The sequence below is a fragment of the Amphritea japonica ATCC BAA-1530 genome (genome assembly GCF_016592435.1).
Lineage (GTDB): Bacteria > Pseudomonadota > Gammaproteobacteria > Pseudomonadales > Balneatricaceae > Amphritea > Amphritea japonica.
The window spans coordinates 2,591,242-2,706,584 of the sequence record NZ_AP014545.1 but is presented as its reverse complement, the minus strand read 5'-3'; the positions used below and the strand labels follow the sequence as shown (position 1 = coordinate 2,706,584).

Sequence of the window (115,343 nt, the reverse complement as noted above, 5' to 3'; positions counted from 1 at the left end):
GGCTAAGGGTGAAATGCACCCACTGGCAGAGCCATTCTCTATGTTCCGGTTCCACGACGGCGCGCTGATTGATGAGCACGGCGCCGCTGGCGTAGCACACTAATAAAAGGGGCTGACTAACATGTTTCATATCTACTGCCCGCATTGTGCGGAATACCGAGAAGAAGAAGAATTTCACGCAGCGGGTCAGGCGCATATTCCGCGTCCTTTAGATCCGGAAGCCTGCTCTGATAAAGAGTGGGGCGAGTACATGTTCTTCCGTAAAAACCCACGTGGCATTCACCACGAACTATGGGTTCATGCTGCCGGCTGTCGCAAGTTCTTTAACATGACTCGCAACACCCAGACTTACGAAATTAAAGAAGTCTACAAGATTGGCGAACAGCCATCTGTAGTCGCTGAATAAAAGGAGCGGAATTATGACACAGCAAAACCGCCTCCAGAGCGGAGGTCGCATCGACCGTTCCAAGCCAATGACGTTTACCTATAACGGTAAGCAGTTCTCTGGTTTTCAGGGCGACACTCTGGCATCTGCCATGCTGGCAAACGGCATTGATGTCGTTGGCCGTAGTTTTAAATACAGCCGCCCACGCGGTATCGTAGCCTGCGGCGCAGAAGAGCCGAATGCGGTACTACAGCTGGGTGCAACTGAAGCGACGCAGGTACCTAACGTACGTGCCACGCAGCAGGAATTGTTCAACGGTCTGGTGTCAGCATCAACCAATGGCTGGCCGAGTGTTGATACCGACGTGATGGGTATGATCGGTAAAGTCGGCGGCAGCATGATGCCACCGGGTTTCTACTACAAGACGTTCATGTTCCCTCAGTCTCTGTGGGACAGCTATGAGTCAATGATTCGTAAAGCTGCTGGCATGGGCCGTTCGCCGCTGGAAAGCGATCCGGATACCTATGACAACGTTAACCAGCACTGTGACGTACTCATCGTCGGTGCCGGCCCTGCGGGACTGGCGGCAGCACTGACGGCTGCCCGTGGTGGTGCCCGGGTCATTATTGCTGATGAACAGAATGAATTTGGTGGCAGCCTGCTGAACACCAAAGAAACGCTGGACGGCAAGCCTGCTGCAGAATGGGTGAAGAGTGTTGTTGCTGAGCTGGCGACATTCGCTGACGTGATGCTGCTGCCTCGCTCTACCGTGAACGGCTACCACGACCATAACTTTGTCACTATCCATGAGCGTTGCACCGATCACCTGGCGGATATTGCGCCGGTTAATCAGGCGCGTCAGAAGTTGCACCGTGTACGTGCTAAGTGGGTAGTACTGGCAACCGGCGCGCATGAGCGTCCACTGGTTTACTCTAACAATGATGTACCGGGTTGCATGGTGGCTAACGCCGTCTCTACCTACATCAACCGTTACGGTGTTGTACCGGGTAATGAACTGGTACTGATGACCACCAACGATTACGGTTATCAGGCAGCGCTGGACTGGGATGATGCCGGTCGTAAGGTTGTTGCCATTGTTGATACCCGTGCTTCCGGTAACGGTGCCCGTGCTGAAGCAGCGCGTAAACGTGGCCTGCACATCATTTCTGGCTCTGCGGTCATTGAAGTGCAGGGCAGTAAGCGTGTATCCGGTGTCTCTGTGGCTGCGATCAGCGCAGATGGCGGTAAAGTTACCGGTTCTATTACGAAACTGAAAACCGATACGGTTGCCTCTTCGGGTGGCTGGAGCCCGGTTATTCACCTGTCCAGCCATACCGGCAGCCGTCCTACCTGGGACGATAAGATTGTTGGTTTCGTTCCTGGACCTACCGTTCAGAAGCAGCTGACAGCGGGTGGCATTAACGGCCAGTACGACACAGCTGTTGCACTGAAGCAGGGCTTCGATGCGGGTCAGAAAGCACTGACTGAAACTGGTCTGAGTGCGGCTGAAGTGGTTCTGCCTAAAGCTGAAACACTGAAGACTGATGCACCGATGACGCTGTTCCATATCCCGCATATTAAGCCAACGTCGGCTGCGCCTAAGCAGTTTGTTGACTACCAGACGGATGTGACGGCAGCGGGTATCGAAGTGGCTTGTCGTGAAGGTTACGAGTCTATTGAGCACGTTAAGCGTTACACCGCGATGGGCTTCGGTACTGATCAGGGTAAGCTGGGTAACATCAACGGTATGGCGGTTGCAGCGAAAGCGCTGAACAAGACCATCCCTGAGACCGGTACGACTATTTTCCGTCCGAACTACACGCCGATCTCTTTTGGCGCGATCGCTGGCCGTAACTGCGGTTCACTGTTTGATCCTGAGCGTTACTCGGCGATGCACAAGTGGCACGTTGAGCACGGTGCGAAGTTTGAGGATGTCGGCCAGTGGAAGCGTCCCTGGTACTTCCCGCAGGGCAACGAGACGATGCAGCAATCGCTGGATCGTGAGTGTCTGGCAGTGCGTGACAGCGTGGGTATTCTGGATGCGTCTACCCTGGGTAAGATCGATGTTCAGGGTAAAGATGCCCGTGAATTCCTCGGACGTGTATACAGCAACGCCTGGGCTAAGCTGGCGGTTGGTAAGTGTCGTTACGGCCTGATGTGTGGCGAAGATGGTATGGTTTTTGACGATGGTGTATCGGCTTGTTTAGGCGATAACCACTTCGTAATGACGACCACAACTGGCGGCGCAGCACGGGTTCTGGAATGGCTGGAAATCTACCACCAGACCGAGTGGCCTGAGCTGGAAGTTTACTTCAACACGGTTACCGATCACTGGTCTACACTGACTATTTCCGGTCCTAACAGCCGTAAACTGCTGTCAGAACTGACTGATTACGATCTGAGCAATGATAACTTCAAGTTCATGGACTGGAAGCAGATGAAGGTTGCCGGCGTTCCTGCCCGTGTCTTCCGAATCTCTTTCACCGGTGAACTGTCGTTCGAGATCAACGTACAGGCAAACTACGGCACCCATGTGTGGGAGAAGCTGTTCGAAGCCGGTAAGAAGTACAACCTGACGCCTTACGGTACAGAAACGATGCACATCCTGCGTGCTGAGAAAGGTTTCATCATCGCCGGTCAGGATACCGATGGCTCTGTTCATCCGTATGACCTGGGTATGGGCTGGTGTGTGTCTAACCAGAAGCCGTTCAGCTACATCGGTAAGCGCGGAATGAATCGTGCTGATTGTGTACGTCCGAACCGTAAGCAACTGGTTGGTCTGAAGACTAAAGATCCTAAAGCGGTGATTCCTGAGGGAGCACAAGCGGTACTGGATCCTAAAGCACCGATCCCGATGCCGATGGAAGGCCATGTTACCTCCAGTTACTGGAGTGCTAACCTGGGTCACTCTATCGCGATGGGCTTTATTAAAGGTGGTCTGGATAAGATGGGTGAAACCGTATTCTATCCACTGGCCGATGGCACTGTGATTGAAGCTGAGATTTGCAGCCCGATCTTCCTTGATCCGAAAGGGGAGCGTCAAAATGTCTGATTTGAATGTAATGACACCCGCAGAAATCGCAGCCACTAAAGCTGCAGTAATGGACCAGGTACCTGGTCCTGAAATTCAGGGCCAGTCGCCGCTGCATCATGCGGATCTGGAAACTCTGGCAAAGCAAGGCCCTAAAGCTGGCGGTGTTCACCTGCGTGAGCACAAGCTGCTGGGTCATCTGACGCTGCGCTGTAATCCTGACAATGCTGATCAGCTGGCCGCTGTTGAGCGGGTGCTGGGTGTAGGTTTGCCACTTCAGCCGCTGACCTCTGTTGAAAAGGGTGACTACTCCATCCGCTGGATGTCGCCTGATGAGTGGCTGATTCTGGTGCCGGGTCTTGAGGCCTTTGAGGTGGAATCTAAGTTCCGTGATGAGATGGGTGGACACTACTCGCTGGTGAACAGCAGCGGTGGCTCAACAGTACTGGAACTGTCCGGTGACAATGTTGTTGAACTACTGAAAAAGTGTATCCCGGTTGATCTGCACGCAGCGCAGTTTCCCGTAGGTAAGGTGGTATCGACGGTGTTTTCTAAAAGCACAGCGATTGTCCGTCGTACCGGCGAGAAGCGTTTTGAGTTGATCATCCGTCGTAGCTTTGCTGACTACATCTGGCTTTGGTTACAAGATGCCAGCCGTGAGTTCGGCCTGGTTATTGAAGCCTGATTTCAGCCTCTGAAAACCAGCTCCAGCCGGAGCTGGTTGATATCTGTTTGTCTGCTGACTGATTAAAGCGGGTGTTCTTTTATAGTGCCTGTTTATCGCTCAGCCGAACAAATGCAGGAGTAGATATATGCCTAATGCAATAAAACCCTGGGTTTTTACCGCGAGTTGTCCGAGTAAGCTGGGAACTGTTGATGTCGTAACCCGTTATATGGCGGAAGCAGGAAACTACGTTGATGAGATTCACTCATTCGATGACCGGGTTTCTAAGCGCTTTTTCATTCGTATCGAATTTCAACCGACCGAAGCCGATTTCAGCGCGGAAAAGTTTGATGCTGCGTTTGGCCCCCGTGCTTCTGAGTTTGAAATGGAGTGGGAGTTAACGGAACCTGAGCATCGTCCGCGAGTGGCGATACTGGTGTCTAAGTATGACCACTGCCTCAACGATCTTCTTTATCGTCATCGCACCGGTCAGCTGAATATTGAAATACCGGTTATCATCTCTAACCACCCGGATCTTGAGCATCTGGCTGAGTGGCATGGTATTCCTTATTACCACCTGCCGATTACGCCTGATACCAAGCCAGAGCAGGAAGCCGAGATTGTTAAACTGTTAGAGCAATACGATATTGAGCTGGTTGTTCTGGCGCGCTATATGCAGGTGCTATCGCCCTGGATGTGCGAGCAACTGAACGGTAAAGCGATCAATATCCACCACTCGTTACTGCCCGGCTTTAAGGGCGCAAGGCCTTATCATCAGGCCTGGGAAAAAGGGGTGAAAATGGTAGGCGCAACCGCTCACTATGTGAATAACGATCTGGATGAAGGTCCGATTATTACGCAGGGTATTCAGACGGTTGATCATGCTTTCTACCCGGAAGATCTGATTTCAAAAGGACAGGACGTAGAGCGGGTAACCCTCTTTAATGCGATTCGTTACCATATTGAGAAGCGTGTGTTTCTTAATGAAGGACGTACCGTCGTTTTCTCCAGCTAGTCTTTTTGATAGGGAGTCAGCTCATTGGCTCCCTGAAGTTTTACGTTTTTCATGCAGCTGAAAAATGTCTTTTATGAGGTTTGTCGGGATTACTTCTTCCAGAGAGGTACGTAGTGTGTGGCTCATCCTGTCCGACCTCACTTTTTCTGTTTTAGTCTGAAACAGAGATTCAACGTAATAAGAAAATTACAGGTCGTAAACCGGCATACAGCGGTTTATGCACCAGAACATAATACTCCCTTCAGTATAATAAAAACCTGCGCTCAGAATGCGCCGTGGAGACTCTATGTCTATTTCTGTTTTTGATCTTTTTAAAATAGGCGTTGGTCCGTCGAGTTCGCATACGGTCGGTCCGATGGTGGCAGCCGCAAACTTTGCAGACCACCTGCAACAACATCAGCTGGCGCAGGATGTGCAACGTATTCAGGTGGATCTTTATGGTTCATTGAGCGCGACAGGGATCGGTCATGGTACTGACAATTCAGTGGTGGTTGGCTTGATGGGGGAGCGCCCTCACAGCATCGATCCGGAAATGATTCTGCCTGCGGTTGCCGGGTTAAAAGAGAGTAATCGTCTTAATCTGCTGGGTCAGTACCCGATAGAGTTCATCTGGCAGAGGGATATGTTGTTGCTTGAAGAGAACCTGCCTTACCATCCGAACGCGATGCGTCTGGCAGCCTTTGGTGCCGATGATCAGTTGTTATATGAGAATACCTATTACTCGATTGGTGGTGGTTTCGTTATCGATGAGAGTGATGCGACGGCCGACGCGCATTTAGTGCCACAGGTTGAACTACCCTACGACTTTAATAATGCGGTTGAGCTGCTGGAACTGTGCGAAGCGAATAACTTCAGCGTCAGCCAGCTGATGATGGAAAATGAGAAGGTCTGGCGCAGTGAGCAGGAGATCCGTGATGGCCTGATGGATATCTGGGCGGCGATGAAAGAGTGCATTGCCACCGGACTCCATAAAGAGGGAACCTTGCCCGGTGGCTTACAGGTGAAGCGTCGGGCGATGAGTCTGCATAAATCCCTGATCCGCTCCACTAAGCCTAATGTGATCAGTTCTACCATGGGCGCCATGGACTGGATCAACCTCTACGCGCTGGCAGTGAATGAAGAAAATGCTGCGGGTGGACGGATGGTAACTGCGCCGACCAATGGTGCCGCAGGGATTATTCCCGCAGTGCTGATGTACTACACCGAATTTACGGCTAAGGCGACGGAAGAGTGCGTTGTTGATTTCTTGCTGGCCGCTGCAGCGATTGGTGCGTTGTGTAAGAAGAATGCTTCTATATCGGGTGCGGAAGTCGGTTGTCAGGGAGAAGTCGGCTCCGCCTGTGCCATGGCAGCAGCAGGTTTGTGTGAAGTGTTGGGCGGCTCGCCTGGGCAGGTGGAAAATGCGGCTGAAATTGGTCTGGAACATAACCTGGGTCTGACCTGCGATCCGGTGGGGGGCTTAGTTCAGGTGCCCTGTATCGAGCGTAACGCGATTGGCGCAGTGAAGGCGATCAATGCTACACAGATGGCGCTACGGGGTGACGGTGATCATTTTATCTCGCTGGATAAGGTGATCAAGACCATGTCAGATACCGGCCGGGATATGCACGATAAATACAAAGAGACCTCTCGTGGGGGGCTGGCGGTCAACGCGATTGAATGCTGATCTGCAGTACGCCTGTTAGCTAGGGACTAACAGGCCGCTTTCTGTTGTCATAGATATCTCGAATGGAAGATCAACAGACGGCGGCCTGCGGACAGGGTGTATTAAAAGCCAGTGTCTTAGCCTGTTCGCGTGCGAGACTGGGAGAAACACCAAAGTAGTCTTTGTAACAGTTACTAAAGTGACTGGTGCTGACAAAGCCACTGGCCAGTGCAATATTGGTGATCGACTCATTGCTTTGTAATAGCAAACGGCGGGCGTGGGTAATGCGTAATTCCAGATAATAGCGCCCGGGCGAGGTTTCCAGATGATTCTGGAATAAACGCTCAATCTGGCGCCGTGAAATGCCGATGCATACGGTCAGTTCATCAACGCTGATCGGTTCCTCTATATTAGCCGCCATCAGTTCCATAATATCGCGTAGATTTTGCGGCAGGCAGGGGTTGTCACCTGGCTGGCTGATACGAATATTACCTTTTTCTGAAATTTGATCGCAGCTTAAAATCTCTCTGATAGCCCGGGTTATATTCATTCCGCGCAGCTCTCCAATCAACTGCAACATCATCTCCATAGCGCTAACCGGCCCGGCGCTGGTATGGCGGTTACCTTCGCTTACAATAACTTGTTCGCTGACTCTGACTTTAGGGAATTGTTCGCGTATATACGCATGATTGTCGGGGTGCAGGGCGCAGCTTAGCTGATCCAGTAGCCCGGCATGGGCCAGCGCGATAGCGCCATTCCACAGGCCGCCAATCAAGAGCTTTTTACTATCAGCCTGCTTGAGTGTGCGAGTGAGCTCCGGGTGCTGTTGGGTTGAACAACGGTAACCGCCACAGATAATTAACAGGTCGGGTAAGGGTTTGTGGTCAAACGCCTTCAGGGTGCCCTGGGCGGCGATTTCAATCCCCAGATCGCTGATGACCGGTGACGTTTCTGCCGCATAGGTCTGGTAGTTAAACAGGGGCGTGGTACGTACCAGATTGGCGGTTACCAGCGTATCGACAGCGGCTGTAAATGCACTCATAGAGAAGTGCTGCTGCAATACAAAGCCAACCTCTACCGGGTTTTCATCCTGTTCGGCTGCCGGTAAAAATGGGCTGTTGGTATCACGCATCAGCGCACTGAAATTTCGCTTGTCTTTTATATAGGTCATGTATGTACCCCTTTTTTATTATGGGAATGTTATAGCAGTTTTATAACCTTGTTGATAATCGGTAAGTTTGACTCAATAAAATGATGTAAAAGATTGTAAATTGATGTAAATACGCATTTGTATCGAAACTGATTATGTTCTTTTAATATTTATGTTTGTGAAGTTTTTATAACGAAAAATATAAAATTTTACGGTTTAATGATGTTTCATTAGTGTTTTGTCTGGTCTTGTTTACATTCGCGTCTATGAAAAAGTTTCATGCGGTTTTTGAAGTTTTTTCAGGGGGTTTTTAACTGCGTTTTATCTCTGTATAAAAATAAGGGTTCGTTATGAAAAGCCTCAAATGAACCTAACGCGAACATAAAAACAACCTTCTGTTAAGAAGACGCGGAGACCACAATGAAAAAGATCGAAAGTCGTATGAACCTGAAATCTGTAATCGCATCCTCCCTGGTATTGGGGGCGGTATTGGCGACGCCTGTAGAAGCAGCGACAACTTTACGTATAGCCAGTCAGCATGCACCCGATCAGTATGCTTCTGAAGTGTTGCGACAGATCAAAGTTGATCTCGAGAATGCTGGTGTAGATCTGAAAATTAAACTCTATCCAGCAGGTCAGCTGGGTTCTGGCGAACAGCTGATTGGTGAAACAGTCCGTGGCAGCATCGATATTGTTCACTCGTTTGTTTACAGCCACAAAGATCCGGTACTGGAAATAAACTCACTGCCTTATCTGGTTTCTAACTATGATGAGATGGAAAAAGTATTCAGCCCAGGCTCTAACTTCTACGGTATTTTCGATCAGCGCATGGATAAGATGGGCCTGAAATTACTGGGTGTGACTGCCGAAGGCTTTATCGGTGTTATGTCTTCCTCAATGCCTGAGAACTACCGTACAACAGGGCCTAAAGGGCAGAATATCCGGGTGTGGAGCGCGCAATCAGCGAAACTGGGTACTCAGGATATGGGCTACAACACCACCACTATCGACTGGGGTGATGCTTTCCCTGCAATCCAGCAGGGTGTGGTTGACGGAATGATTGGTGCAACGCCTGAAGCAACCTACACGACGTTCAAAGAAGCGATTAAGAACTATGTTCCTTACAACGCTTTTGTTGAGAACTACGCTTACTATGCCAGCAAGAAAACCTGGGAGAAAAAGCTTAACGAAGAACAGCGTAAAGTAATCACTGAAGTCTTTGCTAAAGCGGCTGCTGGTTTCGTTGACTGGAGTCGTGAAAACGATGCAGCTAATCTTAAAAAGCTTGAAGCCTTTGGTGTTAAAGTTTTGCCGCTGACTGACGCAGAACGCAGTGCTATCGCTAAAGAAGTACGGGCAAAAACCTGGCCTAAGCTAGAAGAACGTCTGGGTAAAGATATCCTGGATGAAGTCATTGCTGACCTGTAAGTATCCTGTTAACTCCCCATTTTTTTTGATGGGGAGTATTCAAATCGATTGTCTGAAATTTTGTTATTAAATATATATAAATAAAGTGTATTTAATAACAGATTTCTAAGTGGTCGATATCTTAAAAAAATAAGAGTGTAGCCCTATGCATCTGAATATACCGCGCCCGCTGGGCTCGCTGGTAAATATTCTGTTACGTAGCAAAGAATATATATTAGCGACTGCCAGTCTGGTTATGGCATTTGTGTTTTTCTTTGTGGTTATCCTGCGTTATTGGTTTCAGGCTGACCTGTTTGCCTACGAAGAGTGGGTATTAATGATCGCGTTCTGGGTGTATTTCCTGGGCGGGGCGATGGGTAGTTATGAAAATACCCATGTGAAAGCTGACTTTCTGTTATCCCTGATTGATAGCGTGCGTACCAAATGGATTGTAGTGAACTGTACGATCTTTCTGGAAGCCGTTATTGGCATAGTCCTGAGTTACTGGGGCTGGTTGATGTTATGGGAAGAGATCAGTGCCTATCCTGACTGGCAGCGTACCACCGGACTGGAGTTGCCTTTCGTCATTCCTAAGCTGGGCATCTTTCTCGGGTTTGTCCTGATGACGTTTTACACCTCCCTGCATTTGTGGAGTGGTTTACGCGACGGCCCCAGCGAAGAATGGGAATCTGACGAAGCCCCACCACATATCTGATTTAGGTACTCCTTATGTTAATTCTACTGACACTTCTGGTGATCTGTCTCGCGTTGGTGGTGGGTATTCCGGTACCTTTCGCCTTCGGTCTGGCATTGATCTATATGTCACTTACGGGTGACCACGATCCGGCAGGTTTTCTGACGTCGGGTCACTGGCGCATGAACGTGCTGGTGCTACTGGCCATTCCGCTGTTTATTATGGCCGGTACAATTATGGAACGGGGCAAGATTGCCGAGCCCCTGGTTGATCTTGCTGAACTCTTTGTGGGTCGGTTTAAAGGCGGAATTGCTTACACGGCAGTGGGTGCCAGTGCCATCTTTGGTTCGATTGCTGGCAGCGCTACAGCCACGCTGACCTGCATCGGTAGCATAATGATGCCGCAGCTACGCAAAGCGAACTACCCTGAAGGTCTGTCTGCGGCACTGATTACGAACGCGGCTCCGCTAGGGTTGCTGATTCCACCCAGTGCGATTCAGATCATCTATGCCTGGGTCACCCGGCAATCGGTGTTGAAGTGCTTTCTGGCGACTATTGTTCCCGGTCTGATCCTGGTGACCCTGCTTTGTATTGTTAATTATGTGATGTTGCGTAAGTACAACAATATTAAAGTGCTGCCAAAATCGGATAACTTCGGTAAAGAAGTGGCTAAGAAAAGCCGTTTTGCGTTTCCAGCGCTGCTGATGCCCTTTATGATTCTTGGGGGAATATACGGCGGTATCATGACCCCGACAGAGGCAGCAGGTATCGCTGTTGTCTATGCTATCCCGGTTGGCTTCTTTATCTATAAAGGGCTGAATATCACAAACTTTAAAGCTGCGTTAGTCCAGTCCGCAACCACCACCGGTGTGGTGATGGTGATGTTCTTTATGGTGATGATTGTTAGTCGTCTGCTGATTTTTGAAGACATTCCTGACCTGGCTAAAGAGCTGATCTTTTCGGTATCGGATAATCCGATTATCGTATTGATTATGATCAACGTCGTGATGATTCTTATCGGTATGTTGATGGATGATGTCAGCGGTGTATTGTTGGCATCACCTCTGCTATTCCCAATTGTGGTAGAACTGGGTGTTGATCCGATTCAATTTGCAGCGATAGTGGGTGTTAATCTGGGTATGGGTAATATCACGCCACCCACCGCGCCATTGCTCTATCTGGGCTCGAGGGTTACCGGAGTGAGAGTCAGTGCGATGTTGAAACCAACGCTGATTATGATTTTGTTTGCCTGGATTCCAACATTGATCATTACCACTTATGTGCCAGAAGTATCACTGTTCCTGCCACAGATGTTTTTCGGTTAGCAGGCGTTACACCGCACACAGTCATTTTTGAAGACTGACAAAGGCCCCTAAGGTGTAACCCCGGGGCCTTTTTTATGCCTGATTGTTAGGTATGAGGGTGGGGGAAAGATCAGGATAGTTCTTTGTATAGTGGTCTGTAGTTGAGGCTGAAACTGCTCAGGATTTGGTAACGATAATATTATTCACACTCCGTAGGGTGCGGGCCATTTCCCGGGCCAGATTCATCATCAGGATACCGAACTCAAGGGGATGGTGTTGATGAAAATCGTGATAAACCTGACTGTTAATTTCCAGCGAGGTTGTTTTTTTGGCTGCCTCGGCCCGGCCTGCCCGGTCATGTAAAGCGATCAGACTGACAAAGCCTATCTGTTCACCTTGCATGAAATCACGGATATAGGCATACCGCCCCTCATGATACTTATAATATTTAACCTGGCCGACCAGAATAACGTGGAAACTGTCACCCGGCTGTTGTCGGTCAAATAACAATTCACCTTCGTCATACTCTCTTAGCTGACCCTGTTCGAGTAACCAGTTGATAGCTGTTTCTGGCAGAGCGCCAAAGATAGAGGCATCTGTAAATGAGTGCAGGTTATGCTGACTTAGCAGCTGTTGACGGGTGATTATGTTCATCAGTGGATTCCGTAACAGATATATATACAGTTTAGCCCGAAGTTGGCCTCAATCATAAGAACATTAGTCTGATACTGCCAGTATTTAGATTTTCCAGTTAATGGCAAGCTCAACAGTTTCGACCATTACCTGGTGAAGTTGGCTGAGAAAGTGGTGTTGTGCGGTTTCGCCGTTATCTGCCTGTTGTTCGAGCTGGCGTAACAGGTGGCTGGCCAGTGTGAAACCGATGGTATCGCAGGCGCCCGCTAACTTATGCGCTTGTTGTGATATCTCGTAGTCGTCGGCTGCCTGAATGCTCTGTTGCAGGGCAGGCCATAGTTCATTATGAACTTTGCAGAACCCTTGCATGAGTGTCGCGAGTTTTTCTGAGCCGAGCATCTGTTGATGAACCCGAATAACGGCCTGATCCAGTAATGGAATTTGGCTGTTATCTGAAGCTGTAGGAATATTTGGCTGAGTCATACTATTAACCCCGGCAATAGCACTTAACAATTGTTCTTTATGCACCGGTTTGGCAATCACGCTGCTGATACCGGCTTCTAGATAACGGTGGATATCTTCAGGCCTCACGCTGGCGGTTAAGGCGATGATGCGGGTATTGAAATTAATGCAGTCAGGGTCATTATTTAGTCTTGCGCTGACTTCCAGGCCGCTTAATCCCGGTAGATGCATATCCATCAGGATGAGGTCGAACTGTTGTTCCCGTCCGAGTGCTAAGGCTTTTATTCCATCGCCTGCAATAGTGACCTGGTGATGATGTTCTTCCAATAATCCCAGTACGACCTGTTGATTTATCTCGACATCTTCGACTAACAGAATCCGCTGGCAGGTGTGGTGGGGCTGAGAGGATTTGATATTGTCTGGCGTCGCTATGGTACTCGCCAGCGGCAGATTCAATTCAAGCCAGAATGTACTGCCACGGCCGGGGTTACTGGTAACCCCGATCTGGCCACCCAGGTGTTCAGCCAACTCTTTACTGATAGCCAGTCCGAGGCCTGTACCGCCAAAGCGACGGGTAATAGTCTCATCGGCCTGGGTAAAACGGTCAAATATATGTTGCTGGAGTTCAGGTTCGATACCGATCCCTGAGTCACTGATACTGAATCTCAGGTGCTGGTTTCCCGACACCTGGTTCAGTAACGTAACGCTTAAGGTAACGTTACCCTGATCGGTAAATTTAATCGCATTGCTTAACAGATTCGTGATGATCTGTCGCAGGCTGCTCTCTTCGGTATGAAACAGATCGGCGACATCATCAGCGTATTGAAGTTGTAGATTGAGTTGTTTGCGGTTCGCTTCAGGTGTTAATAGCGCTGTAAGGTTATGCAGTAAGTTTCTCAGCGAAAAACGGGTAGGGCTGATACTGTATGCGCCTTCCACGAGTCGGCCATATTCGAGCACGTTATTAAAGGTTTCCAGCAGAGCATTTGTCGCGTCGTGTAATACCTGAATGTGCTGCCGCTGCCGGCCATCCAGTTGAGAACTTTCTAACAGTTGAATCATGCCGAGCATGCCGTTCATCGGCGTGCGGATTTCATGACTCATGGTTGAGAGGAATCGGGACTTTGCATTACTAGCTTCTTCCGCAGCCTCTTTCGCCTGTAGCAGGCTGGCCGTGCGTCGTTCTACCATCGTTTGCAGCTGATCTCTGTTGTAACGCAGTTCTTCCTGTTCCTGCTCACGGTGACGGATCTCCTGGCGAATTGACTGGCGCATATCATTCAGGGCTGTAACCAGTTGGTCCAGCTCATCACTACTTTTCGGCGGTTGACGATCCAGTGTCAGGCCGTGTTCCAGCTGGCCTGCACCGATCTCCCGGCTGTAGTTGGCCATCGCTTCCAGGTGGCGGGTGATCTTACGGTGAAAGATAATCAGGATGACTAATACGATTAATACAACCAGCAGCGTCTGGGTGAGAAGAATGCTAAAGCCACGGCTCCAGATACGTTGATAAACCGCTTTCAGATCGAAGCTGACCTCCAGCTGTCCCAGTTTGCGTTGCTGTTCCGGTGTCCGGTGAATCAGATCAAAACTCTGAATCTGAAGCGGGCTGTCGGGAGAGGCGTTAAGCTCGCCTTCAATCGCGGTCTCACCGGTATCGGTATTCTTAAGGACGAGATAGCTGACATCCGGAAGGTTATGTATCCCTTTGAGCTGTAGTTCGATCTGAGCCTGATCGATATCCCAAAGGCTCTTTGCCAGACTGGCAAGGTAGCTGCTGCGAATCAGTTCGACCTGTTGATCAATCGCCCGGAACTCACGGCGATAATCCAGTGTGAGCTGCAGCGCGGTGGAAAACAGAATGAACAAAAAACTACAGCTACACACATAGAGCATAATCCGGTATCCCAGTGGATGTTCACGGGAGTAACGGGTGATTTTTGGTAGCAGGCCTTTGGGTTGAATCATTGCCGGGGCTCCGCTGCGGTCTGGTCGAGATAGAGCAAGCTATAGTGATCGGTTAGCCTGTTGATAGTCCCGTTCAGATGCATCTCTTGCAGGCGTCGATTGATAAAGGGCAGGTGCTGTTGCAGGCCGCTACTTTTACCGACTGCGAGAAAATAGAACTCTGTACTGACGCGGTAGATCAGCGGCATAACCTGCTCATGGAAACCCAGTTTTCGACTTTGCAGGCGACCACTGAGGAGACCGATGGGCATAAAGTCGATCTTTTGATCCGCCAGCTTTTCAAAATTTTGCCGGTTACGTGAAACGTACTCAATTCTCGTATTTTGCAACAGAAACTGATCTAAGCTTTCGCCAAAGCTGTCGCCCAGCAGCAGGCCGGCGACTTTGCCTTGCAAGTCATCCAGGTTGTTAAAAGGGGGCGGTGTTTTACGGTTAACAAACAGTGCCAGCTGATCAGCAATAACCGGTTGGCTGCTAAACCAAAGATAGGATTCCCGGCTGGGGATGCGGTAAGCGGCGACGACAATATCAGCGTTACCTTGTTGTACTTCAAGCAGGCAACGTTTCCAGTTGTAGCCCGCCCGGAGTTTGACACTGTATCCCAGTTCGGCAAAGAGCTGTTGGGTAACCGCGGGTGCGAGCCCCTTTAGTTGCTGATCACTCACCCAGGATACCGGTGGGTAGAAAGGGTGGCCGCAGGCTTTCAGAGTACGGCTGTAACTTGTTGAGGACAGTAGTATGAGTACCGCGCTTAACAGCACGATAAGCCACCACTGGCCGCTCCGGGTCATGGCATATCCACAGGCTTGGGCGTAAACAGATAACCAGTACCGTGGACGGTAAGAATGGTTCTTGGATTGGCGGGGTCATCGTTCAGTTTTCGGCGCAGCCGTCCAATCAGTACATCAACGGTACGATCACTGGGCACCCACTCCCGGTTGCGAATTTGTTCGAGTATCTGCTCCCGGCTCATCACTCTGCCGGAATTGACCATCAGCGTATTGAGTAACTGAAACTCACCTTCAGTCAGTTGAATAGTCTGCTGTTGTTCATCAATAAGCTGGCGCCGGTCCAGGTTCAGTTTCCAGCGTTCGAAGCTTTTTAACGTATGGGGGAGCGAGTCGGTGGGTTTCTGGTCGGTACAGTGGCGAACCCGACGCACCAGGTTTTTAGTACGGGCGAGAATTTCGCGGGGGTTAAAAGGCTTAGTGACATAGTCATCGGCACCGCACTCCAGGCCGATTAATCGGTCGACGTCATCCTGTCGGCCAGTGACCAGAATAATGCCCACTTCCGTATTAACCCGCAGTTCGCGGGTAAGGGTCAGGCCATCTTTGCCGGGCAGGCGGATATCCAGAAGAATCACATCGATCGCTTCGCTACGCAGAATCGCTTCAGCTTGCTCCGCTGTATCTGCGGTAAAGACAGTGTAGCCTTCCTCTTCAAAATAACTGCTCAGACAGTGTCGGGTCAGTTCTTCATCATCGACAACAAGAATTCGGGCATCTGTGTTCATAAAGGCGTGTTTTACCTTGGCACAGGTAGGTGCGTTAAACCGGCGTGCCTGATTATTTTTATTATCCCTACGAGGAGTGTGCAATCCTGACTACTGAAAATAGAGCTTTACAGGGGTGGTTGGCAAGTCTGTTTACATATTGTTTACAACGTTTTACATCTTAAGGGTAAGAGAGAGGACGGTATTTATTTGAATTATAAAACAGATGTTTAATAAGCTTTTAGACACAAATGGCAACCTGACTAAGTAAGATGAATGCAAGTTAACTTTTTTAGAAAAGGCGTGAATAAGTCTGCTAAGTTCGTTTTGAGCACAAAGCAACCCGTAGCAAAAGGGTATGCTAAGGTTAAAGGGTGTTGTACCTGGCTTTCCTGGAAAAGGCTTCGCCGTGAACATGCCTGAACGATAACTCTTCAACTAAATCGTTGTAATCTTTGGATAAAGAGTTCTCAATTGCAAAGATTGATGTTAAATAAGGGCTTAATAATAAGCGCTGATTTAATACTCGCTTTCAGATATCAATTTATAGCCTATTTAATAACGCAATGGATGCGGTGTAGGCACAGGTTTACATATGACTCTTGATGTAAATGGTGGCCAGCCCCGTGCGATTGGTTTCCTGTTACTGAATAATTTCACCATGATCTCACTGGCGTCTGCCGTTGAGGCCTTGCGTATGGCGAATCAGCTCAGCGGTGAGGAGTTATATTCCTGGTACACACTGACAATGGACGGTCAGCCTGTCAGTGCCAGTGACGGTATTACCATCACACCCGATGCCGGTGTTGAGAGCCGTCCGAATCTGGATATGGTGATCGTCGCCGGTGGCCTGAATATCACCAAAGTCTACGATCGCAGTCATATCAACTGGTTACAGGAGATGGAGCGAAAAGGCTGCAAGCTTGGAGCAATCTGTACCGGAGCCTACTTGTTGGCGGATGCCGGTTTGATGGATGGCTACGAATGCAGTACCCACTGGGAATACCTTGCAGCCCTTCAGGAGGCATTTCCTAAAGTCATCTGTTCCAATCGTTTGTTCAGCCTGGACCGGGGACGGATGACCTGTACCGGCGGTACGGTGCCGCTGGATATGATGTTGAATGTGATCAAGCTGGAGCATGGTTATCAGCTGTCGGCGGCTATCTCAGAGATGTTTATCTGTGATCGTGTTCGCGATGATAAAGATCAGCAAAAAGTACCTCTGCGTCATGTATTGGGAACCACTCAACCCAAGCTGTTAGAAATAGTGTCATTGATGGAAGCCAATATTGAAGAAGTGATCGAAATGGATGAGCTGGCTCACTATGTTGATCTCTCCCGTCGGCAGATGGAAAGGCTGTTCCAGAAATTTTTGAAATGCTCCCCGTCCCGTTACTATCTCAAGCTAAGGTTGTTGCGGGCGCGGCAACTGTTAAAGCAGACCACAATGTCGATTATTGATATTGCTGCGGCCTGTGGGTTTGTCTCCAGCCCTCATTTCAGTAAGTGTTACCGTGAACAGATGGGGATTCCACCCCGGGAAGAGCGCTCAGTGGTGAATAAGGGTGGGGAAGAGGGTGCAGAAAGCTCTCAGTCGATTACGCCTGTTAAAACGAAGCCTGTTATTAAAGAGCTTGCGACCAGAGATACTTTTACAGAAGCCAAAACCGAGTCTACCTTTGGCTCGATTCCGTTGAAGGATAAGCGGGATAAATAGGTATATTCAGAGAGCAGGATGGTCTGATGGTTCTTCCTGATCAAACTTCAAGCGGTAGAGATCATCAAGCAGGCCTATCACACTGCTTTTTCCGGAAGTGTACTCACCATCCGGGTCAGAGTATTGCTCTGCCAGTTTTGCTACCTCACTGATAGCGTGTTGCAGATCGATAGAATCTTGCTTATTTGTTGATATAGCCATCAGTTTTTCTCTGACATTACTGACTGCCAGTACACAGACACCGCGGTCATAGCTACTCGATTGTGCTTTTAGTGAGTGAAGATTAAGTAGCTCTTCAATCTTCTTTTTTGGTACCTGAAACCTTGTCATGGGTTACCCGTTTTCTATGAACGTAATCACTATAGTCATTATTTATCTGATATCGAGCGAACCGCTGGATTACGAACAGCGGTTGCCATGATAGCATCATCAACGATGGATACTCTGAAGTGATCTGCGCTGATGTTGAAAGATATAGATATACAAGTATTGATAGAGAGTTCAGCTTATATTGTTGATGTGGACATAGTTGAAGTTCTTGAACCAGAAATAGCCGACTTTGAAGGTGGAGATTGCTGGCTGTTTGATCGCTTTCGGGTCAGGCTTAACCAGCAGATTTTTCCTGATGAACCGCTGCCTTCATGGCAGCAAACTGAGCTGACTATGCCGGGGCGGAAAACAACTCAGCATGATACTTACCAATTGCACATCGGCCAACGGTTTATAGCATTCTATAGCTATAGTGCAATGGCTCGTGGTTATGCGCTTGAACAATTAGTAGAGTGGCAGGATAAAGTGATGACTGAAGTGACGAATCTGTCAGAAAGGCAAGCGCGGATAGTACGATGATAAAGCTAAAGTATTGTTTTGTAGTAGTGCTCATGCTGGTCGCTTCGAGTAGCTTCGCAGAATACCCTGATATGCAGGCCGGTGACACGCGTCAGATAAGAGGATCAGGCTCGCCTGATTGGCTGGCTGCAGTAGGTCGTTCAATCAGTAATAAAAGTGCGACAGTGGCCGAAGGGTGTAGCTGGTCGCTGGTGACTGATGATCTGAAAAAGGATGGCGTTATTATTCTGGGAGCGGGTCATTGTGTAGATCATTGGGTGAAAGGGGATGGCTCCTTTGATGTGGGCCCCAACAGTGTTTCCTGGGTCACAAATAGCGGTAAAAAAGTATCGCGGAAGATTGAGTCCATCCTCAAAGCAGAGACCCATCAAGGGGATTATGCTATTGCTAGAATTGACCGTTCGGTCTCTCGTTTTGATATTAAGCCTTTGATAAATGCACCTTACGATTACACTGATCTGATGGATCCGGATATGTTTGATCCGGATGCCTTTGCTACGATGGCAGGTTACAGTGCTGATACTGGTATAGGCCAGAAAGGTAAAGTATTAACCTATGATCGTTGTCGGCAGGTTAATGGTGGTGCTTCTGGTATGAAAAAAGCCTACTGCTACTCATATGAAGGAGCTTCGGGTGGCCCGCTTGTGGTGACCCTTAACTTGAAAAAAAGCTTTCCCGGCCAGACCGAAGATGAGGATGTGCTTTGGTATTTCGAAGATGATCTGCCGGGTATAAGTTATGGAATCTATCATTTCTTTGTAGGTACAATTGTGGGTGCCCGGGCCGGAGATGATGCTTCCAAAACATTATTTACCGAGACCACGCACTATAGTCGAATGCTGGATAAAGTTCTGAAAGAGCATTAAAGCTGGAGCTGTGTTGATAAATGCAGATATTCTGGATCTTAAAGAATTGCTTCATGGCTTCAATACAGAGGGTGATCCGGAACCCTCTTTTGTTAAAGCGCTGGCACAGTATCGTGGTGAAACAATTGATAAAACTTTAACCGCAGAAGTGTTTCTTAAAGGTGAATTTCCTGCGATATTTTCTGTGTTTATAATAATAGTGAAGGCCTGTTTGCCAGCAATACGCTGGAGGAAGCCGTAAACAAATATAATTATCTGATTTAGGCCATAAGGGTTCTCTGCTGATTCTCCCGCTTTCTAACGCTTTCTGCGGTTCCTGAACTCTCTGTTGTTATACGCTATTAGTTTTTCTGCTCTATAACCTATCGTGAATACGCTTTCTGAACTCATTTTTACCGCCTTCGTCGCTTTTGGTATTGAGTAAGTCGTTTCCAGCCCCTTCTAATTTTTCTTGAAAAACTACACTGATTTGAATGATGGAAAGGTCTGTTGCAGTCCTTTTTGCCTGCGGGCCTGTGAGTTTACCGGGTACCGATAATTATGATTTAGAAGGATAACGACCATGACCCCAGCTGATCTGCACAATGATTCCATCATTATCGATGGTTTGATCTGCGCTAAATGGGAACGCGCTCTGTTTGAAGATATGGCTAAAGGTGGCCTGACTGCCGCTAACTGCACCGTTGCATTCTGGGAAAATTTTGAAGGCACCGTGCGTAACATAGTCGAGATGAACGGGTTGATCGAAGAGAGCAGTGACCTGTTGCTGAAGGTGCGTACCACTGAAGATATCCACCGGGCCAAGCGGGAAGGTAAAACCGGGGTGATGATGGGCTTTCAGAATGCCAATGCGTTTGAAGACCAGATCGGCTATGTAAAAGTGTTTAAAGACCTGGGCGTGGGCATTGTGCAGATGTGTTACAACACCCAGAACCTGGTAGGTACCGGTTGTTATGAGCGTGATGGTGGTTTGTCTGGTTTTGGTCGTGAGATCGTCGCTGAGATGAACAAGCACGGTATGCTCTGTGATCTGTCTCACGTTGGCCCGAATACCGCTAAAGAAGTGATCGATGAGTCGAAGCAGCGGGTTGCTTACTCCCATTGTTTACCGGATGGATTGAAAGAGCATCCCCGTAATCGTTCCGATGAAGAGTTGAAATATATCGCTGATAAAGGCGGTTTTGTCGGCGTGACTATGTTTACCCCGTTCCTGCGTGCTGGTGTTAATGCCACGGTGGATGACTACGTTGAAGCGATCCGTTATGTCTACAACATTGTGGGAGAAGACGCGATCGGTATCGGTACCGACTTCACTCAGGGTCACGGTCACGATTTCTTTGAATACCTGACCCACGATAAAGGCTATGCCCGTCGTCTGACCCGTTTTGGCGAGATCATTAATCCAAAAGGTATCCGTACTGTTGGTGAATTCCCGAACCTGACTGAGGCTCTGTTGCGCGATGGTTTCTCTGAAAGCCAGGTGCGCAAGATTATGGGTGAGAACTGGGTGGATCTTCTGCGCGACGTCTGGGGTTCTTAAAGCTACTGCGCTTGATGATACGGCGTTATCGGGCCGGCTCGCGATGCTCATTTAGTGAACTAAATTCCGCTTGCTCACCGTCCTGATGCCTTGTCTCATCGGCGCTCGTTACGCTTTAAAAAGTAGATGTATGAATAGAATTTGTTAGTAAAAAATAAAAGAATTTTGAGGTAAAGAATTATGGGTGTACATGCGCCAGAAATGCCAATCGATGTAAATGATGAGACCGGAGTATGGACCACGGATGCACTGCCAATGTTGTATGTGCCGCGTCATTTCTTCGTCAATAACCACATGGGTATTGAGGAAGAGATCGGTGCTGATCGCTATGCCGATATTCTATACAAGGCGGGTTATAAGTCTGCTCATTACTGGTGTGAAAAAGAAGCGGCTGAGCATGGCTTGAGCGGCGCGGATGTTTGGCATCACTACCTCAAGCGTTTGTCGCAGCGCGGCTGGGGCTTTTTCATCACTGAAGAGCTGGATCTGGAAGCGGGTACCGCCAAAGTACGTTTAGAAAACTCTGCCTTTGTTTATCAGTACGGCAAAGTGAACCGTAAAGTGGATTACATGTTTACCGGCTGGTTTGCCGGTGCGCTGGATCAGATCGCTGAAAACCTGGGCTACGAGGTTCGCACTAAGGCCGAACAGACCCAGTGCGCGGCTGAGGATGGCTGTGACGTGGGTTACTTTGAAGTAACACCACTGTAAGAACGAAAAAATACAGGCAGGCCGACAGGTCTGCCCTGACGAATAAGAATTACGGCCTGCGTGCCGGCAACGAAAAAGGTGGGAGTCTACTATGTCCCAGTTTGATGTTCTGTTTGAGCCTTTAAAGATTAACAATCTGACAATCCGTAACCGTATTGTCAGTACAGCTCACGCCGAGGTTTATGCGACCGACGGCGGTATGACGACTGATCGCTACGTTAAATACTACGAGGAGAAAGCCAAAGGTGGCTGTGGCCTGAGTATTTGTGGTGGTTCCAGTGTGGTATCCATCGACAGTCCTCAAAGCTGGTGGAGTTCGGTCAACCTGTCGACCGATCGTATCATCCCGCATTTTCAGAACCTGGCAGATGCGGTGCATAAGCACGGCGGCAAGATCATGATTCAGATCACGCATATGGGTCGTCGTTCCCGTTGGGACGGAGAAAACTGGACTAACCTGATGTCTCCCTCCGGTATTCGTGAGCCGGTCCACCGTGCGACCTGTAAGATTATTGAAGAGGAAGATATCTGGCGGGTTATCGGTGATTTCGCTCAGGCGGCACGCCGCGCTAAAGAGGGTGGTCTGGACGGTGTTGAACTGTCAGCGGTTCACCAGCACCTGGTCGATCAGTTCTGGTCTCCACGGGTTAACAAACGTACCGATAAGTGGGGCGGGAGCTTCGAAAACCGTATGCGCTTTGGTATGGAAGTATTGAAAGCGGTTCGTGCGGAAGTCGGTCGTGATTTTGTTGTGGGGATGCGTATCACCGGTGATGAATTTCATCCTGATGGTTTGAACCACGACGATATGAAGCAGATCGCTGCGTATTATGATGCGACCGGAGAGCTTGATTTCTTCGGTGTGGTTGGCTCGGGTTGTGATACTCACAATACCCTGGCAAACGTTATCCCGAATATGAGTTATCCACCGGAGCCGTTCTTGCATCTGGCGGCGGGCATCAAAGAAGTTGTATCTGTTCCGGTGATTCATGCCCAGAACATTAAAGACCCGAATCAGGCTAAGCGTATTATCGAAGCCGGCTATGTGGATTTTGTGGGTATGACCCGCGCCCATATTGCCGACCCGCATATCATTGCCAAGATTAAGAATGATCAGGTCGATCAGATCCGTCAGTGTGTGGGTGCAAACTACTGTATCGACCGACAGTACCAGGGCCTGGATGTGCTTTGTATCCAGAATGCGGCGACGTCCCGTGAGTACATGGGGCTGCCACATATTATTGAGAAGACTACCGGCAAGGTTCGCAAGGTGGTGGTTATCGGGGGTGGCCCGGGTGGTCTGGAAGCGGCGCGGGTTGCTGCTGAACGGGGCCATCAGGTTGTGCTTGTCGAAAAAGCGGAAGAGCTGGGTGGTCAGATTACGCTGGCGGCTAAAGCCCCGCAGCGGGATCAGATTGCCGGTATTACACGCTGGTTAGCGATGGAAATTGAGCGCCTGGGTGTTGATGTTCGTCTGGGCACCGAAGCCAATGAAGAACTGGTTAGAGAGCTGAAGCCAGATGTTTGTGTGATCGCGACCGGTGGTAGTCCCTTTATCGATCAGAACCCTGAGTGGGGTGCTGCAGAGGGCTTGGTTGTCTCTAGCTGGGATATTCTCAGCGGCAAGGTTGAGCCGGGCAAAAACGTACTGATCTACGATACTATCTGCGAATTCTCAGGCCTTTCTGCCGCTGATTATCTGGCGTCGAAAGGGTCGCTGGTTGAGATCGTAACCGATGATATCAAGCCGGGTGTGGGTATTGGTGGAACGACGTTCCCTACTTACTATCGCTCGTTGTATGAGAAAGAGGTGATTATGACCTCGGACTATCTGCTGGAAAAAGTGTATCGCGAAGGTGATAGCCTGGTGGCTGTTCTGGAGAACGAGTATACCGCGCAGCGCGAAGAGCGGGTGGTTGACCAGATTGTGGTAGAAAACGGTACCCGTCCGAACGAAGAGCTGTTTTACGCGCTGAAAGAGGAGTCCCTTAATAAGGGACAGATCAACAATGAGGCGCTGTTTGATATCAAGCCTCAGCCTGTTCTCAGTGAAGATGCGGATGGCATGATCCTGTGGCGTCTGGGTGACTGTGTGTCTCAGCGTAATGTGCATGCGGCGATGTATGACGCTCTTCGCTTGTGTAAAGATCTCTGATCGTATCTGAGCTATTGCGCCTGGAATTGCTGCATTAAAAGTTTACGGCTGGTGCTCACATAGCGCTGTTATGCTCCGCTCATCCGTAAACTTTATGCCTTGAACTTCCTGTGCTCATGACGCTCAGATTGCTCAGTTCGGTTAGAAGCGCTTGTGTCAGCCCCGGTTCGTCACGAATCAGGGTTGGTCTGTAAGAATAACAGGGCAGGTACAACTGTCCGTACTCCTGTTAAAGAGGAGAGTCTATGTCTTTCGAATGGTTACATCCTGTCCTGATTGCTACCGCGTTGGTGCTGGCGGTGATTGGCGCGGTACGCCGGGTTAATCTATGGCGTGCCGGACAGCCAGATCAGGTTGATCTGATCGCTGGCCTGATGGCGATGCCTGGACGCTATCTGCATGATCTTCATGATATTGTCGAACGCGACAAATATATGTCTAAAACCCATGCGGCTACTGGTGGTGGTTTTGTACTTTCTGCTGCGTTGATTATTCTGGTTCACTTACTGGGGTTCGATAGCCAGATTCTGGCCTGGGCACTTTTAGGTGCGCTGGCGCTGATGTTTGTAGGTGCCCTGTTTGTCTTTAAACGTCGTCTTAATCCTCCTAGCCGAATATCCAAAGGCCCCTGGATGCGTTTGCCAAAGAGCCTGCTGGCCTTTGCCGGTGCGTTCTTCGTCCTGACACTACCGGCGGCCGGAGTTCTACCCGAAGGAACGGGGGGTATTCTGTTGTCATTGTTACTCACTGCGCTGATTATCTGGGGCATGGGTGAACTGTTCTTTGGCATGACCTGGGGTGGTCCGATGAAGCATGCCTTCGCAGGCGCGCTGCATCTGGCTTTTCATCGTCGTCAGGAACGGTTTGGTGGCGGTCGGTCGACGGGTTTAAAGCCGGTTGATCTTTCGCTTGCTCAGGAAGTGGGTGGCGTCTTAGGTGTCGCTAAACCGACTGACTTTAAGTGGAACCAGTTACTGGGTTTTGATGCTTGTGTTCAGTGCGGTAAATGTGAGGCGATGTGTCCGGCGTTTGCTGCAGGACAGCCTCTGAACCCGAAGAAACTGATTCAGGATATGGTGGTTGGCCTGGCGGGTGGCAGCGATGCGCAGTTTGCTGGCAGTCCTTACCCTGGTAAAGCGATAGGCGAGGCGACGGGTGGCCCGACACAAATCATTACTGAGGGGTTGATCGATCCCGATACACTCTGGTCTTGTACCACTTGTCGTGCCTGTGTCGAAGAGTGCCCGATGATGATCGAGCATGTAGATGCTGTCGTCGATATGCGCCGCTACCTGACAATGGAAAAAGGTAAGACGCCGAACAAGGGTGCCGAAGTACTGGATAACCTGATCGCTACGGATAACCCTAACGGGTATAACCCGGCGAGTCGGACTAACTCGGCGGCCGACCAGAATCTCAATTTGATGCGTGATGTTCAGAAAGCAGACGTTTTGTTCTGGGTATCCGATGGTGCCTTTGATATGCGTAGTCAGCGTATTTTGCGGGCGTTTGTGAAACTGCTTAAAGCCGCGAATGTTGATTTTGCAGTGCTGGGCGACGAAGAGCTGGATTCAGGAGATGTGGCGCGCCGCTTAGGCGATGATGCGGCGTTCCAGAGTATTGCTAAACGTAATCTGGCGGTACTTTCTCAATATAAGTTTAAGGCCATTGTTACCACCGACCCGCATGCCTATCACTGCCTGCGTAATGAATACGATGATTTCGGCAGTTCAGCTCTGGAGGGGGTTGAGGTATTGCACCATACAACCTATCTGAATGAACTGGTTCAACAGGGAAAACTGAAGTTAGATAGCTTCAGTGGTGGCAGGGTAACCTATCATGACCCATGTTACCTGGGGCGTTATAACGGTGAATACGAAGCCCCCCGTGAGCTGTTGCGCTCAATGGGCATCGAAATTGCGGAGATGGAGCGTTCTGGCTTCCGTTCACGTTGCTGCGGTGGCGGTGGCGGAGCACCTATTACGGATGTTCCGGGCGAACGACGTATCGCTGATATGCGGATGGAAGATGTGAACAGCACTGAAGCTGAACTGGTTGCCGTTGGTTGTCAGCAGTGTACTGCGATGTTGGAAGGTGTTGTTGAGCCGCGTCCGGAAGTGAAAGATATTGCAGAGATCCTGGTAGATCAACTGATCGAGGAGGTGCACTGATGAGCAATGACCATAAAAGTGAGCTTCTTAGAAGAGATCCCCGGATTGAGTGGATTGCGCGTAACCGTTTGCACCCATTGCATGGCACCGTTGGTGTTAGTGATGAAGTAGAAGTGCGTGGCCCTTCGGGGCTGATTCGAAAGAATCCACACAAGGTTGGCTTTATCGGGCCTAACGGTATTAAACGTATTGATCGCCTTAAAGGTAATGGCGCAACCGTTGCGACGGGGCGTCGTAGTGGCGCTCAAAGTGGACCTCAGGCTGTACAGTTGCCACTGCACAGTGTTGAGATCCCTGATTTCTACATCGTTGTGGTACCCGACATGGTCGGTGGTCGTTTGACCAGTCACGATAAAGATGTGATCGGTTTGGCGCATAAGCTTATCAGTGGATTAGAAGACTCCAATCCTGAAGAAAAGGGTGCGGTTCTGACGGTCTGTTTCGGAGAAAGCAAAGAGGAAGGTTTTGACACGGCCGGTGTTGATCGTTTGCTGTTGCTTGATGGTGAAGAATACCAGGGCTACAGTCCTGAGCAGCAACTGGCGGCAATGGTGCAGGTGGAAGCCAGTTATCAGCCGAAACACTGGTTATTCCCGGATAGCGTCAATGGGGGAGCTGATCTGGGCTCCCGCCTGGCAGCCCGGCTGGGTGAACGGCCTGCTGTGCAAGCGTGGCAGGTGGATAATGCAACGATGATTTGTCGTGGTGCCGGGGGTACAACAGATATCACCCGCAGCACAACACGTTTGATGCTGCTGGCAGAAGAGTGTGCCGATGCGATCGATGAAACGCGCCATGAAGCGTTGCCAGTCGAACTGGAATCTGTACCCGCTGTGATAGCGCAGCTGCAGGATCAGGGACAGGTTGCAGTTGATCCAAATGCCATACCTTTGGGTGAAGCTGAGTTTATCTTGTCTGCGGGTAACGGTATTCATAACTGGGATCAGTTCCACAAAGCGGCTGAACTGCTGGGTGCCACCGAAGGTGCCAGTCGGGTTGCAGTAGATGATGGCTTTATGCCACGGTTCCGTCAGGTGGGGGCAACCGGTACCTGGGTCACGGCACGGGTTTATCTGGCGGTCGGTATTTCCGGTGCGATCCAGCATATGCAGGGTATTGGTCAGTGTGACAAAGTCATCGCGATTAATACCGATGCCGGGTGTGACATGGTTAAAGCGGCAGCGTTAAGTACTGTCGGCGATAGTGAGGCGATTCTCAGTGAGTTGCTGACATTGGCGCAGGCATTCCGTGCCGGCCAGACTGAGGGAGGTGATCAGGATGCCGCATAATCTGCAACAAAGCTTAAGCGTAGTGTCATTAATTTCCGTAGGTAAACATCCTCAGTCTGGTCGTGAGCGTCGGGCAGAGCAGGATGGGCGCGCTGTTGAGCTGGGGATGACTTTAGCGGCCGATGCGCTTACCGTGCTGCATGCGGGCGATCCTGAACAGCAGGCGTTGCGAAGCTATGCCGGCATGGGGCTGAAATCGATCCGCGTATTGCAATTAGATCCCGCTGAGGATGCGTTAGCGCCGTTAGGTGAGTACCTGCAACAAAACGGCACTGACATAGTGCTGACTGGCGTACGTGCTGAGAGTGGTGAATCGTCGGGAATGGTGCCTTATCAGCTGGCTGAAAAATTAGGCTGGCCGATTGTACCGCGGATTGCTGATATTACCGCGGTAAAAGATGGCGTTGCTGATGTACTCCAGGCATTGCCACGGGGACAGCGTAGGGCCTTAAAAGTACGCCTGCCCTTTGTTGCCAGTGTTGATAATGCGGCGCAGGAACCGCGTCAAAGTGCGTTCGGCCCCGCCAGCCGGGCAACGATGGATGCATTGTCAGTCAGTGCTGAAACCGATGCTGTGCGTGCTGAGTGGAGTGAGGCGCCGGCGCGTAAACGACCAAAACGTTTGAAAGTTGTTAAGGCAAAGACCGCTGCAGATCGTTTTAAAGCGGCGACTGCAAAATCCCAGGGAGACGGGGGCAAGGTGATGCAAAATGAACCGGCTGCCGAACAGGCGCAGGCCATCTTTGATCTCCTGTTAGAAGAGGGAGTATTACGCTGACAAACGTGACGATGTTTAGCAGGATGTTTTATTAAAAGCGGTTAAATGTCGTTATTTGCATAAAATGTGCCGCTAAAAGAGGGTTTGGTATAGGGTTTCTTCTGTATATTTAAATTGTTTCTTGCACTTTGTTTTCTTGATTTGAAACGGCCTGACCCAAAACTGAATTTTTTGTTTGATTCAGCCCCAGGTATTTATAACCACTCTAAAGTTCACGGCTTTGAGTGGTTTTTTTTGTGTGTCATTCACTGCTTCGTATTGGAGGTTGTCTTCAGACTTTGGTAGGGTGTGCGTTGCAACTCGCTACTGGCTGGAAAATGGCTCTTATTTAGCTTGAAAGCATTTTCCAGGGAGGGGTAGAAACCGCGTAACATTATAATATTGTTCGGCTTATCATTGTTTATCTCTCTCTCATATTTCGCTTGTTATGCGCCTTGTCGAGAATAGGCATTTTACTGTTCTTTCTGTCGTAATAAGTCAGCTATTAAAACCAGACTGCTCATAAGATAGAGGCTTCCTGCGCAAAAAGTACTGGCAGCTTTATGGGCTTTACGGTCGAGATTTGATGCGGGAACTGTCAGGTAGGGTTGTAGAAGAAAGCACCGGTTGGCTCTGGTGATTGATGGGTGATCTGCAGTCCGTCTGATAGCAATATAAAAAGAATCTGGAGTAGTTTTATGAACCAAAAAGTTCAAAACGGCCCTAAGTCAGCTGAGTACACCTCTGACTATAAGGCCGGGCAGGATAATGTTCAGGTGCTGGGAATGGATATTCATAATCCGGTCTTCACCACCAGTGCACTAGCGATCCTGGCCTTTATTGTACTTGCCCTGGCGTTTCCTGCTGACGCTAAAGTGATGCTGGAGGGTGCCCGAACCTGGTCAATTGAAACCTTCGACTGGTTGTTTATGGTGGGCGGTAACGTTTTTGTGTTGTTCTGCCTGCTAATGATAGTGCTGCCGGTCGGTCGGATACGTTTAGGGGGAGCTGAGGCTAAACCTGATTTTAGTCGTATGTCGTGGTTCTCTATGTTGTTTGCTGCGGGTATGGGTATCGGCCTGATGTTCTGGAGTGTTGCAGAACCGGTTGCGTACTATACCGACTGGTGGGGTACTCCGCTGAATGCTGTGCCAAATACGCCTGAAGCTGCTGCTTCAGCGATGGGTGCAACCCTGTTTCACTGGGGATTACATCCCTGGGCGATCTACGGTGTTGTAGCACTGGCACTGGCCTTCTTTACCTACAATAAAGGGCTGCCACTGACAATTCGTTCAGCGTTTTATCCATTGCTGGGTGAGCGAGTCTGGGGACCTGTCGGCCATGTAATTGATATTGTTGCGGTATTGGCAACCATATTTGGTTTAGCGACCTCTCTGGGTTTAGGTGCTTCTCAGGCTGCCGGCGGATTAAATTATCTGTTTGGGGTAGAGAATAGTATCACCACTCAGATCGTTATCATTGTTGTGGTATCAGCAATCGCAATTATCTCCGTTACGCGTGGTCTGGAAGGCGGTGTTAAGCTGCTTAGCAACATTAATATGCTGATCGCAGCGGCCTTATTGTTGTTTGTAATAATTGCGGGCTCTCTGAGTGGATTCTTTAATAATCTGTCAATGACTGTCAGTAGCTATGTGACTGATATTGTTCCTTTGAGTAACTGGGTCGGACGTGAAGATGAGAAGTTCTACACAGGCTGGACAGTATTCTACTGGGCTTGGTGGGTATCCTGGTCGCCATTCGTGGGGATGTTTATCGCACGGGTATCCCGGGGCCGGACAGTACGCGAATTTATGATTGCGGTATTGCTTATCCCTACGGTGGTATCTGCTATCTGGATGGCAGCCTTTGGTGCACAGGCACTTGATCAGGTACAAAGCGGCACTGGCGCTCTGGCTAGCGGTCTGAGTGATGTGTCCCTGGCAATGTTCCAGATGCTGGACAATTTGCCACTGTCAGGTATTACTTCGGCGCTGGCGATTATTCTGGTACTGGTGTTCTTTATCACTTCATCCGACTCGGGTTCTCTGGTAATTGATTCGATTACGGCGGGTGGTAAAGTTGATTCGCCTGTGCCGCAGCGTGTTTTCTGGGCGGTGCTACAGGGATTGATTGCAGCAGTGCTGCTATATGGTGGAGGCTCTGAAGCGCTGAAAGCGTTACAAGCGGGCGCGATTACGGCCGGTCTGCCGTTCACTGTTATCCTGTTGTTTATGTGTGTCAGCATCTACAAAGGGTTGAAAACTGAAGTCTGAGAGGCGCGCTGACAAGCCCCTCTTAAGAATCAAAAAGCTGGCTTAGTGCCAGCTTTTTTTCGTTTGTGTAGAATATTATAAAATACCGGTGTGGCCCGTTTTAATACAGGAGAGACGAGTATGATGATCACTGACCTGATCGATCAGGATGATTTTTTTGATCTGCTAGTGCAAGCGGGTGTGTCTCTGGAGCAGGGCTGGTCGCCGCAGCAATGTAGTGATGCGGCGTTGCTCTGGTTGAAAGATCAGCCGGATGAGGTGCATGACAGCTTTAAGGTATTACTGGCTGAACTGCAGAAGCAGATTCCGGTGATGTTACCTGAAGTCAGGGATGCGCTAACGATATTGGAAGCGGGTGTTTAACGACTATTGTTTGCACACCCAACACACAAAAAAGCCGATGACACTGTCATCGGCTTTTTTATGGGCGTGACTCGTACTATTTACAGATAGTGTCCATCGCGTCGCTCCAGGCTTCCAGGCCGTGGTTTGCTTTGATCTGATTAATCCCTTTGAGGGTATATGTCCCCGGTGTCGCAATTGAATTGCCGATATCACCGTAGTCTAGTTCCGGACGGGATTCCGCCAGTGCAATCGCGCTGCTGATCGACTCTACGACCATCGTTCGTGCGGTGTCATTATCCATTCCCTGGCGTTTACTCCAGTCAATCAGTTGTTGAATCAGGTGATAGCTCCAGCCGTGCAAGCAACCATGGGCCAGTGCGGTATTAAAGAGTGATTCGGACTCCAGTACAACCACAGTACCGATGCTATTCAGCAGGCTCTCTGCAGCTTCGTTGGCTGGGAACAGTGGTACTGGTCCGGCACAAACTTCGGCACTGGCAGATGGCAGCGTTCTTACTAAGGTGGCGTTTTGCAGTGCGGGGTATTGCTTTAGTTGTTCCAGGGTTATACCGGCAATTGTTGAGATGACCAGTTGACCTGGTTTCATCTGCAAGTCATTTAATAACCCATCCAGCTGTTCCGGTCTGACCGCCAGCAGGATGATGTCACTGCTCTCAATCACCGCCTGGTTATTATCGGCAATAGTGCACTGGCTATTATTGGCCAGTTGTTTAGCAGCTTCTGCGTTACGAGGGCTCAGAACGATCTGCCGTTGGTCGTCGTTTCTACGAAGGCCGGTGACGGTGTACGTTGCCAGGTGACCGACGCCTAAAATACCCAGTGTAGCGGTTGTCATGTTGTGTTCTCCTGTTTGCGTCAGAACATTTTATGTATTCGGCGAAGAGGTGTTTTCCTCTCCGCGACGTATAAAGCAAAAAAAACCGCCATACAGGCGGTTTTTGAGCAAAAGCAGACTTAACGGCTTTTCAGGTTCTTATCAATGGTGTCGCTGTACCACTCCATAAAGTTTACGATGCCAAACTCGAAGGTTTCAGAATACGGACCTGGCTGGTAACCAATAGAGTTGATGCCCTGTTGGTTTTCTTCGCCGAGAACGCGATCCTGTTCATTGGTTGCATCCCAGACTTTACGCAGCTGTACCGGATCGTAATCAACACCTTCAACCGCATCTTTATGGACGAACCATTTAGTCGTGACTAATGATTCCTGGGCGGAAATTGGCAATACCCGGAAGACAATGAAGTGATCAGACTGCATGTGGTTCCACGAATTTGGCAGATGCAGGATACGCATGGAGCCCATTTGTGGATTTTTGATGCGTCCCAGCAATTTGTTGCAGCCGGCTTTGCCATCCATCGTCATTGCCTGAGTGCCTTTCTTCAATGGCATGCGTACGATACGGTTGCGAAGGCCGGGGCCAAAACTCTTGTGCTCGTGAGGTATGCCTTCGGCATCCCATGCTGCCGCCTGATCTTTACAGTGGTCTTTGAACTCCTGTGATGCGCGGGGATCGTTCGTGTCATCCCACTCAAGCAGGCTGTTCAGTAGTTCCGGATGGTTGCCAGCACAGTGGTAGCATTCGCGGTTGTTCTCAATTACCAGCTTCCAGTTAGCTTTTTCATACATGTTAGATTCCACCGCCAGCTTGGTGTTCTCTACATCATAAGGTTCCATGTACTCTTCAAGGGTGGACAGGAACTCATCAAAATCACCTTCAGGTTCCTCTTTACCCAGGCAGACAAAGATAAAGCCGCCAGCAGTTTTACAGAAGGCTTTTTTCAGCCCATGCTCCTGGGTTTCAAAGCTGTCACCCATTTCGGTGCCAGCGAATAACAAGTTGCCTTTCAGGTCATAAGTCCACTGGTGGTATGGGCAGACCAGATTGGCCACTTTACCCCGGTGTTCTGTGCAGATACGCGAGCCACGGTGACGACAGGTGTTGTGGAATGCATTAACGCTGCCGTCTGCATCCCGTACGACCAGTACCGGGTTCTGTGCAACTTCAACAGTAAAGTAATCGCCACGGGCTGGAATTTCACTGGTCATGCCAACGAATAGCCACTCTTTTTGAAAGACTTCCTCTACATCGATCCGGAACATCAGAGGATCGTTATACAAGGGCTGGGCCAAAGAATAATTGGCCGGACGCTCCTCAAGGAGGTTCGCCATCTCCTTTCGTGCCTCATGGATAGTGGCACAGGTCGAATTCAGTAGGTCATTTTGGTTCATTAGTCGCATCTTCCATCAAGGCACTGCGTGTGCATCGTTATAAATGATCAGGAATAACCCTGACCTGCATAGTGTTATTGCATGGGTTCATCCTCTATCAGCCTGCGTTTATGAGATTGACTGTTTACGACATGGACAAATACATAAATCGACCTGTATGGCAGGGATTGTCGGGGATGGTCGCAATAAGCAAATAAATGTCGTTAGTAGTTAATATTTGAAAACCAGCCCGACAGACAATGTGCTCATTAAGTGTGAATTGATGGATAGCTGTTTTAGCTACCATCCTATTGAGTCCAATTTATTAGCCCAATAACTGAACCGGTGCACTATCCGGCACTGATGAGAGATACACCATGACTAATACCGTCCCTGCTACTGTCGGCTCTGACAGCTTTATCCCGGTAAATACCCAGACCTGGGTTAATGGTCGTCACAACGTCCGTTGTGTAAAAGTGATCCGTGAAACCTGGGATGTGTGTACCTTCTGTTTTATGTCTGAACAGCCGGTGATGTACTTCTTTAAGCCTGGCCAGTTTGTCACCCTTGAACTAGAAATTGAGGGGCAGCAGGTGATGCGCTCTTATACGATTTCCAGTTCACCTTCGGTACCTTATAGTTTCTCTATTACGGTAAAGCTGGATACTAATGGATTGGTTTCAAACTGGTTGCACACGAATTTGAATGAGGGCGATCAGCTGGCGGTTCATGGCCCGGTAGGGCTGTTTAACTGTATCGACTTTCCTGCCCGTAAAGTGCTGCTGTTATCCGGTGGCGTAGGGATTACCCCAGTAATGTCTATGGCACGCTGGTGGTTTGATACCAATGCTGACGTGGATATCTCTTTTGTCCACAGCGCCCGGACACCGAAAGATATTGTTTTCCAGCGCGAACTGGATCATATGGCTTCCCGGATTAGCAACTTTAGCCTGCATCTCATCTGTGAAAAAATTGAGAGTGGTCAGGCATGGCATGGTTATCGTGGTTATCTTGATCAGATCAAGCTGGAAATGATTGCAGAAGATTTCCTCGAACGTGAAGTGTTCTGCTGTGGCCCGGCGCCTTATATGAATGCGGTTAAGAAGTTACTCCAGGCGAATGGTTTTGATATGGATCATTACCACGAGGAATCCTTTGGTGAGATGCCGGTCGGTGTAGAAGAAGAAGCGATAGAGAACGCTGAAATTGCTCAGGATGAGGCTGATGCACTCACCCAGGCTGATATGCTTAAAGTTGAGTTTGCTGGAAAAGGTATGAGCGTTCAGATCGCTCCCGGTGAAACCCTTCATACGGCAGCCACTAAGCTGGATCTTCTCATTCCTAAAGCTTGTGGTATGGGGATCTGTGGTACCTGTAAAGTGCTGGTAAAAGAGGGCGAAACTGAGATGTCTCATAATGGTGGTATCACCGATGAAGACGTTGAAGCGGGTTATGTATTATCCTGCTGCAGTGTGCCAAAAACTGATGTCGTTCTGGATTTTTGATACGCAGATATGACTATTAAAAACCGCCTGCGGGCGATTTTTTTATTGTAGAGTTACAGGTAGAGCGTTCAGGCGTACTCTAAATAAAAGCCTCAGAACAAGTCGGATTCATCAATGCACGCAGAACAGATTGAAGTTGCCGGGTTTCTTAAACAGTATCCACCGTTTGACAGCCTGCCGGATGAGGTTGTCGATGATATAGCTTGTCAGGCGGAAATTTCATATTACCGCTCCGGTCATGATATCTACCAGTTCGGCGATGAAATACATGATCTCTGCGTTATTCGCAGTGGTGCGGTAGAGATCTATCGCCGTAACGGTGATCTTTATAACCGTCTCAGTGAAGGCGATCTGTTTGGCCAGCTGGGCTTGTTGATGAATAACAAAATCCGGCTGCCAGCGCGGGCGCTGGAAGATTCACTGATCTACTTCATTCCTGAAGCTTTGTTTACCGAACTCTGTGATCGTTTTGATGCTTTTGCTTACTTTGTCGAAATGGATGACAACCGTTTGCGTCAGGCGATCTCCAGTAAGCAGGAAAGCAATGACCTGATGGCATCAAAAGTGACCCGACTGATCTCCCGGGATCCGGTTTGTCTCGATGCATCTGCAACTATTCGCCATGCTGCCCAGTACATGACGGCTGAGGGCGTATCTTCCATACTGATTATGCAGGCTGCCGGTAGCAATAGAGAAGATGATGAGCCCGAGCAATCAGTTGTCGGTATTCTTACTGATCGGGATCTGCGAAGCCGGGTCGTCGCACCGGGCCTCGATCTGGATACACCGGTAACTGAAGTGATGACGGCTGAACCGGTCACTCTGGATGAAGATGCATACGCCTTTGAAGCGATGCTGACCATGCTACGTTTCAACCTGCATCATCTGCCGATTCTGGAAAATGGTTGCCCGGTGGGCGTGCTAGCGACTTCAGATATTGTTCGCTATGAATCTCAAAGCAGTCTTTACCTGGTCAGCAATATTATGCGCCAGACCAGTGTCGAAGAACTGGCACAGTTACAGCCTCAAATTAGCGCCTGTTTTGTTCGCATGGTTAATGAAGACGCTAATTCTCATATGATCGGCAGTGCGATGTCGGTAATCGGTCGTTGTTTTAAACAGCGCTTACTGGAACTGGCAGAAGAACAGCTTGGAGCGCCCCCTATACGGTATTGTTTTCTGGCGCTGGGATCGATGGCCCGGGATGAGCAGTTGCTGATGACTGATCAGGACAATGCACTAATTTTGGATAATAGTTTTGATGCAGAAAAACATGGAGCATATTTCGAAGCTCTGGCTAAGTTTGTCAGTGATGGCCTGAATACCTGCGGCTATGTTTACTGCAGTGGCAATATCATGGCGACCAATCCTGAGTGGCGTAAAACCCGTCAGGAATGGGAAGCTATTTTTGCCGACTGGGTCGAAAATCCAGATCCCGAAGCGCTGCTGAACTGTTCAATATTTTTTGATCTGGATGGTGTGTTCGGTAAGACGAAATGGGCTGATCAGCTCAATACTTTTATCGTACGTAAAGCCAAACGTTCGCCACGTTTTCTCGCTAGCCTGGCCCGTAACGCCCTGAGTCGAACGCCGCCACTGGGCTTCTTTAAAGGCTTTGTGATGGAAAAGGATGGTCAGCATCGGAATTCAATCAACCTCAAGCGCCGGGGCACTGCGCCTCTTTCTGATCTGATCAGGGTGCATGCTATGGCGGTAGGCTCCAGGGCCCAGAACTCATTCGAACGGCTCGATGATGTAGTTAAAGCCGGTATTCTGCCGGCCGGACGAGAGAACGACCTGCGTGATGCGATGGAGTTTATTGCGATGGTACGTATTCGCCATCAGGCGCTGGATGTGGAGACTGACCGGGACGTCGATAACAGCGTTGAACCGGAGAATCTGACTGATTTTGAACGCCGTAACCTGAAAGAGGCATTTCAGGTGCTGAGTAATAGTCAGCGCTTTCTGAAATTTCGCTATCCTTATACCCGTAAATAAGTGGCTCTTGTGACAGACTCTATCGCAGTAAACTGGCCTGAGCTATTTCAGGAACAAGCGCTCACCACTCAGGATGAGCGGTTACGGGCATTTTACGAACATGGCACCGTTGCCGGGAATACGCCCCTGTCTGATGTTCCCTTTGTTTCCTTAGATTTTGAAACTACCGGGCTTGATGCGGGCAGTGATGAGATTATCAGCATTGGTTTGGTACCATTTGACCTGAATAGAATTCGCCTGCGGGAAGCTCGCCACTGGTTACTGAAGCCGCGTAGCGCGATGAAAGATGAATCCATTGTTATTCATGGTATTACGCATACTGAGTTAAATGATGCTCCGGATCTGAACCGGGTACTGGGGCAAGTGCTGGAGGCTATCGCAGGCAGGATTGTGGTAGTGCATTATCGTTATATTGAGCGTGAGTTTCTTAATGCTGCGCTAAAAAAACGTATCAACGAGGGGATTAGTTTTCCTGTTGTGGACACGATGCAACTGGAAGCGATGTTATACCGTCAGGGCGTCGCAAATACGCTAAAGCGACTGATAGGGAAAAAGCAGGAATCGATTCGGCTGGGGGATAGCCGAAGTCGCTATAACCTGCCGCATTATGGTCAGCATCACGCATTGACTGATGCGATTTCAACCGCCGAACTGCTGCAAGCTCAAATACGCCATCGCTATAGTGAAATTACACCGTTGAGTCATATCTGGGTTTAAGGGATTAAAGATCCGTCGAATACATCACTTGAACAGATAAAGAAAAGCCACCGGCAGGGCGGTGGCTTTATCAGGGCGTGAGGCTTATGCCGCGACCGAACCGTGTGGATCGATTACGAATTTTTTCGCTGCACCACCATCGAAGTCAGCGTAACCTTCAGGTGCCTGATCCAGAGATATCATCTGCACGTTAACCGCCTTGGCGATATCTACCTTATCAAACAGAATCGCCTGCATCAGAGGACGGTGATATTTCATGACCGGACACTGTCCGGTATGGAATGAATGGGATTTAGCCCAGCCCAGTCCGAAGCGCATGCTTAGAGCGCCTTCTTGAGCGGCTTCATCGACGGCACCCGGGTCTGCGGTAACATACAAGCCAGGAATACCGATCTGGCCACCGGCACGGGTGATGTCCATTGCGGAGTTCAGCACCGTTGCAGGGGCTTCAACACCGTGGTTGCAACCGCAGGCGTGGGCTTCAAAGCCTACACAGTCAACAAATGCATCGACTTCGCGTTCGCCCAGAATTACTTCCAGTTTATCGGCCATCTCGCCTTCCTGGCGCAGATCAATAGTCTCACAACCAAAGCTGCGTGCTTGCTCTAGTCGATCTTCAATCATGTCACCAACAATGACACAGGCTGCGCCTAATAACTGTGCAGAGACCGCTGCGGCCAGGCCAACAGGGCCAGCGCCAGCGATGTACACCGTTGAGCCTGGTCCTACGCCGGCGGTAACACAACCGTGGAAACCGGTAGGGAAAATATCAGATAGCAGTGTCAGGTCTCGTATTTTATCCATCGCCTGGTCGGAGTCAGGGAACTTCAACAGGTTAAAGTCTGCATAAGGAACCATCACATATTCTGACTGACCGCCTACCCAACCACCCATATCGACATAGCCATAGGCAGCGCCAGGACGGGCAGGGTTTACGTTTAGGCAGATGCCGGTGTTGCCTTCTTTACAGTTGCGGCAACGGCCGCAGGCTATGTTGAAGGGTACAGAGACAATGTCGCCAGGCTTGAGAAACTCAACATCGTTACCGCACTCGATGATCTGGCCAGTAATTTCGTGTCCGAGTACTAAACCGGATTGCGCCGTAGTACGGCCGCGCACCATATGCTGATCAGAACCACAGATATTCGTGGTCAAAACTCGCAGAATAACACCGTGGTTACACTTACGTTTACCGATTGATAGTTCTGGAAAGGGGATCGCTTCAACAGCGACTTCACCCGGGCCTTTATAGACGACACCACGGTTGGCATGATTGCTACACATGGTAGTTCTCCTGATATTTTATTATTGGATCACCCGGTAATGGGTGTCATACCACAATAATTAAAAGTAGGGGGGCGAGACTGTCCGGCACCGCGCCATAATTGATCAGAAACGACACCAAAAGTGGGTCTGTTGGTTTATAAATGATTTTAATACGTGCGGTGGAAGCACGTTTTTATGGACAGCAAAAAATTGTTAAATAGCGGAGTCGCTTAGAGGTAAGCAAAATCGCAAACTGGTCGTTTTTGAGTATTCTTAGTTTGATATAAATCAAATAGTATTGATTTTGTCGTTCAGCGACTAAATAAAATTTAAATCGAAAGTGTGCTGAATAAAAACGACATAACCGGCGGATGAATATACAGTTCTATGTAGTTCTTCAGCCACCCTTAATTATCCTGAAAAATATAAAAAATAACGTGAGTGAAGTGAAGAGTTGCAAGTCTGTCTTGCACCTTTCAGGTTTGTTTATTACGCGTTAAAAGGGTGCTTATCATGACGTTATCTACTGCATTGGATCCGATTAAGGATTACCAAAAAGCTACTCGGGTAGGATTTCTACTGCTCGATAATTTTACTATGTTTGCTCTTTCCTCATCGATAGAACCGTTGAGAATGGCGAATCAGCTTTCAGGTCTGGAACTGTATAGCTGGCACATGGTATCCGAGACCGGTGCACCGGTAAGCGCCAGTGATGGATTAAGCTTCACACCAGATTTTTCATTCGCGGATATGCCCGAGTTCGATCTGTTGATTGTTTGTGGTGGTGTGGATATAACGCGCAGCTTTACTAAAAAACAAGTTAGCTGGCTTCAGTTGATGGGCCGTCGGGGTGTAACACTGGGGGGAATCTGTACCGGAGCCTATCTGTTGGCTCATGCGGGTTTACTGGATGGTTATGATTGCAGTACTCATTGGGAATGTATGGCTTCATTGCAGGAGCTCTACCCTAAAGTGAACTGCAACAACCGCTTGTTTTCGGTAGATCGAAACAGGATGACATCCTCCGGTGGTATCTCGCCTATGGATATGTTTCTGCATATGGTTTCGCTGCAACATGGGCCAAAACTGTCTATGGCCGTATCGGATATGTTTATCTGTGACCGGATACGCAGCGAGTTTGATCAACAGAAGGTGCCTTTGCGTCAGCTGCATAACTGCGGTGAAAGTAAACCTAAGTTGGTTGATGTGATTGAGTTGATGGAAAATAATCTCGAAGAGCCCATTGGCCTGGATGAACTGGCAAAGTTCGTAGATGTTTCACGCCGGCAACTGGAAAGAATGTTTCTGAAATACCTGAACTGTTCTCCTTCTCGTTACTATCTCAAGTTGCGCCTTGACCGGGCACGTCAGTTATTAAAGCAATCGAGCATGGCGATTGTAGAAATATCCACAGCCTGTGGTTTTGTATCAACGCCACACTTCAGTCGCTGCTACCGTAAACATATCGGTATATCGCCCAGAGATGAGCGTAAAGGAGTGTGGGCGACCAATACCCCGGTTGAGGTGGAAGAGCAGCCATTGGGTGATGGTTTCCTTGCCAATATTAAGCGCTCAGTATCGGTATTGAATTCCGCGCAGACGGAACCCAGTTTTGGATCGGTAGCGATCTGATTTCGTCATGATGTTTATGGCGATTAAATAAGCCGCGATTCTCAGGACGGCTATTTGCTTTGTTAGGTTGCTTGGCTTTGAACTGGGCTGCCTTTCACTTAACACTCGCAAATGGCCGGTTAGATCTGTTCATACCGTCCTTTGCTGAGTGCAGCGAAGGACTCTTCGAGGTGGAATGAAAAAGTTATTTGAGTATGCGTTGTTTCTGAGTGTCTTAAGTGGCTGTGTATGGTTGTTTCTTGTCGATACTCAACTTGTGTAATCGAGTCTTATGCCAGTTGGCGCTGGCTTTGTCTGCTTATCTGTTAGTCCAGACCAAGGATATGTTTTCCTCGCGATATCTCCTTCCACAGTATGCCTTTGAATTAGATTTCCCTACACTGTTTATAAGTTGCACGGTACCGGGCTAAAAGTCCCAGCCTTTTACATCACTGCTATATTTAAGCTGTTTAAACGTAGGGGATACAAAAACTGATGAAGCCTTTACTCTGTATGATGCTGATGTGTGTTCTTTCCGGGTATACCGTAGCAGATACACTAAAGCCTTTTACTACAGATGGCTGTAGCTCATTCCCGGATGGTACAGTGCATGAAAAAACACTGTGGAAAAGTTGTTGCACAGCACACGATGTATCCTATTGGAAAGGGGGAACCTATCAGCAGCGACTCGAGGCTGACAACGCGCTAAAAGCCTGTGTTGCCAAAGTAGGTAAGCCCGCTGTTGCTGAAGTCATGCTGGCTGGCGTGCGCGTTGGTGGCAGTCCCCTTTGGCCAACAGAATTCAGGTGGGGCTACGGCTGGTCGTATTTCAGGTGGTACGGGGAGTTGACTGTAGAGGAGCAGGGACAGGTTGAAACGCTAAAACCTTGAGTTGCCAGAACGTCGCTGCGCGACGTGCTAGACGAGGCTTTGCCGCTTGCTGGTGGCTAGGAAAGTCTTTCTTTATTGACAGGGTGAAAACGAGCTTTGTAAGAAGGGCTACGTTTTATGTAGGAGCTGCTTTAGCATGCCTTCTGGGTACCAGCGGCGAAAGAGTCACGATGATATACTATTTCAAGGCGTTATAGCTGAAGCTCTGAGTGATTGCTTCTTTTTGAGTTGTATCTGCCTGATGTATTAGGCATATTTACACCTCAGGTGTAGCGCAGGTTAATCCGCGCAATTGATCAAATGAGCTTGCTCATTTTCAGGGACGAGAATCAGCGGCGACTTCAAAGCTTTTCTCAAATCTAAATAGCGAACATTAATGGGAGATATCCTGGTAATCGTTCGTTTGTCAGTTTTCATCTGTTTTTATATAAAACAAATAACGGTGCGGATCACAGGGAAGTACTGATGAAAGAAATACTATTGATGGCTCTCTTTGCGGGAGGGGTTTATCTGGTCATGATGAATCAAAGTGAAGATATTGATACTACCAGCTACGGAAACTTACTTAATAAAGCGGATACCAGTGTAGTTTCAGTGGATGACGTTAAAAATAAAGCTAATTTATTGGCTCAGTTTTTGTGTAATGACGTTACGTTTCAGACAACAGGTTTATCAACTGTCAGCTCTTGCATGGACAAGTATAGTCATTCTAAAGGGCGCTGCGAAGACCAGGTGTTTGGTAATGCTCCAGCCGTGTTTTCTGAAAAAGTGCAGGTGACAGATACAGTCAAAGAGTTTATCAGCTGCGTAGGTATTGAGTAGCGTTTTTTCATTGGGTGAAGATAGTTACAGCCCTATGTAACAGGAGAGTTTTATAAATGGATTTTTTTGGAGTTTTGATTGTTTTTGTTGCATGGGTCTGGTCTGTTGCAAAAGGAATTCAGGTATCTACGTTGTGTTGTCTTCTTAACTTTTTATTTCCACCAATATCGCAAGGAATTTTTGCAATATATGAGGATGAGATGAGAGGACCGTTTATTGCTCTTGCGATAGGTTGTCTGATTGTGTACATCAGTTAACTCTTGAAATAGCTTTCATTTCCCCCATCTATACTGATAACTTAATTATTATTCTATAGGCACTCATTCATGTCTCAAACGGTTGTTGTTACTGGCGCAAGCCGGGGTATTGGTCTGTCTTTTTGTCGTTTGTATCAGTCGCGTGGGTATGAAGTTTATGCGGTGTGCAGAAGTGCCTCTGAGGAACTTACGTCGCTCGGTGTACATATTATCGACGGCGTTAATGTAACCCAGTCACAGGGGCTAGAGCGTATGCGTTCGGTGCTGGAAAATGTCAGCATTGATTTACTGATTAATAACGCCGGTATCCTGCGTAGTGAAGTACTGGGGGATATCGACCCTGATTCGATTCGTCAGCAATTTGAAACCAATGCACTGGCGCCTTTGCTGGTGACAGAGGCCTTAATGGATGGTCTGGCGGCGAATGCAAAAGTGGCGTTGATTACGAGCCGGATGGGGTCAGTAACTGATAACACCAGCGGTGGGCGTTATGGTTATCGCATGTCTAAATCTGCACTGAATATAGCCGGTGTCTCTTTGGCTCATGATCTCAAGCCTCAAGGTATTGCTGTCGCCATTCTACACCCAGGACTGGTCGGTACAGAGATGATCGGTGGTCATGGAGATATCACCCCAGATCAGGCTGCAGAACGGCTTACACAGCGTATAGATGAACTGACACTGGAAAGTAGTGGCACGTTCTGGCATTCGAATGGTGATATTTTACCCTGGTGAAGAGCCGTTACTCGTTGTTCGAACGTCACAAAAAAATGTGACTAGCTCGTAGCTCGTAGCTCGACAAAACCTTCTTTATTAGGTTAGGTGAAAATCAGCTCTGTAAGATGGTTTTGATAAGGTTTTAGCTTTATGTGGGAGTGACGCCTTCGTCGCGATTATTCATCGGCACGAGGATGTGCCTCTCTGCTATCTTAATTAATCTGAGTTAGGTCAGTTCTTAAAACTAATAGGAGCCTTCAGGCTCCTTATTTTTTTCTAGCTCCTGGCAAGCGGCGAAGCCGTGTCTAGCGAATCGAGCAACGATGTTCTAGTAACTCTCGCGAAGCGAGTCGTTCTGGCTATTCGAGCAAAGCGAATCAGTAAGCAGCAATTGAAAGCCAGCCTTATCCAAAATCTAAATTTTATAATCCGGATTGGTTTTTCTTGATACAAATCAACTATTTCATCTACTGCGGCCAGTCGTTTTTACTCCATCTATCGACGAGAGTGATTTGAAGGGTCGATACTCATAACTTTATATTTGCTGATGTCCGCCCCCGACCATTTCAGAAACGACACTTCATCTATCTGTTTGCGAAGCGGCTAGAGAAGACGCATAAGTGAAACAAATTACCATACATTAATTGTGTGAAAAATAAGTAATGCTTAATTGTTAAGTGCAAGATTTTTAACTGCTTATAATAAGTTTTGTGAAATTAAAATCTGTATTGTCGTTGTTTGACCGCTAATCTTAATTGCTGGTATCTATGTGCTCCCGGGAAGTTACAGCGGATTCTACTGCGTCATGCAGTGACTCTTTGACAAATAATAACAACGGCGAGTATTTACATGACTATAAAAAATAACCCAATCAGCAGTACTACTTTTAGCAGAAGAGGAATTCGTTCTTTGTTGACCGGTTTGGTGGCGACAGGTGTACTGATGGCAGGTTCTGCACAGGCTGCTACGTTGAAAATGGCAACCGATTCTGGTGCAAAAGGTTCGCCCGCTGGAGATACTCTGGAACGCTGGGCTGAGTTGATTGAGAGCAACTCAAAGGGTGATATTGACGTTAAGGTTTTTTACCAGAATGAACTGGGCAGCCAGAACGAAGTATTCGATCTGCATGTGGCGGGCGATGTTGACGTGATGCTCAACTGGCCAATGACCTCTTATGATAAGCGTATCGGCGTTATCTACACCCCTTATATGACGCTGACCTGGGATGAAGCGATTAAAGCGTATAGCCCGGGTGGCTGGGTTAATAACATGCTGGGTGGAATCTATTCCGATATCGGCCTGAAATTCTTTGGCCCCTGGCCTGAAGGTTTTAACGGTGTAGCAACTAAAGGTAAATACGCCACGAATATTGCAGAAGCAGATGGCCTTAAAGTCCGTACCATGACTGTATTCCCTGCACCGCAGACTATGCAGGCCCTGGGTTACCAGACAGCGGCAATCGACTGGGGTGAAGTGTATACCTCACTACAGACCGGTGTTGTAGATGGAGAAGCGGGTAATGTTATCTACTGGGATTACGAATACTTCCGGGACCTGCTTGATTATTACGTTCGCTCTAAGCACTTCTTTATGACAGGTGTTCTGAGTATGAATCAGGAATCTTTCGATGAGCTGAATGAAGAGCAGCAGAAAATTGTAGCTGATGCGGCGAACGAAGTGATGATGACCCAGTTTAAAGATGCTCAAAAGCAAGATCAGCATTACGTTGCAGAAGCTGAGAAAGCGGGGATGAAATACTTTGAGTTGTCCGATGAGCAGATAAAAGAATTTGCCCGGGCTGCCCGTGAGAAAGTATGGCCACTGATGGATCAGGAAATTGGCTCTGAAATTATGGATACTATCCGGGCGAACGCAACTAAGTTGTAACGCTTTTTAGCCCCAGACGGCGGTACAGAAATTGTACCGCCGTTTTTGCTTTCTGAGGTAATGCCATGATTGTGCGTTTCTTTATCGGGCTGGACCTGAAGGTCAGTTGGTTGCTCAATGCAATCGCTTTGATCAGTAGTCTTGCCCTGGTGGGCCTGATGCTGTTCCTGGTCGTGGCCCGTTATATCTTTGGTTGGTCCATTATTGGCTTGCTGGAACTGATTATGCTGTTCGGCATGTGGCTGTATATGGTGGGAAGCCTTATTGCCAGTCGTAAGCGTGAACATCTGGTGGTTGATTTTCTTCAGACCAGTATTCGTGATCGACAGATTCGACGGATGCATCAATGTTTCATTTCACTGGTGACACTGGTGATTACCGGCTTCTTCGTTTACCTCTCTTATCGGATGCTGGCCTGGGGGCTGCGCCGACCGCAACATACCCCGGGTTTATCTATTCCTCTGTGGATACCTCAGAGCGCGATCATGTTCGCCAGTGTGGGCTGCTCTCTGTATGCCCTGAGAGACTTTATTCAATGTGTAATTGGCTATCATCCAGAGCCGGTTATCATCGCTGAATCAAACCAGCAGGACATTCGCTGATGGAAGGTTTAATAGCAGTAGGAATATTATTATTCCTGATGATTGTAGGGGTGCCGGTCGCCTGGTCTTTTGCCGGTGTACTGGCGTATCTGACGTTCGCTTATGATGCTAACTTTAATACCCTGATGCTGCAGGGCTATCGATCTATAGATTCAGTCATCCTGATTGCGTTGCCACTGTTTGTGCTGACCGGCTACCTGATGCAGAGTGGGGGTATCGCACTCAGGCTGGTTAACTTTATCGAAGTTTTGGTAGGTAAACGCAAGGGTGGTATGGGCGCTTCGATGGTGCTGGCTTCCGGTATCTTCGGGGCGATTGCGGGTACCGCTACTGCGGCTGTTGCGTCGATTGGAACCATCATGGTGGGGCCCTTGGAGAAACGTGGCTATCCGCGAGGGTATTCTTCGGCACTCCTGGGGATCTCTTCCCTCTTGGGTATTCTGATTCCACCTTCGATAACCATGATTCTGTTTGCGGTAGTGACAAGACAATCGGTAGCGGCCTGTTTTGCGGCCTCTATTGGCCCCGCTCTATTACTGATTGCAGGCTTGATCGCAGCGAACCGTTTTAGTGTAGGACGCTTGTTTCAAGAGGTAGCTGCCGGGGCTCAGGATGGTTTGGAAAGTCTGCCATCAAAAGGCTCTGCCGCGTTTCGTGCTTTACCAGCATTATCACTTCCGGTAATTATTCTGGGAGGGATCTACGGCGGTGTTTGTACACCGACTGAAGCGGCTGCGATAGCGGCGTTTATGGCAATAGTGATAGGCTTTTTTGTCTATCGGGATCTGACAATTAAACGCTTAAGCAGCAGTGTGATTGCGGCTGCTGAAACGACTGGCACGGTGATTCTTATCCTGCTATTTAGCTTCATGATTGGTCGGATCCTGGCATCCGAGCGGATTCCCCAGGAACTGACAGAGGTTATTACTGACCTGGTCCAAGACCCGCTTAAGATTCTGATCGCGGTGAATATCTTTCTGATTATCGCCGGCATGATTATGGATGATGTATCTGTAACCGTAGTGGTTGCGCCACTGTTTATGCCGTTGATGGTCGCCAGCGGAGTCGATCCGATACATTTCGCATCTATCGTTGCCTGCTCGGTGGTGATCGGGGCTAACAGCCCACCGGTAGCGCCGATTCTCTATATGGCGTGTCGTATCGGGCAGGTGCCCATTCATAAAGCGGTATTGCCTGCACTCGGTTTAATGGCCTTTGTTGGATTGCCGGTAATGGCGGTTACCAGTTTAGTACCGGAGCTATCGCTCTTCTTCCCTCGGCTACTTGGGTTGATGTAAAGCATCAGGGCAAGCTATTCGCCTTTTGTGTGAATATTTACCAGAGGATAAAAAGGCTGATGCTTAACGCATCGGCCTTTTTTTATAGTTTATTCGCATGGTTTCTGAATAGCAGAATCTGTTCGACCAAACTGCCGTTGTATACCTAGCGCGACAATCAGCGACAAAATAACACTGACCACAATACAAGCCGCTGCGGGTAGATCGTAATGCCACGCGATGCTTAAACCAGCAATGAAACCTGTGCCGCCAACGACGTATGACCAGACTTTGGATCTGTTGTGCACAATAGAGGCCAGAGCCGGAGCTATCAGGCAAACAAACACCAGGTAGATTCCAGCTTTAACAACAGAAAGGGTAATTGTGACCGCAAAAATCAGATAGAAAAATCGCTCCAGTTTTCCAGGCCATACATGAGCAAGTAGCTGAACAAATACTGCAACCAGCGCGAGCAGAATAAGGTCTTGCCAGTTCAACCAGAGAATGTCTCCACTTAATGTGCTGGTTAATAGCTGTCCGCCCCTGGGTTGTCCGGCTACCAGCAATACCAATACAGAAGCAGCGGTTACATATAGTAAACCGATAAATGCCTCACGCCATTCTGGAAAGTTCTTATTGATCCAGGCGACCAATCCGACAGCTAATAAAGCAAACACTATTGCCATGCCCTGTAGGAGCCACTGATCACCGTTGTGCCTGAGCATCTGACTGGCTAATACTGTCCCTAATGCAGCCACTTGCGCAATTGCGAGATCTATAAAAACAATGCCTCGCTTGAGTACTTGATAGCCCAACGGAATATGGCTGGCCAATATTAATAAACCAGCAACTAATACGGGTAATCCAATCTCGAGTAGTTGCACTACTGAGCTTCCTGAAGTTGAGCAAGAAGGTGATCGAATAAACGCTGAAGATTGTTGATATCTCCTTTCAGATCAACTGTCGCAGGCAGATTCAGGTGTTTCACTCCTGTCTTATCAGACATCCATCTGGCTGCTCGATCGTTTTGGTACCAATTTGTGAGGATAGCAACCGGCTGTTCCTGGCGGGCATCGGCAATCAGGGATTGTGCATGCGCCATTGTGGGTGGCACACCAGGTTCTGGTTCCAAATCGGCAATAGCATCCATGCCTATCCAGTTAATCAGATAACTAAAGCTTGTATGTTGCACAACAACAGGCTGGCCTTTTAGCTGCGCTGCTTGCTGTTGCCACTGTTGCAGCGACTGCTGCCAGTTCTTTTGCCATTTTGCCAAAGCCTGCTGATATATCAGGCGAGAACCCGAATCAATGATTTGTAAACGCTGGCTTATCACCGGGGCCAGTTTTGATACCCGATCAGGATCTAAATGGAAATGTGGATTACCTGCAGGGTGCACATGTTCAGTGCTAAAGAATTTAGTTTTATGTTTCTCTATTGTTTTAATAAATTGAGACAGATAGAGCATGCCGTCTGCACCATTCACTACCTTCCGGTTAGCCGCGCGCTTTTGTAATGCGGGAAGCCAGCCTGACTCCAGGCCGGCCCCACTACAGATAACTAAATCTGCTTTAGCTATCTTTGAGATCAAGCTGGGGCGCGCTTCAATATAGTGAGGATCCTGATAGACATGAGTAGCACTAAAGACTTTAGCGCCAGGCGCTAATTCCATACTTAGCGCAGCCCACTCTGGCTCGCAGGTAAAAATGGTTATTGCTTGCGCGGTATTAACCAGCGCAAGCAAGCTAAAAGCCAATAACTTAGAAACCATGCGCAGCATGTGCACCAAATCCAATCTGATAATGAACTGTAATCGCGTTATCAGCCCCTTCCATATGATCAGCGTCCTGATGTTTGTATTCCAGACGCAGTCGTTGAGTATGAGTAGGCGCCCAACTCAACATTACACTTGTTTCAGTTAACCTGGTTTCTTCCCATTCATGCTCACCTGCGTGCTCATGTTCTTCTGCCAGATTTACACGGCCCTGGCGAATACCCGCCGACCAGTTTTCATCAAACTGATATACCCCTGACAGGTACCAGCCATCATAATGGTCAACTTCTGCCCCATATACGTCATCAACATAAGCATACTCAGCCGCTAGCTTAACTTGCTGTTGACGATTATTTCCCTGCGGTGCCCACTTCCATACCAGATCTGTTAAGTAGAGATTTTTCCCTTGATATTCAGCTCCATGACTGTGGCCTGCATGGTCGTGTTCTTCGTGGTCGTCTTCATCTTCATGGTGATCTGAAGACTGAGTGTTGTTACGCAGATAGCTTGCTCCCATCTGCCAGCTTGCATTGTTACCGAGATCATCTCCAAACTCAGTGGATAGTGTCCAGGTACCAATGCCTGACTCTGATTTTTCCTCACCAAGCTTATCACCCGTAAACGCGCCTGCACTCAAGCGCCAGTATCGATCAGTAGGGGCCAGCCAGCTAACACCAACACCATCATCAAAGTAATGCCCACCTAAAAAAGCTCTGTACAGTAAAGGCCTTTCGCTGAAGTTGTCAGAATGACTGTGAGTTGCATTAAGATAACCAATGTCTGCTAAAAAGCGTCCGGCAGTAACATTCATGCCACCCGGTAGAGCTGAAGACTGAAGGTAAGCTTCTTCCAATTGCAGATCACTATCTTGCTCATTCCACTCTCCGACCAGGGCCACGTGTGCTGTCGTAAGATCTGCAATACCCTGTGACAGGCTTAATTCACTGTGACTCGAACCAAAGCCTTCAGCACGACCGCCTAAAGCCGTGTTTTCAGATTTGTGATAGGCATCCAGAATTACCCCTACCTCAAGCGCATTAACAACATTTGCCTGTGAGCAAAGCACAGCCGTAGCCAATGCCAACGCTTTTCTTTTCATTCTTAAACCTCTAAATCTTATCGTTATGTTATATTATAACAATTGTAGATTGTTTTTAATTTTATTGGAATAGGTGAATGTTGTGGGTGCTACGGAGCTAGTCGAAAGTAATAGTTATTTAAAGCGTTACCAGGGTGAAGGCAATCATGTAACAGGGGATTCGGCTGAGGTGATGACGGCTATCTACGAAGAACAGATAAATCTGGTTATATTACAGCGGCCGTTATCTGATGATGTAGAGGACTATTGCCAAAAACTAGTAGATCATAATCCCAACTTTAATCTGCGCTCAGCTATCAATCATAAGAAGCCATCACAGTCGCTCAAGTCCTTGCTACCGGATTTGGCGGGACAATCTGCATTCATAGAAGACCTGACTTTGTTATTAGAAATGTATACCTGCTTGTTCGACCTTGAAGAAGTGGGTCTGAGGTTACAAGTGCTGGATCGTGCGATGTGTCCCCGCTTCCATATAGATAAATTGGGTTGTCGTCTGGTTAGTACGTATCAGGGCCAGGGAACCGAATGGCTCCGTAATTGTGATGTGGATCGCAGTAAACTGGGTACGGGAAATATGGGGTTAAGCGATGAGGAGTCGGGGCTATACCCACATGCTGCCAGCATTCAACAAGTGAACAATGGAGCTGTCGTACTGTTAAAAGGGGATGGTTGGTATGGCAATGAAGGACTGGGGGCGGTCCATCGATCACCAGCCGTTTCACTGAATGAAAAGCGTGTTGTTGTGACGATGGATTTTGCCTGAACAGAGGTTAACGCTGCTGAGCCCGCATCTAATGTGAGTTCTATAAAAGCCTTGTCGCTAGAATGTTGCTTACACTGGCCAACCCAATCACGATTCTCTCGTTTGTGGCCGTTTTCTCGGCATTGAGCGGTAGCATAGAATTAAACTCTGGCTCTGCAACAACGATGGTAATGGGGGGGGGGGTGTTGGATCTGCAGTCTGGTGGTTGATACTTTCTCTATTAGTATCGTTGATACGGCATAAAATTGATTCATTAGCTTTGCACCGAATCAGTCAGGCTGCTGGCGCCTTGTTACTTGCCTTTATTTAGTGTCCGAAGTGCAGGTTACAATTACCTATATTGGGTCGAATCTACAGACAAAAAAACCGCCAATGGGCGGTTCTTATCTTTGCTTTTTCGAGCAAGGAAACGAAGTTTCCGTCTAGCCACGAGCAGGAGCCGAAGGCGCCGTTCTAGCGACTATCGCAAAGCGAGCCTAAATCGAAGCGACCGCCTGCCTGGCAATCGGTAACAATTCACTCCCATCAGTTTCCAGATACTCCTTAATCTGAGCTTTCATAGACCGGGCCCAAAACTTAGTCAGGTGATTCGCCACCATCTCGGCTTCTGCGGTTTCGTCGCCGATGTGGGTGTTGTTTTCAGCGATCTGGTTGGCCATTTTAATCAGGCTGGTCAGTTGATGATTTCCCATCGTTATATTTCCTCTGAATCAGGCGTTTCGGCCTGATTATAAATAACATGTCTGCCTGGTCTGGCGAACCCGATTAAATTTAAACCTGCCTGTTTTGCCAGATCCAGTGCCAGCCCTGTAGGAGCGGATACCGCGACCAGTGTACTGATGCCGCAGCTGGAGGCTTTGTGCACCATCTCGTAGCTGGCGCGGCTGGAGATCAGCGCAAAGCCGTCATTCATACTGATACTCTGATGCTGTAGCGCACCCAGCAGTTTATCTAATGCGTTATGGCGGCCAACATCTTCTTTTAACAGCAGAATGTTGCCCTCTTTGTCACACCAGGCTGCACCGTGACAGGCCCCGGTAATATTCTGAAGAGGTTGCTTTTCAGTTAGCTGGCTGACTGATTTCTCAACCGCAGCAGGTGTTGCCGGGGGCAGGGCGGGTACCGGTTTAACCGGGCGGATCGCCTGTTGCAAAGACTCAGCACCGCAGAGCCCACAACCGGTTCGGCCGACAAGGTTACGACGGCGCTGTTTCAATTGCATGGACCGCTGCGTGGTGATCGATATCTGTATCTCAATGCCGGATGCCAGATGTTGCGGATCCGCCATTACCAGATCGATGGCATAGATCTCTTCCGGCTTTTTAATGATCCCTTCACTCAGACTAAAGCCCAGCGCGAACTCTTCCAGATCACAGGGGCTGGCCATCATAACCACGTGAGAGATGCCGTTGTAAATCATTGCCACCGGAACTTCTTCAGCGATACTGTCTAATGCATCCAGTAACTGATCTTTTTGCCAGCGGGTAACGGCGGACTGCTTATAGCAGCTTTCCACCGTCACACTGAGGTCAGATTCTGTCTCTGTCGGTTTCTTAAGTGCCATCTTACTTACCTGCAACTGAGGGCTCATTATTGCGAGCTTTATTCAGATAGCCTAGTTGCTTCTGGTTGAATTCGCGATAGCGTTGCTGCCAGTCAGATGGTTCGGTTACTTTCACCGCCTGTACCGCGGTGACTTTATACTCAGGACAGTTAGTCGCCCAGTCAGAGTTATCGGTGGTAACCACATTGGCACCGCTGTCCGGATGATGGAAGGTGGTGTAGACCACGCCCGGTTGCATCCGGTCAGAGATTTTGGCGCGCATCACGGTTTCACCGGCACGGCTGGCAATACCGACGTAATCACCCGTATTGATACCGCGATCTTCCGCATCCTGTGGATGCAACTCCAGCACGTCTTCATCATGCCACATCTGGTTGTCGGTACGGCGTGTTTGTGCCCCCACATTGTATTGCGACAGAATGCGACCCGTCGTCAGCAACAGGGGATACTTTCGGGTTGAGCGCTCTTCTGTAGCGACATACTCAGTGATGGCGAAGTGGCCCTTGCCGATAGGAAAGCTTTCTTCGTGCATGGTTGGCGTGCCATCCGGGGTTTCGTCATTACAGGGCCATTGAATGCTACCCAGCTCTTCTAACCGTTCGTAGCTGACGTTCGTAAAGGTTGGCGTCAGTTGTGCTATCTCATTCATGATTTCGGATGGATGGCTGTAATTCATCTCGTAGCCCAGCGCGTTAGAGAGGGCCTGAGTTACTTCCCAGTCCTGTAAGCCTGCCAGTGGTGGCATGACTTTACGTACCCGGTTGATACGGCGCTCTGCATTGGTGAAGGTGCCATCTTTTTCCAGGAATGAAGATCCAGGCAGGAATACATGGGCAAACTTAGCGGTTTCGTTAAGGAAGATATCCTGGACCACCAGACACTCTAACGAGCGCAATGCCGCCTGTACATGGTTGGTATTCGGGTCTGACTGGGCGATATCTTCGCCCTGACAGTACATCCCTTTATAGGTGCCATCCAATGCTGCATCGAACATATTTGGAATCCGCAGGCCCGGTTCGTTATCCAGTTTCACGCCCCAGACAGACTCAAAGCGTGCTCGCACTTCATCATCAGCAACGTGCTGATAGCCGGGTAGCTCGTGGGGGAACGAGCCCATATCGCAGGAGCCCTGAACGTTGTTCTGACCGCGTAACGGGTTAACGCCGACGCCTTCACGGCCAATGTTGCCGGTGGCCAGTGCCAGATTGGCGATTCCCATCACCATGCTGGACCCCTGGCTGTGTTCAGTAACTCCCAGGCCATAGTAGATCGCCGCATTCTTAGCAGAGGCATAGATGCGCGCCGCACCGCGTAGCTCGGCAGCGGGAATTCCGGTGATCAATTCGGTGTGCTCCGGCGAGTGGCGCTCTTCGCTGATAAAGCTGCGCCATGCGGTAAAGGCTTCTGTTTCACAACGTTCATCGATAAAGGCTTTATCTTCCAGCCCTTCGCTCATGATTACGTGTGCCATCGCATTGATAAAGGCGACGTTGCTGCCAGGACGCAGTGTCAGGTGGTGTTGTGTCTCTACATGGGGGCTCTTCACCAGATCGATCCGGCGTGGGTCGGCCACAATCAGCTTCGCACCCTGACGCAGACGCTTCTTCAGCAGCGATCCAAACACCGGGTGGGCATCGGTAGGGTTAGCACCGATCACCATCACAGCGTCGGCGTACATCACAGAATCAAAGGTCTGGGTACCGGCAGATTCGCCCAGAGTGGTTTTCAGTCCATAACCGGTAGGGGAATGACAAACTCGTGCGCAGGTATCGGTGTTGTTATTGCCGAAGGCTGCACGGATCAGTTTCTGTACCAGGTACGTTTCTTCGTTAGTGCAGCGAGAGGAAGTAATCCCGCCAATGCTTTCGCGTCCATACTGTTCCTGAATACCACGTAGTTTGGTGGCGGCAAAACTCAGGGCTTCATCCCAGCTAACTTCCTGCCAGGGCTGGTCGATGGAATCACGCACCATCGGCTTGGTAATACGGTCTTCATGGGTCGCATAGCCAAACGCGAAACGACCTTTGACGCAGGAGTGACCATGGTTTGCCTGGCCGCCTTTATAGGGCACCATGCGGATGACTTCAGCGCCTTTCATTTCAGCTTTAAACTGACAGCCAACGCCGCAGTATGCACAAGTCGTCACGACACTGTGTTCCGGCTGACCGGCATCAATAAGGGTCTTTTCCATCAGGGTTGAGGTCGGGCAGGCCTGTACACAGGCGCCACAGGAGACACACTCGGAGTCGAGGAAGTCCTGATTCTGTCCCGGTGACACTTTGGAATCAAATCCACGGCCATCAATGGTCAGGGCGAACGTTCCCTGAACTTCACTACAGGCGCGAACGCAGCGGGAGCAGACGATGCATTTGCTTGGATCAAAGCTGAAATAGGGGTTGGAGTGATCTTTCTCAGCATCCAGATGATTCTCGCCTGAGAAACCGTAACGCACGTCACGCAGACCGACTTCACCGGCGACATCCTGCAATTCGCAGTTACCGTTAGCGGGACAGGTAAGACAGTCCAGCGGATGGTCAGAGATATACAGCTCCATAATATTACGGCGCAGCTTACCCAGACGAGGGTTCTGAGTGGTGACTTTCATGCCTGCATCAACAGGCGTGGTGCAAGAGGCTGGGGTACCGCGACGGCCTTCAATCTCGACCGCACAGATACGGCAAGAGCCAAACGCTTCCAGGTTATCAGAGGCACAGAGTTTGGGGATATTAATATCCGCAATTGCTGCTGCACGCATGACCGAGGTACCCTCTGGAACGGTGATGGATACACCATCAACCTCCAGTGTAACCAGGTTTTCAGAAACACTGGCTGGAGTGCCGTAATCTTTATCGTAATCGACGTTCTTGGGATCAAAGATCTGAATCATGACCGGGCACTCCCTTTCGCTGCTGGCTTGGGTTGATTAAAGTCTTCCGGGAAGTACTTAACGGCACTCTGAACGGGGAAGGGGGTCATGCCGCCCATTGCGCAAAGGGAGCCATCGATCATGGTTTCGCACAGGTCTTCTAACAGTTCCATATTGGCAGCCCGGTTATCATCGTTACGAATTCGGTCGATCACTTCCACGCCGCGGGTTGAACCGATACGACAAGGGGTACATTTACCACAGGATTCAGCGACACAGAACTCCATGGAGAAACGTGCCTGCTCAGACATATCCACACTGTTATCGAAGACTACGATACCGCCGTGGCCCAGACCGGCACCGATCGCTTGAAACGATTCGTACTCCATCGGTGTGTCCCACTGACTTTCCGGCAGGTAAGCACAGAGAGGGCCGCCTACCTGAACCGCGCGCATGGGCTGGCCACTAAAGGTGCCGCCACCGTACTCTTCTAACAATTCACGCAGGGTGACACCAAAGGCCAGCTCGATCAGGCCGCCTCGTTTAATATTGCCTGCCAGCTGGAAAGGCAAGGTGCCGAGGGACCGGCCCATGCCGTAGTTAGCATAGGCCTGACCACCCTGGGACAGAATGTAGGGGATAGCCGCCAGAGAGAGAACGTTATTCACAATGGTGGGTTGACCGAACAGGCCAACCAGCGCAGGCAGTGGTGGTTTTGACCGCACCATGCCACGCTTACCTTCCAGGCTTTCCAGCAGAGAGGTCTCTTCGCCGCAGATGTAGGCTTTTGCGCCCAGACGCACTTCGAGATGAAAAGTCTTGCCGCTATTCAGCAGGTTGTCGCCCAGAAAACCGGCGGCTTCTGCTTTAGCAATCGCTTCGTTGAGAATCTGATGGGCAACCGGATACTCTGAACGCAGATAGATATAGCCCTGATCAGCACCGGCGGCGAGACCGGCGATGGTCATACCCTCGATCAGCATATAAGGGTCGGCTTCCATCACCATCCGGTCAGCAAAGGTTCCGGAATCGCCTTCATCGGCGTTACAGACGATATATTTCTGATCCTGATTGCCGTTACGTGCTTCAGTCGACTTCGCATCCAGTACGGTTTGCCATTTGATACCGGTAGGGAAGGCCGCGCCACCCCGACCACGCAGCCCGGAGGTTTTTACCTCATCAACAATACCCTGGCCATCCATCTGTAGCGCTTTTTTCAGGCCATTGAAACCATCAAGTTGCTGATAGTGTTCCAGTGATACCGGGTCAGTGATACCCGCACGGGCAAACGTCAGGCGCTGTTGTTTTTTCAGATAGGGGATCTCTTCAGTGAGTCCCTGGCACAATGGGTGGCTTGTCTCACCAGTGAGGAATGCCTGATCAAACAGACTATCAATATCTTTGCTTTCTACGGGTCCGTACGCGATACGTCCTGAGGCTGTTTCAACTTCAACAAGGGGCTCCAGCCAGAACAAACCACGGGAGCCGTTACGGATAATCTCAACGGTTTCGCCTCGGGTAGCCGCTTCTGCAGCGATCTCTGTTGCCAGAAGATCAGCGCCCATTGCCAGTGCCGTAGTATCCCGGGGGATATAAATTGTTGTCACTGAACTCTTTGTTACTGAATCAGTCATCAGAGAACCTCCAGTGTTTGTGAGCGTAGCTCATCGATCAGCTGATCGAATTTCTCGGGGGTTACCCGGCCGACGATCTCATCATTGATTCTGACTGAAGGTGAACAGGCGCAGTTCCCTAAACAGTAGACTTCTTCCAGCGTGACGTTTTTGTCACTGGTCGTGCCGTGATAGTCCACACCCAGCGTTGTTTTGGCGTGAGCTTCCAGTTGGCGCGCACCCATGGCCTGGCAGGCTTCAGCACGACAGACTTCAACGGTATGTTTACCCGGTGCCGTGGTACGAAACTGATGATAGAAACTGATAACGCCGTGTATGTCAGCGCGGGATTGATTCAGGGATTCTGCGATCAAAGGTACAGCGTCCGGAGGAATGTAACCCAGACGGTTTTGTACTTCATGAAGGATCGGCAGCAAAGCGCCTGGTTTATGCTTCAAGCCAGTGACGATTTCGGCCACTACCGGCAACAGCTGTTCGTTAACTGCGGTCATATTATTATTCTCTTTCACATATGAAGTAGATTGCATATGTTGCTTTGTTAGTGTCTGTAAAGCGGAATATATGTACTTTATCTATAGGTTTAAAGTAGCATTAGTTGATGTTTTACAAAATATGAAATCTTGTGCATATGAAACGAATTCAGGTTGTTCCAAGCTGGTCATTCCGCGACTCAGGCGGTAACCAGTTGAATCCTCAGTTATTTTCGCTACTGGGTGCAATACATGAGACCGGTAAGCTCACGGCGGCGACTGAAAAAATAGGCATATCCTATCGCCATGGCTGGAACCTTCTGAACACCTGGGCGGCCTTCTTTGGTCTGCCGTTAGTGAATATGCAGAAGGGTAAAGGGGCAACTCTGTCTGCGCTGGGGGAAAAGCTCCTCTGGGCAGAACAACGGGTGTTAGCTCGTCTTGAACCGCAGCTAGACAGTCTTGCGTCAGAGCTTAATCTGGAAATTCACCGTGCTCTGGAAGGGGTAAGCCCGCTACTGCGTCTGCATGCCAGTTATGGCTATGCAGTGGCTTTATTACCGGACTTCTCTGACGACATTCAATTGGATCTGCAGTACAAGAGCGCTGAAGACGCTCTGGCGTCCCTGAATAGAGGTGTTTGTGATGTTGCTGGTTTCCATGTGCCGGTCAACGGTCGGGAAGGAGGGATGAGCGATGCCCTTTACGAAACCTATAGCCGCCACTTGAAACCCCGGGTACATAAGATTATTAAGTTCATAACCCGCCGGCAGGGGCTGATGGTGAAGTCTGGAAACCCTCAGAAGATCGCCGGGCTTAAAGACTTAGTGCGTAAAGATGTAAAATTCATCAATCGTCAGAAAGACTCTGGAACCCGGGCACTGCTGGATGAGTTATTACGCCGGGAAGGAGTAAACAGTAAAAAGATCAGCGGTTTTGCCGATGAGGAGTTTACTCACTCCGCCGTTGCAGCCTTCGTTGCTGCCGGAATGGCTGATGTAGGTATGGGTGTGGAAGCGGCGGCCCGCCAGTTCGGGCTGGATTTTATACCGTTATCTTCAGAGCATTACTTGTTGGTGTGTCATAACAAAACACTGAAACAGGAGGCAATGCTGCGGTTGTTGGAAAGCATTCGCGGGGACGCGTTTCAGCAAGCAGTGCTGAAATTACCGGGGTATTCGCCGGATGATTGTGGCGAGGTTGTTACAGTCGATAAGGTTCTTAGTAGTTAGCTTTGCGAAGTAATTGCTACGCTGCTCATTGATAGCTTTTTATCTTGTGCCCCTTATGTGATTATCGCTATGACTGCTTTAATATACTTGATGCTGAAGCCAGAGTGAGACGTTAATTATGCTCCATCTACCCTTGTTAAATGCTTTGAAAACGTTTGTTGTAGCAGGGCACTATCTTAACTTTACGAAAGCTTCTGAAGATCTGCTGGTCTCTCCTTCGGCCGTTAGCCATCAGATTCGCGTGCTGGAAGACTATCTGGGCTTCAAATTGTTTATTCGCCAGAATCGTACTTTGACACTAACGATCGACGGTGCGCATCTGCATGCCTCTCTCGAAGGCCCTTTTGATCAGATCGCCCGGGCCATTCAAGATACTCTGCATAACCGGGGTCGTGAGTCACTTAATATTGCACTTCGGCCATTTTTGTCCAGTGCCTGGCTGGCGCCACGGTTGAATAGCTTCTGGGGCCAGAATCCTAAGATAGAGATCGACCTGACCCATACCATTAAAGTGCCTGACTTTATGACTGATCATGTCGATCTGGGTATTGTCTGGGGGAAAGGTGACTGGCCTGATATGGAAGCTAAATTTTTACTCCCGGGAGATCTGACACCGATCTGCAGTGCCAGCCTGATCGAACAAAAGGGACGCCCGAAAAATCCTGCTGATTTAAGTGACTTTACCCTGATCCATGATGAAGATCGCTCAGCCTGGGATGCCTGGCTGGAAAAATCAGGGGCTGGCAATGTCAGTTGTAAGGCAAATCTGATTATCGATGACACTAATGTCAGGGTCCAGTCCATCCTTAATGGTCAGGGGGTCATGCTCGGTTGTCCTACCTTACTTAAGAGGGAGCTCGAAGAGGGGCGATTGGTGCAGTTGTTTGATATCTGCCTGGATACCTATTCCTACTATCTTGTTTACCCAAAGAAAATGCAGTTAACCCAGAATATGGAAACTTTTGTTAACTGGATTTTGCAGCAAACGGATGACAAGTCTTTCTCACAGTAAGCTCAATTTTATTCATTGACCTCACTGTTCAGTGGTAGTTTTAGTCTGTTTTAAAGCTGCTTTAACCCTATTTTTTTGCCTCATATAAATGCGGTTTTGCCGATTTATTCAATAAAAACAATATCTTGATGTGAATCAAGGTTTTCCTCAATATTTTCGTACCCCCTGCTGTGAATTAATTTCGCTTGTTATGAATCTAGCTCACAGTTCCTTGAGTACCCCTTCATGGTCAGGTTAAAAAATTGTGACATTATTGATCTGGATCTAAGGAATCGGATGAAAAGGTCAGATAACTTCAGCTTTATGCGTGAAGTAAATGATGACCCGACCGGTATCTGAAAGTTCTTTGTTGAAAAGAGTTTTGTGGATTAGAGAGAAGGTTTTTACAGCTGATCCTCAAATGCCCTGTCAAAAATAATAAGGTTTGAACTGCTGGTAAGGTGGTTCGACAATTTGGGATACGACAATGATTAAAAAAATAACTACAACATTGGGTTTGTCTGCAGTTTTATCGGTTGCTTCAGTATTGCCAGTCAATGCTGGAACTATGATCTGGGATATGCCTAACGAATATCCTTCAACTTCAGTTCAGGGTGAGGGTGACAAATACTTTGGTGTTCAGCTGAAGAAGGCGTCTAAGGGTGAAATCGAAATTGCCCATCACTTTGGTGGTGCGCTGGGTCTGAAATCTAAGGACCAGCTGGATGCGGTAGGCGACGGTGCTGTTGTGTTGGCGAATACCTTTATTCCGCCATTGGGTGGTGTTGATCCAATCTTCCTGCTGTCTTCTTTGCCTTTCCTGAGTTCGAATACTGAGGAAGCTAAAACATTGTACGATGTGGCTAAACCTGAATATCAGCGGGTACTGGCTAAATACAATCAGAAATTGTTGTACGCATCTCCATGGCCTTCAAGTGGTCTGTGGGGTAAGGAAGCACTGACTAATAACGAAGCGGTCAATAACCTGAAAATGCGTACTTATGACGCTAACGGTACTAAGGTGTTTCGTAATGCGGGTTCTTCACCAATTCAGCTGAGCTGGGCGGATATCGTACCGCAGCTGAGTACTGGTGGTATCGACGGTGTACTGACTTCAATCGAAGCCGGTTTGAGTGGTAGCTTCAATGACTATGTATCGCATTTCACGGCGCTTAACTACGATAGCACTATCAACCTGATAACGATGAATCTGGATACCTGGAATGGCCTTTCTCCTGAGTTGCAGCAAGCAGTGACTGCCGCAGCGATTGAGACCGAAGCACATGTCTGGAATAACACCAGTAACGTAGTGCAGGAAGCCTATGCAGCGGGTCGTGGAAAGGGACTGACTATTGTTGAAAGTGTGCCTGCTAACTTCCGTTCAGAGTTGCAATCAGCAGCTCAGCCTGTCATCCAGGAATGGGTCAAGAAGATGGGTCCTAAAGGTGAAGAATTGCTGTCCCAGTATCGTGCTGCGGTAGCAAAAAAGGTTGCTTCTAACTAAGTCTGTTTCACTACGCAGGCCGGGAATCGCCCGGTCTGCTTTTATAATCTGAACTGTTCTGTGCTTGCCGATGTGGTACGGGCTTATTGTGCCTGCTAATTCACTTCGGTCATAACAATAACAAACGTTAAGACGGATGTGGCTATGAGAACCGATTCAAATGTTTTGCAGTTGTTTGCTGCACTGTTTATACGCTTCGCTTCATTTCTGGCTAAAGCTGGAGCGGTGCTGGCAGTATTGCTGATGGCCGGTATGACTCTGCATGTGATTCTGGAGATCATTCTGCGGGCTTTCTTCAGTACCTCAACTTTTGTTCTGGATGAGTTTGTTGGCTACGGTGTTGCAGCAATGACTTTTATGGCGCTGGGTTATACTTTTGAGTCCAATACCCTGATCCGGGTGAACTTTATACTAACTAAGGTTCACAGTCGGCTTGGTCGTCAAATTATCGAGATTTTTTGTGTGAGTGCTGCTCTGGTGCTGACTTCGTATATCGCCCTGTATTTTTGGAAGAGTGTTGCCCGGAATATAGACCGGGGCTCAACCAGCGAGACTATCGCCGCGGTACCTCTGTGGATTCCAGAAGCCTTTGTCTTACTGGGTCTGGCGATCTTTATTATTCAGATGCTCGCCTACATTGTGCGGGTCGTTTCAGGCCAGCCGCTGCTGAGTGAGCAAGACTGACCTGTTGTCGCAACAATAACAATTATAAGAGAGTCTGCTATGGACGTTTTACTGACGATGGGCATTATGCTGGCCCTGATCATACTGTTTCTCGGCCTTGGGGTCTGGGTCTTTGTTGGTCTGTTTCTGGTCGCGATTACCAGTCTGACCCTCATCGCTGATTTCCCGCTGGACCGTGTTGGTTATATTGCCCGTTCTGTTATCTGGCGTAGCTCCAGTGCCTGGGAGTTATCAGCCATACCACTATTTATCTGGATGGGAGAAATAATTTTCCGTACCGATATTTCTGATCGATTGTTCCGAGGTCTTTCACCCTTTGTACAGTGGATGCCGGGTCGGTTATTACATACAAATGTACTGGGCTGTACCTTATTTGCCGCCGTGAGTGGGTCTACTTCTGCGACAACAGCCACCGTGGGTAAAATCACTACGACTGCGCTGGCTGAACGTGGTTATAACAATGCTTTAGCCGTTGGTTCGCTGGCGGGAGCCGGTAGTTTAGGGCTGTTGATTCCACCGTCAATCGTCATGATTATTTATGGCGTGCTGGCTGAGGTTTCGATTGCTAAGCTTTTTGCTGCGGGCATTATGCCGGGCCTTTTGGTCGCTTTTTTGTATTCCTCTTACATTATCGTTCGTTGCGTTATTAACCCTGAATTAGCGCCACGCTCAGAAGAAAAGTTGACGCTGGGTCGCCTGCTTAATGGTCTGAAAGATCTGATACCGATAGTGACGTTGATCTTTCTGGTGCTCGGCGGGATTTACAGTGGTATCGCAACACCGTCAGAAGCTGCGGCGGTAGGTGTTGCCGCAACCTTTGTTCTGGTCATTTGCATGGGTAGTTTTTCCTGGGATATCGTCATTGAAGCGGCGATGGGAGCGGTAAAAACCTCCTGTATGGTGTGCTCAATTCTGATATCTGCAGCATTCTTGTCTACTGCGATTGGTTATTTGCATATCCCGGTTGAGCTGGTGAAAATTATTGAGAGTCTGGGATTATCACCCTATGCATTACTGGGAATTCTGGCGCTGTTTTATATTTTGCTGGGTTTCTTCCTCGATGGTATTTCTATCATTGTGATGAGCTTGCCAATTACACTGCCACTGATTTTGCAGGCCGGGTTTGACCCGATCTGGTACGGAGTGTTTCTGGTACTGATGGTCGAGCTGGCGCAGATGACTCCTCCGGTTGGTTTTAACCTGTTTATTTTGCAGGGATTGACCGGGCAGTCGATTGGCAGAGTAGTAAAGGCGGCTTTCCCGTTTTTCCTACTGATGTGTGTGGCAGTAGTGATCGTCAGCTTTTTCCCGCAGGTTGTGCTGTTCCTGCCGAACATGATGTAAGGAATGAAAACCATGAGCTTGCCGCAAATTAATAAAATTCTGTATACAACGTCGTTGGGGGCCTATACCCGTTCTGTTTATCGTCATGCCATTCAGCTGGCGCAACAAAATCAGGCAGAGTTGGTTATGTTGCATGTGGTTAATCCAGTAGGTGAACTGGGTGAAGCACTTATTCGTCAATATCTGCCTAAAGATCTGGTGAAGAAAGTTCACGATGAAGGCATTGCCAAAGTGATTAAACAGATGGAAGAGCGGGTTCAGCTGTTCTTCGATGAAGAGCTCCAAAACCTGGATGTTCCTGTCAAAATTAAAGTGACGCCGAAAGTGGTTGAAGGTAATCATGATGAAGCTATTTTGGCGACGGCGAAACAAGAGCAGGTTGATCTGATAGTTATGGGTACTGAAAATAAGCTGGGCTTACATAGTCAGAGCCATACTACTCAGCAGGTGATTAAGAGATCAAAAGTGCCTGTGTTAGTTGTACCAACGGGAAAGGATTACAACCGTTAATTGAGACTCTAGAAAAATGTTAGCGTGATAAAAAGCCGGTTTTTGCCGGCTTTTTTTGTATCTGTTTTGATGTAAAGAGACGTTAGCTATTCAACGGTTCGTTCAGCTCTATGATGTAACCGTCTGGGTCGAATACAAACCCCAGCATTCGGGTGCCGTGATTCATCGGCTTGGCCGGACTTTTTATTGTTACACCTTCTGCTTCCAGGTATTCCATTGCGGCAGATACATTTTCAACATTAAATGCAATATGGCCATAGGCTTCACCTTTATCATAAGGTTTTTCTGTATCCCAGTTGTTTGTTATTTCAATTGTTGTAGTGATGTTTTCAGGGCCATAACCAATAAAAACATTGGTAAATCTTCCGTCGGGATATTCGTTTTTTCTTAATATTTTCATTCCCATTATTCGAACATAAAAGTCCAGAGATTTTTCAAGATTAATAACTCTTATCATCGTATGGTCAAGGTGGAATTTTATTTTTGAAGACATTTATTGTTCTCACTGGAATCAATTGTTAATGATGAGAATTTTACAAGATAAATGCATGCTTTTACCCTTAGCTATACTCAACTATCGTTGAATTATACTTGCTTTAAGGTCCCGTAATGGCAGTGTATCTTTGGTGTTGTGAATGAAATTCAACGATTGAATTAAGAAGGGTCGTTCATTGAGTTTGTTTCATAGATCCTTGAAATATACTTTGTTCTTAAAGTGATAGTTTTTTGAGACTATTAAGTTTCTGGATTTAAAATTCTATTGAATTGGCTTGTGGCTGATTAATATTATTTTAAATCAATTAATGTATTAATAATTGTGACGGGAGTCTTTGTGAGATGACTAAAAAAATAATAAAAAGCCCAATCTCTATTTCTGAATTTGATGCGAGTTATAGTGACGGTGGTCCGGTTTATTCACTGCCGCCAGAATGTTTTACGGGTGATGATTTTTATCAGTTTGAATTGAATGCTGTATGGGGTCATGAATGGTTCTGTGTTGGCCGTGCGAATGATATCCCTAAAGCGGGTGATTACTACACTATTGATGTTGGTGAAGACCCTTTGATCGTTATCCGAGATCGTAGTGGTTCAATCAATGTCGTTTCAAATGTCTGTCAGCATCGGGGTATGTTGATTGTTGAAGGACGAGGTAATACGCGTCGGTTACGTTGCCCGTTACATGCCTGGGTTTACAGTACGGGTGGTGAGCTGGTTACTGCACCGGGTCTGACCGATAAAGATGAAGAAGACTTTAATATTAAAGATGTCTGTCTGCCGAAAATTCGTACTGAAATTTGGGAAGGTTTCATCTTTGTTACTTACGATGAAAGTTTACCGCCATTGAGTGATCGACTCGCCAACCTGGGTGAGCAGCTGAGCAATTATAAATTATCTGAATTGCGTGCTTCAGAACCGCTAAAAATGGAAGCGTTCGACTGGAACTGGAAGATTTTCAACGATGAATGTTATCACTGCTCAGTCCTGCATGGTGGTTCATGGGGAGAGATGTACCCGTTGCCTCCAGGCAGTGTTGATGAGCAGGCTAAATACAATGATGCCGACAAAGGTTTGGTGGCATATAACCTGATCAGCCAGCATAAAGACGCTGCACCAACGCATACGGGCTCTATCCTGCAGCCACCCATGGCAAGCTTGACAGACCAGGAACGTGAGCAACTGTCCTATATAACAGTGGCACCAAATATGTTCCTTGTGGCGATGCCAGACAAAGTGAAATTCTTCATCTGGCTGCCTAAGAGTGCGACAGAAACCTGGTATGGCGTGTCATGGATGTATCCGGAATCAACCCTGGAGCGTGATGATTACCAGAAGAACTTTCAGCAGGAACATGACGATCTGTGGCAGGTAATGGAAGAGGACCTGTTCGCCTGGAGGGCGATGCAGAAAGGGATGCACTCTAAACATGCACCCCGGGGTCGCCTGGCCTCTGAAGAGCAGGTTATCCAGCGTTTGCAGAACTGGCTGGTTGATATGTATCGGGCTGAAGATAAGCGGGCAGATGCTCAGCTTGCTGAGACTGAATAAACGGGTCGTAGATTCGACTCCAGTAATAATAAGAAAGATGGGCGGTCTGGTTGTTCTATGCCAGTCAGGCCGACCCAGCTTTGAGACGGATTCCTGTCCTCGGCGTTGTTCGAAGATGGGAACTTTTAAAGGGTGATCTCATGGCAACGACTAATCAAATATTGGTAAAAGTGGCTGCTAAGCAACCGCTGACGGAAGATGTTGTAGGGTTGACGCTGGTTGCAGTAAACGGTGAGCCATTACCGCCATGGCAACCCGGTGCACATATTGAACTGGCCCTTGAAACCTGTACTGATGCCGACGGCAATGTGGACGCGGATAATGTCATGTTGCGACAGTACTCGTTATGCAGTGACTGTAACGATAGTAGCCAGTGGCAGGTGGCGGTTCTGCGCGAAGAGGGTGGCCGGGGAGGCTCTCTTTTTATTCACAATCAGATACAGCAAGGCGATACGCTGAAGGTGTCTGAACCCCGTAATCATTTTCCATTTAAACCGCGTAAAAAATGCCTGTTTATTGCCGGGGGTATTGGTATCACACCTATGTTGCCAATGATTCAGGAAGCTGATGCCAAAGGGCTTGATTGGCGTCTTGTGTATCTGTCTCGCGAACGTAGTCGTATGTCCTGCCTGGAAAAGCTGGCGCATTATGATCAGTCCCGTATCACGCTGAATGGTGATAAAGAAGATGGATATATTGATCTGCCAGGGTTATTAGCGACCTGTGATGCTGATACGTCAGTATATTCCTGTGGCCCTAAACCGCTCCTTGATGCCCTGGAGCAGCGCTATGCGGAACAGGCTAACCCGATCTGGAGTCTGGATATTGAACGCTTTGCGGCCGGTCCGGTTGATAACTCCGGCGGTGCGTTTGATGTGGTGATCAACAGTACCGGGCAGCGTATCCGTATCCCTGAAGGTGAATCGGCACTGACCGTACTGCGTGAAGCCGGTATTAAAATTCCCACGTCCTGTGGTGATGGTGTCTGTGGTTCCTGCGAAACCGGTGTGTTGTCCGGAGTACCTGATCATCGTGACTCGATCCTTTCTGAAGAGGAAAGAGCTGATAACGATTACATGATGCTGTGTGTCTCCCGGTCGGTCTCTCCAGAGTTGGTTCTGGATCTTTAAGCTGAACGATTTGTAGAACAAATCCTGTAAACACAGCTGAGTAAAAATTAGGTAAGTCTATGTCTATTAAACGTGTTGTTGTGACCGGTGGTGCTGGTCGCGTTGGGGGCTATGTTGTCCGCCAGTTATTAAAAAGCTATGAGGTTGTTATCGCTGATCTGGTTGCGGGGGATAGCGGTGTTGAATATATAGAAGCGAATGTGATGGATCTGCCGCAGTTGCGCAAAGCGTTTGAGGGTGCTGATGCAGTCGTGCATCTGGCAGCACTGGATTATGACTGGAACTGTGCCCCGGAAGAATATATCGATATCAATGTGCGTGGCACCTGGCATGTTCTGCAGGCGGCATCTGAGATGAAAGTACAAAAAGTGGTGCTCTGTTCCAGTGTTTCGGCCTGCGGCCTGAGTGAGATGCGCCCGGATTGGCATCCCGTTTCTTTGCCGATTGATGAAACTCATGAGAATAAGCCGGTGCAGGCTTACAGCGTTTCCAAAATCGTTATGGAGCAGATGGCGAAGAGCTTTGTTGATGGGACCGATATGGATGTGATCTGTCTGCGTCCACTGGCGGTCGTCCTGGATGAAAGCCTCGAACAGTATATCGAGTTTGTAGATGCGCCTGATCGACACTGGTTGTTCTACTACGTGACTGCCGAAGATGTAGCTACCGCATTTGACTGTGCTCTGAAGGCTGAAGGTTTGCGCTACGGCACGTTCTTCCTTAGCGCAGATGATACTTCGCACCCAGAGCCTACGCTGGAGTGGTATCAGGATGTGATTGGCGATCTCCCAACTGTCTCAATTCCCCGGCGCTTCCAGGAAAATCCACGCGCGTCAGTTTTCTCCAGTTCAGCGGCGAAAGAGCTACTGGGCTGGCAGCCTACCTCTGACTTTGAACAACTGCGGGCTAAAGCGAAAGCGCGTGCCTGATCGGCGCTTCATTAACCCATAACAACAAGAACTATTACACAAGGATCTATGCTATGAATTCTATCCGTACAGGTAAGGTCGACTGGACCGGTGATAACCCGTTTATCTATCTGAAAACTGATTCCGAAGGTGACTGGTCGTCACTGTCGCTGTACTTTCGAATCGCCGCTTCTGATTATGGCCGGGGTGAAGCCATTCTGGTGCTGGAAAATCCATACCAGAAAGAGGACAGCAGCGCCGTGCGTAAGTGCCTGACTGATAACCTCGAGCTGGCGCAGTATCTGGTCGAGAACTTTGTTCGTCGTTTCGGTTTGTTCCGCCCGGCGGTGGCCTTGGATAACCTGGAATATATCGCAGATGCCAGCTTTAAAACTGAAGCTGACTATCCAAAGCAGCAGGCCTGCATCGCGCACTCTGAAAGCACAGGTACAACCCTGAGCATGATCTGGAAAGATCTGGCCGAGCCTTTTGCCGTCGCACTGCCTCCTGAAGAAACTCAGACCGGTGAACATGAGATGTTTGCTATTTTCCAGCCAGCCGGTTGTGCGGTTGTTGAAGTTAATGGCACGCCACTACCGGGTACGACAGTCGAGCGTGATTTCCTCAACCGAATCGCTCAATCAGCAGCACTGGCGAACAGTGAAAGCTGGGTTCGAGCTGAATAGGTGTTCGGTCAAACTGGCATCTGCCGAGTAAGTGTTACGTAAGTCCTGTCTCTTATCATAATAAAAACGGGTGCCATCCTGGTGATGGCATAACCCGTCAGGAGAGTATTTCTATGTTGTTATCTGTTGCTGATCAGACTGCGTTTGATCGGGTCTCTGAATGTCATCCTCAATGGACAGGAATGTGCCGGGTTAGCGATGTTATCGCTGGTGACGCTAAATTGTTGCTACATGCAGGTCCTCCATTTAGCGCTGTCGATACGATTCCAGCACCGGTGATGAATTCGCTTTGTGTAAGCGCCGTATGGGAAGGCTGGGCTGATAGTTATGATCAGGCCAGACAGATGATTAACCAGGGATTGATTCGAGTTGAACCGGCACAGGATCATCACATAGTGGTACCACTGGCGGGTGTAGTCTCGCCGTCGATGCAGTTAATGGTAATCGCGGATGCGAATAACCCTGCGGCGAAAAAATACTCGGTTTTGAATGAAGGCATGGTGCACTGTACCCGTTTAGGAAAGTTAGACCCTGAACTGCAGGCGCACTTACGCTGGCTGAATGGTGAACTGAGTGACTGGATCGCTAACCGTTTAGAGCAACCTATTGATCTGTTACCTGTGATAGCGGCTGCGTTGGGTGATGGTGATGACTGTCATGGACGCACCATTGCCGGCTCTGCGTTGATCGCAGATCAGCTCTTTAAGGCGACTAGTGGTGATATTCCGGAAGAGATAGAAACCTTTTTGAATGGCGCGATGGCCTTTGCCCTGAATATCTGGATGGCTTCCAGCAGCCTGATGATGTCGGCGGCAGAGGGTGTCGAAGGTGCTTCTCTGATAACCAAGGCAGCTGGTAATGGTTATGACTTTGGTGTTCAGGTTGCGGCTAAACCGGGGCTCTGGATTACGATGGCCGCCCCTGAAGTGAAGGGCGCTATTGATGAAGCCCATACCGGTCGTCGTGCTGTTGGGGCTATAGGTGATAGTGCGGTAGTCGATTTCATTGGCCTGGGGGGCCAGGTTTTAAATACGGCGACTGCCTCTTATGAAGGCCTTAAGGCTTATCTGCCTGAGGACGCACTGAATCGTCCAGAAAAAGCCCTGGCAGCAACGCTGACTGGTTTTGGTTCGCGTCCGGCGATGACGTCTGCCCGTCAGGTAGTAGAAAATCAGGGTGGCCCGATGGTGTTGCTGGGAATGATTGAAGATCGCGGCGAATCCGGTCGTATCGGCGGGGGTGTAGTGGATGTTCCTGTGAGCTTCTTCCGTAATGTGTTGGATGAGGCGGGGCTATGAATAGCCCGACGCAGGATATCGACTTTAATACGTTAAGTTTACGCCGCGCTCTCGATATGATCGCCGCGGGAGACGTTTCTCCTGTGGATCTGATTAATGCTTACTACGACCGGATCGATGCCCGGGAGCCGGAGGTTGGAGCCTGGCATTATCTGTTATCCCGTGAGCAGTATCTGCAACACTATCAGCAACATGAGGCGTTCTATAAATCCAGCCTGTTGCAAGGTTTACCGATAGGTATTAAAGATATTATTGATACCGCGGCTATGCCAACAGAGATGGGATCAGCTATCTATCAGGGCAGACAGCCGGTGGATAACGCCAGCTGCGTTAACTTGTTAACCAAGGCTGGTGCCATCGTGCCGGGTAAAACGGTGACCACTGAATTTGCCTATTTCAAACCGGGTAAAACCTGTAATCCAAGAGACCTGAGCCGTACCCCGGGTGGGTCGTCGAGTGGTTCAGCAGCAGCTGTAGCGGATTTTATGATCCCGGTGGCTGTCGGCTCACAAACGGCGGCATCGGTTATTCGCCCGGCCGCTTATTGTGGTGTGGTGGGTTATGTTGGCAGCCGGGGTGAATATTCATTACGCGGAGTGCAGCCGTTGGCCCAGTCACTGGATTCCTTAGGACTCTTTGCCCGCCAGGTGGAAGACATCGAGTTGTTGCGTAGTGTTTTATTGCAGCAACCGCTTGCCCCAGCTGCGAAGCCTGATCGTCCCTATCGGATTTTAGTCTGTAAAGGCAGTTCGGTGGGTGACAGTGATCCGGCGATGGATGAGGCGCTGGAACAATTCAGTAATCGTTTACAGCAGCAGGGCGCTGAGATGATCGAGATGCATAGCTGTGATCTGATTCGTCGTTTAGTTGAGCATCATCATAAGATAATGGCCTGGGAAGCGACCCGTAATCTGACCCATGAAGCGGAACATCCCGAGCAACTATCAGAAGCCTTGCAGCAGCTATTTGAGTTGGGACGGGGCATGGCGCGGGAGACCTATATGGATTCGTTAGAAACGGTCGCCAAGATAGGTAACTGGCTCTGGTCTAATCCTGATCATCAGGATGTCGATGCGATACTGGCACCGGCGGCGCCGGGTGTCGCTCCTTCGGGTCAAACCGCTACCGGTCAGCCGCATATGAGCCGGCCATGGCAGGTTCTGGGCTTGCCTGTAGTGACGCTGCCGGGGATGACCGATGAACAAGGTTTACCGCTGGGTTTGCAGTTTATAGGCCGCCCCCGTGAAGATGATCAGCTACTGACATTGGCCCGCTGGGCTGAAACAACAATGAGTTAAGGAGTCGCTTGATGGCTTATATACCGTTGATGAATGCCCTGAAAACCTTTGTGGTGGCGGGCAAATATCTGAACTTTACCAAAGCTGCTGAGGAGTTATTGGTATCACCTTCAGCGGTAAGTCATCAGATCAAAACGTTGGAAGAGTATTTGGAAGTACGGCTGTTCAGTCGTACCAGCCGAAGTATGCTGCTTACTGATGAGGGCTACCGTCTTTATACCTCTCTGGATGAGCCATTTAAGGCGATTGCCAGTGCTGTGCGCAATGTGATGGAAGTGAAGCAGCAGGCCAACCTGCATATTGCATTGCGGCCGTTCTTTTCAGTTTCGTGGCTTGCGCCGCGGCTTAAAAATTTCTGGGTTAAAAACTCAGAGATACAGGTGGATCTTATTCACCGAAATAGCGCCCCTGATTTTAGTGCAGAGAATATTGATGCGGCTATTCTCTGGGGTAAAGGGGAGTGGCCAGGTGCAGAAGCACAGAGGCTTATTCCCGGAGAGCTGACCCCCGTTTGCAGTCCTGCTTTTCTGCAAGAGGCCGGCAGGATCCTTCACCCCGAAGACCTGGCGGGACACACCTTTATCCATGACACGGATTACGCCCCCTGGCGTGAGTGGCTGGACCTGGCCGGGGCTGAGCAGGTGCGCTGTGAAAGCGGGCTGATATTTGATGATACCAATGTTCGCTTACAAGCCATCCTGAATGGGCAGGGCATTATGCTCGGCTGTCCGCTGCTGTTGCAGCGAGAGCTGCAGGAAGGCTCGCTGGTCAGACTGTTCGATCTGGAACTACCGGATTATGCCTACTATATCGCCTGGCCCGACTATAAAGAACCAGACAGAAAAACTGCCGCGTTCATTGACTGGATAAGCAAGGAAGCCGAACAGTGGGTAAAGCAATAGAGCTTAACCTGAAGTAGAGGAGGGGTGGCTCAGGCCAGCGCTTGTGTTGGTTATAGTCAGTAAAAAGGTGGTTGTGTCAGTGGTTAAAAATATTAATCAAGGCGTATGGTTTATGCTTGTATCGGCGTTTTACTTAGCCTTTATGAGTGCGTTTGCAAAGTTTTTAGCGGCTGATATGCCAACCGTTGAAATCGTCTTTTTTAGAAACATTATTGGCGTGCTTTTAATCTCAGCGACCTTTTTTAAAGTCCCTGTGCGTCAAGAAGGAGGAAAGCCCTGGCTGCTTTTGTTTAGGGCAGGTGTTGGATTGATCGCAATGTTGTCATTTTTCTACAATGTCGCAAATATATCGTTAGCTGATGCGGTTACCTACTCACGAATGTCACCTATCTTTACGGCTATTTTTGCAATGTGGTTCTTACGTGAAAGAATTGGGAAGAAAGGCTGGCTGGCTATCATTATCGGCTTTGTAGGGATGCTGCTTGTAATGCAACCCGCTGGCTTGAGCGTTGAAGAAAGTCATGTATTCGGACTGCTAAATGCAGTGTGCGCGGCATTAGCGTTTACCAGTATCAGAGAGTTAAACAAATATTATAATACGCGCATTATTGTGCTTAGTTTTATGGGTATTGGTATTTTGGTTCCTATGATTTCTATGATGATCTCGCCTTATTATGGAAGCGAGACTCTGAATTTCATGATGGGTGAATTTATCATGCCTGAAGGAATGCAGTGGCTTTATCTTCTAGCCATAGGGGTAACTGCGTCGCTAGCTCAGATTTATATGACTAAAGCCTATGGACAAACAAGAGCAGGAATAGTGGGGGCAGCAGGGTACTCTGTCATTATTTTCTCATTAATAATTGGGGTTGTCTTAGGTGATGCTTTACCCAGCCTTTTGGGTGTTATTGGCATCATGGCGGTTATATCGGGTGGGGTTTTGATCGCAAGAGAAAGGGCTTAATTTGCAGTATTGTGATGCGCTTATTGTCTACTGTAGGAGCCACTCCCCCGTGGCGATTCTCTTTGTTTTTCCTCCGTGCTCTCTGTGTCCTCCGTGGTAGAAATGATATCTAAAAAGAGAGTCACCACAGAGAACACAGAGGAGAATCTGACGACTAATTCTAGGGAAAGTTGGCCTTCGCGACGGGGCGTCGCTCCTACAATGTTAGTTTTTCTGCTTTTTCTAGCAAGCGACGCAGTCGCGTCTAACCACTAGCAACTAGCTACTTCTTTGCCTTCCCCCCGTCTGGCACCAATCCTGCAATCTACTTCCTATTAAAGCCCGGTTTACGGAAAAACAGTTATACAGGCTCTGTTGTGGTGCGTGGGCGCGCACTGCAGGAGGGCTTGCGCACTGAGTTTGTGCGATTAGATGTAAGGAGTTTATGCCCGCTTTCCAGAAAATCCTTAAGGTGCGACGCCACTATAATAAGTGGGTTGCTGATCAGACGCTGGAGGATTACGCGCTTCGTTTTACTGCGCGTAAAGGGCGTCATATGAGTATCTCCCGGGTGGGTAAAACTGCGCTGGGGGCTGCATCATTTCTGGCGCTTGAGGGGTTGGCTGCAGCGGTAACACTCAGTTATGGCTTTACCAATACGGTTATCGCGATGCTGGCGGTCTGTCTGGTGCTGTTTATCACCGGGTTTCCTATCGCTTACTACTCTGCCAAACATGGGCTGGATATCGATCTGTTAACCCGGGGTGCGGGGTTTGGTTATCTGGGTTCTACACTGACCTCCCTTATCTATGCTTCGTTCACCTTTATCTTCTTTGCTATTGAAGCGGCGATTCTGGCCTCGGCGCTGAAAGCCTTGTTTGGTATTCCGTTAGCGGTGGGTTATCTGCTCTGTGCGGTGGCGGTTATCCCCATCGTTACTCACGGCATAACGGCGATTAGTCGGTTTCAGGTGGGAACGCATAATCTCTGGGTAGCGCTGCAACTGGCAGCTATTGTGGTGGTGCTCTGGTTTGAATTTGATAGTTTGCAGGGCTGGACTGAGTTCAGCCCGGGGATGGCCGCTACCGCCAGCGGTGAGTTTGACATCATTATGTTTGGTGCCGCGGTATCCGTGTTCTTTGCGCTGTTTGCGCAGATAGGCGAACAGGTGGATTATCTGCGGTTTATGCCGGAGAAAACTGAAGAGAATAAGCGTCAGTGGTGGTTTTGGCTGATTATGGCCGGTCCTGGCTGGGTGTTTACCGGGATGATAAAAATGCTCCTGGGTTCCTTTCTTGCCTATCTGGCGATCACACAGGGAATGAGTGTTCAGGAAGCTTCAGATCCCACCTATATGTATCAGCGGGTGTTTCAGCTGATGACCGGCTCCCCCGAGATTGCACTGCTGCTGGCAGCATTGATGGTGGTGGTCTGCCAGATGAAGATCAATGTCACCAACGCCTATGCCGGGTCTATCGCCTGGTCTAACTTCTTTTCACGACTGACCCACAGTCATCCGGGGCGGGTGGTCTGGCTGGTGTTTAATGTGACTATCGCCCTGATCCTGATGGAGCTGGGTATCTATCAGGCACTGGAAGCGATTCTGGGTATCTTTGCCATTATTGCGATCAGCTGGCTGGCGTCCTTGTCGGCAGACCTGCTAATCAATAAGCCGCTGGGGCTGAGTCCACCGGGTATCGAGTTTAAACGGGGTCATCTGTATGACATCAACCCGGTCGGTATGGGGTCGATGGTGATCTCTACGACACTGGGAATGCTGAGTTATCTCGGCCTGTTTGGCGAAGAAGCCCGCAATCTTTGCCACTTTGTCAGCCTGGCGAGCTGTTTTGTCTGTGTGCCGCTGATCGCCTGGCTGACCGGTGGTCGTTACTATATTGCCCGTACCAACGAAGACTTGAAGCAGTATATCCGTCTGGTGCCGGTTGTCGGGCAAACCCGCAATGTCAGCATCGTTACCTGTGGTATCTGTGAGAATGATTTTGAGCGGGAGGATATGAGCTTTTGTCCCGCCTATGATCTGCCGATCTGCTCCCTCTGTTGTTCGCTGGATGTGCGTTGTCTGGATAACTGCAAACCTAAGGCGCGGCTTTCCCGGCAGGTGATGGAGATGCTTCATCTGCTGCTACCCCGGCGGACGGTAAAGCTGGTCAGTTCGCGTTTGGGTAAGTTTGTTACCCTGTTACTGGTGGTAAATCTGGTGTTGGCTGTGTTGCTGGCGATTATATTCCGGCAGTTAGCACCGCAAACCCCGGAAGAAACGGCGCTGGTCTTACAAACGATCTGGACGCTGTTTTTCACTCTGTTTATTGCCTCGGGTGTCGTGACCTGGTTGTTCTTGCTGGCTCACGAAAGTCGGGTGGTGGCTCAGCAGGAATCCAACCGGCAAACCATGAAACTGACCCGGGAGATCGACGCCCACGAGAAAACCGACCTTGAGTTGCAGCAGGCTAAAGAGTTAGCCGAGCGGTCTAATGCGGCTAAGAGTCGCTATCTGTCGGGGATTAGTCATGAGTTGCGTACGCCGCTGCAATCGATACTGGGTTATGCACAGTTATTGCGTGAGCGTACTGAACTGCAGGAAGATCAACAGCGGGGTCTGGATATTATCCACCGTAGTGGCCTCTATCTGACCGACCTGATCGAGGGCTTACTGGATATCTCTAAGATCGAAGCGGGGCGCTTAGATCTCTATCGTAATCAGGTCAATCTGCCGGAGCTTATTGAACAACTGGCCGAGATGTTTCGTATGCAGGCGTTACAGAAAGGTATCGAATTCAACTGTCATATTGCCAACCCACTGCCACAACGTATCGTTACCGATGAAAAACGTTTGCGGCAGATTCTGATTAATCTGCTTTCCAATGCGATCAAATATACCCCGAATGGTCGGGTGGATTTTGATATTCATTACCGTAATCAGGTGGCGGAGTTTGCCATCCGGGATACCGGCCCCGGTATCGATGAGTATCAATTGCAGCGAATATTTGCACCCTTTGAACGCATCCGTAACCGGGATACGGCTCATCTGCCCGGCACGGGGCTGGGGCTGACCATTGTTAATCTGTTGACCGACATTATGGGGGGCGATCTGCAGGTTGAGAGTAACCCTGGGCAGGGGAGTTGTTTCAAAGTCTCGATGATGCTGCCCTGGGTGAGTAATGAGGAGTTAACACCAGTATTGCAGGAAAGACGCATCATCGGCTACGAAGGTTATAAAAGGACGCTCTGTCTGGTGGATGATGACCCGGTATTGCGCGGCCTGCTGGCGGATATTCTGATGCCGCTTGGGTTCAGTATTATGGAAGCCCCGGATGCGGATAGCTGTTTGTCACAACTACAGAAGACAGAGCCGGATCTGTTCCTGCTGGATATCTCTATGCCGGGGATGTCCGGTCTGCAGTTGGCGAGTATTCTGCGGCAGCGCAAAGTCCCCGGGAAGATAGTGATGTTGTCGGCCGATGCACGGGAGCTGTCCGCAGGGGAAGAAGGGCATGAGAGTTACGATGATTACCTGGTGAAACCGGTGGCTAACCATCATCTGCTCGAAACCCTGGGTAAGTATCTGGAATTGAAATGGATCTACCGGGGTGAGTCCGATCCTCAAAGTTCAATAACACCTGCAGAACTAACATCGGCTGGGCACCTGTCTGACAGTATTACCGAGGATACTGCTGACGCTGGCAAGGCGATCAGCCAGCCAGACCATCCTTTGATACTTGAGCTGAAAAACTGCGCCGAACTGGGTTATCGCAAAGGGGTGGTGCAGTGTCTGAAAGAGATTGAAGGGCTGGGGATTATATCCACAGGGGCGTTAGCCCACCTGAGGGAACTTAGTGAAAACTTCCTGTTCGATAAGCTTGTGATCTATCTGGAGACTCAGAGCTAATGAGTAAGGGCTAATGAGCAAGGGCTAATGAATATGACTGAGATGGAACCGATGCGAAATGATGTAGTGCTGGTGGTGGACGATTCGCCTAACGCACTAAGCCTGATTAACGATGCGCTGGAAGGCGCGGGTCTTGATGTTCTTGTCGCCCTTGAAGGCCGTCAGGCACTGACGATCTGTAAGCGAATCCGCCCCGATATCATTCTGATGGACGCGGTTATGCCGGTGCTGGATGGTTTTGAAACCTGTAAACAGCTTAAAGCCGATCCGGATCTGGCCGCGATTCCGGTGGTCTTTATGACCGGCCTCACCGATACCGATGATATTGTCCGGGGGCTGGACTCTGGCGGTGTGGATTACCTGACGAAGCCGATCAGCCCCAATGAACTACTGGCCCGCATTCGTGTACATCTGGGTAATGCCCGCCAAACCAGCAGTGTTCACAGCGCGTTGGATAGCACCGGGCAGCACCTGCTGACCATTGGTGAGGGCCAGATTCGCTGGGCAACACCCAGGGCATACTCTTTATTCAATCGCGCAGAGGTGACAGAACAGATTCAGGCGGAATGCCTGTTACCCCAGATTCGTAGCTGGCTGGCCCACAGCCCAGCAGAACAAGACCGCATGTCGGTGCGAGATCTGGAATATCCACTGACACTGAAGCTCATCGGTTACCAAAGTAACGGCGAAGTCTTAATGCAGTTAATCGATGGCAAAAAACCAACCGGTGCTGAGCTATTAAAACAGGAACTGGAACTAACCGAGCGGGAAGCTGAAGTACTCTTCTGGCTAGCGAACGGTAAAACCAATCGGGAGATCGCCGAGATTCTGGAAATCAGCCCGCGGACTATCAACAAACACCTGGAACAGATCTTCCCTAAACTGGGTGTTGAGAACCGTACCGCGGCGGCGGGGGTAGCGCTGAGACTGATTGCTAGTCATGAGTAAGGGCAGTGGCTAGAACGTCACAAAGAGCGTGACTTGTTCGTGGCTAGTGGCTAGAAAGAACCTTCTTAATAGGCTCAATGGTAAGTGTTTATGTTCTGTGTGTTGTAAGAAGGCTATTTGTATATGGTTTTTTTTTCAATCCCAGCGGTTATGCTGGTTTTATCGTTAGATAAGGCGTGTTTTGCAGTTCAGTGCAAGACATTAGATACAAAAGGATTTGTAAGAAACGTTGGTGCGATACGACACTCTGCTAAGGGTGCGTTGGGCATTCTCGTTTTTGTCTTAAGGGAGATCGCGATGTTCACAACGTTCACTTTACTGTCTCATCTCTATTATGCCCTTTGTAAGTATTGCCAGGCATGTCTGTACGCTTGTTTACGATTAAATCAATGACTCTTACCCTGTCGCTTTTCGAGCATGGATAGTAGTACGCCATTGGCGTATAATGAATGGAGAATAAATGGTTATTGTCGAAACCGCTGTATTCACAAAGCTCATCAAAGAGATGCTGAGTGATGACGAATATAAAAACCTCCAGGAAGTGCTTATAAGTCGTCCAGCTTCAGGGGATCTGATAAAAGAATCCGGCGGGCTTCGGAAAATCCGCTGGAGTGTACAAGGGACGGGGAAAAGTGGTGGTATACGCGTAATCTACTATTGGGTAGTTGATGACCATCATATTCGCATGTTGTATGTATACCCTAAGGGCAAACAAGACAACTTAACTAAAGCACAATTGGCACAATTGAAAGCCATAGTTGAAAGGTGGCAACAATGAATAATGAAATGTTTGATGAGCTTTTAGAAAGCGTTCAGCAGATGGATGAGATTGTAAAAGAAAATAAAAAAGCATCTCGGACCTTTGATTTTCCCGACCCTGAAGTTAAGGCTATTCGTGAGCGTTTAGGAGTTTCTCAGGAAAAGTTTGCATTCATTCTCGGCGTGAGTAAACGCACAATAGAAAACTGGGAGCAAGGGCGTCGACACCCCACGGGAGCAGCGCGATCACTTTTGCGGGTTGTCGAAGCGGATCCAGAACATGCGCTTAAAGCACTGAGTGCATAAAGCCGTAGCTCGTTGTTCGTAGTTCGACGCGACTGCGTCGCTTGCTCGAAGAGCCTTCTTTATCAATAGGGGGAAAACGTACTTTGTAAGACGGGTGTTTGTATATGGCCCAAAAAGAGCTCTGACCTCTTTAATGAGCTACGGCTTTTGACGTTGCTTTTTCTAGCAAGCGAAGCGTCTGGCACCTAGCCACTATCATCCTTTGAATCTGTGCCTGAGCTTATTCCGCTTCAGTTCTGGCGCGTGCCTGCCCGGGGCCGACTCCCATCACCCGTTTAAAGGCTTTGGAAAAAGAGGATTCATTTTCATAACCGCAGCGCAGTGCCGCATCCAGAGTGGTGATGCCTTCATCCGCTAGCCAACGATAGGCCTGAGTCATACGCCATTGTGTTAGGTAGTCCATCGGTGATTGTTCAACCACCTCTTTGAATAAGCTGGAAAATGCCGATCGGGACAGCGCAGCAGCACTGGCGAGTTCATCTAAACTGAGGCGTTGGCCGCTGCTCTGTTGGTGGATAAGCTCCATGGCAGCGCATAATTGTGGGTGGGATAACGCGGCAAACACGCCGGTGGCGGTATCCAGGCTATCCCTGACCAGTAGATAAAACAGGCAGTCGGCTAAACGATTTAATAAGACATTCGTGTGTTGGCCCGATGTTTGAGACTCTTCCAGAATCAGATCAATAATACGGCGAGTTGCACCCTGGTCGCTGTGTCGCACGACAATTAACTTAGGCATCTGAGTAACAAGCTTTTCAAATATCGGATGTTGGTGAGCAAAGTTGCCGCAGACCAAACCAGTAGACTCTTCTTCCAGGCTGTGGGTCATAGGTAAGGCTTCAACCTGATTAACGGCAGGGTGGCTATTCAGCAAATTAGTGATGCAGTGCTTTGCGTCAGAAGGCATAAACACAGCATCACCTTCGTTTAGCTCGATGGCTTCGCCGTCAAACTTAAAAAAGCACTTGCCCCTGGAGACCACATGAAACGTCATTTGCCGCGTACCGGAGGTATCCACCGCCCAATTGCCACAATACTGGCCATTGTGGTGCACATTGGCTTCTATTTTTAAGCTGTCGAGTAATTGATTAATTGCATTCATAGACGATCAGACATAATTCCCGGTAATTCGAACCTATCGATTAATAGGGGGCTCTTTAAGATATAACACATCAAGACTGAGTGCTTGTTCAGGAAAAACTAACTGTAACTCACAATGCAAAATAGGACTACAACAATGAAAATCTTATCGATTTTATCGCCCCTTAAAACGCTGGCATTGCTAGCGGCTTTCTCTTTCAGCAGCCTTAGTTTTGCCGGCGTAGAAGTGCAAACCGACGAAAACAACGTCACCCTGGCAGGCTATGATGCTGTGGCTTATTTCACTGAGAATGCACCGGTTGAAGGTGATTCAAATATCAGTACGGTCCATAACGGCGCAATCTATCATTTCTCATCAGTAGCAAACCGCGATACCTTTAATGCGAACCCAGAGAAGTATGCGCCACAATTTGGCGGCTACTGTGCATACGGCACATCACTGGGTAAAAAATTCGCGGTCAATGGTAAAGCGTTTGAACTGATCGACGGTAAATTGTACGTTCAAAAAAGCGAAGTTGTGCAAGAGGTCTGGTCAGAAAATACCCAGGCTAACCTAGCCGCAGCTAACGCTAACTGGCCTAAAATCAAAGGTATCGCCGCTGATAAACTATAAGCTCATCAATCTCTTATAGCTCGGCAGAGCCTAAGCGGCATACGGTAATTATCGTATGCCGCTTTTTTTTTGTGGCTAGAAAAGCCAGGAAAGCCGTAGCTCGTTGTTCGTAGTTCGACGCGACTGCGTCGCTTGCTCGAAACAGCGTAAAGCCTTTTTTATTGAGTGATCGCTCGTCAGAGAGCTAAGTGCTTTGTAAGAAAGTTGTCTGTATACCGTTTATTTTGTTCACTCCAGCGGTTATGCTGGTTTTATCGTTAGATAAGGGCGTGTTTTGCTGTTTAGATATTTGCAAAACATCAGAAATACAAAGGGATAGGTAAAAAACGCTGGTGGGATACTACGCCGGATTAAGAATGCAACAGCGCATTCTCGTTTTTGTCTTATAAGGAGATAGCGATGTCCACAACTTCCTCTTTACTACCTGATAGTTATCATGCCTTTTGTGAGTTTGAATTGGCATGGCCCCAAAAAGGCCTTTGACCCTTTTAATTACAATAAACGATGTTAGAAGATTTAAAGAGTCGTTTGATTTATTTGGAAGTGATGTTTCTAGTTATTTGTGGCCACAACTACCAGATAAATAGTTTAATAGAGAGCATGTTAAATGAAGGTTATATAAAAGATGTATACTTAAAGCTCTATACTGAAAAATATCTTCTCAGGCTGGTAGTTATTTTTGTTTTGTCAGCTGTTTTTTGGCTTCTTGTATCAGGAGGTATTACACAGGCAATTATATTTCCTTTTGTGATTTGGTATCTAGAGAGTGTTACTGTTAAATTGCTTCATAAAGTTGAACTGTCAGTAATAGATGATTATTTTGGAAATTGTTTTGAATCAAAGGATGCTTATGGATACAGGGTGCTTTGCTATATTTTCTATTTCTCATTATGGATTCTGTTTATAACTATGCTCGTAGCTTCGTGGAGGGAAACTAGATGACCCACTCTCGATCCCGAAATTAGAATCAATGGGGTCTGAGTAGAGTTATATCTAAGGTATGTTTCTATTGGTGATGGTGGGAAGTATGAAGGTAAGAAGTGTGCAGTGTCTGTGGAAAGGGATTGTTAATTAATATTGATTTCAGAGAAAGAAATTAAATGATAATTTATCAGTTAGATAATCATGAGCCATCTGTATATATGGCCGTGATTGAATTTTTTATTTGTTTTGTTTTGTTTTTGATCTCTATGATTGTTTATTTTAAAGTTCTTTGGAGTTTAGAGCGAGATAGGGTTTTGCCTTGGAGGGTTATAAGTTTTATTTTTCCATTATGTGTCTTTGTTTTTCTTCCTGTGATGTCACTGTTAGATAGTAAGGTTAAGTTTGATGTTTGGGGTAAATATATAAGTGGTGATATTTATGAGATTGAAAGTGATGTTGAAGGTGTTAAACATACAACTTCAGGGGCTTTCTTTTTTAAAGATACCATTTATGAACTGTTCTTTACGACAAATTATTCTGTCTGTGGTGGTTTTTTGACAAAGGATGGCTTTGATTTTGATGATAGTAAAGGTTGTAAATTTAACATAAAGTATGTTGTGATTGGAGAGAATGTGAGTAATAAGAAGTGTGCCATATATGTTGAGAGTAACTGCTAGAATGGAATCAGAGTAGAATTATGTTGTGGTGAAATTAATCTTACACTGATCCTATTTGTTCTAATATTTTAGGGTTAAAGGACTCTGGTTTCTTTGATTATATCGACTGGTACAATGGCTAGTTATATGCAATTTAATCCAATATGTTATCATGATATAAGTTAGGATTGAAAATTTTAAAATGTGGTTTTTATGAAAATATTTTGTTTTTGTTTTTGTTTGATATTCTTTTGTAATGATTTTGCTTATAGTTTTACTGAGTGTGAGAGTGAGGCGATATCAAAAACAAGCAAAGCTTTACTTGTTTGTAGAGATAAGGCAAAAGAGGGTGATGAAGTAGCTCAGTATTACTATGGGGCTATGCTTTATTATGGCGACAAAGTTGAAAAAGATATTCTGGCTGGTCTTGGACTAATAAGAAAGTCAGCAAATAATGGTTTCTCAACAGCGCAGGCGTTTTTAGGTAGGAATTATTTAAAAGGGGCTGATAGAAATGTTGATCTGTCAATTTATTGGCTTGAAAAGTCTGCATTACAACACAATGATGTCGGAATAAAGTATTTAGGTGAAATATTCTATTTTGGTCTGGAAAGAGATAAAGATTTAGTTAGAGCAAAGAATTATTTTATTGAATCTGCTAACTTAGGAAACATATCTGCACAAGAGTATTTAGGTGCTATGTACTATAAGGGAGTCGGAGGTAATGCAGATTATGAAAAAGCCTATTACTGGTATTCTGTATCAGCTCTTCAGGGAAGTCCAAAATCTATGGCTGGTTTAGGTATTATGTACTACTTCGGACAAGGTGTGGATGAAAATAAATCTTTTTCTTACGCTTATTTAAAAGCTGCAAAGGAAATGGGTTTTAAAAATGATGGTGTTGTTGAGTTGATGGGATTGATTTATAAGTTACTTAATCATCGAGAGCGTTCTTTATCTGAATACATGTCAAGAAAGCTTTCTAAAAAATCTATGAAAATCTATGAAAATCTATGAAAACATATGGGGTAGACATAAGTTTTATAATCTGAGTTACAAAACGGCTCTGACCCCATTAATGTTAATGAAAGATGTCTAGCAGGGATTAATATAGATAGAAAACTAAATGTGACTAAGGAAGGTTTTACTGAACTAGGAAAGAGACTTTCTGATGATATGTGGTCAAAGATGCCTAGTAAGGGTTGATATGAGGTAAAGGGGACAGATTTATTTAAGAGTTAAAGGGGTCAAATCCCTTTTTGATCTATAGCTCTATTTGCCCTGCCCTTTAGTTTTAAAGGTCTTTATTTATCAATCTCTAATATCTAAAGCTTATCTTAAACCCCAAGTTACAACTTCCTTACAACGCACCTAACTCCCTGATTACCCTAGCCATAGTAAAGAAGTCTTTCAGCGAGCAACAAGCAAGTCACGCCCTTTGTGACGTTCGAACGACGAGCTACGGCTTTTCCCTAGCAAGCAAAGCGTCTTACCCCTAGCCACTAGCAACTTCTTCGCCCCCTCATACGTCATTTGACGTATACCGATGCGTCAATCACCCCATACCGCAGTGCAGCACATTTCCCAATAATGACTAAGTGAATTTCATAAGGCCCGGTACTTAATTCAATCCGGCTAAAGAATTGAAACTTAACCTCAAGAAGGGAAATAGATATGAAGATAAAACATCTGGTTTCAGGTATGGCGCTTGCGTTAAGCGCGTCGGTACTGAGCGCTAGCGCGATGGCTGGCGATACCATCAAAGTAGGTGTACTGCACTCTCTTTCCGGTACGATGGCGATTTCAGAAACGACTCTGAAAGATACTGTTCTGATGATGATTGAAGAGCAGAACAAGAAGGGCGGTTTGTTAGGCAAGCAGCTTGAGGCGGTGGTGGTTGACCCAGCTTCAAACTGGCCTCTGTTTGCGGAAAAGACCCGTGAGTTGCTAACCAAGGATGAGGTTGATGTTATTTTTGGTTGCTGGACGTCCGTATCGCGTAAGTCTGCGTTGCCGGTGCTTGAAGAGCTGAACGGTCTGATGTTCTACCCGGTTCAGTATGAGGGTGAAGAGTCTTCTAAAAACGTTTTCTATACCGGTGCTGCGCCAAACCAGCAGGCGGTTCCTGCGGTTGATTACCTGATGAATGATGTGGGTGTTGAGCGTTGGGTACTGGCGGGTACTGACTATGTATACCCACGTACCACGAACAAGATTCTTGAAGCGTATCTGGTCGCTAAAGGTGTAGCGCCTGAAGATATCATGATCAACTACACGCCTTTCGGTCACTCTGACTGGCAGTCAATTGTCTCTGACATTAAATCCTTCGGTGCTGAAGGCAAGAAGACAGCGGTAGTGTCGACGATTAACGGCGACGCTAACATTCCTTTCTACAAAGAGCTGGGTAACCAGGGTATCTCTGCTGAAGATATCCCAGTGGTTGCATTCTCGGTAGGTGAGGAAGAACTGTCGGGTCTGGATACTAAGCCGCTGGTGGGCCATCTGGCTGCCTGGAACTATTTCCAGAGTGTTGAAAGCGATGCGAATTCTGAATTTATCTCCCAGTGGAAAGCATTCACGGGCGATGAAAAGCGTGTGACTAACGACCCAATGGAAGCGACCTATATCGGTTTCCAGATGTGGACTCAGGCGGTTGAAAAAGCTGGTTCTACCGAGGTTGATGCGGTTGAGCAGGCGATGATTGGCCAGGAAGCTGAAAACCTCACCGGTGGCACCGCTTACATGAACAAGAACCACCACCTGAGCAAGCCAGTACTGATCGGCGAAATTCAGGAAGATGGTCAGCTTGAAGTGGTTTGGGAAACGGAAGGTGTTGTACCCGGTGATGCATGGTCTGACTTCCTGCCAGGCTCTAAAGATCTGATTGCAGATTGGACGGCGCCTGTTTCCTGCGGTAACTACAACACCGTTACTAAGACCTGTTCGGGTCAGAATTTCTAAGATTTGATCGCTTAGATTTTTTACAAAGCAGGCTTCTATTCAGAAGCCTGCATTACTCATAAGCCAGGATTTATCAACAGAGCTCTTCATAAAACGCTTTGAATAAAGTGTTTTAACAAGCGCTTATCTGCCTTACCCGAACGGAGATCCCCCGTGAATTATTTTATTAAGATCTGTAGCTGCCTGTTGGCTTTGTTGATCAGCAGCAGTGCGCTGGCTGAACTGCCTTCTGCAGCACAGCAACCGCTCTTGCAGGAGCTAACAACAGTGAAGCTGAGCAAAACACTGCCGGTTTTACAGCAGCTGGAAGCGACTGAAGGGGCAGATATGCTGCCTCTGTTTAAGACGCTGTTAGGGGGCAATCTCTATTTTGTCAGAGCGGATGCTCGTCTGCTGGCGAAGTATAAAGCGCAAGGTGAAACGCGCTATGCCGATCTTTTTACCGGTGAACAGCTTGCCGATCTGACTAAGAAGCAAGTTAAGAAGATCAAAGTTAATAATAAATTACGCGGCTATCTGGGTGAGGCTATCGCCCGGATTCAACTGACTAATTCAGACTCTGACGTCAGAACCGAAGCGGTACGTTCACTCTTCTCTGATCTGGATGCCAAGACGATTGAGGTGATTCGTACCCTGCGTCTGGATGAACAGAGCCGTTCGGTTCAGGACGTCATGGATGTGGCGCTGGCGCTGTATAAAGCTGAACATTCTGAGGATGCAACGGAACGTCTTCAAGCGGTGAAAGATTTGCAGGGTAGTCTTGAGCCACAAGTGCGTAATCAGTTAACTAAACTGGCAGAGCATGATCCTTCCCGTAGTGTGCAAAAAGCGGCCCAGAAAGGTGTGGATAAAATTGCTCAACAGGCTGAGAAGTATGGCTTTGTGAATCAGCTATTTTTCGGCCTGAGTCTGGGTTCGGTATTACTGCTAGCGGCCATTGGCCTGGCGATTACTTTCGGCGTGATGGGTGTTATCAATATGGCCCACGGCGAGATGATCATGCTGGGTGCTTACACCACCTATGTGGTGCAGCTGTTACTGCCCGAGATGATTGAATACTCGCTTTGGATAGCGGTGCCGGCAGCCTTTATTGTGTCGGGTACTGTCGGGATTCTGATCGAACGTCTGGTGATTCGTCATCTGCATGGACGTCCACTGGAAACCCTGTTGGCCACTTTCGGTATCAGTCTGATTCTACAGCAGTTGGTACGGACAGTGTTTTCTCCCCTCAACCGTCAGGTGGCAACCCCTGAATGGATGAGCGGCTCTATTGAGATTAATCCGCTACTGAGTCTGACCCTTAACCGTTTGTATATTGTCGCCTTTGCTCTGTTGGTCTTCATGATTCTGTTAATCGTGTTGAAGAAAACCTCGTTGGGCTTGAATGTTCGCGCTGTGTCTCAAAACCGGGATATGGCTAAAGCGATGGGTATCCGTACCGATCGGGTAGATGCCATGACCTTTGGTCTGGGGTCCGGCATTGCCGGTATTGCCGGTGTTGCACTAAGTCAGCTGACTAACGTGGGGCCTAACCTGGGGCAGGCGTACATTATCGACTCCTTTATGGTGGTGGTGTTTGGCGGTGTAGGGAACCTCTGGGGTACCTTGGTCGCCGCCTTTAGTCTGGGTATAGCGAACAAGTTTATCGAGCCGGTTACCGGTGCGGTGCTGGCCAGTATTCTGGTATTGGTCTTTATCATTCTGTTTATTCAGAAACGTCCTAAAGGGCTGTTTCCTCAGAAAGGGAGGGCGGCAGAATGAGCGGCTTCATGAGCAAGTTTATGAGCTTTTCACGTATTAACGGTGACAGTAAGGTTGCGCCTTTTGTAGTGCTGCTGCTGACCGTCACGGTATTGGCTTCAGCCTGTAATCTGCTATTGCCATCGGACTCAGTGTTCTACGTATCGACTTATACGATCACCCTGTTAGGAAAGTATCTCTGTTATGCCATGCTGGCGTTGGCAGTGGATGTTATCTGGGGCTACTGCGGCATTCTTAGCCTGGGTCACGGCGCCTTCTTTGCGTTAGGTGGCTATGCCATGGGCATGTATCTGATGCGTCAGATCGGTGACCGGGGCGTTTATGGTAACCCTGAATTGCCAGACTTTATGGTGTTCCTCAACTGGAGTGAATTGCCCTGGTTCTGGCATGGCATGGATCAGTTCTGGATCGCCATGTTGATGGTGTTATTGGTACCGGGACTTCTGGCCTTTGTGTTCGGTTGGTTAGCATTTCGCTCACGGGTCACCGGGGTGTATCTGTCGATTATGACTCAGGCACTGACTTACGCACTGTTGCTGGCTTTCTTCCGTAACGAGATGGGTTTCGGTGGTAACAACGGCCTGACTGACTTTAAAGACATTCTGGGGTTTGATCTGCAAGCGGATAACACCCGTGTCTCACTCTTTATTATCACGGCGCTGCTGTTGTGCGGATTGTTGGTGCTGAGTAAGAAGATCATGCAGACCCGCTTCGGTAAAGTGATTATCGCGGTGCGTGACGGTGAAAGCCGGGCGCGTTTCATCGGCTACCGAACTGAGAATTATAAAGTCTGGTTGTTTGTGTATTCGGCGATGATTGCCGGTATTGCCGGTGCACTTTATGTGCCTCAGGTGGGCATTATCAATCCGGGGGAGTTCTCGCCAATCAACTCTATCGAGATGGTTATCTGGGTGGCGGTCGGCGGTCGGGGCACCCTGATCGGCGCGATAATCGGCGCTATTCTGGTGAACTACGCCAAGACTAAATTTACCGCCATTATGCCCGATGGTTGGTTGTTCGCACTGGGTGCGATGTTTGTACTGGTGACCCTCTACCTGCCCAAAGGCTTGATGGGGCTATTTGCGCAACTCCAGGAACAACTCAAAGAGAAACAACAGCAGTCTAAAAGCCAGAGCCTGAATAACAGTCCTGATGAAAAAGCTGGGGAGGGCCAGGCATGAGTATTTTAGAGAGCACCCGTGATGTGATGCGTCGGGATCAGGTGTGGTCATTTCTGCAGGAACATGAGCAGAAGGTGGATATCTCCCACCAGGTACTGCTCTATGTTGAGGGGCTTAATCTTAGCTTCGATGGCTTTAAGGCGTTGAATGACCTGAACCTCTATATAAACGACGGTGAACTGCGCTGCCTGATCGGCGCTAACGGGGCGGGTAAAACCACCCTGATGGACGTGATAACCGGTAAAACCCAGTGCGATAGTGGTTCCGTCTATTTTGGTCAGTCGATCAACCTGCTGGATAAAGATGAAGCCGAGATCGCTCAATTAGGTATCGGCCGTAAGTTCCAGAAACCGACGGTATTTGAAGCCCATACGGTGATGGATAACCTTGAATTGTCACTGAAGAGTAATAAGTCGGTACTGCCCACGCTGTTGGCCGTGCTGACCGGTGAAGAGTATGACCGTATCGATGAAGTGCTGGAAACCATTGGCCTGAAAAGCGAGCGAATGATGCTGGCCGGTTCTCTGTCTCACGGTCAGAAACAGTGGTTGGAAATTGGCATGTTATTGATGGCCAATCCCCGCTTGTTATTGGTGGATGAGCCGGTGGCGGGCATGACCGTTCAAGAGGGTGAACGTACCGCTGAATTACTCACCTCGCTGGCCGGCGAACGCACCGTGGTGGTGGTTGAACACGATATGGAGTTTGTCCGCAGTATTGCTCAAACCGTGACGGTATTGCATCAGGGCTCTGTTCTGGCGGAAGGCTCAATGGATGATATTCAGAATAATCAGGATGTGATTGAAGTATATCTGGGAGAAGCACCATGATCAGTATTAATAACGTTAATCAGTATTATGGTGGCACGCAGATTCTCTGGGATCTTAATCTGGATATTAAGCCTGGCTCCTGTACCTGCATTATGGGGCGTAACGGGGTGGGTAAAACCACCTTGCTGAAATGCATCATGGGGCTTTTGCCGGTCAAGAATGGCGAAATTCTGCTGGAAGGTGAACCGCTGCAGAACAAGAAAGCTGAGTTTCGGGCACCTGCCGGAATTGGTTATGTACCGCAGGGGCGGGATATCTTTCCACTGCTGACGGTTGAAGAAAACCTCAAGGTGGGTTTGCCTATTCGCAAGGATGGCGCAAAAGAGATACCGGAAAAGATTTTTGAGTTGTTTCCTGTTTTAAAAGAGATGCTACAGCGTCGTGGCGGTGACCTGTCGGGTGGACAGCAACAACAGCTGGCGATCGGTCGTGCGTTAGTGTTGGAGCCGAAAGTTCTTATTCTGGATGAACCCAACGAAGGGATTCAGCCGAACATTGTTCAACAGATTGGCGATGTTATTTTAAAGCTCAATAAGGAAGAGGGGCTTACCGTCATTCTGGTAGAACAAAAGCTGGGATTTGCGCGTCGGGTGGGCGAGGAGTTTCGATTAGTTGAGCGAGGCCGTGTGGTCGCCAGTGACCGGATGGATAACCTCAGTGAAGATCTGATTCGTCAGTATCTGGCGGTATAAAGGATGACCAGCCTGTCACAGCCCGTCCAGCGTTTGTCAGAACCGACTCGCACCCCGGCGCAGCAGAAAAAAGCCTCGGCCTGGAACGCTGAGTTGTTTCTGCAGTTTGGTCGTACGGAGCGTGGCACGGTGTTGCAGCGGGCTGATCATAAGGGGCCGCTCTACGTCCAGAAAGCGTTCTATCCCGAAGGGCCTGAGCTGGCCCAGGTTTATCTGTTGCATCCGCCGGGTGGCATGGTGTCTGGTGATCGTCTTGAAATCTCAGTGAACACCGATTATGACAGCCATGCACTGCTAACAACGCCGGGTGCCGGGCGGGTTTATCGGGCGCGCCCCGACCGTACTTTGCAACATCAGATCAATACTCTACACCTGAGCGCTGGCAGTTCAATTGAGTGGCTGCCGCTGGAAACGATTCTCTATCCCGATGCCTGTACCCGTCTTGATACCCAGGTTCACTTGGCCGAGAACTCTCACTTCATCGGCTGGGATATTACCAGTCTTGGCCTGCCTAACCGGGATCTGCCTTTCAGCAGCGGCAACCTGTCTCAGACGCTGCAGATAAATCGGGGTGAACGCATTCTGTTGCGCGAACGGTTACAGATTGATGATGACAACCGGGCGTTACTGGAGGGTAGTGCCGGGTTACGTGGCAACCCTGTTAATGGGTTGATGGTGGCTGGCCCCTTTGATCTGGCAGCCGATGAAAACATTGAACATCTGATTGAACCGTTGATTAAAAAACTGCGTCAGCATGCTGAGGATTGTGACGCCTTGGCGGCCGTTAGTCTGACGGGAGAGTTTTTGACTATCCGCTATCTGGGTGATCAGACGGATCAGGCGATGCAGCTCTTTATTCGTTGCTGGCATGAGATCAGACCTGAGCTGCTGGGTCGACCGGCTTGTGAACCCCGTATATGGGCAACCTGATGTTGGCAGATGGGGTGCTGGATGGGTTGTTTGATCAGATGAAATTTCGCGTTAAGCATTAACAGACTTTGACGATTAGCACTTAACAATAGTGGAGGGGTAAGTGATGGAACTGCTTCCAAGAGAAAAAGATAAATTACTGGTATTTACAGCGGCTCTGCTGGCTGAGCGTCGCCTCAATCGTGGCTTAAAGCTGAATTACCCTGAAGCGATGGCTTATCTGAGTATGGAAATTATCGAAGGCGCACGGGATGGGAAAACCGTCGCTGAGTTGATGGGCTTCGGTAAAACCCTGTTAACGGCCGACCAGGTGATGCCCGGGGTTATCGAACTGATCCATGAAGTACAGGTAGAAGCGACCTTTCCCGATGGGACCAAACTGGTCACCGTACATAACCCGATCTGTTGAGGAGATGACTATGATTCCCGGAGAAATTCAGCCTGCACAAGGCGATATTCTACTTAACGAGGGGCGTAAGACGGTCTCTCTGCGGGTTGAAAACCGCGGTGACCGCCCGGTGCAGATCGGCTCCCACTATCATTTTTATGAAGTGAATCCAGCACTGGAATTCGACCGTGAAAAAACGCGCGGTTACCGGCTGAATATCGTTTCTGGCACCGCGATTCGTTTTGAGCCGGGACAGGGCCGTGAAGTCGAGCTGGTGGAGTATGCGGGTAGTCGGACTATCTACGGCTTCCGGGGCGATGTGATGGGTCAGCTTGATAGCGGGGAGGATACCCTATGAGCAAGATAGATCGCGCAGCCTATGCCCAGATGTTTGGCCCCACCACCGGTGACAGGGTGCGACTGGGTGATACCGAACTCTGGATCGAGGTAGAGAAAGACTTCACTGATTATGGCGACGAAGTTAAATTCGGTGGCGGTAAGGTTATCCGGGATGGTCAGGGCCAGAGTCAGTGCGGTAATGATATCTGTGTTGATCTGGTGATCACTAACGCGTTGGTACTCGACCACTGGGGAGTCGTTAAAGGCGATGTGGGTATTCGCGAAGGCCGTATTTTTAAAGTCGGTAAAGCGGGGAATCCGGATACGCAGGATAATGTCGATATTGTTATCGGACCGGGTACGGAAGTGATAGCCGGTGAGGGCAGTATTCTCACCGCGGGTGGTATCGATGCCCATATCCATTTCATCTGTCCACAACAGATAGATGAAGCGCTGATGTCCGGTGTGACCACTATGATCGGTGGTGGTACCGGGCCTGCGACCGGTACCAATGCAACCACCTGTACACCGGGGCCCTGGAATATCGGTAAGATGCTTCAGGCCACTGATGCTATGCCGATGAATCTGGGTTTTCTGGGTAAAGGCAACGGTAGCTTACCCAAACCCCTGGAAGATCAGCTGGAAGCCGGTGCTTGTGGCCTGAAACTGCATGAAGACTGGGGTACGACGCCAGCCTCCATTGATACCTGTTTATCAGTGGCTGAAAAATATGATGTACAGGTGGCGATTCACACTGACACGCTGAATGAATCTGGTTTTGTTGATGACACCCTGGGTGCCTTCAAAGACCGGGTTATCCACACCTATCACACCGAAGGGGCAGGGGGAGGTCATGCACCGGATATTATCCGCGCCTGTGCCTACCCGAATGTATTGCCATCGTCGACTAACCCGACGCGTCCTTATACCTGTAATACGGTTGATGAACATCTGGATATGCTGATGGTCTGTCATCATCTGGACAGTAATATTCCTGAAGATGTTGCCTTTGCCGACTCCCGGATTCGTAAAGAGACCATTGCCGCGGAGGATCTGTTTCACGACCGGGGTGCGTTCAGCATGATCTCGTCTGATTCGCAGGCGATGGGGCGAGTGGGTGAGGTGGTTACCCGTACCTGGCAAACGGCCCATAAGATGAAGACCCAGTTTGGTCTGCTGCCTGAGGATGAAGAGCTTGGCTGTGATAATTTTCGGGCTCGGCGTTACATCGCAAAATATACCATTAACCCGGCGATCGCCCACGGTATCTCCCACGAAGTCGGTTCTATTGAACCGGGAAAACTGGCGGACTTAGTATTGTGGAAGCCTGCCTTTTTTGGCGTTAAACCTTCCCTGATTATTAAGGGCGGCATGATTGCAGCTGCGCCAATGGGCGACCCGAATGCTTCTATCCCAACACCACAACCGGTGCATTACCGACCCATGTTTGGCTCTTACGGTCAGGCGCCGGCTAAGACCGCGGTGACCTTTGTCTCTGCCGCCGCGCTGGAAAATGATATTGCTGAGCAGCTGGGTCTGAATCGTCGGTTAGTCGCCTGTTCGAATACCCGCAATATCGGCAAGAAAGATATGGTACACAACAGCTGGATGCCTGATATCACGGTTGATCCGCAAACCTATGAGGTGCGGGCTGATGGCGAACTACTCACCTGTGAGCCGGCAGCCGAGTTACCACTGGCTCAGTTATACAACTTGTTTTAAGAGAGGCATCTGATGTTGGAAGTGTATGAACGTTTAGGCGATCACTGTCATGGTGTTGTGTTTACCACAGTGGTTTTGAGTCATGAGCAGCGTGATCGGGGGCGGCTGAAACTGACTGGCGAGAACGGTGAAGAGGTGCGCCTGTTTCTGGAACGGGGTAAGCCCTTGCTGGTGGGTGAATACCTCAAAACAACCTGTGGTAAATATGTTCAGGTTGAAGGGGCAGTTGAACCGGTGACCTATGCCGAATGTGAAGACTGGCATACCTTCGCCCGCGCTTGTTATCACCTGGGTAACCGGCACGTAAAACTACAGGTGGGGGTACGCTGGTTAGTGATGCAACCTGACCATGTGTTGGAGGAGATGCTCGAACTATTAGGTTTGACACTGACCCATAAAGAAGCTGTTTTTGTACCGGAATCAGGAGCCTACAGTAATGGCGGCCATCACCACCACTGATACTGCTCTCTTAAGGTTGATGCAGCTCAGTAGTGTGAGTCTGCCGATAGGGGGTTATGCATTCTCTCAGGGGCTGGAATATGCCATTGAAACCGGCTGGATTAAGAAGTCACAACAGGTATCTGAGTGGCTTGAACAGCAGCTGCTTTACTCTGTTGCCCAGACCGATCTGCCGCTGTTGAAGCTGGCGATGGCCGCGGCAGAAGCCGGTGATGAGAAACGCTTGATGCAGTGTAATGATCTGGCGCTGGCCTGTCGTGAAACCCGCGAGCTTCGGTTAACGGATAGTGCCATGGGTGAGGCGATGAACCGCTTATTGGTGAGTCTGGGTGTTTCGCAGCCATTACCAATATTCGGTGAGTTAAGTTTTGTCGTTTTGTTCGGTATAGCCGCGCAAAACTGGCAGATCGATTATCCGACTGCGGCATTGGGGTTCCTCTGGTCATGGTTAGAAAACCAGGTCGCGGCAGCGACTAAACTGGTGCCGCTGGGGCAGACCCAGGCGCAGTTACTGCTCGGTGAACTACAGCCACTGTTGCCCCAGGCGATCACCCGGGCAGAACAGGTGACAGAGGATGAGATTGGTAATGGTCTGCAGGGGTTGGCAATTGCCAGTGCTGCCCATGAAACACAGTATTCGAGATTGTTCCGTTCCTGACCTTAGGGCAGAAACGACAGAATTCAGGAGAGTTATTTTGAGCACAACAACTAACAACCAGACAAACCCGCAAAAACAGACACTTCGAATCGGTGTCGGCGGCCCGGTAGGCTCGGGTAAAACAGCGTTGCTACGCTCACTCTGTTCCGCGATGCGCGAACATTATGATATCGCTGTGGTCACTAACGATATCTATACCAAGGAAGATGCTAAATTTCTGACGCAACACGAAGCACTGGATGCCGACCGCATTATCGGTGTGGAAACCGGTGGCTGTCCGCATACCGCGATACGTGAAGATGCCTCGATGAATCTGGCGGCGATCGATCAGCTGATCGCTCGTCACGGTGAGCTGGATGTGGTTTTTGTTGAAAGTGGCGGTGACAACCTCAGCGCCACGTTCAGTCCGGAACTTTCAGATCTGACCATCTATGTCATCGATGTCTCTGCGGGCGATAAGATTCCCCGTAAAGGAGGCCCCGGTATCACCCGTTCTGATCTGTTGATTATTAATAAAACAGATCTGGCGCCATTGGTGGGTGCATCCCTTGACGTGATGGATGTGGATGCCAAACGCATGCGCGGCGACCGACCTTTTGTCTTCTCTAACCTGAAGAAGGCTGAAGGTCTGGAAAAGATTCTCGAGTTTATCGTCACCGAAGGGATGCTGGAATCTAAGCAGCTGCCTCCGGTTAAGGCAGTGGTTTAATACTTAATAGGCTTTTCAGGAGCACACAATGAATAAACGCAATCAGTTACGTCTGTTAACCCTTATCGGTGCACTGGCTCCGCTTTCTGCGATGGCGCATACCGGGCATCAAGTGGCCGGCTTTTTCCAGGGGCTGCTTCATCCGTTGTCAGGAGCAGACCATCTATTGGTGATGCTGGCGGTCGGTCTGATGGCGGCAGGCTATAGCAAAAGCAGGGTAGGTACAGCCGTTCCTGCAGCATTTCTGCTGGCGATGGTCGTTGGTACTCTATTGGCGGTTGGCGGACTGACAGTACCTTTTGTTGAGCAGGGAATCGTTGTATCAGTGATGGCTGCAGGCGTATTGCTGGCACTGGCGGTACGTTTTACCCTGATTGCAGGAATGGTAGTTGCTGCGGGCTTCGCGCTCTTCCATGGTTTGGCCCACGGCGCTGAACTGCCGTTGGCAGTGAATCCGGTTGCATATATAGCAGGCTTCTTGATTACTACCACAGTACTGCTAGTGGCAGGTACCCGGCTGGGGCAGCTGGCAGACCGCTATAGCCTGGGCATGATCTCCCGTATTTCGGGTGTGGCCGTAGCGGCTTTTGGAGTGCTATCAGCGGTATAGACTGAATGGCCCCCGCCAGTAATGTTGGCTGTCGGGGGCTTCTTCGAAAGTAGTTATAGCTATAGTTTCTTTTTTTCTAATATTTTAAACAGGTTATCCGACCCCTCAGCCAACTCAGTTAAGCGGATCTTTAGCAGTTTACAAAAATCCAGTGCCAGCTGAGAGACGGGACGGGTGGCCGGATATATCAGGTTGTATTTAAAGGGTACTGAGATAGAGAAGGGTTTGACTATAAGGCCCTGCTTGATAAAACTCAGCGCGGTTACCGGATCAACCAGAGACACCCCTGAGCCTGAAAGTACATAACTACAGGCGATATGGGATACCTGAGTATCAAACAACATTTTCCTTTTTACCTCGGCATTCTCGAAAGCATCGTCTACCTTGTATCGATGCTCCGTGCCCAGCGAAATAAAAACGTCGTATTTAAGATCTTGCGGCTCGATGAGTTCGTTATGCTCAAGCGGGTGTCCGGGAGGCAGGATACAGACCATTTCGCTGCGTGCCAGCAGTTCTGTTTTTATGGATGGGTCTGATACGGCGACGGCAGCAAAGCCGATATCGAAATGTTGGGTAGAGATCCAGTCTGCGACCTGTTGAGAGCTACGTACCTGTAGTGTCATCGAGACACCCTGATTCAGTTCCATAAACTCCCGGGAAACCTGCGGTAGAAACGCCTGAGCAAGGGCTGGCATACAGGCTATTCGCAGCGTCCCCCGATGAAACGTCCTTAATTCTTCAGCAGTACGTGCCAGTTTTTCGATACCGACGAAAGAGCGTTCGACCTCCTCAAACAGAATCAGGGCTTCCGGTGTCGGGACTAATCTTTTCTTCAGTCGATCAAACAACGGCACCTTCACCGAGTCTTCAAAATCACTTAATAGTCGGCTGACTGCCGGCTGTGAAATGAAAAGTATTTCTGCAGCGCCTGTTGTAGTGCCGGCAATCATTACCGCGCGAAATGCCTCGACTTGTCTGAAACTTAACTGAGCCATAGATGATAGTCTCCTGAGTGATCTATAATATAACATCAAGTTATTAAGTATGTAATATTCATGATTTGATATTATTTGTTCGATTTATGATCATGTAAATACAACATCAAGTGTGCTTCTCAGGAGGCACTGATTATGAGCTCCAACAAGAGATAATAATTATGGAGACATTGTTTAGATACACTTTGGCGATATTGATCAGTACGGTTGCAGGTATGCAATTCGTGCAGGTAATAACGCGCTATGTTTTCGAGACGCCTATCATGGGGCTTGAAGAGATCGCTGTTATTCCGACCTTATGGCTATATATTCTCGGCGCAGTTAACGCTTCCCGGGAAGACACTCAGATTCGTGCGAATGTGCTCGAAATCTTCCTTAAAACAGAACGGGCACGGCATATTTTGCTGGTCGTTTCTGAATCTATCAGTCTGGTTATCTCAGGCTGGCTGACCTACTGGGCCTGGGATTACTTCCAATATGCGATGCGGGTATCGAAAGAGACCCCGACCCTTTATCTGCCCACACTTATCTATGAATCTGCGCTGTTTATCGGTCTGTTACTGATGACCTTTTATGTTCTGTTGCATCTGTCCAGGCATGTTCGTGTGTTGCTGGCCGGCGGATCGGAAGTCGATAAATTGATTGATCATGAGCATCCACACACGGATGAGCTGGATGAGTTCCAGTTGCTGTCACCGAAGGAGGATCGTAACAATGGTTGAGATAGCACTGTTAGCGTTTGCCGTACTCGTTATTCTACTGAGTCTGGGTGTACCGCTGCCATATTGTTTTGGCGCCGGTTTAATGGTGATGGCGCTGGTTGGCGAAGTCACTTTCAAAGGGATGATGCTGTGGGGGTTTAGTCAGCTGACTAACCCGATATTGCTAGCCATACCGCTGTTTGTTTTTGCCGGCACGATTATGAGTGTCAGTGGGATCGCGGCGAGCTTACTTAAGTTTGTTAATATTTTTGTTGGCCGCGTCAGAGGCGGATTGGGCGTCGTTGCTTCTATTAGCTGTGCCATTATCGGGGCAATCTCAGGCAGTGGTCTGACGGGTATTGCGGCAATCGGTCCACTGTTGATTCCGGAGATGGAGCGTAAGGGCTATCCCCGTGCATATGCCACGGCATTGATTGCTAACTCATCAATTCTGGGACTACTAATTCCGCCCAGTGTCACCATGATTGTGTATGGCTGGGTGACAGAAACCTCGATTCTGGCAAGCTTTCTGGCGACTCTGGGGCCGGGCCTGCTGATCATGTTCAACTTTGCCATTGTTAACCTGGTGATGGCGCGAAAATTCCCACTGGTACTGGATGACAAAGTCTCATTCAGCGAGACCATGAAACTGGCGGGTAACAATACGGTTCATGCGATTCCTGCATTGCTAATGCCGGTCATTATCCTTGGCGGTATCTATGGCGGAATCATGACACCGACAGAAGCTGCTGCGGTCGCTGTTATCTATGCCTTACCGGTAGGTTTCATGATCTATAGGGGACTCACCTGGAAAAAGTTTCTTGAAGCCGGAAAGGAGTCTGCCACTGCGGTGGGTGCCATTCTGATTATGATTCTTTTCAGTCTGATGCTGAGCCAACTCTTCGTTATGGAAGATATTCCCCAGGCGCTGGTGGAATCTATCTTCGAGATAACCCAGGACAAGACTGTTCTGCTGATTATGGTCACGCTGTTTTTGTTCGCCATCGGCATGGTGGTTAACGATATCACGGCGATCATTCTGACTGCTCCTTTGCTAATGCCATTGATGAGTGCGCTGGGTGTCAGCCCGATTCAATTTGCCGCCATTATGGGTGTGACCACTGCGATGGGAGGTGTTACTCCGCCTTACGCCAGCATTCTTTATCTGGGTGCGCGGATCGGTAAAGTGAAATTTACCGAGGTTATCAAGCCCGCCATGATCCTGCTTTTGTTCGGTTATTTGCCAGTCGTGGTACTGGTGCTGATCTGGCCTGAACTTTCTGAAGCTATCCCGGCAATGATGGGTTACTAAGTACGTTAAACATAAAAAACGGTCCGCAAGGACACAAAACAACAATGAGGAATATCAATGTTTACATCACTTTCTAAAAAGCTGGTTCTGGCCGCTTCTTTATCGCTGGCGGCTATGACGGCAGTAGAAGCTGCAACCCTTAAGCTTTCACACGTTCGCCCGCAGGGTACGGCGATTGATATGGATGCCACTAAATTTGCTGAAGCTGTAAAAGCTGCAACCGATGGAAAGCTAAAAGTTAAGCTGTATCCGGCAAATGCTCTGGGTGACTACACGGTAGTTCAGGAGCGTGTTGGCCTGGGGGCTGTTGATATGGCTGTGCAGCCAATTGCATCCAGCGTTGATAAACGTTTCCAGATCGTTTCTCTGCCTTATATGGCACAGGACTGGGCTGATGCGCAGAAGAAATTTGGCCCGGGTTCTGTGATGCGAAATACCGTATCGGATCTTTATAAGCAGCAGGGCATTAAAGTGCTGGGTGCATGGCCTGTTTACTTTGGCGGTGTAGCGCTGAACAAAGATGTAGAGGGTGCAGCGGATTCCGGTGTTAGCAAATCAGCTAAAGTACGTGTGCCACCGATCAAGGTCTTTCAGCTGCTGGCGGATAACTTAGGTTATATCGGCTCACCTTTGCCGTTCTCTGAAGCTTTTACCGCTGTGCAAACCGGTGTTGTTGATGGTGTTATCGGCTCGGGTGCTGAAGGTTATTACGCTTCATTCCGTGACGTGACTAAGTACTACGTACCGATTAATACGCATTTTGAAGTCTGGTACCTGATGATCAATGAAGAACGTTTCAATGATCTTAAAGCGAATCAACAGCAGGCGCTTTCCCAGGCTGCTCTGGATTTTGAAAACAGCCGCTGGGCAACTGCTGAAACAGATCAGGCAGCTAACGAGCAGCGTCTGGTTGATGCCGGCGCAACTATCGTTAAGGTGACGCCTGAGCAGTTAGCCGCGACTGCAGCAAAAGTTAAGCAGAACGTATGGCCTGAAATCATCAATGATATCGGTAAAGAGTGGGCTGATCAGATTCTTGACGCTGCACTGGCTGAATAATATTGAACCACCGGTCAGGCATTCGTCTGGCCGGTCTTTTCAGCGATTAATCCTCTTTATACTGGAGAAAGCATATGACGGAGAGTGTGCGGATAAACCGTGGCAGCTCTGACGTAGCTGTAATTGGCGGTGGCCTGGTAGGACTTTGTATTGCGCTGGGGATTCAAAAGCAGGGGCAGCAGGTCACAGTATACGATGAAGGTGATGTTGCATTACGGGCATCACGGGGGAATTTTGGCCTGGTCTGGGTGCAGGGCAAGGGTGATAACCTGCCTGAATATGCACGCATTACCCGTCTTTCAGCTCGGCTCTGGGATGGGCTGGCAGATGATCTGACCCAGCACACTGGCATCGATATCCAGCTGCAGCAGCGGGGAGGATTGTTTGTCTGCCTGAACGAAGCTGAGCTGCAAAAGCGTCAGGAAATGTTGCAACAGATGGCTGTTGAGCATTCCGAAGGTTATCCCTATGAGGTACTCGACCTGCAACAGTTGCGTGAAATGATTCCGGATATCGGCCCCGAGATAGCAGGCGCAACCTGGGGACCTGAAGATGGTCATGTCAATCCGCTGTATCTGATGCAGGCGCTGGTTGCACGCTTTGAGTCGCTCGGGGGCAAGCTGGTTAATGCTGGCCGGGTTGGCAATATTGTCCCGCAACAGGGGCAGTTTATCTTACAGACAGCACAGGGTGAGTTCAGTTGTAACAAAGTGGTGCTGGCGGCCGGTTTAGGTAATAAAGATCTGGGGCCGATGGTTGGAATTGAGGCACCGGTTTTTCCGAACCGGGGGCAGGTATTGATTGCAGAACGGGTGCGTCCGTTTTTGCACTATCCGACCGGACATGTGCGTCAGACCGAAGAAGGTACCGTTCAGTGCGGTGATTCAAAAGAAGATGTTGGTTTTGATACAGGTACGACAACGGAGGTTCTAGCGCAGATTGCTCATCGTGCAACTACGATGTTTCCGCTGTTGAAAGAGGTAAACCTGATCCGTTCCTGGGGCGCTTTGCGCATCATGACTCCGGATGGCAATCCAATATATCAACAGTCGGAACAATACCCTGGAGCGTATCTGGTTACCTGTCACAGTGGTGTCACGCTGGCGGCTGCACATGCCGGGCCTGTCGCTGACTGGATTGTGACTGGTAGTGCCGATTCGGCTATAGATTTGGAGAAGTTTCATGGCAGCAGATTTAAGCTTTAACCGTTTGCCCTGTAATGAAAGAGCAACGGTAGAAATCACTGTAGAAGGGCGAAAAGTTATCGCCCTGGATGGTGAAACTGTTGCCGCTGCGGTGATGCGATCAGGTCTTAGACCTACGCGGACAACCCCTGTTAGCGGTGCTGGCCGGGCGCCATACTGCATGATGGGTGTTTGTTTTGAATGCTTAATGAATATCGATGGTAAACCCAATAAACAGGCCTGTATGACAGAAGTTCGCGAAGGGATGGTGGTTACTGTTCAGCAGGGTGCCCGTGAGCTGGGTGGAGACAGTTTATGACAGATTTACCGCAATATGATCTGGTGATAATCGGTGCCGGACCGGCTGGCATGGCTTCAGCTAAAGAAGCGAGTACCGCCGGGCTTAAGACGCTGATACTGGACGAACAGCCCCGGGCGGGTGGACAGATATATAGAAATATTGGCCGTCCAATACTGCAGAACCGTTCTATTCTGGGTGAAGATTACTACGTCGGTGAATCCTTGTTAGCAGGCCTGGCTCAGGCTCCGCTGACGCATATACCGAATGCGACAGTATGGGAAGTGACCGGTGAGAACAGCCTGTGCTTTTCAGCGGAAGGTGTTAGTCATCAGGTTGGTTTTAAAAAACTGTTACTGGCGACCGGCGCACAGGAACGTCCGGTCCCTTTTCCCGGTTGGACGCTACCGGGCGTGATGACCTGTGGTGCTGCTCAGATATTATTGAAGTCATCGGGTCTGACGCCGGCAGAACCCTTGGTGATTGCCGGCAGCGGTCCGTTGTTATTGCTGATCGCTTGTCAGCTGATCAGGGCGGGTGTCAGGGTTGAAGGGATCGTTGAAACAACCCCGACGGCGAATTACGGCAGGGCATTAAAGGAGATTGGCGGGGCCATTAAAGGCTGGCGTCATCTGCTTAAAGGTGTGCGGATGCTCAATGAGATCCGCCGTAGTGGCGTGAAATACTACAAGTGTGCAACTGAATTGCGTGCTGAGCCGGGGAGTGAGGGTAATCTTGCTTCGGTTAGTTTTCGCAAGGGTAAGACTGTGCATCAACTGGAATGCCACACATTGCTGGTGCATCAGGGGGTGATTCCCAATACTCAACTGGGCCGCGCTATTGGACTGGAACACCAGTGGGATGAAGCACAGCAATGCTGGAAACCCACGCTGTTAGAAAATGGCTGCAGCAGCCACCCGGATATCTTTATTGCCGGCGACTCTGCCGGTATCGGCGGCGCTATTGTGGCAGAGATTCAGGGGCGTGTTGTTGCTAATGAGATTGTTCAACAATCAGGGCTGATGGGGCAAAAGGACTCGGAGATAGGCTCGTTACGTAAAGAGTTAGCGCATCAGTTGGCTATCCGTCCTTTTCTTGATCATCTCTACCGTCCGCTGGATATCTTTCTCCGGCCCGAGGGAGAGACTATCGTCTGTCGCTGTGAGGAAGTGAATGCCAGTGAGATTCGCGGGCTGGTGAAATATGGCTGCGTTGGGCCGAACCAGGCGAAGGCGTTCTGCCGTTCCGGTATGGGGCCATGCCAGGGCCGTCAGTGTGGATCTACCGTCACTGCTTTATTGGCAGATGAGTTAGGCAGTACTCCTTCAAAGGTTGGCTATTACAACATCCGTTTCCCGATTAAGCCGGTCACATTGGGCGAACTGGCTTCTCTTAGTCAGCCAGCTCAGGACAGGCCCATAAAGTAATTATTAATTAATTTCGAGACTAAAATCATGACGATTGAACGCCATCAGACTGCTGCTCGCATGAGCAAAGTAGTGATTCATAATAATACGGCTTATCTTTGCGGTCAGGTCGCTGAAGACCGTTCGGCAGGTATTCTGGATCAGACTCAAACAATGTTAGAGAAAGTGTCTGATCTGCTTTTTTCTGTGGGCAGCAGCCCGGAGAAAATACTTTCAGCGACTATCTACATTAAGGACATGGCGCTATTTGCTGAGATGAATTCAGTGTGGGATAGCTGGGTGCCAGAGGGCTATGCTCCGGCAAGAGCCTGTGTTGAGGCGGCGATGGCAAGTCCGGAGTTGCTGGTTGAGATTTCAGTCATCGCTGCAACAGATTAATTTATTAATGCCATTTATATTTGCTTAAGTTATGTGAATGGCTTTTTATTGCTTCAGCCCTGCTCAGGGGCTGACAGCCTTTTTATTACTCACAACTATGCTGTTTTTTCTTTTCCCAGCCATCCCGCAAGCACACAGATAACTGCGATTATTATTATTGAGCTTTCTGCCATGGCCATTGCCGATGGTGGGGGCGGAGCGATGGTCATGCCGGCGATAGTAAAGGCGAGAGTCGTCAGGCAAAGGATGCTAAGCGCGATCTTCTTTGCGCCTGATATGTTGGCTCCGGACAGAAAGAGGAACAGACCTGCAACTAGAATGAAGCTTTCAAACAGAAGTGCGATGGGCATGTTATCCCAAAGACCCAAACCTACTTTGAAGGAGGCTTCTCCCAGCAGAGGGAGTTGCGGGTTATGGACGGTGAAATCGAGTAACCAGTGAGATAAGACGGCGATCGAGATCATAAAAACGGCGCGTAAATGCAATCCTTTTCGCTCGGAATACCATAAAAACGCAACAACCCCCGCGAGTGCCGACCAGATGATAGCGGCAGAAAGACTGTGAGAGAATGGGAAAATAAAGGAAGGTTGATGGGTTTCGGTAAAGTTTTCCGGAATGGCAACCGATTCCCAGCCAAGCAGGATAAATGCCCAGAGTAGCAGATCGATCAAAAGCGAGGCTGCGATCAGTGGCCCTAAGCCCACCTTTCTATCTAACTTTCCTATCGCCAGTGCCGCTCCGATATGACCTGCGAACATTCTCTCTCCTTAAGTCAGATATTTAGCGTAGCTATCACTTTCCATCTCAACGATCTCTACCGTTATTGAAATATCGGCGAGTCCCAGGTCAGCTAACCTCTTTACAACTGTAGAAGATAATCTTTGTTTTTGCTCCAGAGATCGGCCATTCAGGATGCGGGCTGTTACATGGATAAATGCACTTTTCTCCGCGCCAGTCAGAAAGGCTTCGTAAGCGATCGCGCGGATTTTAATATCGGGTCCCTCAAATAATCCTGAAAGAGAGGCGCCTTCATAGACAGCGTTTAGCAACTCTGTTGGATTAAGCCGGGCCTCCAAAGGTTTGGCGTACTCGATAATACAGTGTGGCACTTGTCTCTCCTGAGTTTCCTAAAGAGAGCCTTCCGGTAGGGCGCTTTCTTTGGGTTTGCTAATGGGGTTTCTGTTCGGGTGATTGTAGCAATATTGAAGAACGATCAGGGTATGGAAGTGAGATAAAACGGAAGAGTTCTTTTGAGCATCGTGGGTCACGGATTTTTTTATACATTTTTCAGGGATAACTTGCTCTTTCAACGGCTGTTTAGAAACGATTTTAATCTGTATTGATCTGGGTAGGTATTATGGCGTTGCCACCTCTGTTTAACGGGTTTAAAACAGTGATATTCTTGTTGCACTATAAAAAATAGTGGAAAGCGAATAATGCTTTCCAATTGATACTTTATTTAGTGTGGATTCGGGTGTAATCGTGGAAAGACCTATCGGCATTTTTGACTCAGGTGTGGGCGGTATATCAATCGCTAAGGCTATCAGAAGCGAACTTCCTTCAGAGAATTTGATCTATGTCGCAGATCAGGCCTTTTCGCCCTATGGTTCTCAGTCGAAAGAGATCATTGAGGAGCGTGCCGAAACGGTTTCACGTTTTTTAAGTAACCAGGACTGCAAAGCGATCGTTGTTGCTTGTAACACAGCAACATTACATTCGATCGACATCTTACGCAGTAAATTTCAAATTCCAGTGATTGGTGTCGAACCCGGAATTAAACCCGCTGTTATGCAGAGCGAAGCCGGGGTCATCGGTGTACTTGCAACCGAACAAACATTAAAGAGTCCCTCTTTTCAGTTGTTGAAAGAGCGTTTTTCGGAGCAGGCCACTATTGTGGTTCAGGCGTGTCCCCGTTTTGTTGAGTTAGTCGAAGAGGGGGATCTTAACAGTCCTGAGACCTTTAAAGTGGTCGCGCGGTACGTTATGCCTTTGCTGGACAAAGGCGCTGATCAGATTGTACTGGGCTGCACCCATTATCCCTTCCTTAAGCCTGTTATCGAATATGTGCTTCAGGATCGGGCAGGTATTATTGATACGGCAACACCTGTGGCCGTCCAGGTAAAAAATAAGTTATCAGAACTGAACCTGCTAAACCCTCATGATGACTCCGGTTCTTTTAAGGCCTGGAGTAGTAACACATCAGAGAATATATCAAGCTCAGTCAGTTTATTGCTGGGCGATGAGGTGACTGTCCTGGCGATTCCACACCTTTGAGAGCGTGTTAATCTTCTGACTCGATAAGACCGGTACGTTTGACAATCTCAGTATCGAAACCATCGATGCTTTGTTGGTTTTTATTTGACCAGTATTGCTCTATACCCGCTTTTCCCTGTTTTTCAGACCACCGGTCTAACTCATTTCGGTCACCTTTGTAATCGAAGTAGGGTACTGACATTCCACAGGACGACTGGACCAGGTTGATATCCAGTATGAAGATCTGTCGGGTGGCAATGCTGGTGGGAAATAGTCGGTTGTAATCAGACCATTCGGCATCTTGACGGTGCAATACTCTGGCATTGCCGTAGGTTCTGAGGATCAGAGGTGAACCATCAAAATCGCAGAACATAATCGTCATTCGGGGATTTTGGATTACATGGGCGGCAGATTCATTACCGCTGCCGGTCAGGTTTAACCAGGCAATCGTGGTTGAGTTGATAACCCGTAGCGAATCACCGCCTTTAGGGGAGAGGTTTACATGCCCGGTGTCTGCGGCGGTACCCACAAAATAGATTTTCTGCTGGCTGATAAAGGTTATCTGCCGTTCAGTCAGTTCTGAAAATTGTTTTCCCATTAGCGATTCTTCCAGGCATGTTTATAGCTATGGCTATTATAGGCAGTAACGAGTCAGGAATGCGCGCCAGAGAAACAAAAATGGCCGGTGGTTTTACCCATCGGCCATTGGTTAGCGCTTCATAAAAACTCAGGCTGCCAGGCTTTGTTCCCGCAGAATTTTTGCGGCAGCGACCATATTGATCAGGCTGGTAGCCACTTCATCCCAACCACGGGTTTTTAATCCACAATCCGGATTGATCCAGAGGCGTTCAACAGGGATCTGGGTAGCGGCTTTATCTATCAGAGATAGAATTTGCTCCACTGTCGGTGTATTCGGGCTGTGGATATCATAGACGCCAGGGCCGATTTCGTTGGGGTAATCAAAGTTTGTAAATACTTCCAGCAATTCCATATTAGAGCGGCTGGTTTCAATCGTAATAACATCGGCATCCATATCGGCGATAGCCTGGATAATGTCATTAAATTCGGCATAGCACATATGGGTATGGATCTGAGTGTCGGGCTGGACTCCACTGGCCGATACACGAAATGCATAGACCGCCCATTGCAGATAGAAGTCCCATTCCGAACGCTTCAGAGGCAAGCCTTCACGAATCGCAGGTTCATCAATCTGAATAGCCGCTATACCAGCCTGCTCAAGATCTACTACTTCATCCCTGAGTGCCAGAGCGATCTGTAGGCAGGTTTCAGAACGGGGCTGGTCATCACGGACAAAGGCCCACTGAAGCATGGTTACCGGACCTGTGAGCATTCCCTTAACAGGTTTATTACTCAGAGATTGTGCATAGCGACTCCAGCCGACCGTCATAGCTTCTTTACGTAAGATATCACCATAGATAATGGGTGGCTTAACACAACGGGAGCCATAAGACTGAACCCAGCCAAGCTGACTGGTGGTATAACCTTCGAGTTGCTCACCGAAGTATTCAACCATGTCGTTGCGTTCCGGCTCGCCGTGAACCAGCATATCCAGCCCATAGCGTTCCTGCCGCTCAATACAGTCCCTGATCTCCGCCTGCATAATGGCGTTATAGGCGCTGCTGTCTAATTCGCCTCTGCGATACCGGGCCCGGGCTGAACGGATATCGCTGGTTTGAGGAAAAGAGCCAATAGTGGTGGTAGGGAAGGCCGGTAGTTGTAATTTATTTTGCTGCTGAATGGCTCGTTCGGCGTAGGCTAATCCCCGCTCCCCATCTTCCGGGGTCAGGGTGTGTACCCGGCTTTTTACCTCAATCCGGTGTACTCGCTGAGACTGAGTTCGCGCGGTAACATCGCGCAGGTTCGCCGCCAGCTGTTCAGCCGTATCGGCTTGTGGCGACAGATTTAGCAGAGTGCTTTTCAGCAGGGATATTTCAGATAATTTCTGATGAGCAAAGGCCAGCCAGCTATAGAGTTCTGGATCAAAGCCTGATTCCTGTGCCAGATCGACCGGTACATGCAGTAAGGAACAACTACTGGAAAGCCAGAAGTTATCCCCGAGCTGCTGTGCAACAGTGGCAAGCTTTTCTTTCAGCGAAGTGATATCGGCCTTCCATATATTACGACCATCAATTGCACCGACAGATAGTACCTGGTCAGATCTCAACTGCTCGCTGAAACGGATAAATTCATCACCGCCGCGCACTGCGTCCAGATGAAAGCCATCGACGGGCAGATAATTAGTCAGGTTGAAATTTTTATCCAGCGCACCGAAGTAGGTTGTTAGTAGAAGCTTCAGGTCGGCACCGCAGGTGCTCAGAGTCTGGTAAGCTTCGCGGTAAGCTTCCTGCCAGCGAGTATCCAGCTCCATAACCAGTGCCGGTTCATCAATTTGAACCCAGTCGATGTTCTTGCGTGCCAGTAGTTTCAGCAGGCCTTGATAGCTATCCAACAAGGCCGGTAGCAAACTCAGTCGATCAAATTCCTCGTTAGCGCATTTTGCCAGCCACAGGTAAGTGACTGGGCCAAGAATAACGGGTTTAACCTGATGGCCAAGTTGTTGAGCTTCGGCGATTTCTGCTAACAGCTTCTCCGGATTAAGAATAAAGCGTTGGTTTGGCGAAAGCTCAGGTACCAGATAATGGTAGTTCGTATCAAACCACTTAGTCATTTCGCAGGCTCGGGTTGGCTCACCAGAAGGCGCTCGCCCCCGGGCCATACGGAAATAGTTATCGAAACTATCGCAGCTACCGTCGTTGAAACGTTCAGGTGTCGAACCGAGTAATACAGAATGATCGAGTACCTGGTCATACAGCGAAAAGTCGTTAACGGTGACAAAATCCATGCCGCTTTGAGCTTGTATATTCCAGTTTTGCATTCGCAGTGTCTTTGCCGTATCAACCAGTTGGTTGCGGCTGGATTTTCCATGCCAGTAATCCTCTAATGCGAATTTCAGTTCGCGTTGAGCGCCGATACGGGGAAAGCCCGGAATATGTGTTTTCACCATTTTCTCCTGTTGATAGGTATGCGGAACAGATGATTGTTCCTAAAGAGAGGAGATTATGGTGAGAATTCATTATGAGGTAAATTGATATTAAATCAAAAATTGTTGAATTAAATTAATAGTGAGTCTTTAGGTAAGAGGGCCCTTATATGAGGTATGAGGTTTATCCTGGATAAACTTGTTGTGTCTTAGCTGGATTCGCTATCAATGACCGGACGGTCTGAAGGCCGGCTCCAGATATACCAAAGGGCAAAAATGACAGTGCCTGCTGCCAGGGCTTTCAGTCCGGGATGAAAATCGAGGAAGAGCATTGGATAACTAATCATGACTAACATCACCGTTGTGGAGAAAAGTTTAACCCTGAAAGGTATCACCCCATAGGCTTCCCAATCACGAATCAGTTGGCCAAATAAACGATGATTAAGTAGATACTGGTGCCACTTTTCGGAACTACGCGAGAAGCAGAAGGCGGCAACCAGCAGAAAAGGCGTCGTTGGCAGTAGTGGAAGCACCACGCCGATGAGGCCTAGCAGGACACAGAGGAGGCCTGCAGTAAGATAGAAAGCCCGGATCAGGGTATTGGGCACTGAGTTATCCTTCGGATCAAAATTGTTATTGTGACTGTGTCTTTACCGTCATCCTAGCAGATTAACCTTGCGAGGCAGACCTATTGTTGAAGACAGAAACAGGGGCGTAACGGTCGGGGACAGGTTTGGCTTGATTTGCCTGCAGGCTATACTTTTATTCTGATGTTGTGTGAACTCCCCCCGAAGGGGCATATACGAATACTCAAGCGGGCGTTTATTATCTGCCTAGGACGAAATTGGGCCAGTTTTAACGTTACTGGACACTTAGTTTTGTAAAAAATAATGAACAATATGCGACTCAGATCTTAGTCATCGTGGCTGAGAGATCACTACTTTTGGGTAGTCATTGCATAGAGTCTGAAAAGCAAGAGGCCTGTTACATGAGCAAATCTTCTAGTAAGCCTGCATTTAACTGGGAAGATCCTTTCTCCCTTGAAACTCAACTGACAGAAGAGGAGCGGATGGTACGTGATGCCGCTCACGAATATTGTCAGGGTCAGTTGTTGCCGCGGGTCACTGAAGCAAACCGTCACGAAGTTTTCCACACAGAGATTATGCAGGAGCTGGGTGAACTGGGTCTGCTGGGTTCTACTCTGCCAGAGCAGTACGGTGGCTCTGAAGTTAATTACGTTTGTTACGGTCTGGTTGCCCGTGAGGTTGAGCGTGTAGACAGTGGTTATCGTTCAGCAATGTCTGTGCAGTCTTCTCTGGTTATGCACCCGATTTATGCTTACGGCAGTGAAGAGCAGCGAATGAAGTACCTGCCAAAACTGGCAAGTGGCGAGTGGATCGGTTGTTTCGGTCTGACTGAGCCAGATGTTGGCTCTGATCCAAATAACATGAAAACTCGCGCGACCAAAGTTGACGGTGGTTACATCGTTAAAGGCGCGAAGATGTGGATTACCAATTCACCGGTAGCTGATGTCTTTGTTGTTTGGGCGAAACTTGACGGTGTCGTACGTGGCTTTGTTCTGGAAAAAGGAATGAAAGGCCTGAGCGCACCAAAAATTGAAGGTAAGTTCTCTCTGCGTGCTTCGGTAACCGGTGAGATCGTTATGGAAGATGTTTTTGTTCCTGACGAAAACTTGCTGCCAGGTGTTGAAGGCCTGGCGGGCCCGTTCGGTTGTTTGAACAAGGCACGTTACGGTATCGCCTGGGGCGCATTAGGTGCTGCTGAATACTGCTGGACCTCTGCTCGTCAGTACACTCTGGATCGTATCCAGTTCCAGCGTCCTCTGGCAGCTAACCAGCTGATCCAGAAGAAGCTGGCAGATATGCAGACTGAGATTTCTCTGGGTTTGCAGGGATGTCTGCAGATGGGTCGTCTAATGGATGATAATCGTTGCCCGGTTGAGCTGATCTCTCTGATGAAGCGTAACAACTGTGGTAAGTCTCTGGATATTGCCCGTGTTGCTCGTGATATGCACGGTGGTAACGGTATTTCTGATGAATTCGGTGTTATCCGTCACGTGATGAACCTGGAAGCGGTTAATACCTACGAAGGAACTCACGATATCCACGCCCTGATTCTGGGTCGTGCCATGACTGGTATCCAGGCGTTCTTCTAATGGGGGCCCTGTCTCACATCAAAGTACTGGATCTGAGTCGTATTCTGGCGGGCCCCTGGGCCGGCCAGATGCTGGCTGATTTCGGTGCTGAGGTGATTAAGGTAGAGCGCCCCGGTTGTGGTGATGATACCCGTGGCTGGGGGCCTCCCTTCGTTAAAGACGAAGAGGGCAACCCTAGCGATGCGGCGTATTTTCAGTCCGCAAACCGGGGTAAGCAATCGATCGCCATTGATATGACGACGGAGGCCGGTCAGGCGTTGATTAAACGCCTTGCGGCCGAGGTTGATGTCGTCATTGAAAACTATAAAGTCGGTGGTCTGAAAAAATACGACCTCGATTATGCCAGTCTGAAAAAGGTTAATCCGGGACTGGTCTACTGTTCAGTCACCGGATTTGGTCAGGATGGTCCCTACGCGGAACGTGCTGGCTACGACTTTATGATTCAGGCGATGGGTGGCTTGATGAGTGTGACCGGTGACCCGGATGGTCAGCCTATGAAAGTGGGTGTTGCACTGGCGGATGTGATGACCGGGCTGTATGCCTGTAATGCGATCCAGGCGGCTCTGTTACATCGTAACGAGAGCGGTGTAGGTCAGCATATTGATATGGCACTGCTGGATGTTCAGGTGGCAACCCTCGCCAATCAGGCGATGAACTTTCTGGTGGGTGGTAAGCCTCCGGCACGTCTGGGCAACGCTCATCCAAATATCGTTCCTTATGAAGCCTTTCCTACCGCTGATGGTCACATCATTCTGGCTGTGGGCAATGATGGGCAGTTTGCCAAATTCTGTGCGCTTGCTGGCGCGCCTGAATTGGCTGAAAACCCTGCGTTTGCAACCAATTCATTGCGGGTTGAAAATCGTGACGACCTGACGCCGCTGGTGGCTGAGTTGATGAAAGGGCAAAGTAGTGACTGGTGGTTAGAAAACTTATCAGAACGTGGAGTGCCCTGCGGGCCGATCAATACGATTGATAAAGTTTTTGACGATCAGCAAGTGAAGCATCGTAAGATGCGGCTTGATCTGCCGCACCCGAAGGCGGGAACTGTTCCTTCGGTGGCTAACCCTGTGAAGTTTTCAGAAACACCGATCGAATATAAGTCTGCGCCACCACTTCTGGGGCAGCATACCGATGGCGTACTGTCAGCATTAGGGTTGAGTGGTGAAGAGATTGCTCAGCTTAAAACAGACAAGGTTGTTGCCTGAAGGGGAACAACCTTTGTTATGCTGAACCGGTCCTGATAACTTATAGCCCTACTTGTAAGTTCTACTTAAAAGTTCTACTTAAAATTTCTACTAGATAGATCTACTGAATAGTTGCCGTCACTATCAACGAAAGTGGCGGCAATGCTGTTTTTGGAGTCGTACATGATTACCCTGAAAGATCCCTCCCTGTTAAAGCAACAAGCCTATGTGAATGGTCAGTGGATTGATGCACTGAACGGCGAAACAAATCCGGTATTAAATCCGGCAACAGGCGAACAAATTGCCACGGTGCCTGATCTGGGAGTGGAAGAGACTGAAGCCGCAATCGCTGCAGCTGAAGTGGCTTTCAAAAGCTGGAAGAAGAAAACGGCGAAAGAACGTTCAGTACTGCTGCGTAAGTGGTTTGAACTGATTGTTGCCAATAAAGATGACCTGGCTATTCTTATGACGGCTGAGCAGGGCAAACCTATAGCTGAGTCTGCAGGTGAGGTCGTTTATGGCGCATCATTTATCGAATGGTATGCTGAGGAAGGTAAGCGTGCCTACGGTGATGTTATCCCGTCTCATGCAGTAGATAAGCGTATTATTGTTACTAAAGAGCCTATTGGTGTGACCGCGGCAATTACGCCCTGGAACTTTCCTAATGCGATGATCACCCGCAAGTGTGCTCCGGCGCTGGCGGTGGGTTGCACGATGATTATTAAACCTGCCGAAGATACGCCGCTATCTGCTTTGGCGTTGATGGAACTGGCTGATCGCGCGGGTATTCCTGCTGGCGTTATTAGTGTGGTAACGACGAAGCGTCCTATTGAAGTGGGTAAGACGCTGACCGATAGCCCAATTGTTCGCAAACTCTCTTTTACGGGTTCTACGCCGGTAGGTAAACAGTTGATGCGTCAGTGTGCGGATACGGTCAAGAAGACGTCAATGGAGCTGGGTGGTAACGCACCATTGATCATCTTTGATGATGCGGATCTGGATAAAGCGATCCCGGCGGCAATAGCCTCTAAGTATCGTAACTCAGGTCAGACCTGTGTCTGCGCTAATCGTCTGCTGATTCAAAGTGGTATTTACGAAGAGTTTGCTCAGCGTTATGCGGCTGAAGTGGCTAAGTTGGAAGTCGGTAATTGCTCGGAAGGCGAGTTCCAGCAAGGGCCGTTAATCAACCGGGCTGCGCTGGATAAGGTCGCTATGATGGTTGACGATGCGGTTGCCAAAGGTGCCCGTGTTATTGCTGGTGGTAAGCCTCACGAGCTGGGTGGAAACTTCTTTGAGCCAACTATCGTTGCTGATATTACCAATGATATGCGTCTGGCGCGGGAAGAAATTTTCGGGCCTGTTGCGCCGCTGTTCCGCTTTGAAACTGAAGAGGAAGCGGTTCAGATTGCCAACGATACTGAATTTGGCCTGGCAGCGTACTTCTTTACCCGTGATTATGCGCGTGTATTCCGTGTTTCTGAAGCGCTTGAATACGGCATGGTAGCAGTGAATGACGGTATCCTGTCGACTGAAGTAGCGCCTTTCGGTGGTGTGAAAGAATCCGGTACCGGGCGTGAAGGGTCGAAGTACGGTATGGACGACTATCTTGAGATTAAATATACGTTGGTGGGTGGCTTATAAAATAGCGCCGCTAATTGAGTCTAAAAACGCATCTATATAGATGCGTTTTTTTTGTTCGTAGCTTAAGAGCCGTCGTTCGTGGCTCGAACGTATAAGGGCCGTTCTTCGTTGCTCGGAAGAGCTTGCTTGATCTAGGTAGGAGCTGCTTCCAGCCGCGAGCAGTATCAGGCGAGCTTTATTCGCGTCTGGAAATCGCTCTATTAAGTGCAGGGCTATAGGTGCTGTACTCTCTCGGCTATTCATTTAGTCAGCTGCAGGTTGATGGTCCTATCGGCGTGAGGGCACGCCTCTCTACAGGGTAAGTGTCGAGACCTGCGGCGAGATACTGCCAAAACAATTAACCACAGAGAGTACCGAGTAACCCACTTAGAAAAGCTCTTCTCTGTGTTCTTCGTGCTCTGTGGTTAAAACGCTCTTACTAGATTATCGCTCCTATAAGGGGCTCCAATAAAAACGATTGTGTTGATTGTGTTGATTGTGCAGGGGCTGATAATTCTGAGCAACGAGCCTCTCTTTCCCTTCCTTTGTTCTTTCTATAAAATATTTTGCACACTCTGTGCTGTATTGATGCATATGAAAATCATAATAACTGAACAACAGGCGACGGTAATACTGTGGAGAATATGGACGTTGGTGAGCGGTTAAAATTGATTCGCAAGATGAAAGGGCTGTCGCAACGGGAGCTGGCTAAGCGTGTTGGGGTGACCAATAGTACGATCTCTATGATTGAGAAAAATGGTGTAAGCCCTTCGGTTAGCTCGCTGAAAAAAGTGTTATCAGGCATTCCCATCTCTATTGGTGATTTTTTCACAATGGATATTGATGAAGGTGCTGAGCCTGAGAGTGTGGTCTACAGGCATGAAGAGATGCCGGATATTGGTTCAAATAACCTCAGTCTTAAGTTGATTGGCGCTCGCACTAAAGGGCGTTCGATGGATCTGCTGAAAGAACGTTATGAGCCAGGCGCTGAAACCGGATCGGAGATGTTACAGCATCCGGGTGAAGAGGGCGGGGTTGTGGTATGTGGTGAGATTGAGCTGACTGTTGGCTTTCAGGTTTATCACCTGAAGGCAGGAGATGGGTATTATTTCAACAGCAACCGGCCCCATCGCTTTCGTAATATATCCGATGAAGTGTGCGAAATAATCAGCGCGAACCCCTCAATTTAGCGAATGTGCTTGTCAGATCGATACCGGGTTCTTGTATGGGCTGGCAAGACGGAAGTGCTATTTCGTTTCTACGGGCATAAAAAAACGGACCTTAAAATATGTTTAAAGGTCCGTATAAAAAGGCCGGGGCCGCTGGGGGCGGGCACCCGGTTTCTGCAGGCAATAAAAGCGGTTTAGCCGAACATATCTTCAGCGGTTTCGCGCAGTACGTTCACCAGGCGATCAATGTGATTCGCTTCGATGGTGAGCGGTGGCGAGAAGGCAACGATGTTGCCCATCGTACGCACCATAACACCACGCTTGTAACAGCCTTTCTGGAAGTCCAGACCGATTGGGCCGTTAGCGGCGACTGATGGATCAAACTGAATCGCGCCGACCAGACCGTAGTTACGGACGTCGATTACTTTAGGCGCGTCTTTTAAGTTGTGAAGCTCTTTCTCGAAGTGAGTGCCGATGTCGCCAGCTGCGCGGGTTAACAGGCCTTCCCGCTCGTAAATATCCAGAGTTGCCAGACCTGCAGCGCAGGCAACAGGGTGAGCTGAATAGGTGTAACCGTGGTAGAACTCGATACCGCCAACAGCCACGTTGTTTACAATCTGGTCATGGATTTCGTCTTTAACGAAGACCGCACCCAGTGGAATTACACCGTTAGTGATACCTTTAGCAGAGGTGATCATATCGGGAACTACGTCAAACTCTTCTGAAGCAAAGGCAGCACCCAGACGACCCCAGCCAGTAATAACTTCATCAAAAATTAGCAGAATATCGTGCTGATCACAGATCTCACGCATCCGCTTCAGGTAACCCTGGGGTGGCATGATGACACCGCCAGCGCCACTCATTGGCTCAATGATAACGGCAGCAATGGTGTCTGCGCCGTGGAAGTGAATCAGTTGCTCTAAGGCTTCAGCTTTATCAATTCCCTGTTCAGGCAGACCTTTGCTGAAGGCATTGTTAGCGATATCCAGGGTATGGGGCAGGTGATCAACCGGCAACAGCGGGCCAAAGCCGACCCGGTTTGGTGTCAGGCCACCAACAGAGATGCCGCCGAAGTTAACGCCATGGTAGGCCAGTTCCCGGCCCAGGAATTTTGTTTTGCCCGCTTTACCACGTGACTTCTGGTATTGCAGAGCGATTTTCAGAGCTGACTCGACAGCTTCGGAGCCGGAGTTAGTGAAAAATACTTTATTCAGCTGTGCCGGCGTGTGTTTGATCAACCGGTTGGCAAATTCAAAGCCGATATCATGACCAAAGTTAAAAGGTGATGCGTAATCCAGCTCGAGTAACTGCTTGCTAACAGCATCTGCAATTTCGCTGCGTCCGTGACCAGCATTGACACACCAAAGGCCTGCTGTGGCGTCTAGAATTTCCTGGCCTTCATTGGTGTAGTACATAACACCTTCGGCGCGCTCGATGATACGTGGATCGCTTTTAAAGTCCCGGTTAGCCGTAAATGGCATCCAAAACGCATCCATATTGGTGTTTGTGCTCATAAGAAAACCTTGTTTAAGTTGTTAGTAATGGCCAGCTGTGCAGTCAGGTCAGCAAAGAACTTTTACTTTTAAGTAAGTGGCCTTATAGCGTCATATTAGCGTCAGTGTTAAAGTCTTATAAATAACAAACATTGAATGCTTACTTTGATGTTTATAAAACTATTGGCAAGGTTGTGAGATGGTCAGTAAATCGCTGCAAAGTATGGGTAAGGTGGGTGACTATGAGATTCGTCTGCTGCGGGTATTTAAAACGGTTGTCGAATGCGGAGGGTTCTCGGCGGCAGAGGTTGAGCTTAATATTAGTCGCTCAACAATTTCAGTGCATATGTCTAACCTGGAGGCGCGGCTGAAGCTTAAGCTCTGTCAGCGGGGACGGTCTGGATTTTCCCTGACCGAGGAGGGGCTGACCATCTACAATGCCACCCGACAGTTGTTTTCCCGGCTGGCTGAGTTTCGTTCTACCGTGAATGCGCTGCATCAGCAAATGACCGGTGAGGTGCGGATTCTGACGTCGGATACCATTAGTCTGGATGAGCGCTGTGGACTGGATGAAGTGCTGGCTGAATTCGCGGCCCTGGCTCCCGATGTCTACATTAGTTTTGATACGGCGCCTTTGGGTGAGATTGAGAGGCGGGTAATTAATGGCGATGCAGATGTAGGCTTTATC

General features: G+C 48.8%; 105 protein-coding genes (2 of these 105 only partly in view). 79 read left to right on the top strand and 26 right to left on the bottom strand.

The features are described from left to right. The 6 genes from AMJAP_RS12555 to AMJAP_RS12530 all read left to right on the top strand — a co-directional run. Positions 1-103, top strand: the final stretch of a protein-coding gene (locus AMJAP_RS12555; RefSeq protein WP_019620201.1) for a sarcosine oxidase subunit beta family protein. Its footprint begins 1,151 nt before the window's first position; the window shows 103 of its 1,254 coding nt (coding positions 1,152-1,254); its start codon lies off the left edge, out of view; the stop codon is at positions 101-103. 18 nt (positions 104-121) lie between these two features. Further along, a complete protein-coding gene (locus AMJAP_RS12550) occupies positions 122-406 on the top strand; it encodes a sarcosine oxidase subunit delta (protein WP_019620202.1) in 285 nt (94 codons plus the stop codon). A 13-nt stretch (positions 407-419) separates the two neighbouring features. Then, the gene (locus AMJAP_RS12545; protein ID WP_019620203.1) at positions 420-3,437 is read left to right on the top strand and encodes a sarcosine oxidase subunit alpha family protein; all 3,018 of its coding nucleotides are present in this window, start codon (positions 420-422) and stop codon (positions 3,435-3,437) included. Next, on the top strand, positions 3,430-4,101 hold the full coding sequence (locus tag AMJAP_RS12540) for a sarcosine oxidase subunit gamma (protein ID WP_019620204.1): 672 nt from the start codon (positions 3,430-3,432) through the stop codon (positions 4,099-4,101). The genes AMJAP_RS12545 and AMJAP_RS12540 overlap by 8 nt, the downstream gene beginning before the upstream one ends. Positions 4,102-4,228: 127 nt before the next feature. Further along, positions 4,229-5,095: a formyltetrahydrofolate deformylase gene (purU, locus tag AMJAP_RS12535; RefSeq protein ID WP_019620205.1), complete on the top strand. Its 867-nt coding sequence runs from the start codon at positions 4,229-4,231 to the stop codon at positions 5,093-5,095. A gap of 286 nt (positions 5,096-5,381) precedes the next feature. Further along, positions 5,382-6,761: an L-serine ammonia-lyase gene (locus AMJAP_RS12530; RefSeq protein WP_019620206.1), complete on the top strand. Its 1,380-nt coding sequence runs from the start codon at positions 5,382-5,384 to the stop codon at positions 6,759-6,761. 70 nt (positions 6,762-6,831) lie between these two features. Here the strand turns inward: AMJAP_RS12530 and AMJAP_RS12525 are convergent, their stop codons facing one another. Then, positions 6,832-7,911, bottom strand: a complete 1,080-nt coding sequence (locus AMJAP_RS12525; RefSeq protein WP_019620207.1) for a GlxA family transcriptional regulator — start codon at positions 7,909-7,911, stop codon at positions 6,832-6,834. A 399-nt stretch (positions 7,912-8,310) separates the two neighbouring features. Here AMJAP_RS12525 and dctP (AMJAP_RS12520) point away from each other — a divergent pair, with 399 nt between their 5' ends. From dctP (AMJAP_RS12520) to AMJAP_RS12510, 3 genes are all read left to right on the top strand, one after another. Next, positions 8,311-9,318, top strand: a complete 1,008-nt coding sequence (gene dctP, locus AMJAP_RS12520; RefSeq protein ID WP_019620208.1) for a TRAP transporter substrate-binding protein DctP — start codon at positions 8,311-8,313, stop codon at positions 9,316-9,318. A 145-nt stretch (positions 9,319-9,463) separates the two neighbouring features. Beyond that, positions 9,464-10,012 (top strand): TRAP transporter small permease, encoded by a 549-nt coding sequence (locus AMJAP_RS12515; RefSeq protein WP_019620209.1) that lies wholly within the window; start codon positions 9,464-9,466, stop codon positions 10,010-10,012. Positions 10,013-10,026: 14 nt separating this feature from the next. Continuing rightward, positions 10,027-11,316 (top strand): TRAP transporter large permease, encoded by a 1,290-nt coding sequence (locus AMJAP_RS12510; protein WP_019620210.1) that lies wholly within the window; start codon positions 10,027-10,029, stop codon positions 11,314-11,316. A 156-nt stretch (positions 11,317-11,472) separates the two neighbouring features. Here the strand turns inward: AMJAP_RS12510 and AMJAP_RS12505 are convergent, their stop codons facing one another. From AMJAP_RS12505 to AMJAP_RS12490, 4 genes are all read right to left on the bottom strand, one after another. Further along, positions 11,473-11,949 (bottom strand): Crp/Fnr family transcriptional regulator, encoded by a 477-nt coding sequence (locus AMJAP_RS12505; RefSeq protein ID WP_019620211.1) that lies wholly within the window; start codon positions 11,947-11,949, stop codon positions 11,473-11,475. An 84-nt stretch (positions 11,950-12,033) separates the two neighbouring features. Next, positions 12,034-14,358, bottom strand: a complete 2,325-nt coding sequence (locus tag AMJAP_RS12500) for an ATP-binding protein (RefSeq protein ID WP_019620212.1) — start codon at positions 14,356-14,358, stop codon at positions 12,034-12,036. Further along, the gene (locus AMJAP_RS12495; protein WP_019620213.1) at positions 14,355-15,149 is read right to left on the bottom strand and encodes a substrate-binding periplasmic protein; all 795 of its coding nucleotides are present in this window, start codon (positions 15,147-15,149) and stop codon (positions 14,355-14,357) included. Before AMJAP_RS12495 ends, AMJAP_RS12500 begins: the two co-directional genes overlap by 4 nt. Continuing rightward, on the bottom strand, positions 15,146-15,874 hold the full coding sequence (locus AMJAP_RS12490; RefSeq protein WP_026339951.1) for a response regulator transcription factor: 729 nt from the start codon (positions 15,872-15,874) through the stop codon (positions 15,146-15,148). Before AMJAP_RS12490 ends, AMJAP_RS12495 begins: the two co-directional genes overlap by 4 nt. A 574-nt stretch (positions 15,875-16,448) precedes the next feature. On the opposite strand from AMJAP_RS12490, the gene gbdR (AMJAP_RS12485) reads away from it, so the two are divergent. Beyond that, positions 16,449-17,570, top strand: a complete 1,122-nt coding sequence (gene gbdR, locus AMJAP_RS12485) for a choline metabolism transcriptional regulator GbdR (RefSeq protein WP_019620215.1) — start codon at positions 16,449-16,451, stop codon at positions 17,568-17,570. A gap of 6 nt (positions 17,571-17,576) precedes the next feature. Here the strand turns inward: gbdR (AMJAP_RS12485) and AMJAP_RS12480 are convergent, their stop codons facing one another. Continuing rightward, the gene (locus AMJAP_RS12480; protein WP_019620216.1) at positions 17,577-17,900 is read right to left on the bottom strand and encodes a hypothetical protein; all 324 of its coding nucleotides are present in this window, start codon (positions 17,898-17,900) and stop codon (positions 17,577-17,579) included. Between the two features lie 132 nt (positions 17,901-18,032). Here AMJAP_RS12480 and AMJAP_RS12475 point away from each other — a divergent pair, with 132 nt between their 5' ends. The 11 genes from AMJAP_RS12475 (at position 18,033) to AMJAP_RS12425 (ending at position 30,544) form a co-directional block, all read left to right on the top strand. Continuing rightward, positions 18,033-18,419: a hypothetical protein gene (locus AMJAP_RS12475; RefSeq protein WP_019620217.1), complete on the top strand. Its 387-nt coding sequence runs from the start codon at positions 18,033-18,035 to the stop codon at positions 18,417-18,419. Beyond that, positions 18,416-19,285 carry a serine protease family protein gene (locus tag AMJAP_RS12470; protein WP_019620218.1) on the top strand — a complete coding sequence of 290 codons (870 nt, stop codon included), beginning with the start codon at positions 18,416-18,418 and terminating at the stop codon, positions 19,283-19,285. Before AMJAP_RS12475 ends, AMJAP_RS12470 begins: the two co-directional genes overlap by 4 nt. Before the next feature lie 13 nt (positions 19,286-19,298). Then, a complete protein-coding gene (locus tag AMJAP_RS12465) occupies positions 19,299-19,526 on the top strand; it encodes a hypothetical protein (RefSeq protein WP_019620219.1) in 228 nt (75 codons plus the stop codon). 321 nt (positions 19,527-19,847) lie between these two features. Further along, positions 19,848-20,825 carry a dipeptidase gene (locus AMJAP_RS12460; RefSeq protein WP_019620220.1) on the top strand — a complete coding sequence of 326 codons (978 nt, stop codon included), beginning with the start codon at positions 19,848-19,850 and terminating at the stop codon, positions 20,823-20,825. 180 nt (positions 20,826-21,005) lie between these two features. Then, positions 21,006-21,536: a 4-vinyl reductase gene (locus tag AMJAP_RS12455; RefSeq protein WP_019620221.1), complete on the top strand. Its 531-nt coding sequence runs from the start codon at positions 21,006-21,008 to the stop codon at positions 21,534-21,536. A gap of 91 nt (positions 21,537-21,627) precedes the next feature. Continuing rightward, positions 21,628-23,691, top strand: a complete 2,064-nt coding sequence (gene dgcA, locus AMJAP_RS12450) for a dimethylglycine demethylation protein DgcA (protein WP_019620222.1) — start codon at positions 21,628-21,630, stop codon at positions 23,689-23,691. A gap of 245 nt (positions 23,692-23,936) precedes the next feature. Then, positions 23,937-25,862, top strand: a complete 1,926-nt coding sequence (locus tag AMJAP_RS12445; protein ID WP_019620223.1) for a (Fe-S)-binding protein — start codon at positions 23,937-23,939, stop codon at positions 25,860-25,862. After that, positions 25,862-27,151: an electron transfer flavoprotein subunit alpha gene (gene etfA / locus AMJAP_RS12440; protein WP_019620224.1), complete on the top strand. Its 1,290-nt coding sequence runs from the start codon at positions 25,862-25,864 to the stop codon at positions 27,149-27,151. The genes AMJAP_RS12445 and etfA overlap by 1 nt, the downstream gene beginning before the upstream one ends. Next, positions 27,141-27,929, top strand: a complete 789-nt coding sequence (etfB, locus tag AMJAP_RS12435; RefSeq protein ID WP_019620225.1) for an electron transfer flavoprotein subunit beta — start codon at positions 27,141-27,143, stop codon at positions 27,927-27,929. Before etfA ends, etfB begins: the two co-directional genes overlap by 11 nt. A gap of 677 nt (positions 27,930-28,606) precedes the next feature. Beyond that, positions 28,607-30,181, top strand: a complete 1,575-nt coding sequence (locus AMJAP_RS12430; RefSeq protein ID WP_019620226.1) for a BCCT family transporter — start codon at positions 28,607-28,609, stop codon at positions 30,179-30,181. Between the two features lie 120 nt (positions 30,182-30,301). Then, a complete protein-coding gene (locus tag AMJAP_RS12425) occupies positions 30,302-30,544 on the top strand; it encodes a hypothetical protein (RefSeq protein WP_019620227.1) in 243 nt (80 codons plus the stop codon). A 76-nt stretch (positions 30,545-30,620) separates the two neighbouring features. On the opposite strand, the gene AMJAP_RS12420 is transcribed toward AMJAP_RS12425, so the two are convergent. Continuing rightward, complete coding sequence (locus AMJAP_RS12420; RefSeq protein WP_019620228.1) at positions 30,621-31,382, bottom strand: NAD(P)-binding domain-containing protein; 762 nt, start codon at positions 31,380-31,382, stop codon at positions 30,621-30,623. A 119-nt stretch (positions 31,383-31,501) separates the two neighbouring features. After that, on the bottom strand, positions 31,502-32,776 hold the full coding sequence (locus AMJAP_RS12415) for an aromatic ring-hydroxylating oxygenase subunit alpha (RefSeq protein ID WP_026339952.1): 1,275 nt from the start codon (positions 32,774-32,776) through the stop codon (positions 31,502-31,504). 356 nt (positions 32,777-33,132) lie between these two features. Between AMJAP_RS12415 and AMJAP_RS12410 the strand changes: the two genes are divergently transcribed. From AMJAP_RS12410 to AMJAP_RS12400, 3 genes are all read left to right on the top strand, one after another. Next, positions 33,133-34,260, top strand: a complete 1,128-nt coding sequence (locus AMJAP_RS12410) for an FAD-binding oxidoreductase (protein WP_019620230.1) — start codon at positions 33,133-33,135, stop codon at positions 34,258-34,260. 114 nt (positions 34,261-34,374) lie between these two features. Next, on the top strand, positions 34,375-36,258 hold the full coding sequence (locus AMJAP_RS12405; protein WP_019620231.1) for a DUF294 nucleotidyltransferase-like domain-containing protein: 1,884 nt from the start codon (positions 34,375-34,377) through the stop codon (positions 36,256-36,258). 9 nt (positions 36,259-36,267) lie between these two features. Next, entirely contained in the window at positions 36,268-36,975 is a 708-nt protein-coding gene (locus tag AMJAP_RS12400; protein WP_236588723.1) for a 3'-5' exonuclease, read from the top strand. Between the two features lie 84 nt (positions 36,976-37,059). Here the strand turns inward: AMJAP_RS12400 and fdhA are convergent, their stop codons facing one another. Continuing rightward, positions 37,060-38,259 carry a formaldehyde dehydrogenase, glutathione-independent gene (fdhA, locus tag AMJAP_RS12395; protein ID WP_019620233.1) on the bottom strand — a complete coding sequence of 400 codons (1,200 nt, stop codon included), beginning with the start codon at positions 38,257-38,259 and terminating at the stop codon, positions 37,060-37,062. 495 nt (positions 38,260-38,754) lie between these two features. Here fdhA and gbdR (AMJAP_RS12390) point away from each other — a divergent pair, with 495 nt between their 5' ends. From gbdR (AMJAP_RS12390) to AMJAP_RS12360, 7 genes are all read left to right on the top strand, one after another. After that, positions 38,755-39,873, top strand: coding sequence for a choline metabolism transcriptional regulator GbdR (gbdR, locus tag AMJAP_RS12390; RefSeq protein ID WP_019620234.1), 1,119 nt, complete (start codon positions 38,755-38,757; stop codon positions 39,871-39,873). Between the two features lie 474 nt (positions 39,874-40,347). Then, the gene (locus tag AMJAP_RS12385) at positions 40,348-40,743 is read left to right on the top strand and encodes a hypothetical protein (RefSeq protein WP_019620235.1); all 396 of its coding nucleotides are present in this window, start codon (positions 40,348-40,350) and stop codon (positions 40,741-40,743) included. Between the two features lie 465 nt (positions 40,744-41,208). Next, complete coding sequence (locus tag AMJAP_RS12380) at positions 41,209-41,565, top strand: hypothetical protein (RefSeq protein WP_019620236.1); 357 nt, start codon at positions 41,209-41,211, stop codon at positions 41,563-41,565. A 326-nt stretch (positions 41,566-41,891) separates the two neighbouring features. After that, positions 41,892-42,557 carry an SDR family oxidoreductase gene (locus tag AMJAP_RS12375; RefSeq protein WP_019620238.1) on the top strand — a complete coding sequence of 222 codons (666 nt, stop codon included), beginning with the start codon at positions 41,892-41,894 and terminating at the stop codon, positions 42,555-42,557. Positions 42,558-43,481: 924 nt separating this feature from the next. Then, complete coding sequence (gene dctP, locus AMJAP_RS12370; RefSeq protein ID WP_201356381.1) at positions 43,482-44,426, top strand: TRAP transporter substrate-binding protein DctP; 945 nt, start codon at positions 43,482-43,484, stop codon at positions 44,424-44,426. A 65-nt stretch (positions 44,427-44,491) separates the two neighbouring features. After that, the gene (locus AMJAP_RS12365) at positions 44,492-45,028 is read left to right on the top strand and encodes a TRAP transporter small permease (protein WP_019620240.1); all 537 of its coding nucleotides are present in this window, start codon (positions 44,492-44,494) and stop codon (positions 45,026-45,028) included. After that, positions 45,028-46,326 carry a TRAP transporter large permease gene (locus tag AMJAP_RS12360; protein WP_019620241.1) on the top strand — a complete coding sequence of 433 codons (1,299 nt, stop codon included), beginning with the start codon at positions 45,028-45,030 and terminating at the stop codon, positions 46,324-46,326. Before AMJAP_RS12365 ends, AMJAP_RS12360 begins: the two co-directional genes overlap by 1 nt. A gap of 89 nt (positions 46,327-46,415) precedes the next feature. Here AMJAP_RS12360 and AMJAP_RS12355 read toward each other — a convergent pair whose 3' ends face one another. From AMJAP_RS12355 to AMJAP_RS12345, 3 genes are read right to left on the bottom strand one after another with little or no spacing between them, the layout of a single operon-like run. Then, on the bottom strand, positions 46,416-47,189 hold the full coding sequence (locus tag AMJAP_RS12355; protein WP_019620242.1) for a metal ABC transporter permease: 774 nt from the start codon (positions 47,187-47,189) through the stop codon (positions 46,416-46,418). Beyond that, complete coding sequence (locus AMJAP_RS12350; RefSeq protein ID WP_019620243.1) at positions 47,189-48,085, bottom strand: metal ABC transporter substrate-binding protein; 897 nt, start codon at positions 48,083-48,085, stop codon at positions 47,189-47,191. The genes AMJAP_RS12355 and AMJAP_RS12350 overlap by 1 nt, the downstream gene beginning before the upstream one ends. Next, positions 48,066-49,178 carry an outer membrane beta-barrel protein gene (locus tag AMJAP_RS12345; protein ID WP_019620244.1) on the bottom strand — a complete coding sequence of 371 codons (1,113 nt, stop codon included), beginning with the start codon at positions 49,176-49,178 and terminating at the stop codon, positions 48,066-48,068. Before AMJAP_RS12345 ends, AMJAP_RS12350 begins: the two co-directional genes overlap by 20 nt. 82 nt (positions 49,179-49,260) lie before the next feature. Here AMJAP_RS12345 and AMJAP_RS12340 point away from each other — a divergent pair, with 82 nt between their 5' ends. Further along, on the top strand, positions 49,261-49,941 hold the full coding sequence (locus AMJAP_RS12340; protein ID WP_019620245.1) for a DUF1826 domain-containing protein: 681 nt from the start codon (positions 49,261-49,263) through the stop codon (positions 49,939-49,941). Between the two features lie 476 nt (positions 49,942-50,417). Here AMJAP_RS12340 and AMJAP_RS12335 read toward each other — a convergent pair whose 3' ends face one another. From AMJAP_RS12335 to AMJAP_RS12315, 5 genes are read right to left on the bottom strand one after another with little or no spacing between them, the layout of a single operon-like run. After that, a complete protein-coding gene (locus AMJAP_RS12335; protein ID WP_019620246.1) occupies positions 50,418-50,633 on the bottom strand; it encodes a formate dehydrogenase subunit delta in 216 nt (71 codons plus the stop codon). A 2-nt stretch (positions 50,634-50,635) separates the two neighbouring features. Continuing rightward, positions 50,636-51,505, bottom strand: a complete 870-nt coding sequence (gene fdhD, locus AMJAP_RS12330; protein ID WP_051088384.1) for a formate dehydrogenase accessory sulfurtransferase FdhD — start codon at positions 51,503-51,505, stop codon at positions 50,636-50,638. Between the two features lies 1 nt (position 51,506). Continuing rightward, the gene (fdhF, locus tag AMJAP_RS12325; protein ID WP_019620248.1) at positions 51,507-54,392 is read right to left on the bottom strand and encodes a formate dehydrogenase subunit alpha; all 2,886 of its coding nucleotides are present in this window, start codon (positions 54,390-54,392) and stop codon (positions 51,507-51,509) included. Then, positions 54,389-56,005, bottom strand: coding sequence for a formate dehydrogenase beta subunit (locus AMJAP_RS12320; protein ID WP_019620249.1), 1,617 nt, complete (start codon positions 56,003-56,005; stop codon positions 54,389-54,391). Before AMJAP_RS12320 ends, fdhF begins: the two co-directional genes overlap by 4 nt. Continuing rightward, on the bottom strand, positions 56,005-56,496 hold the full coding sequence (locus AMJAP_RS12315) for a formate dehydrogenase subunit gamma (protein WP_019620250.1): 492 nt from the start codon (positions 56,494-56,496) through the stop codon (positions 56,005-56,007). The genes AMJAP_RS12320 and AMJAP_RS12315 overlap by 1 nt, the downstream gene beginning before the upstream one ends. Positions 56,497-56,633: 137 nt before the next feature. Between AMJAP_RS12315 and AMJAP_RS12310 the strand changes: the two genes are divergently transcribed. The 6 genes from AMJAP_RS12310 to AMJAP_RS12285 all read left to right on the top strand — a co-directional run bounded on the left by AMJAP_RS12310 (position 56,634) and on the right by AMJAP_RS12285 (position 62,740). After that, entirely contained in the window at positions 56,634-57,707 is a 1,074-nt protein-coding gene (locus AMJAP_RS12310; RefSeq protein WP_019620251.1) for a substrate-binding domain-containing protein, read from the top strand. Positions 57,708-57,825: 118 nt separating this feature from the next. Further along, positions 57,826-58,719: a LysR substrate-binding domain-containing protein gene (locus AMJAP_RS12305; protein ID WP_019620252.1), complete on the top strand. Its 894-nt coding sequence runs from the start codon at positions 57,826-57,828 to the stop codon at positions 58,717-58,719. Between the two features lie 466 nt (positions 58,720-59,185). Beyond that, complete coding sequence (dctP, locus tag AMJAP_RS12300) at positions 59,186-60,202, top strand: TRAP transporter substrate-binding protein DctP (protein WP_019620253.1); 1,017 nt, start codon at positions 59,186-59,188, stop codon at positions 60,200-60,202. Positions 60,203-60,346: 144 nt separating this feature from the next. Continuing rightward, positions 60,347-60,886, top strand: a complete 540-nt coding sequence (locus AMJAP_RS12295; RefSeq protein ID WP_019620254.1) for a TRAP transporter small permease — start codon at positions 60,347-60,349, stop codon at positions 60,884-60,886. A 39-nt stretch (positions 60,887-60,925) separates the two neighbouring features. Beyond that, the gene (locus tag AMJAP_RS12290) at positions 60,926-62,230 is read left to right on the top strand and encodes a TRAP transporter large permease (protein WP_019620255.1); all 1,305 of its coding nucleotides are present in this window, start codon (positions 60,926-60,928) and stop codon (positions 62,228-62,230) included. A gap of 12 nt (positions 62,231-62,242) precedes the next feature. Then, on the top strand, positions 62,243-62,740 hold the full coding sequence (locus tag AMJAP_RS12285; RefSeq protein WP_019620256.1) for a universal stress protein: 498 nt from the start codon (positions 62,243-62,245) through the stop codon (positions 62,738-62,740). An 82-nt stretch (positions 62,741-62,822) separates the two neighbouring features. Here the strand turns inward: AMJAP_RS12285 and gloA are convergent, their stop codons facing one another. Beyond that, positions 62,823-63,233, bottom strand: coding sequence for a lactoylglutathione lyase (gloA, locus tag AMJAP_RS12280; RefSeq protein ID WP_026339955.1), 411 nt, complete (start codon positions 63,231-63,233; stop codon positions 62,823-62,825). Between the two features lie 344 nt (positions 63,234-63,577). On the opposite strand from gloA, the gene AMJAP_RS12275 reads away from it, so the two are divergent. From AMJAP_RS12275 to nadS, 12 genes are all read left to right on the top strand, one after another. Then, a complete protein-coding gene (locus tag AMJAP_RS12275; RefSeq protein ID WP_019620258.1) occupies positions 63,578-64,786 on the top strand; it encodes an aromatic ring-hydroxylating oxygenase subunit alpha in 1,209 nt (402 codons plus the stop codon). A 140-nt stretch (positions 64,787-64,926) separates the two neighbouring features. Next, complete coding sequence (locus AMJAP_RS12270; RefSeq protein ID WP_019620259.1) at positions 64,927-65,916, top strand: PDR/VanB family oxidoreductase; 990 nt, start codon at positions 64,927-64,929, stop codon at positions 65,914-65,916. Positions 65,917-65,975: 59 nt separating this feature from the next. Continuing rightward, positions 65,976-66,845 carry an NAD-dependent epimerase/dehydratase family protein gene (locus AMJAP_RS12265; protein ID WP_019620260.1) on the top strand — a complete coding sequence of 290 codons (870 nt, stop codon included), beginning with the start codon at positions 65,976-65,978 and terminating at the stop codon, positions 66,843-66,845. A gap of 53 nt (positions 66,846-66,898) precedes the next feature. Then, a complete protein-coding gene (locus AMJAP_RS12260) occupies positions 66,899-67,510 on the top strand; it encodes a hypothetical protein (protein WP_019620261.1) in 612 nt (203 codons plus the stop codon). 113 nt (positions 67,511-67,623) lie between these two features. Further along, positions 67,624-68,808, top strand: coding sequence for an oxamate carbamoyltransferase subunit AllG family protein (locus tag AMJAP_RS12255; protein WP_019620262.1), 1,185 nt, complete (start codon positions 67,624-67,626; stop codon positions 68,806-68,808). Continuing rightward, the gene (locus tag AMJAP_RS12250; protein WP_019620263.1) at positions 68,805-70,106 is read left to right on the top strand and encodes an amidase; all 1,302 of its coding nucleotides are present in this window, start codon (positions 68,805-68,807) and stop codon (positions 70,104-70,106) included. Before AMJAP_RS12255 ends, AMJAP_RS12250 begins: the two co-directional genes overlap by 4 nt. A gap of 11 nt (positions 70,107-70,117) precedes the next feature. Further along, on the top strand, positions 70,118-71,008 hold the full coding sequence (locus tag AMJAP_RS12245) for a LysR substrate-binding domain-containing protein (RefSeq protein WP_019620264.1): 891 nt from the start codon (positions 70,118-70,120) through the stop codon (positions 71,006-71,008). Positions 71,009-71,087: 79 nt separating this feature from the next. Next, positions 71,088-71,972 carry a DMT family transporter gene (locus AMJAP_RS12240; RefSeq protein WP_201356380.1) on the top strand — a complete coding sequence of 295 codons (885 nt, stop codon included), beginning with the start codon at positions 71,088-71,090 and terminating at the stop codon, positions 71,970-71,972. 424 nt (positions 71,973-72,396) lie between these two features. Beyond that, entirely contained in the window at positions 72,397-75,858 is a 3,462-nt protein-coding gene (locus tag AMJAP_RS12235; protein ID WP_019620266.1) for an ATP-binding protein, read from the top strand. A gap of 27 nt (positions 75,859-75,885) precedes the next feature. After that, positions 75,886-76,806, top strand: coding sequence for a response regulator transcription factor (locus AMJAP_RS12230; protein WP_019620267.1), 921 nt, complete (start codon positions 75,886-75,888; stop codon positions 76,804-76,806). A gap of 460 nt (positions 76,807-77,266) precedes the next feature. Further along, on the top strand, positions 77,267-77,584 hold the full coding sequence (locus AMJAP_RS12225) for a type II toxin-antitoxin system RelE/ParE family toxin (protein ID WP_019620268.1): 318 nt from the start codon (positions 77,267-77,269) through the stop codon (positions 77,582-77,584). Then, positions 77,581-77,871, top strand: a complete 291-nt coding sequence (gene nadS, locus AMJAP_RS12220; RefSeq protein WP_019620269.1) for a NadS family protein — start codon at positions 77,581-77,583, stop codon at positions 77,869-77,871. The genes AMJAP_RS12225 and nadS overlap by 4 nt, the downstream gene beginning before the upstream one ends. 220 nt (positions 77,872-78,091) lie before the next feature. Here nadS and AMJAP_RS12215 read toward each other — a convergent pair whose 3' ends face one another. After that, positions 78,092-78,973 (bottom strand): AraC family transcriptional regulator, encoded by an 882-nt coding sequence (locus AMJAP_RS12215; RefSeq protein ID WP_019620270.1) that lies wholly within the window; start codon positions 78,971-78,973, stop codon positions 78,092-78,094. A gap of 135 nt (positions 78,974-79,108) precedes the next feature. Between AMJAP_RS12215 and AMJAP_RS12210 the strand changes: the two genes are divergently transcribed. The 16 genes from AMJAP_RS12210 to AMJAP_RS12135 all read left to right on the top strand — a co-directional run bounded on the left by AMJAP_RS12210 (position 79,109) and on the right by AMJAP_RS12135 (position 94,405). Next, positions 79,109-79,585: a YHS domain-containing (seleno)protein gene (locus AMJAP_RS12210; RefSeq protein WP_019620271.1), complete on the top strand. Its 477-nt coding sequence runs from the start codon at positions 79,109-79,111 to the stop codon at positions 79,583-79,585. A 1,100-nt stretch (positions 79,586-80,685) separates the two neighbouring features. Beyond that, a complete protein-coding gene (locus tag AMJAP_RS12205) occupies positions 80,686-81,186 on the top strand; it encodes a hypothetical protein (RefSeq protein WP_019620273.1) in 501 nt (166 codons plus the stop codon). Between the two features lie 192 nt (positions 81,187-81,378). Further along, positions 81,379-82,182 (top strand): tetratricopeptide repeat protein, encoded by an 804-nt coding sequence (locus AMJAP_RS12200; protein ID WP_019620274.1) that lies wholly within the window; start codon positions 81,379-81,381, stop codon positions 82,180-82,182. A 657-nt stretch (positions 82,183-82,839) separates the two neighbouring features. Further along, positions 82,840-84,126: an urea ABC transporter substrate-binding protein gene (gene urtA, locus AMJAP_RS12195; RefSeq protein WP_019620275.1), complete on the top strand. Its 1,287-nt coding sequence runs from the start codon at positions 82,840-82,842 to the stop codon at positions 84,124-84,126. Between the two features lie 153 nt (positions 84,127-84,279). After that, positions 84,280-85,887: an urea ABC transporter permease subunit UrtB gene (gene urtB / locus AMJAP_RS12190; RefSeq protein WP_019620276.1), complete on the top strand. Its 1,608-nt coding sequence runs from the start codon at positions 84,280-84,282 to the stop codon at positions 85,885-85,887. Positions 85,888-85,895: 8 nt separating this feature from the next. After that, positions 85,896-87,068, top strand: a complete 1,173-nt coding sequence (urtC, locus tag AMJAP_RS12185) for an urea ABC transporter permease subunit UrtC (RefSeq protein WP_051088391.1) — start codon at positions 85,896-85,898, stop codon at positions 87,066-87,068. After that, positions 87,065-87,898, top strand: a complete 834-nt coding sequence (gene urtD, locus AMJAP_RS12180; protein ID WP_019620278.1) for an urea ABC transporter ATP-binding protein UrtD — start codon at positions 87,065-87,067, stop codon at positions 87,896-87,898. The genes urtC and urtD overlap by 4 nt, the downstream gene beginning before the upstream one ends. Next, positions 87,895-88,590, top strand: a complete 696-nt coding sequence (urtE, locus tag AMJAP_RS12175) for an urea ABC transporter ATP-binding subunit UrtE (RefSeq protein ID WP_019620279.1) — start codon at positions 87,895-87,897, stop codon at positions 88,588-88,590. Before urtD ends, urtE begins: the two co-directional genes overlap by 4 nt. Positions 88,591-88,593: 3 nt before the next feature. Continuing rightward, positions 88,594-89,520, top strand: coding sequence for an urease accessory protein UreD (locus AMJAP_RS12170; RefSeq protein ID WP_019620280.1), 927 nt, complete (start codon positions 88,594-88,596; stop codon positions 89,518-89,520). 106 nt (positions 89,521-89,626) lie between these two features. Continuing rightward, on the top strand, positions 89,627-89,929 hold the full coding sequence (locus tag AMJAP_RS12165; RefSeq protein WP_019620281.1) for an urease subunit gamma: 303 nt from the start codon (positions 89,627-89,629) through the stop codon (positions 89,927-89,929). Between the two features lie 10 nt (positions 89,930-89,939). Further along, positions 89,940-90,266 carry an urease subunit beta gene (locus tag AMJAP_RS12160; RefSeq protein WP_019620282.1) on the top strand — a complete coding sequence of 109 codons (327 nt, stop codon included), beginning with the start codon at positions 89,940-89,942 and terminating at the stop codon, positions 90,264-90,266. Further along, positions 90,263-91,969: an urease subunit alpha gene (gene ureC, locus AMJAP_RS12155; protein ID WP_019620283.1), complete on the top strand. Its 1,707-nt coding sequence runs from the start codon at positions 90,263-90,265 to the stop codon at positions 91,967-91,969. Before AMJAP_RS12160 ends, ureC begins: the two co-directional genes overlap by 4 nt. A gap of 12 nt (positions 91,970-91,981) precedes the next feature. Beyond that, positions 91,982-92,428, top strand: coding sequence for an urease accessory protein UreE (locus AMJAP_RS12150; protein WP_019620284.1), 447 nt, complete (start codon positions 91,982-91,984; stop codon positions 92,426-92,428). Beyond that, complete coding sequence (locus AMJAP_RS12145; RefSeq protein WP_019620285.1) at positions 92,406-93,086, top strand: urease accessory protein UreF; 681 nt, start codon at positions 92,406-92,408, stop codon at positions 93,084-93,086. Before AMJAP_RS12150 ends, AMJAP_RS12145 begins: the two co-directional genes overlap by 23 nt. 37 nt (positions 93,087-93,123) lie before the next feature. Next, positions 93,124-93,795, top strand: coding sequence for an urease accessory protein UreG (gene ureG, locus AMJAP_RS12140; protein ID WP_019620286.1), 672 nt, complete (start codon positions 93,124-93,126; stop codon positions 93,793-93,795). Between the two features lie 28 nt (positions 93,796-93,823). After that, positions 93,824-94,405, top strand: a complete 582-nt coding sequence (locus tag AMJAP_RS12135) for a HupE/UreJ family protein (protein ID WP_019620287.1) — start codon at positions 93,824-93,826, stop codon at positions 94,403-94,405. A gap of 59 nt (positions 94,406-94,464) precedes the next feature. Here the strand turns inward: AMJAP_RS12135 and AMJAP_RS12130 are convergent, their stop codons facing one another. Then, positions 94,465-95,400 carry a LysR family transcriptional regulator gene (locus AMJAP_RS12130; RefSeq protein ID WP_019620288.1) on the bottom strand — a complete coding sequence of 312 codons (936 nt, stop codon included), beginning with the start codon at positions 95,398-95,400 and terminating at the stop codon, positions 94,465-94,467. Positions 95,401-95,561: 161 nt separating this feature from the next. On the opposite strand from AMJAP_RS12130, the gene AMJAP_RS12125 reads away from it, so the two are divergent. The 7 genes from AMJAP_RS12125 to AMJAP_RS12095 all read left to right on the top strand — a co-directional run bounded on the left by AMJAP_RS12125 (position 95,562) and on the right by AMJAP_RS12095 (position 101,759). Next, positions 95,562-96,122 (top strand): TRAP transporter small permease, encoded by a 561-nt coding sequence (locus tag AMJAP_RS12125; RefSeq protein WP_019620289.1) that lies wholly within the window; start codon positions 95,562-95,564, stop codon positions 96,120-96,122. Further along, on the top strand, positions 96,115-97,413 hold the full coding sequence (locus tag AMJAP_RS12120; RefSeq protein WP_019620290.1) for a TRAP transporter large permease: 1,299 nt from the start codon (positions 96,115-96,117) through the stop codon (positions 97,411-97,413). Before AMJAP_RS12125 ends, AMJAP_RS12120 begins: the two co-directional genes overlap by 8 nt. Positions 97,414-97,470: 57 nt before the next feature. Next, the gene (gene dctP / locus AMJAP_RS12115) at positions 97,471-98,472 is read left to right on the top strand and encodes a TRAP transporter substrate-binding protein DctP (RefSeq protein WP_019620291.1); all 1,002 of its coding nucleotides are present in this window, start codon (positions 97,471-97,473) and stop codon (positions 98,470-98,472) included. A 74-nt stretch (positions 98,473-98,546) separates the two neighbouring features. Next, positions 98,547-99,677 carry an NAD(P)/FAD-dependent oxidoreductase gene (locus tag AMJAP_RS12110; protein WP_019620292.1) on the top strand — a complete coding sequence of 377 codons (1,131 nt, stop codon included), beginning with the start codon at positions 98,547-98,549 and terminating at the stop codon, positions 99,675-99,677. Then, positions 99,655-99,975, top strand: a complete 321-nt coding sequence (locus tag AMJAP_RS12105) for a (2Fe-2S)-binding protein (protein WP_019620293.1) — start codon at positions 99,655-99,657, stop codon at positions 99,973-99,975. The genes AMJAP_RS12110 and AMJAP_RS12105 overlap by 23 nt, the downstream gene beginning before the upstream one ends. Next, on the top strand, positions 99,972-101,381 hold the full coding sequence (locus tag AMJAP_RS12100; protein WP_019620294.1) for an FAD/NAD(P)-dependent oxidoreductase: 1,410 nt from the start codon (positions 99,972-99,974) through the stop codon (positions 101,379-101,381). Before AMJAP_RS12105 ends, AMJAP_RS12100 begins: the two co-directional genes overlap by 4 nt. 27 nt (positions 101,382-101,408) lie before the next feature. After that, on the top strand, positions 101,409-101,759 hold the full coding sequence (locus tag AMJAP_RS12095; RefSeq protein WP_019620295.1) for a RidA family protein: 351 nt from the start codon (positions 101,409-101,411) through the stop codon (positions 101,757-101,759). A gap of 95 nt (positions 101,760-101,854) precedes the next feature. Here the strand turns inward: AMJAP_RS12095 and AMJAP_RS12090 are convergent, their stop codons facing one another. Beyond that, positions 101,855-102,517 carry a hypothetical protein gene (locus AMJAP_RS12090; protein WP_019620296.1) on the bottom strand — a complete coding sequence of 221 codons (663 nt, stop codon included), beginning with the start codon at positions 102,515-102,517 and terminating at the stop codon, positions 101,855-101,857. Positions 102,518-102,526: 9 nt separating this feature from the next. Next, on the bottom strand, positions 102,527-102,868 hold the full coding sequence (locus AMJAP_RS12085) for a 5-carboxymethyl-2-hydroxymuconate Delta-isomerase (RefSeq protein ID WP_019620297.1): 342 nt from the start codon (positions 102,866-102,868) through the stop codon (positions 102,527-102,529). A gap of 373 nt (positions 102,869-103,241) precedes the next feature. Here AMJAP_RS12085 and murI point away from each other — a divergent pair, with 373 nt between their 5' ends. Next, entirely contained in the window at positions 103,242-104,033 is a 792-nt protein-coding gene (gene murI, locus AMJAP_RS12080) for a glutamate racemase (protein WP_019620298.1), read from the top strand. A gap of 7 nt (positions 104,034-104,040) precedes the next feature. Here the strand turns inward: murI and AMJAP_RS12075 are convergent, their stop codons facing one another. The 3 genes from AMJAP_RS12075 to AMJAP_RS12065 all read right to left on the bottom strand — a co-directional run bounded on the left by AMJAP_RS12075 (position 104,041) and on the right by AMJAP_RS12065 (position 107,621). Continuing rightward, positions 104,041-104,610 carry a pyridoxamine 5'-phosphate oxidase family protein gene (locus tag AMJAP_RS12075; protein ID WP_019620299.1) on the bottom strand — a complete coding sequence of 190 codons (570 nt, stop codon included), beginning with the start codon at positions 104,608-104,610 and terminating at the stop codon, positions 104,041-104,043. Positions 104,611-104,739: 129 nt separating this feature from the next. Then, positions 104,740-107,037 (bottom strand): 5-methyltetrahydropteroyltriglutamate--homocysteine S-methyltransferase, encoded by a 2,298-nt coding sequence (gene metE / locus AMJAP_RS12070; protein WP_019620300.1) that lies wholly within the window; start codon positions 107,035-107,037, stop codon positions 104,740-104,742. A gap of 185 nt (positions 107,038-107,222) precedes the next feature. Next, on the bottom strand, positions 107,223-107,621 hold the full coding sequence (locus tag AMJAP_RS12065; protein WP_019620301.1) for a YbaN family protein: 399 nt from the start codon (positions 107,619-107,621) through the stop codon (positions 107,223-107,225). A gap of 380 nt (positions 107,622-108,001) precedes the next feature. Here AMJAP_RS12065 and AMJAP_RS12060 point away from each other — a divergent pair, with 380 nt between their 5' ends. The 4 genes from AMJAP_RS12060 (at position 108,002) to AMJAP_RS12045 (ending at position 113,183) form a co-directional block, all read left to right on the top strand. Further along, the gene (locus AMJAP_RS12060; RefSeq protein WP_019620302.1) at positions 108,002-109,189 is read left to right on the top strand and encodes an acyl-CoA dehydrogenase; all 1,188 of its coding nucleotides are present in this window, start codon (positions 108,002-108,004) and stop codon (positions 109,187-109,189) included. Beyond that, positions 109,189-110,394, top strand: coding sequence for a CaiB/BaiF CoA transferase family protein (locus AMJAP_RS12055; protein WP_019620303.1), 1,206 nt, complete (start codon positions 109,189-109,191; stop codon positions 110,392-110,394). Before AMJAP_RS12060 ends, AMJAP_RS12055 begins: the two co-directional genes overlap by 1 nt. A 162-nt stretch (positions 110,395-110,556) precedes the next feature. Continuing rightward, positions 110,557-112,014, top strand: a complete 1,458-nt coding sequence (locus AMJAP_RS12050) for an NAD-dependent succinate-semialdehyde dehydrogenase (protein WP_019620304.1) — start codon at positions 110,557-110,559, stop codon at positions 112,012-112,014. 623 nt (positions 112,015-112,637) lie between these two features. Further along, the gene (locus tag AMJAP_RS12045; protein ID WP_019620305.1) at positions 112,638-113,183 is read left to right on the top strand and encodes a cupin domain-containing protein; all 546 of its coding nucleotides are present in this window, start codon (positions 112,638-112,640) and stop codon (positions 113,181-113,183) included. A 173-nt stretch (positions 113,184-113,356) separates the two neighbouring features. Here the strand turns inward: AMJAP_RS12045 and aptA are convergent, their stop codons facing one another. Next, entirely contained in the window at positions 113,357-114,676 is a 1,320-nt protein-coding gene (gene aptA, locus AMJAP_RS12040) for an omega-aminotransferase AptA (protein WP_019620306.1), read from the bottom strand. Positions 114,677-114,854: 178 nt separating this feature from the next. Between aptA and AMJAP_RS12035 the strand changes: the two genes are divergently transcribed. Then, positions 114,855-115,343 carry the 5' portion of a LysR family transcriptional regulator gene (locus AMJAP_RS12035; RefSeq protein WP_019620307.1) on the top strand. The gene runs 444 nt beyond the window's last position, so the window shows 489 of its 933 coding nt (coding positions 1-489); the start codon lies at positions 114,855-114,857; the stop codon falls past the right edge of the window.

Coding starts and splice junctions, on each gene's coding strand:
- AMJAP_RS12550 (WP_019620202.1), top strand. CDS start 122: ATGTTTCATATCTACTGCCCGCATTGTGCGGAATACCGAGAAGAAGAA.
- AMJAP_RS12545 (WP_019620203.1), top strand. CDS start 420: ATGACACAGCAAAACCGCCTCCAGAGCGGAGGTCGCATCGACCGTTCC.
- AMJAP_RS12540 (WP_019620204.1), top strand. CDS start 3,430: ATGTCTGATTTGAATGTAATGACACCCGCAGAAATCGCAGCCACTAAA.
- purU (WP_019620205.1), top strand. CDS start 4,229: ATGCCTAATGCAATAAAACCCTGGGTTTTTACCGCGAGTTGTCCGAGT.
- AMJAP_RS12530 (WP_019620206.1), top strand. CDS start 5,382: ATGTCTATTTCTGTTTTTGATCTTTTTAAAATAGGCGTTGGTCCGTCG.
- AMJAP_RS12525 (WP_019620207.1), bottom strand. CDS start 7,911: ATGACCTATATAAAAGACAAGCGAAATTTCAGTGCGCTGATGCGTGAT.
- dctP (WP_019620208.1), top strand. CDS start 8,311: ATGAAAAAGATCGAAAGTCGTATGAACCTGAAATCTGTAATCGCATCC.
- AMJAP_RS12515 (WP_019620209.1), top strand. CDS start 9,464: ATGCATCTGAATATACCGCGCCCGCTGGGCTCGCTGGTAAATATTCTG.
- AMJAP_RS12510 (WP_019620210.1), top strand. CDS start 10,027: ATGTTAATTCTACTGACACTTCTGGTGATCTGTCTCGCGTTGGTGGTG.
- AMJAP_RS12505 (WP_019620211.1), bottom strand. CDS start 11,949: ATGAACATAATCACCCGTCAACAGCTGCTAAGTCAGCATAACCTGCAC.
- AMJAP_RS12500 (WP_019620212.1), bottom strand. CDS start 14,358: ATGATTCAACCCAAAGGCCTGCTACCAAAAATCACCCGTTACTCCCGT.
- AMJAP_RS12495 (WP_019620213.1), bottom strand. CDS start 15,149: ATGACCCGGAGCGGCCAGTGGTGGCTTATCGTGCTGTTAAGCGCGGTA.
- AMJAP_RS12490 (WP_026339951.1), bottom strand. CDS start 15,874: ATGAACACAGATGCCCGAATTCTTGTTGTCGATGATGAAGAACTGACC.
- gbdR (WP_019620215.1), top strand. CDS start 16,449: ATGACTCTTGATGTAAATGGTGGCCAGCCCCGTGCGATTGGTTTCCTG.
- AMJAP_RS12480 (WP_019620216.1), bottom strand. CDS start 17,900: ATGACAAGGTTTCAGGTACCAAAAAAGAAGATTGAAGAGCTACTTAAT.
- AMJAP_RS12475 (WP_019620217.1), top strand. CDS start 18,033: ATGTTGAAAGATATAGATATACAAGTATTGATAGAGAGTTCAGCTTAT.
- AMJAP_RS12470 (WP_019620218.1), top strand. CDS start 18,416: ATGATAAAGCTAAAGTATTGTTTTGTAGTAGTGCTCATGCTGGTCGCT.
- AMJAP_RS12460 (WP_019620220.1), top strand. CDS start 19,848: ATGACCCCAGCTGATCTGCACAATGATTCCATCATTATCGATGGTTTG.
- AMJAP_RS12455 (WP_019620221.1), top strand. CDS start 21,006: ATGGGTGTACATGCGCCAGAAATGCCAATCGATGTAAATGATGAGACC.
- dgcA (WP_019620222.1), top strand. CDS start 21,628: ATGTCCCAGTTTGATGTTCTGTTTGAGCCTTTAAAGATTAACAATCTG.
- AMJAP_RS12445 (WP_019620223.1), top strand. CDS start 23,937: ATGTCTTTCGAATGGTTACATCCTGTCCTGATTGCTACCGCGTTGGTG.
- etfA (WP_019620224.1), top strand. CDS start 25,862: ATGAGCAATGACCATAAAAGTGAGCTTCTTAGAAGAGATCCCCGGATT.
- etfB (WP_019620225.1), top strand. CDS start 27,141: ATGCCGCATAATCTGCAACAAAGCTTAAGCGTAGTGTCATTAATTTCC.
- AMJAP_RS12430 (WP_019620226.1), top strand. CDS start 28,607: ATGAACCAAAAAGTTCAAAACGGCCCTAAGTCAGCTGAGTACACCTCT.
- AMJAP_RS12425 (WP_019620227.1), top strand. CDS start 30,302: ATGATGATCACTGACCTGATCGATCAGGATGATTTTTTTGATCTGCTA.
- AMJAP_RS12420 (WP_019620228.1), bottom strand. CDS start 31,382: ATGACAACCGCTACACTGGGTATTTTAGGCGTCGGTCACCTGGCAACG.
- AMJAP_RS12415 (WP_026339952.1), bottom strand. CDS start 32,776: ATGAACCAAAATGACCTACTGAATTCGACCTGTGCCACTATCCATGAG.
- AMJAP_RS12410 (WP_019620230.1), top strand. CDS start 33,133: ATGACTAATACCGTCCCTGCTACTGTCGGCTCTGACAGCTTTATCCCG.
- AMJAP_RS12405 (WP_019620231.1), top strand. CDS start 34,375: ATGCACGCAGAACAGATTGAAGTTGCCGGGTTTCTTAAACAGTATCCA.
- fdhA (WP_019620233.1), bottom strand. CDS start 38,259: ATGTGTAGCAATCATGCCAACCGTGGTGTCGTCTATAAAGGCCCGGGT.
- gbdR (WP_019620234.1), top strand. CDS start 38,755: ATGACGTTATCTACTGCATTGGATCCGATTAAGGATTACCAAAAAGCT.
- AMJAP_RS12385 (WP_019620235.1), top strand. CDS start 40,348: ATGAAGCCTTTACTCTGTATGATGCTGATGTGTGTTCTTTCCGGGTAT.
- AMJAP_RS12380 (WP_019620236.1), top strand. CDS start 41,209: ATGAAAGAAATACTATTGATGGCTCTCTTTGCGGGAGGGGTTTATCTG.
- AMJAP_RS12375 (WP_019620238.1), top strand. CDS start 41,892: ATGTCTCAAACGGTTGTTGTTACTGGCGCAAGCCGGGGTATTGGTCTG.
- dctP (WP_201356381.1), top strand. CDS start 43,482: ATGGCAGGTTCTGCACAGGCTGCTACGTTGAAAATGGCAACCGATTCT.
- AMJAP_RS12365 (WP_019620240.1), top strand. CDS start 44,492: ATGATTGTGCGTTTCTTTATCGGGCTGGACCTGAAGGTCAGTTGGTTG.
- AMJAP_RS12360 (WP_019620241.1), top strand. CDS start 45,028: ATGGAAGGTTTAATAGCAGTAGGAATATTATTATTCCTGATGATTGTA.
- AMJAP_RS12350 (WP_019620243.1), bottom strand. CDS start 48,085: ATGCTGCGCATGGTTTCTAAGTTATTGGCTTTTAGCTTGCTTGCGCTG.
- AMJAP_RS12345 (WP_019620244.1), bottom strand. CDS start 49,178: ATGAAAAGAAAAGCGTTGGCATTGGCTACGGCTGTGCTTTGCTCACAG.
- AMJAP_RS12335 (WP_019620246.1), bottom strand. CDS start 50,633: ATGGGAAATCATCAACTGACCAGCCTGATTAAAATGGCCAACCAGATC.
- fdhD (WP_051088384.1), bottom strand. CDS start 51,505: ATGGCACTTAAGAAACCGACAGAGACAGAATCTGACCTCAGTGTGACG.
- fdhF (WP_019620248.1), bottom strand. CDS start 54,392: ATGATTCAGATCTTTGATCCCAAGAACGTCGATTACGATAAAGATTAC.
- AMJAP_RS12320 (WP_019620249.1), bottom strand. CDS start 56,005: ATGACTGATTCAGTAACAAAGAGTTCAGTGACAACAATTTATATCCCC.
- AMJAP_RS12315 (WP_019620250.1), bottom strand. CDS start 56,496: ATGACCGCAGTTAACGAACAGCTGTTGCCGGTAGTGGCCGAAATCGTC.
- AMJAP_RS12310 (WP_019620251.1), top strand. CDS start 56,634: ATGAAACGAATTCAGGTTGTTCCAAGCTGGTCATTCCGCGACTCAGGC.
- AMJAP_RS12305 (WP_019620252.1), top strand. CDS start 57,826: ATGCTCCATCTACCCTTGTTAAATGCTTTGAAAACGTTTGTTGTAGCA.
- dctP (WP_019620253.1), top strand. CDS start 59,186: ATGATTAAAAAAATAACTACAACATTGGGTTTGTCTGCAGTTTTATCG.
- AMJAP_RS12295 (WP_019620254.1), top strand. CDS start 60,347: ATGAGAACCGATTCAAATGTTTTGCAGTTGTTTGCTGCACTGTTTATA.
- AMJAP_RS12290 (WP_019620255.1), top strand. CDS start 60,926: ATGGACGTTTTACTGACGATGGGCATTATGCTGGCCCTGATCATACTG.
- AMJAP_RS12285 (WP_019620256.1), top strand. CDS start 62,243: ATGAGCTTGCCGCAAATTAATAAAATTCTGTATACAACGTCGTTGGGG.
- gloA (WP_026339955.1), bottom strand. CDS start 63,233: ATGTCTTCAAAAATAAAATTCCACCTTGACCATACGATGATAAGAGTT.
- AMJAP_RS12275 (WP_019620258.1), top strand. CDS start 63,578: ATGACTAAAAAAATAATAAAAAGCCCAATCTCTATTTCTGAATTTGAT.
- AMJAP_RS12270 (WP_019620259.1), top strand. CDS start 64,927: ATGGCAACGACTAATCAAATATTGGTAAAAGTGGCTGCTAAGCAACCG.
- AMJAP_RS12265 (WP_019620260.1), top strand. CDS start 65,976: ATGTCTATTAAACGTGTTGTTGTGACCGGTGGTGCTGGTCGCGTTGGG.
- AMJAP_RS12260 (WP_019620261.1), top strand. CDS start 66,899: ATGAATTCTATCCGTACAGGTAAGGTCGACTGGACCGGTGATAACCCG.
- AMJAP_RS12255 (WP_019620262.1), top strand. CDS start 67,624: ATGTTGTTATCTGTTGCTGATCAGACTGCGTTTGATCGGGTCTCTGAA.
- AMJAP_RS12250 (WP_019620263.1), top strand. CDS start 68,805: ATGAATAGCCCGACGCAGGATATCGACTTTAATACGTTAAGTTTACGC.
- AMJAP_RS12245 (WP_019620264.1), top strand. CDS start 70,118: ATGGCTTATATACCGTTGATGAATGCCCTGAAAACCTTTGTGGTGGCG.
- AMJAP_RS12235 (WP_019620266.1), top strand. CDS start 72,397: ATGCCCGCTTTCCAGAAAATCCTTAAGGTGCGACGCCACTATAATAAG.
- AMJAP_RS12230 (WP_019620267.1), top strand. CDS start 75,886: ATGAATATGACTGAGATGGAACCGATGCGAAATGATGTAGTGCTGGTG.
- AMJAP_RS12225 (WP_019620268.1), top strand. CDS start 77,267: ATGGTTATTGTCGAAACCGCTGTATTCACAAAGCTCATCAAAGAGATG.
- nadS (WP_019620269.1), top strand. CDS start 77,581: ATGAATAATGAAATGTTTGATGAGCTTTTAGAAAGCGTTCAGCAGATG.
- AMJAP_RS12215 (WP_019620270.1), bottom strand. CDS start 78,973: ATGAATGCAATTAATCAATTACTCGACAGCTTAAAAATAGAAGCCAAT.
- AMJAP_RS12210 (WP_019620271.1), top strand. CDS start 79,109: ATGAAAATCTTATCGATTTTATCGCCCCTTAAAACGCTGGCATTGCTA.
- AMJAP_RS12205 (WP_019620273.1), top strand. CDS start 80,686: ATGATAATTTATCAGTTAGATAATCATGAGCCATCTGTATATATGGCC.
- AMJAP_RS12200 (WP_019620274.1), top strand. CDS start 81,379: ATGAAAATATTTTGTTTTTGTTTTTGTTTGATATTCTTTTGTAATGAT.
- urtA (WP_019620275.1), top strand. CDS start 82,840: ATGAAGATAAAACATCTGGTTTCAGGTATGGCGCTTGCGTTAAGCGCG.
- urtC (WP_051088391.1), top strand. CDS start 85,896: ATGAGCAAGTTTATGAGCTTTTCACGTATTAACGGTGACAGTAAGGTT.
- urtD (WP_019620278.1), top strand. CDS start 87,065: ATGAGTATTTTAGAGAGCACCCGTGATGTGATGCGTCGGGATCAGGTG.
- urtE (WP_019620279.1), top strand. CDS start 87,895: ATGATCAGTATTAATAACGTTAATCAGTATTATGGTGGCACGCAGATT.
- AMJAP_RS12170 (WP_019620280.1), top strand. CDS start 88,594: ATGACCAGCCTGTCACAGCCCGTCCAGCGTTTGTCAGAACCGACTCGC.
- AMJAP_RS12165 (WP_019620281.1), top strand. CDS start 89,627: ATGGAACTGCTTCCAAGAGAAAAAGATAAATTACTGGTATTTACAGCG.
- AMJAP_RS12160 (WP_019620282.1), top strand. CDS start 89,940: ATGATTCCCGGAGAAATTCAGCCTGCACAAGGCGATATTCTACTTAAC.
- ureC (WP_019620283.1), top strand. CDS start 90,263: ATGAGCAAGATAGATCGCGCAGCCTATGCCCAGATGTTTGGCCCCACC.
- AMJAP_RS12150 (WP_019620284.1), top strand. CDS start 91,982: ATGTTGGAAGTGTATGAACGTTTAGGCGATCACTGTCATGGTGTTGTG.
- AMJAP_RS12145 (WP_019620285.1), top strand. CDS start 92,406: ATGGCGGCCATCACCACCACTGATACTGCTCTCTTAAGGTTGATGCAG.
- AMJAP_RS12135 (WP_019620287.1), top strand. CDS start 93,824: ATGAATAAACGCAATCAGTTACGTCTGTTAACCCTTATCGGTGCACTG.
- AMJAP_RS12130 (WP_019620288.1), bottom strand. CDS start 95,400: ATGGCTCAGTTAAGTTTCAGACAAGTCGAGGCATTTCGCGCGGTAATG.
- AMJAP_RS12125 (WP_019620289.1), top strand. CDS start 95,562: ATGGAGACATTGTTTAGATACACTTTGGCGATATTGATCAGTACGGTT.
- AMJAP_RS12120 (WP_019620290.1), top strand. CDS start 96,115: ATGGTTGAGATAGCACTGTTAGCGTTTGCCGTACTCGTTATTCTACTG.
- dctP (WP_019620291.1), top strand. CDS start 97,471: ATGTTTACATCACTTTCTAAAAAGCTGGTTCTGGCCGCTTCTTTATCG.
- AMJAP_RS12110 (WP_019620292.1), top strand. CDS start 98,547: ATGACGGAGAGTGTGCGGATAAACCGTGGCAGCTCTGACGTAGCTGTA.
- AMJAP_RS12105 (WP_019620293.1), top strand. CDS start 99,655: ATGGCAGCAGATTTAAGCTTTAACCGTTTGCCCTGTAATGAAAGAGCA.
- AMJAP_RS12100 (WP_019620294.1), top strand. CDS start 99,972: ATGACAGATTTACCGCAATATGATCTGGTGATAATCGGTGCCGGACCG.
- AMJAP_RS12095 (WP_019620295.1), top strand. CDS start 101,409: ATGACGATTGAACGCCATCAGACTGCTGCTCGCATGAGCAAAGTAGTG.
- AMJAP_RS12090 (WP_019620296.1), bottom strand. CDS start 102,517: ATGTTCGCAGGTCATATCGGAGCGGCACTGGCGATAGGAAAGTTAGAT.
- AMJAP_RS12075 (WP_019620299.1), bottom strand. CDS start 104,610: ATGGGAAAACAATTTTCAGAACTGACTGAACGGCAGATAACCTTTATC.
- metE (WP_019620300.1), bottom strand. CDS start 107,037: ATGGTGAAAACACATATTCCGGGCTTTCCCCGTATCGGCGCTCAACGC.
- AMJAP_RS12060 (WP_019620302.1), top strand. CDS start 108,002: ATGAGCAAATCTTCTAGTAAGCCTGCATTTAACTGGGAAGATCCTTTC.
- AMJAP_RS12055 (WP_019620303.1), top strand. CDS start 109,189: ATGGGGGCCCTGTCTCACATCAAAGTACTGGATCTGAGTCGTATTCTG.
- AMJAP_RS12050 (WP_019620304.1), top strand. CDS start 110,557: ATGATTACCCTGAAAGATCCCTCCCTGTTAAAGCAACAAGCCTATGTG.
- AMJAP_RS12045 (WP_019620305.1), top strand. CDS start 112,638: ATGGACGTTGGTGAGCGGTTAAAATTGATTCGCAAGATGAAAGGGCTG.
- aptA (WP_019620306.1), bottom strand. CDS start 114,676: ATGAGCACAAACACCAATATGGATGCGTTTTGGATGCCATTTACGGCT.